General features: G+C 42.9%; 85 protein-coding genes and 1 pseudogene (1 of these 86 only partly in view). 25 read left to right on the plus strand and 61 right to left on the minus strand.

Features of this window, described 5'->3' with window-relative positions; genetic code table 11:
• Nucleotides 1–91 carry the 5' end (the start) of an outer membrane beta-barrel family protein gene (locus tag DB520_RS11105; protein WP_157972034.1) on the minus strand. It extends 2,447 nt beyond the left edge of the window, so only the first 91 of its 2,538 coding nucleotides appear in the window; its start codon is at nt 89–91; its stop codon lies beyond the left edge, outside the window.
• A gap of 478 nt (nt 92–569) precedes the next feature.
• Here DB520_RS11105 and DB520_RS11115 point away from each other — a divergent pair, with 478 nt between their 5' ends.
• The 3 genes from DB520_RS11115 to DB520_RS11125 are packed head-to-tail and all read left to right on the plus strand — an operon-like array spanning nt 570 to nt 2,913.
• The gene (locus DB520_RS11115; RefSeq protein ID WP_114749781.1) at nt 570–941 is read left to right on the plus strand and encodes a BlaI/MecI/CopY family transcriptional regulator; all 372 of its coding nucleotides are present in this window, start codon (nt 570–572) and stop codon (nt 939–941) included.
• Nucleotides 938–2,629, plus strand: a complete 1,692-nt coding sequence (locus DB520_RS11120) for a M56 family metallopeptidase (RefSeq protein WP_114749782.1) — start codon at nt 938–940, stop codon at nt 2,627–2,629. Before DB520_RS11115 ends, DB520_RS11120 begins: the two co-directional genes overlap by 4 nt.
• A gap of 17 nt (nt 2,630–2,646) precedes the next feature.
• A complete protein-coding gene (locus DB520_RS11125) occupies nt 2,647–2,913 on the plus strand; it encodes a DUF3471 domain-containing protein (RefSeq protein ID WP_232834920.1) in 267 nt (88 codons plus the stop codon).
• A 30-nt stretch (nt 2,914–2,943) separates the two neighbouring features.
• Here the strand turns inward: DB520_RS11125 and DB520_RS11130 are convergent, their stop codons facing one another.
• Both DB520_RS11130 and DB520_RS11135 read right to left on the minus strand, forming a co-directional pair.
• Entirely contained in the window at nt 2,944–7,011 is a 4,068-nt protein-coding gene (locus DB520_RS11130; RefSeq protein ID WP_114749784.1) for a hybrid sensor histidine kinase/response regulator transcription factor, read from the minus strand.
• 251 nt (nt 7,012–7,262) lie between these two features.
• Nucleotides 7,263–8,291, minus strand: coding sequence for a ScyD/ScyE family protein (locus tag DB520_RS11135; protein ID WP_114749785.1), 1,029 nt, complete (start codon nt 8,289–8,291; stop codon nt 7,263–7,265).
• 453 nt (nt 8,292–8,744) lie between these two features.
• Between DB520_RS11135 and DB520_RS11140 the strand changes: the two genes are divergently transcribed.
• Nucleotides 8,745–10,124 (plus strand): serine hydrolase, encoded by a 1,380-nt coding sequence (locus tag DB520_RS11140; protein WP_114749786.1) that lies wholly within the window; start codon nt 8,745–8,747, stop codon nt 10,122–10,124.
• Nucleotides 10,125–10,187: 63 nt separating this feature from the next.
• On the opposite strand, the gene DB520_RS11145 is transcribed toward DB520_RS11140, so the two are convergent.
• Entirely contained in the window at nt 10,188–10,898 is a 711-nt protein-coding gene (locus tag DB520_RS11145) for an outer membrane beta-barrel protein (RefSeq protein ID WP_114749787.1), read from the minus strand.
• A gap of 79 nt (nt 10,899–10,977) precedes the next feature.
• On the minus strand, nt 10,978–11,592 hold the full coding sequence (locus tag DB520_RS11150) for a Crp/Fnr family transcriptional regulator (RefSeq protein ID WP_114749788.1): 615 nt from the start codon (nt 11,590–11,592) through the stop codon (nt 10,978–10,980).
• 102 nt (nt 11,593–11,694) lie between these two features.
• Here DB520_RS11150 and DB520_RS11155 point away from each other — a divergent pair, with 102 nt between their 5' ends.
• Both DB520_RS11155 and DB520_RS11160 read left to right on the plus strand, forming a co-directional pair.
• Complete coding sequence (locus tag DB520_RS11155; RefSeq protein ID WP_114749789.1) at nt 11,695–11,958, plus strand: hypothetical protein; 264 nt, start codon at nt 11,695–11,697, stop codon at nt 11,956–11,958.
• Nucleotides 11,959–11,974: 16 nt separating this feature from the next.
• On the plus strand, nt 11,975–12,208 hold the full coding sequence (locus tag DB520_RS11160) for a hypothetical protein (protein ID WP_114749790.1): 234 nt from the start codon (nt 11,975–11,977) through the stop codon (nt 12,206–12,208).
• Between the two features lie 455 nt (nt 12,209–12,663).
• On the opposite strand, the gene DB520_RS11165 is transcribed toward DB520_RS11160, so the two are convergent.
• From DB520_RS11165 to DB520_RS11195, 7 genes are all read right to left on the minus strand, one after another.
• Nucleotides 12,664–13,638: an MlaD family protein gene (locus DB520_RS11165; protein WP_114749791.1), complete on the minus strand. Its 975-nt coding sequence runs from the start codon at nt 13,636–13,638 to the stop codon at nt 12,664–12,666.
• A 140-nt stretch (nt 13,639–13,778) separates the two neighbouring features.
• Nucleotides 13,779–14,525 (minus strand): ABC transporter ATP-binding protein, encoded by a 747-nt coding sequence (locus DB520_RS11170; RefSeq protein WP_114749792.1) that lies wholly within the window; start codon nt 14,523–14,525, stop codon nt 13,779–13,781.
• Nucleotides 14,526–14,531: 6 nt separating this feature from the next.
• On the minus strand, nt 14,532–15,254 hold the full coding sequence (locus DB520_RS11175; protein ID WP_114749887.1) for an MlaE family ABC transporter permease: 723 nt from the start codon (nt 15,252–15,254) through the stop codon (nt 14,532–14,534).
• Between the two features lie 205 nt (nt 15,255–15,459).
• On the minus strand, nt 15,460–16,395 hold the full coding sequence (locus tag DB520_RS26990) for a DUF3667 domain-containing protein (RefSeq protein WP_114749793.1): 936 nt from the start codon (nt 16,393–16,395) through the stop codon (nt 15,460–15,462).
• Nucleotides 16,396–16,584: 189 nt separating this feature from the next.
• Nucleotides 16,585–18,174: an FG-GAP repeat domain-containing protein gene (locus tag DB520_RS11185; RefSeq protein WP_114749794.1), complete on the minus strand. Its 1,590-nt coding sequence runs from the start codon at nt 18,172–18,174 to the stop codon at nt 16,585–16,587.
• A gap of 9 nt (nt 18,175–18,183) precedes the next feature.
• Complete coding sequence (locus DB520_RS11190; protein ID WP_114749795.1) at nt 18,184–19,524, minus strand: vanadium-dependent haloperoxidase; 1,341 nt, start codon at nt 19,522–19,524, stop codon at nt 18,184–18,186.
• A 67-nt stretch (nt 19,525–19,591) separates the two neighbouring features.
• Entirely contained in the window at nt 19,592–21,628 is a 2,037-nt protein-coding gene (locus DB520_RS11195; RefSeq protein ID WP_198675300.1) for a CRTAC1 family protein, read from the minus strand.
• 382 nt (nt 21,629–22,010) lie between these two features.
• Here DB520_RS11195 and DB520_RS11200 point away from each other — a divergent pair, with 382 nt between their 5' ends.
• The 5 genes from DB520_RS11200 to DB520_RS11220 all read left to right on the plus strand — a co-directional run bounded on the left by DB520_RS11200 (nt 22,011) and on the right by DB520_RS11220 (nt 30,996).
• Nucleotides 22,011–22,523, plus strand: a complete 513-nt coding sequence (locus DB520_RS11200; RefSeq protein WP_114749797.1) for an RNA polymerase sigma factor — start codon at nt 22,011–22,013, stop codon at nt 22,521–22,523.
• A 133-nt stretch (nt 22,524–22,656) separates the two neighbouring features.
• Nucleotides 22,657–23,700 carry a FecR family protein gene (locus tag DB520_RS11205; protein ID WP_114749798.1) on the plus strand — a complete coding sequence of 348 codons (1,044 nt, stop codon included), beginning with the start codon at nt 22,657–22,659 and terminating at the stop codon, nt 23,698–23,700.
• Between the two features lie 23 nt (nt 23,701–23,723).
• Nucleotides 23,724–27,242 carry a SusC/RagA family TonB-linked outer membrane protein gene (locus tag DB520_RS11210; RefSeq protein WP_114749799.1) on the plus strand — a complete coding sequence of 1,173 codons (3,519 nt, stop codon included), beginning with the start codon at nt 23,724–23,726 and terminating at the stop codon, nt 27,240–27,242.
• 80 nt (nt 27,243–27,322) lie between these two features.
• Nucleotides 27,323–28,801 carry a RagB/SusD family nutrient uptake outer membrane protein gene (locus tag DB520_RS11215; RefSeq protein ID WP_114749800.1) on the plus strand — a complete coding sequence of 493 codons (1,479 nt, stop codon included), beginning with the start codon at nt 27,323–27,325 and terminating at the stop codon, nt 28,799–28,801.
• An 80-nt stretch (nt 28,802–28,881) separates the two neighbouring features.
• On the plus strand, nt 28,882–30,996 hold the full coding sequence (locus tag DB520_RS11220) for a beta-galactosidase (RefSeq protein WP_157972036.1): 2,115 nt from the start codon (nt 28,882–28,884) through the stop codon (nt 30,994–30,996).
• A 21-nt stretch (nt 30,997–31,017) separates the two neighbouring features.
• Here the strand turns inward: DB520_RS11220 and DB520_RS11225 are convergent, their stop codons facing one another.
• Entirely contained in the window at nt 31,018–33,231 is a 2,214-nt protein-coding gene (locus tag DB520_RS11225) for an FG-GAP-like repeat-containing protein (protein WP_198675301.1), read from the minus strand.
• 282 nt (nt 33,232–33,513) lie between these two features.
• Here DB520_RS11225 and DB520_RS11230 point away from each other — a divergent pair, with 282 nt between their 5' ends.
• From DB520_RS11230 to DB520_RS11240, 3 genes are all read left to right on the plus strand, one after another.
• Nucleotides 33,514–34,809 carry a glycoside hydrolase family 2 TIM barrel-domain containing protein gene (locus DB520_RS11230; RefSeq protein ID WP_114749803.1) on the plus strand — a complete coding sequence of 432 codons (1,296 nt, stop codon included), beginning with the start codon at nt 33,514–33,516 and terminating at the stop codon, nt 34,807–34,809.
• 6 nt (nt 34,810–34,815) lie between these two features.
• Entirely contained in the window at nt 34,816–38,130 is a 3,315-nt protein-coding gene (locus DB520_RS11235) for a VCBS repeat-containing protein (RefSeq protein ID WP_157972038.1), read from the plus strand.
• Nucleotides 38,131–38,254: 124 nt separating this feature from the next.
• Nucleotides 38,255–41,458: a VCBS repeat-containing protein gene (locus DB520_RS11240; protein WP_198675302.1), complete on the plus strand. Its 3,204-nt coding sequence runs from the start codon at nt 38,255–38,257 to the stop codon at nt 41,456–41,458.
• Between the two features lie 220 nt (nt 41,459–41,678).
• Here DB520_RS11240 and DB520_RS11245 read toward each other — a convergent pair whose 3' ends face one another.
• Both DB520_RS11245 and DB520_RS11250 read right to left on the minus strand, forming a co-directional pair.
• Nucleotides 41,679–42,278: a hypothetical protein gene (locus DB520_RS11245; RefSeq protein ID WP_114749806.1), complete on the minus strand. Its 600-nt coding sequence runs from the start codon at nt 42,276–42,278 to the stop codon at nt 41,679–41,681.
• Nucleotides 42,279–42,695: 417 nt separating this feature from the next.
• Nucleotides 42,696–43,109, minus strand: a complete 414-nt coding sequence (locus DB520_RS11250) for a hypothetical protein (protein ID WP_114749807.1) — start codon at nt 43,107–43,109, stop codon at nt 42,696–42,698.
• Between the two features lie 647 nt (nt 43,110–43,756).
• Between DB520_RS11250 and DB520_RS11260 the strand changes: the two genes are divergently transcribed.
• On the plus strand, nt 43,757–44,230 hold the full coding sequence (locus tag DB520_RS11260; RefSeq protein ID WP_114749809.1) for a hypothetical protein: 474 nt from the start codon (nt 43,757–43,759) through the stop codon (nt 44,228–44,230).
• Between the two features lie 80 nt (nt 44,231–44,310).
• On the opposite strand, the gene DB520_RS11265 is transcribed toward DB520_RS11260, so the two are convergent.
• From DB520_RS11265 to mltG, 9 genes are all read right to left on the minus strand, one after another.
• Nucleotides 44,311–45,816 (minus strand): BNR-4 repeat-containing protein, encoded by a 1,506-nt coding sequence (locus tag DB520_RS11265; RefSeq protein WP_114749810.1) that lies wholly within the window; start codon nt 45,814–45,816, stop codon nt 44,311–44,313.
• A 219-nt stretch (nt 45,817–46,035) separates the two neighbouring features.
• Complete coding sequence (locus DB520_RS11270; protein ID WP_114749811.1) at nt 46,036–46,710, minus strand: hypothetical protein; 675 nt, start codon at nt 46,708–46,710, stop codon at nt 46,036–46,038.
• Nucleotides 46,707–47,546 (minus strand): DUF362 domain-containing protein, encoded by an 840-nt coding sequence (locus DB520_RS11275; protein ID WP_114749812.1) that lies wholly within the window; start codon nt 47,544–47,546, stop codon nt 46,707–46,709. Before DB520_RS11275 ends, DB520_RS11270 begins: the two co-directional genes overlap by 4 nt.
• A 58-nt stretch (nt 47,547–47,604) precedes the next feature.
• Entirely contained in the window at nt 47,605–48,810 is a 1,206-nt protein-coding gene (locus DB520_RS11280) for an amidohydrolase family protein (RefSeq protein WP_114749813.1), read from the minus strand.
• A 52-nt stretch (nt 48,811–48,862) separates the two neighbouring features.
• Nucleotides 48,863–49,789, minus strand: a complete 927-nt coding sequence (locus DB520_RS11285) for an NAD(P)-dependent oxidoreductase (protein WP_114749814.1) — start codon at nt 49,787–49,789, stop codon at nt 48,863–48,865.
• A gap of 49 nt (nt 49,790–49,838) precedes the next feature.
• The gene (locus tag DB520_RS11290) at nt 49,839–51,137 is read right to left on the minus strand and encodes an MFS transporter (RefSeq protein ID WP_114749815.1); all 1,299 of its coding nucleotides are present in this window, start codon (nt 51,135–51,137) and stop codon (nt 49,839–49,841) included.
• A 564-nt stretch (nt 51,138–51,701) separates the two neighbouring features.
• On the minus strand, nt 51,702–52,667 hold the full coding sequence (locus DB520_RS11295) for a YihY/virulence factor BrkB family protein (RefSeq protein WP_114749816.1): 966 nt from the start codon (nt 52,665–52,667) through the stop codon (nt 51,702–51,704).
• Between the two features lie 2 nt (nt 52,668–52,669).
• Nucleotides 52,670–53,095: an acyl-CoA thioesterase gene (locus DB520_RS11300; protein WP_114749817.1), complete on the minus strand. Its 426-nt coding sequence runs from the start codon at nt 53,093–53,095 to the stop codon at nt 52,670–52,672.
• Nucleotides 53,095–54,135: an endolytic transglycosylase MltG gene (gene mltG, locus DB520_RS11305; protein WP_114749818.1), complete on the minus strand. Its 1,041-nt coding sequence runs from the start codon at nt 54,133–54,135 to the stop codon at nt 53,095–53,097. The genes DB520_RS11300 and mltG overlap by 1 nt, the downstream gene beginning before the upstream one ends.
• 256 nt (nt 54,136–54,391) lie before the next feature.
• On the opposite strand from mltG, the gene DB520_RS11310 reads away from it, so the two are divergent.
• The 3 genes from DB520_RS11310 to DB520_RS11320 all read left to right on the plus strand — a co-directional run bounded on the left by DB520_RS11310 (nt 54,392) and on the right by DB520_RS11320 (nt 58,330).
• A complete protein-coding gene (locus DB520_RS11310) occupies nt 54,392–55,021 on the plus strand; it encodes an L-threonylcarbamoyladenylate synthase (RefSeq protein WP_114749819.1) in 630 nt (209 codons plus the stop codon).
• Between the two features lie 70 nt (nt 55,022–55,091).
• Nucleotides 55,092–55,724, plus strand: a complete 633-nt coding sequence (locus DB520_RS11315) for a WbqC family protein (protein ID WP_114749820.1) — start codon at nt 55,092–55,094, stop codon at nt 55,722–55,724.
• Nucleotides 55,725–55,807: 83 nt separating this feature from the next.
• Nucleotides 55,808–58,330 carry an ATP-dependent Clp protease ATP-binding subunit gene (locus tag DB520_RS11320; protein ID WP_114749821.1) on the plus strand — a complete coding sequence of 841 codons (2,523 nt, stop codon included), beginning with the start codon at nt 55,808–55,810 and terminating at the stop codon, nt 58,328–58,330.
• Nucleotides 58,331–58,391: 61 nt separating this feature from the next.
• Here DB520_RS11320 and DB520_RS11325 read toward each other — a convergent pair whose 3' ends face one another.
• From DB520_RS11325 to DB520_RS11425, 22 genes are all read right to left on the minus strand, one after another.
• Entirely contained in the window at nt 58,392–58,808 is a 417-nt protein-coding gene (locus tag DB520_RS11325; protein WP_232834922.1) for a DUF2784 domain-containing protein, read from the minus strand.
• Between the two features lie 19 nt (nt 58,809–58,827).
• Nucleotides 58,828–60,684 carry a sulfatase-like hydrolase/transferase gene (locus DB520_RS11330; RefSeq protein WP_114749823.1) on the minus strand — a complete coding sequence of 619 codons (1,857 nt, stop codon included), beginning with the start codon at nt 60,682–60,684 and terminating at the stop codon, nt 58,828–58,830.
• Nucleotides 60,685–60,778: 94 nt separating this feature from the next.
• Nucleotides 60,779–62,089 carry a PQQ-dependent sugar dehydrogenase gene (locus tag DB520_RS11335; protein WP_114749824.1) on the minus strand — a complete coding sequence of 437 codons (1,311 nt, stop codon included), beginning with the start codon at nt 62,087–62,089 and terminating at the stop codon, nt 60,779–60,781.
• A 116-nt stretch (nt 62,090–62,205) separates the two neighbouring features.
• Nucleotides 62,206–63,363 (minus strand): sialidase family protein, encoded by a 1,158-nt coding sequence (locus DB520_RS11340; RefSeq protein ID WP_232834923.1) that lies wholly within the window; start codon nt 63,361–63,363, stop codon nt 62,206–62,208.
• Nucleotides 63,356–66,202 (minus strand): M16 family metallopeptidase, encoded by a 2,847-nt coding sequence (locus tag DB520_RS11345; protein ID WP_114749825.1) that lies wholly within the window; start codon nt 66,200–66,202, stop codon nt 63,356–63,358. The genes DB520_RS11340 and DB520_RS11345 overlap by 8 nt, the downstream gene beginning before the upstream one ends.
• Before the next feature lie 287 nt (nt 66,203–66,489).
• A complete protein-coding gene (locus DB520_RS11350) occupies nt 66,490–66,912 on the minus strand; it encodes a type II toxin-antitoxin system VapC family toxin (RefSeq protein WP_114749826.1) in 423 nt (140 codons plus the stop codon).
• Nucleotides 66,913–67,167, minus strand: coding sequence for a DUF6364 family protein (locus DB520_RS11355; protein WP_114749889.1), 255 nt, complete (start codon nt 67,165–67,167; stop codon nt 66,913–66,915).
• A 43-nt stretch (nt 67,168–67,210) separates the two neighbouring features.
• On the minus strand, nt 67,211–67,363 hold the full coding sequence (locus tag DB520_RS27230; RefSeq protein ID WP_157972039.1) for a hypothetical protein: 153 nt from the start codon (nt 67,361–67,363) through the stop codon (nt 67,211–67,213).
• Between the two features lie 74 nt (nt 67,364–67,437).
• A complete protein-coding gene (locus tag DB520_RS11360; RefSeq protein ID WP_114749827.1) occupies nt 67,438–68,604 on the minus strand; it encodes a lycopene cyclase family protein in 1,167 nt (388 codons plus the stop codon).
• Nucleotides 68,605–68,728: 124 nt separating this feature from the next.
• Nucleotides 68,729–69,736, minus strand: coding sequence for a S41 family peptidase (locus DB520_RS11365; RefSeq protein WP_114749828.1), 1,008 nt, complete (start codon nt 69,734–69,736; stop codon nt 68,729–68,731).
• Nucleotides 69,733–70,500, minus strand: coding sequence for a hypothetical protein (locus DB520_RS11370; RefSeq protein ID WP_114749829.1), 768 nt, complete (start codon nt 70,498–70,500; stop codon nt 69,733–69,735). The genes DB520_RS11365 and DB520_RS11370 overlap by 4 nt, the downstream gene beginning before the upstream one ends.
• Nucleotides 70,501–70,591: 91 nt before the next feature.
• Nucleotides 70,592–71,056 (minus strand): hypothetical protein, encoded by a 465-nt coding sequence (locus DB520_RS11375; RefSeq protein ID WP_114749830.1) that lies wholly within the window; start codon nt 71,054–71,056, stop codon nt 70,592–70,594.
• A complete protein-coding gene (locus tag DB520_RS11380; protein WP_114749831.1) occupies nt 71,056–71,880 on the minus strand; it encodes a CPBP family intramembrane glutamic endopeptidase in 825 nt (274 codons plus the stop codon). The genes DB520_RS11375 and DB520_RS11380 overlap by 1 nt, the downstream gene beginning before the upstream one ends.
• The gene (locus tag DB520_RS11385; protein ID WP_114749832.1) at nt 71,877–72,632 is read right to left on the minus strand and encodes a CPBP family intramembrane glutamic endopeptidase; all 756 of its coding nucleotides are present in this window, start codon (nt 72,630–72,632) and stop codon (nt 71,877–71,879) included. The genes DB520_RS11380 and DB520_RS11385 overlap by 4 nt, the downstream gene beginning before the upstream one ends.
• A gap of 31 nt (nt 72,633–72,663) precedes the next feature.
• Nucleotides 72,664–73,464: an alpha/beta fold hydrolase gene (locus tag DB520_RS11390; RefSeq protein WP_114749833.1), complete on the minus strand. Its 801-nt coding sequence runs from the start codon at nt 73,462–73,464 to the stop codon at nt 72,664–72,666.
• On the minus strand, nt 73,461–74,234 hold the full coding sequence (locus DB520_RS11395; protein WP_114749834.1) for an alpha/beta fold hydrolase: 774 nt from the start codon (nt 74,232–74,234) through the stop codon (nt 73,461–73,463). The genes DB520_RS11390 and DB520_RS11395 overlap by 4 nt, the downstream gene beginning before the upstream one ends.
• A 29-nt stretch (nt 74,235–74,263) precedes the next feature.
• Nucleotides 74,264–75,115, minus strand: a complete 852-nt coding sequence (locus tag DB520_RS11400; RefSeq protein WP_157972040.1) for a DUF6544 family protein — start codon at nt 75,113–75,115, stop codon at nt 74,264–74,266.
• A 254-nt stretch (nt 75,116–75,369) separates the two neighbouring features.
• Nucleotides 75,370–76,257, minus strand: a complete 888-nt coding sequence (locus DB520_RS11405) for a hypothetical protein (RefSeq protein ID WP_198675303.1) — start codon at nt 76,255–76,257, stop codon at nt 75,370–75,372.
• Nucleotides 76,258–76,562: 305 nt separating this feature from the next.
• Nucleotides 76,563–77,897: an alpha/beta hydrolase gene (locus DB520_RS11410; protein ID WP_114749837.1), complete on the minus strand. Its 1,335-nt coding sequence runs from the start codon at nt 77,895–77,897 to the stop codon at nt 76,563–76,565.
• Between the two features lie 141 nt (nt 77,898–78,038).
• Nucleotides 78,039–78,947, minus strand: a complete 909-nt coding sequence (locus DB520_RS11415; protein ID WP_114749838.1) for an AraC family transcriptional regulator — start codon at nt 78,945–78,947, stop codon at nt 78,039–78,041.
• A gap of 24 nt (nt 78,948–78,971) precedes the next feature.
• Nucleotides 78,972–80,033: a serine hydrolase domain-containing protein gene (locus tag DB520_RS11420; RefSeq protein ID WP_114749839.1), complete on the minus strand. Its 1,062-nt coding sequence runs from the start codon at nt 80,031–80,033 to the stop codon at nt 78,972–78,974.
• 283 nt (nt 80,034–80,316) lie between these two features.
• Nucleotides 80,317–82,632 carry a hypothetical protein gene (locus DB520_RS11425; RefSeq protein WP_114749840.1) on the minus strand — a complete coding sequence of 772 codons (2,316 nt, stop codon included), beginning with the start codon at nt 82,630–82,632 and terminating at the stop codon, nt 80,317–80,319.
• Nucleotides 82,633–83,450: 818 nt separating this feature from the next.
• Here DB520_RS11425 and brnA point away from each other — a divergent pair.
• Nucleotides 83,451–83,621 (plus strand): type II toxin-antitoxin system BrnA family antitoxin, encoded by a 171-nt coding sequence (gene brnA / locus DB520_RS11440; protein WP_232834924.1) that lies wholly within the window; start codon nt 83,451–83,453, stop codon nt 83,619–83,621.
• 285 nt (nt 83,622–83,906) lie between these two features.
• Here brnA and DB520_RS11445 read toward each other — a convergent pair whose 3' ends face one another.
• From DB520_RS11445 to sbnA, 6 genes and pseudogenes are all read right to left on the minus strand, one after another.
• The gene (locus DB520_RS11445) at nt 83,907–84,449 is read right to left on the minus strand and encodes a sulfatase-like hydrolase/transferase (RefSeq protein WP_114749890.1); all 543 of its coding nucleotides are present in this window, start codon (nt 84,447–84,449) and stop codon (nt 83,907–83,909) included.
• An 11-nt stretch (nt 84,450–84,460) separates the two neighbouring features.
• Nucleotides 84,461–86,065 carry a sulfatase family protein gene (locus DB520_RS11450; protein ID WP_114749842.1) on the minus strand — a complete coding sequence of 535 codons (1,605 nt, stop codon included), beginning with the start codon at nt 86,063–86,065 and terminating at the stop codon, nt 84,461–84,463.
• A gap of 331 nt (nt 86,066–86,396) precedes the next feature.
• Nucleotides 86,397–86,972: pseudogene (locus DB520_RS11455) on the minus strand (Uma2 family endonuclease).
• 99 nt (nt 86,973–87,071) lie between these two features.
• Complete coding sequence (locus DB520_RS11460) at nt 87,072–88,493, minus strand: type III PLP-dependent enzyme domain-containing protein (RefSeq protein WP_157972042.1); 1,422 nt, start codon at nt 88,491–88,493, stop codon at nt 87,072–87,074.
• A complete protein-coding gene (locus tag DB520_RS11465) occupies nt 88,426–90,315 on the minus strand; it encodes an FAD/NAD(P)-binding protein (protein WP_114749844.1) in 1,890 nt (629 codons plus the stop codon). The genes DB520_RS11460 and DB520_RS11465 overlap by 68 nt, the downstream gene beginning before the upstream one ends.
• On the minus strand, nt 90,284–91,300 hold the full coding sequence (gene sbnA / locus DB520_RS11470; protein ID WP_114749845.1) for a 2,3-diaminopropionate biosynthesis protein SbnA: 1,017 nt from the start codon (nt 91,298–91,300) through the stop codon (nt 90,284–90,286). The genes DB520_RS11465 and sbnA overlap by 32 nt, the downstream gene beginning before the upstream one ends.
• A 673-nt stretch (nt 91,301–91,973) precedes the next feature.
• Here sbnA and DB520_RS11475 point away from each other — a divergent pair.
• Entirely contained in the window at nt 91,974–92,162 is a 189-nt protein-coding gene (locus DB520_RS11475) for a hypothetical protein (protein ID WP_114749846.1), read from the plus strand.
• A gap of 51 nt (nt 92,163–92,213) precedes the next feature.
• Here the strand turns inward: DB520_RS11475 and DB520_RS11480 are convergent, their stop codons facing one another.
• Nucleotides 92,214–93,356 carry a BamA/TamA family outer membrane protein gene (locus DB520_RS11480; RefSeq protein ID WP_114749847.1) on the minus strand — a complete coding sequence of 381 codons (1,143 nt, stop codon included), beginning with the start codon at nt 93,354–93,356 and terminating at the stop codon, nt 92,214–92,216.
• 123 nt (nt 93,357–93,479) lie between these two features.
• On the opposite strand from DB520_RS11480, the gene DB520_RS11485 reads away from it, so the two are divergent.
• From DB520_RS11485 to DB520_RS11500, 4 genes are all read left to right on the plus strand, one after another.
• Nucleotides 93,480–93,674, plus strand: a complete 195-nt coding sequence (locus tag DB520_RS11485; protein WP_114749891.1) for a PspC domain-containing protein — start codon at nt 93,480–93,482, stop codon at nt 93,672–93,674.
• 51 nt (nt 93,675–93,725) lie between these two features.
• The gene (msrA, locus tag DB520_RS11490; RefSeq protein ID WP_114749892.1) at nt 93,726–94,817 is read left to right on the plus strand and encodes a peptide-methionine (S)-S-oxide reductase MsrA; all 1,092 of its coding nucleotides are present in this window, start codon (nt 93,726–93,728) and stop codon (nt 94,815–94,817) included.
• A 54-nt stretch (nt 94,818–94,871) separates the two neighbouring features.
• Nucleotides 94,872–96,914 (plus strand): BNR-4 repeat-containing protein, encoded by a 2,043-nt coding sequence (locus DB520_RS11495; protein ID WP_114749848.1) that lies wholly within the window; start codon nt 94,872–94,874, stop codon nt 96,912–96,914.
• Between the two features lie 164 nt (nt 96,915–97,078).
• The gene (locus DB520_RS11500; protein ID WP_114749849.1) at nt 97,079–98,440 is read left to right on the plus strand and encodes a neutral/alkaline non-lysosomal ceramidase N-terminal domain-containing protein; all 1,362 of its coding nucleotides are present in this window, start codon (nt 97,079–97,081) and stop codon (nt 98,438–98,440) included.
• Nucleotides 98,441–98,797: 357 nt separating this feature from the next.
• Here DB520_RS11500 and DB520_RS11505 read toward each other — a convergent pair whose 3' ends face one another.
• The 8 genes from DB520_RS11505 to DB520_RS11540 all read right to left on the minus strand — a co-directional run bounded on the left by DB520_RS11505 (nt 98,798) and on the right by DB520_RS11540 (nt 108,083).
• The gene (locus DB520_RS11505) at nt 98,798–99,610 is read right to left on the minus strand and encodes a hypothetical protein (protein ID WP_114749850.1); all 813 of its coding nucleotides are present in this window, start codon (nt 99,608–99,610) and stop codon (nt 98,798–98,800) included.
• A gap of 579 nt (nt 99,611–100,189) precedes the next feature.
• Nucleotides 100,190–101,716 (minus strand): sialidase family protein, encoded by a 1,527-nt coding sequence (locus DB520_RS11510; RefSeq protein ID WP_114749851.1) that lies wholly within the window; start codon nt 101,714–101,716, stop codon nt 100,190–100,192.
• Nucleotides 101,717–101,745: 29 nt separating this feature from the next.
• Complete coding sequence (locus tag DB520_RS11515; RefSeq protein WP_114749852.1) at nt 101,746–104,406, minus strand: sodium:solute symporter family transporter; 2,661 nt, start codon at nt 104,404–104,406, stop codon at nt 101,746–101,748.
• A gap of 5 nt (nt 104,407–104,411) precedes the next feature.
• On the minus strand, nt 104,412–105,335 hold the full coding sequence (locus DB520_RS11520) for a dihydrodipicolinate synthase family protein (RefSeq protein ID WP_114749853.1): 924 nt from the start codon (nt 105,333–105,335) through the stop codon (nt 104,412–104,414).
• Between the two features lie 138 nt (nt 105,336–105,473).
• Nucleotides 105,474–106,502 carry an ACR3 family arsenite efflux transporter gene (gene arsB, locus DB520_RS11525; protein WP_114749854.1) on the minus strand — a complete coding sequence of 343 codons (1,029 nt, stop codon included), beginning with the start codon at nt 106,500–106,502 and terminating at the stop codon, nt 105,474–105,476.
• On the minus strand, nt 106,499–107,116 hold the full coding sequence (locus DB520_RS11530; protein WP_114749855.1) for a low molecular weight phosphatase family protein: 618 nt from the start codon (nt 107,114–107,116) through the stop codon (nt 106,499–106,501). Before DB520_RS11530 ends, arsB begins: the two co-directional genes overlap by 4 nt.
• Before the next feature lie 83 nt (nt 107,117–107,199).
• Complete coding sequence (locus DB520_RS11535) at nt 107,200–107,706, minus strand: DUF6428 family protein (protein WP_232834925.1); 507 nt, start codon at nt 107,704–107,706, stop codon at nt 107,200–107,202.
• A 41-nt stretch (nt 107,707–107,747) separates the two neighbouring features.
• Complete coding sequence (locus DB520_RS11540; protein ID WP_114749856.1) at nt 107,748–108,083, minus strand: ArsR/SmtB family transcription factor; 336 nt, start codon at nt 108,081–108,083, stop codon at nt 107,748–107,750.
• Nucleotides 108,084–108,262: 179 nt separating this feature from the next.
• Between DB520_RS11540 and xerA the strand changes: the two genes are divergently transcribed.
• Nucleotides 108,263–109,384 carry a site-specific tyrosine recombinase/integron integrase gene (gene xerA, locus DB520_RS11545; protein ID WP_114749857.1) on the plus strand — a complete coding sequence of 374 codons (1,122 nt, stop codon included), beginning with the start codon at nt 108,263–108,265 and terminating at the stop codon, nt 109,382–109,384.
• Nucleotides 109,385–109,458 lie beyond the last annotated feature (74 nt).

Below are 109,458 nucleotides of genomic sequence, written 5' to 3' on the forward strand. Positions count from 1 at the left end.
TCAATCCAAGGCTTCCTGCCATCATGTTCATTTTTAAAGGTACAAGGGTTAGGCTCACCACAAAGTAACTAGGAATTAATCCAGCAATCAAACTCTTTTTTTTTATGGACGTAGGATAATTAAAAGAAAAAATGTAAAAAGGACTTACTATTGATTTGGTTGCAAAGCTATCAAAGAAACGGATTGATCGGAAACTTTACTTTGTAGTGGTTCTAATAACTTCTCAATGGAACCATTCTTGTTTTTTTACCACCCCCTTCTCCCCCTGCTAAAACAGGAGGGGGCTAGCGAGAGGATATTTTATCTTTCGAATTGCGTAATATAGCCTATTCAAGTTATATTCAATCTTTGCACTTTTTACCATTTTGGAGGCTCCTCTACCAATCAACTTTTCATATTTTTTACCGCAATAGAAATAATGAAAACCCCATTTTTCTACCATTTTTGGAAACCCAAAGGTCTCTTTCACCCATCTAAAAAACCTTGTCCTAAAGAGAAATTTTAAAAAATGTTTTTAAAAAATATTATTTATCTCTATGTTTGTAGAACAACATCTATACTACTAGAACATGAAGCTTTCTAATGCGGAAGAACAACTTATGAATTTGATATGGGAAAAGGGAAGGGTATTTATGAAGGATATTTTAGTATCCTATCCCGATCCAAAACCAGCAAATACTACGGTTGCTACCCTGCTCAAAAGATTGCAGGAAAAAGGAGCGATTTATTTTGAGTTATATGGCAACTCCCGGGCATACTTCCCACTGGTGGACAAGAATGACTATTTCTCCAAAAAGGTAAATACCATGATCAAAAACTTCTTCAATGATTCGCCTGCACAATTTGCTTCTTTTTTTACAAAAGAGACGGAACTGGACAGGAAGGAACTGGAGGAACTAAAAAAAATAATTGAGGACCAACTTAAATCCCAAAAGCCATGATCGAATATATCTTTAAGGCTACTATTGCCTTAGTTATCTTTTATGCCTTTTATCAGACTTTTTTGGTGAAAGAAAGCATGTTTAGGTTCAATCGATTTTTCCTGATTTTTGCCCTCTGCTTTTCCTTGATAGTTCCATTTCTTCCCATTCCTTTTGGCTTCCAAATCGGAGAAAATTTAATACCCGAAAGTATATCAACCACAGTAAAAGGGGATAGAAGCGAAAAAGTTATTCCAGCACAACCACATGTCTGGGAGCAGGGGGAAAGGGAAACCTCCTTTCAAATCCAACCGGAAACTCCTCTCAATTGGAAATCTACAATTCCGGGTATTTATTTGCTTGGCCTGTTCCTATTTTTAACGCGCTTTATGCTCCAGTTAATCCAACTTTTCCGGATGGTTCGAAATAATCAGGCCATAAGGGAAAATGACTGTACCTATGTCTTGCTACCACAAAAAACCCTTCCCTTTACCTTTTTATATTTTCTATTTATGGACAAAGCCTCTTTTCAAGCAAATTCAATTGAAAAGGAAATTCTCTATCACGAGTTAACTCATATTCGTCAGAAACACAGCTGGGACATTCTGTTTGTGGAAATTCTTAAAATTGGCTTTTGGTTTAACCCACTTCTTTTCCTTTATAAAAAGGCCATTCAACTTAATCATGAATTTTTGGCAGATGCGGCAGTTAATGCCAAATTCCGGGATAAGTCAGTATACCAATGGCTCTTATTCAATAAAATTTCAGGGAATGGGGGCAGCCTATCTATTAGTAGTCCATTCAATTTCTCTTCCACCAAGAGACGGCTAATTATGATGGGCAAATCCAGCTCGTCGTTAAAGGCCAACCTTCTCAAATCAATTAGCATCCTTATAACAGGTTTCTTGATGGTATTTTTATCCTCCAGCCAATCGTTTAAACCCTCGAAATTTCAATCAGCAAATGATTATGAGCAAATCCTCTCCAAGGCATTTAAAGAGGGAAATCCATTTGAATTGGATTTGAACAAACTGAACCTTCCTGCCCTTCGAAGTGCTTTTCTTTCTTTGGATGAGAATGAGAAATATGAGCGTACAGAATTTCCATTTTTTGACGAGACGACATTTGAGAAATTGTTGGAGTTGCAACAGGCCTATCCCGAAGTGAAAACAAGTATTCTTTTTGAAAGCCCTCCAGAAATGAAAGGACCTAAAAAAGAGATTTTCGAAGAATGGAAAAAAACAAAGGACCTTGCACTGACTATTGATGACATAGAAAAAGAAGCAAGCGATTTAAAACAATACCAGCCTGATGATTTTGCCTTGTTCATAGTACGTGAGACGGAAAACAGTGGGTTATTTAAAAAAGCCGTTTTCCATGTTACGTTGATGACCCATGAATATTATTATGGCAAATACTATAAATCAAAGAAAAAAATCCATGCCATTGAAGCCGAATATCCCAATGCCATCAAGGTGCGGGTAGATTATTGGCTAAAGCATGCTGCTGAAAATGACGGAAGATACTCCAAGTTCGTACCTGAAAATTATGAAGCATCCATCTTTCATCATTTGAGAATCATAGATACTTTCCAATTAGACTTGGAAAACAAAATAATTTCCCCATTTGACAGTCAAAAATCTTTTCCGGTGATAATACGAAGTAACGATGGCAAACAAGTAGCAAAAATATTTCTGCCAAGTATTTAAGGTACAAAAGTGAAGCAGTGGATGTACCAGAATCCACCCTTGAAGAATATGTTGGTGTTTATTCCTTAGGTCCGGAGCTTACAATCAGTATCACCAAAGAAGGGAAGCAATTGTTTGGGCAAGCTATTGGTCAGGGGAAGTTCGAGATCCATTCACAAAACGATAGGGTATTTTTCCTGACCGTGGTAGAGGCAACCATAACATTTCAAAGGAGAAAAGGTGCAGTGGAAAGCCTGATCCTATTTCAAGGGGGTCAAAAAACACTTGGCAAGAAGGTTGAATAGTGTAGGTAATAAACCGCTTCTAATTCCGCATTAAAGCAAGTCTGCTTGAGAAACATACTCAGAGGGCTTTTTCCCGAATTGCTTTTGGAAACATTTGCTAAAATAAGAGGGATCTTGAAATCCAACTTGCCAAGAAACTTCTGCTACATTTCCTCCTCCTTTTGACAATATTTCAGCAGCCCTTTTTAGCCGCATCATCCGGATAAAAGACCCGGGAGAAAGTTTCGTCAATGCTTTTAACTTTCTGTGCAACTGCATTCTGCTCATCCCCAGTTCTTCGCTCAAGGATTCAACCCCAAATAAATGATCCATTATTTTTTCCTCCATGATCTTTAATACTTTTTGAAGAAATTGTTCATCCAATGAATTGATCTTAATTGCGCATGGCTGTAGCATGATTTGTTGACTGAAAAAGCCCTGAAGTTTCTTTCTATTTTCAATCAGGTTGTGAATGCGTACAAGCAGCTCCGAAGCTTCAAATGGTTTGATGATATAGTCGTCTGCACCGATCTGAAGTCCTTCAATTTTACTCCCTCCTGAGGCTTTTGCCGTCAGAAGCACAATAGGTATATGAGCAGTTAGCTCATTATTTTTAAGTTTTTGGCATAGTTCTACACCGTCCATCTTAGGCATCATCACGTCACTGAGGATCAGATCAGGAATTATTTCAATTGCTTTTTCAACTCCCTGAAGACCGTCATTTGCAGCAATCACTCGAAATGAATCCTTCAAAATGTCAAAAATAAATTGCCTGACATCCCTATTATCCTCTACCAGCAACACTATAGGTAGATCACCCTCCAAAATCGAGGCCTCCTCATTTTCACAATCTTCCTCATTATAGCCGTTCTGGGGGTTATTTCGTGGAATGGCCGACATTTTTGATACTATGGCTAATTCTTCCTGACCAAGCAATGGAAGAACCAATCTTAATTTGAAAACGGTTCCAAGACCAATTTTGCTCGAAACCTCAATGTCACCTTCATATAATTCTACCAGCTCCTTGACCAAAGAAAGCCCAATTCCACTTCCTCCCATATCATAAAGGTTGGAGTCTTCAATTTGATAAAAGCGGTTAAATATGTTTTCCAGCTGCTCCTCTGACATGCCGATTCCTTTATCCTCCACCAGTATTTCCAAAACTTCCAAACTGTTGTAAACTTCTATGTTATTTAACCAACTTGGTTTTCTTTCATTTTCAAAAGGCAATAACCGGATGCTGACCAATATGGATCCACCGGCATGGGAAAATTTAAATGAATTGGAGATTAAATTATTGATGATTTTTTCAAGTTTATCAACATCAATGAATGCCATGGGGTTTTCCTGAGGATTCCTGATGGTGTAGTTGATTTGCTTTCGCTCCGCCAAGGACGAAAAAGAATAAACCAGAACTTTAAGGAACGTGGTTAAGGCTACGGGTTTAAAGTTTAGGTCCAATTTACCGGATTCCAGTTTGGAAAGATCCAGGAGTTGATTGATCAATTCTTGCAGTCTCTTACCATTTCGCTGCATCATCAAAAAGATGGATTGATCATTCTTTGATTCATTTTTGGATATGATTTTTTCCAAAGGGCCCAAAATTAGGGTCAGCGGAGTTCTGAATTCGTGAGATATATTAGCAAAAAACCTGGATTTTAAGTGGTCAATCTCAAGCATTTTATCTGCCTCCAGTTGCTTGAGGACTAAGGCATGTTTCAATTGTTCCCTCTTGACGGTGAATCTTTTGAAGCTGTACAAAAAAACCAATAAAAGCATGGCATAACCAAGATAAGCCCATTCAGTCTTCCACCAAGGGGGTAGAATCGTAAATTCAAAAGCGTTTATGGATTCTTCAGAAAGGCTATTGTCCGACAAAACCTTAACCTTAAAAGCATAATGGCCAGGTTTTAATTCAGAATAACCAGCAAACCTTCTTGTTCCACTGTTTACCCACTCAGCATCCACTCCTTCCATACGGTACATAAACTGTGTTTTGTCAGGAGAATGAAAATTGACAGCGTTAAAATCAATATAAAGGAAATTTTCAAAGTGTTTTAATCGTATATCTTTTTGATCCAGGGAAATACTTTTATCCAACACCTTTACTTGGGTAATATAGACCGAACTCTTTTGATTAACCTCTGAAATGCTGTCCTGATGAAAAAAAACCAAGCCATGATTGGTTCCAAAATACACCTTTCCGAAACGGGCATGGCCGCTTGTTTCCAAAAAATAATCTCCTAAAAGTCCGTCACTTTTTTCAAAATTATGAAATATTTCTTCGATGGGGTCAAACCTGCTCAAACCTTTGTCAGTGCCCAACCACAACATTCCATTACCATCTTCCACGATACTGTTTATTCTGTTGCTCGATAGACCGTCCTTAGTGGTAAAATACCGCAGCTCCTTTTTTTGGATATCCACCCTATTCAAACCTCCCTGTACAGTTCCAATCCACAAAACACCGTTGTTGTCTTCATGAATGGAATACACCGCCATATCCGAAATTTTTTTAAATTCCTCCTCTGCGTAAATATGGAATTGGGTAAAGGTTACGGTTTGTGGATCATATTGAAAGACTCCCATCCCTGCTACCGCAGCCCAAATAAATCCTGAACTCCCAGCCAAAACCTGGAATACCCTTGTCCTGAGATGAATTTCTTCAGGGACTTTGATTTTGGGGAAATAGGTGAAATTGGAGCTTTTAGGGTCAAACTTTGCCAGCCCATCTTTGTAACTCCCCATCCAAATGTTCCCATTTATATCTGCTGTGATGGTCGTGGGAGCTAATTCCCCCTTGTGCCAAATAAACAGTTCTTTGTCCCTATTCCACTCAAACAACCCTTTCTCTTCACTGCAACCAACCCAGATTCCTCCTTTAGCATCTTCCACCAAAGCCCAATTTTCAGGAAACACCGCAAAGGGATTTCCTTTTTTCAGGGGTATTGATTTCACTTTTTGGCCAGCTTCATCCCACCACAAAATCCCGTTCCCTTTATTAACCAACCAAACAGTCCCCAGCCTGTCCACCAATACATTCTGTATCTGATTTTCTTTACGAACATATTCATGGGAAGAATTCACCAGCTGATACTTCATAAAGGGTTTTTTCACCAATACGGCTTTGTTTAAGCCAAAAATCGTCCCTACCCATAAAATACCCGAATGGTCCACATAAGTGGTAAAAACAGAATTGGTGCTCAAGCTTCCTGCAACATTTGCTTCGGACTTATACGATTCGACTTTAAACCGTTTCATATCTACTTTTTGAACACCCCCACCCGAGGAAAGCCACAAATCATCCCCAAATCCAAAGATAATATACACACCATCATGTAGTTTTTGACCAAGTGGTATGAGCTCTATGTCGCTCATTGTTCGGGAATCCATTTTATACAATTCCCCGCCCCGAACCTTGATGTACAAAATGCCATTGTCATTCATATGCAATGCCGTAGGGGACAAAAAGTCATTGTTTTTACCTCTAAGTGAAATCAACTCAAATGTTCCCGTACCTGCATCAAACTTAGTAAGCCCATCATTGGTAATTCCCCAAAAACTGTTGTTTTTTCCTTTCTGAATCATGGGGAATTTGGATTCTCCTGGCGGAGAATACAATTCAAACCTTTCAGAATCGGGTGTGAATTTTATTATTCCACTTTCGCTGCCCAACCAAATATTACCATGATCGTCTTCCTTGACAGACTTGATAATATTAGCGGCATGGGCCTTATCTTTCATAGGTTGAAACAATTTCCCCTCACCACTGTATTTATTGAGCCTAATCAATCCCCACAGGCTGCCCAACCAAATCCTTCCCTTACTATCCTCAAAAACATCAAAAACCACCTGTGATGGCAGGGAATTGCTAGGATCGTTGGGGTCATACCCAAAATGAACCGCCTCATGGCCGTCAAACCTGAATACACCTTCCCTTGTTCCAATCCAAAGAAATCCTTCCTTATCCTGGACTATACTGGTCACCAAAGTCTTGGGAAGTCCGCGTACCCCACTTAAATTTTCAAAATAAACCTCATTGGCCAATCCAGAAAAACCAGCCTTTAATCCAACTAGGAGCAGGAGAGTGATTCTACCTATTTTGGCTAAACCAATCATGTGAAGAAATTATGTTAGTAGAGGATTCTAGAAATTATTCATACTAAGTGGATTAAAAACCATTTCTTGTTTCAAACCCATTTCTTAAATTATCTAACCTATTTAGCCTTGTGCATCTGTTCCGGCCCATACTCTCTAAACCACTGAAAGTTAACTAAATAAAAGGATATTTTTATAAAAAATCTCCCAACCATAGGTTGGGAGGAAATTGGTTGAATTCCGAATAAAAAGTCCAATTTGGGGACAAGCCTTTATGTACCTATGGTTTTTATTCTCAAAATTTTTCCGTCGTGGAAACTATTAACATAATAGAAACCGCCTACTGAACTCACCACTGCAGTAGGAGTATTCAGACCGTCCATTAAAACTATAGGGTCACCGTCCCCGATTAATAATCTACCTGTGTTTGCCTGCCATCCTGGCTGGGATTGAGGGGGTGGAACAAATCTGGCATATTCAATAACAACCAACCTTTTTGACGGACTTAAGGTAATTCCTGTCAAACTGTTGTACCCACCTTTGTAGTTCTTTACATTTCCATCCACATCCATTTGAAGTACTCTTGCATATCCCTGAGGAAACGGAAAACCATTTAATGTGGTTATCAGGAATTTTTCTCCATCCCAAATAATCCCAGTTGGTACAGATTCCAACTTACCCGGACCAACTTCCGCAGGGTTCTGTATTCCTTCTATCTCAGCCACTAGGCTTTGTTTTCCGGATTTGTCAATTTTGATAATGGCATTTGCTCCTGCATCCACAATATAGATTTCTTCATTGGGACCAGAAACGATATCATATGGGTTAGAATATTCAGCTTGTATTTCATTTTTTATAAAGGTTGAAATATCTTTTTTTTCCAAAGAAGATGCATTAACAGGAGGATCACCGATTTTATAGTGTGAAATGTCCAATGTGTATAAGGAACCATCTCCATCTCCGCTGCTATGAATCATTATTACTTTATTGTCTTTTATGATAAGATGATGCAGTCCTACTGGAATGTTTTCCTGCACCCTTATCATGGAAGGAAATCCATTCGCAACAACATGCTTCTTTCCAGCAGGTGTTATTAATGTCAATTGGCTGTCGTTATTGCCTGTTCCGGATTCTGTTACCCAAAGGTTTTGTTTATTATCAAGTACCATACCAATGGGAGCGTTTAGACCTGTTACAAATTCCGGATTATTAATAACCGTTCTAACTGGTGCCGGATTATCTAAACATCCTGAAATGAGGATAAAAATCAGGCCTGGCAAATAATGTGATAAATTTTTCATAAGGTCTTCTTTTAAAGGGATAAAACTGAATAGTTGTCAAAATCAATGGGGTAAATTTAAAAAAGGGGTGAATCAATAAACCCGTAAAACTGTAACCGATTCAGGTAAAATTGTAACATATAATTCTACTCTCAACAAAGAAATTTGAAATACTGAAATCAATGATCATTTTAAAGAATTGAGGCGAAATTTTCAAGGATCAGTTGGAGTCCTATCTATCAGGAATGGTTTCTACAAGACACTCCATCAGGGTTATTCACTTGCTAAATTTGGAAATAGAACTCCATGACCTATTTGATTTCTTATCGGAATTATTTAACTTAGAATGTGTAAAAAAGGCGAACTGTTTGTCTAGTGGGCCTGGCCAACCATAAAAATAGGTCAGCAGGTGGGGATTGAAATTTTTAAAAAAGCATTTATAGACTAAATCACTTTGTTTAAAACCCACCCCCTATGAACCGCCTATTTTTCACCCTGATTATTCTTTTGATATCGGTTTCCACCTTTCAATGTCAGAAAAGCCCTGGTAAGAAAAGTCTGAAAAAGCTCCCCCCTAAAGTCCTAGAAACCATCGAACGACGCATAGCTAAAGGAGCTACCCATAGTATTGCAATTGCCTTAATAGATTCTGCAGGAGTTACATATTATAATTTTGGGAAAACTCAAGAAGGGGGTAAGGACGTGGATGAACACACTATCTATGAAATCGGTTCTATTTCCAAGGTGTTCACAGGGATTCTTCTTGCTCAGCAAGTCTTGGATGGGGACCTAAAGCTGGAAGATGAAATTAATAAATTTTTACCGGATAGTGTAAAAGCCCATGTGAAGGGCGAAGCCGAAATCACTTTCGGCAACCTAACGGATCACACCTCAGGCTTTCCCGGAATGCCCGACAATTTTACCCCTGCCAATCCCAACAACCCCTATGCAGACTACACGGTAGATCAGATGTATGACTTTGTTTCAAAGTATCAACCTGATCGGAAAGTAGGTGCTGCATTTGAGTATTCAAATTTTGCTCAGGGCCTCTTGGGGAACTTGCTTGCCCAAAATAAAAACCAAAGCTACGAAGAATTGATGGTTAAGACGATTGCAGATCCTCTGGGTATGAAGAATACACGAATCGGCTTCACAGGTGAAATGAAAGAAAACCTAGCCTTGGGACACAGTGAAGGCAAGGTCGTTGAAAGTTGGGACATACTAACACTTGCAGGTGCAGGTGGGATAAGAAGTTCAACCTCAGATATGGCCAAATTCATTGCTGCTAATTTAGGCTACCTAGATAGTCCTTTGGCAGATGCAATGGCCATGTCACATACTGTCAGGCACAGTAAAGCAGGGAATATGCGGGTGGGTATGGGTTGGTTTATAAAGAAGGGGAAAGAGGGAGATGTAATCTGGCATAATGGGGGCACCGGAGGATATAGGACATTTACTGGATTCGTAAAAGAAACGGGTATTGGGGTAGTACTTCTTACCAATTCGTCCATTAGCACTGATGATATTGGTTTTCATTTACTAGATCCAGGATCGAAAATTGCCCATTTAAGGTACAAAAGTGAAGCAGTGGATGTACCAGAATCCACCCTTGAAGAATATGTTGGTGTTTATTCCTTAGGTCCGGAGCTTACAATCAGTATCACCAAAGAAGGGAAGCAATTGTTTGGGCAAGCTACTGGTCAGGGGAAGTTCGAGATCCATCCACAAAACGATAGCGTCTTTTTCCTGACCGTGGTGGAGGCAACCATAACATTTCAAAGGAGAAAAGGTGCCGTGGAAAGTCTGATCCTATTTCAAGGGGGTCAAAAAATGCTTGGCAAGAGGATTGAATAGTTTAAGTAATACAGCACATTTAATCCAGCCTTCCAATAGTTAAACATGAAAGGCTGGAATATTTTAAAATAAAAACCTCCAGGTAAGATGTACAGGACTGATATTTTCGACATTCCCCGCAGTCAGTAGGGAGTTGAATTGGTAGGTAAGTCCAAAACTTGATGCATTGAGGATTTCCAGTTTTTTGAAATAATTGCCCTTAAAGCCCAGCATTAATTCTGCCTGAACGTTAAATGGACGGGCCACATCTGACAAATCTATGGACTGATTTTCGTTGTTTTCCCTAAAAGAAAATGTGGTGCTGAGGTTGTATCCACCCCTCAAACCGATTTGAAGGAAGATATTGGTGGTTTGCTTGCTGCTGTTTTCCTTGAAATAAAACCTTGTCTGGGCCGACAGGTTTAGGCTGTTTTGGAACACCCTTGTATATTTAATCCCATCCGGTCCTTGGATAAATTGACTGTTGTTTTCATCCAATACCGGAAAAAAGTCCAGGTTATAGGTCAACCTCTCCAATTCCACACCAGTAACAAAGGAAACCTTATGGTTGATTGGTATTTCTTTCATCAGGCCTAACTGCACATTGCTGTGCCCATCCTGATAAAAGTTATCCGACACTCCCTGAAGCAAACTTACCCCGGCACCGAAACTAAAATAGGTTTGCGACTTATAAGGCCTTTTGGAGGTTGGGGTTCCATTTTGTGCCAATATACTCTGGCTTAAAATAAATAAGAAAAGAATAAGGGTGGCTTTAGTAAATTTTAATGTTTTCATCTTTTGTAGCTGTTTGTTTTACAGGTACAAAGATGCGGTACGGTAAGAAGTCAAAAATTGATCTATGTTAAGAAGATACTTAACGTTCGTCCAAAAGCTTTTTTCTTATCCTACTGAGGGATTCTGGTTTGATGTTAAGGTAGGAGGCTAAATACTTGAGTGGAACTTGTTCCAAATAGATGGGGTATTTCTCCATCAACCGGACATACCTTTCTTGCGCAGAATCCGTCATCAGGGAAATCTCCCTTTGCTCTCTCCATAAATAATATTGCTCTACTGCTGTCCTGCCAAATTTATTGCTTTCGGGATAATGCTGGTAAAGTTGCTGTAAAAAATCATGGTGAATGGACGCCAACACGCAGTCTTCCAGCGCCTGTATGAAAAACCGGGAGGGTCCTTGCTGGATAAAGCTGGAATAGGAACAGTTGAATTCGTGTTGAAAAGAAAAGTCAAAGGACTGTTCTTCTCCTTTCACCATTACAAAGTGTCTGGTGCAACCTACCAACACAATAGAAAGAAAGCGCTCCGTATCTCCTTCATTTAATATAAAATCTCCTTTGTGGTATTTCCTGATCTTAAAACCCTCTTTAAAAACTATCCATTGCTCCTCGGACAAAGGCAGGTATTCATACAAAATTTTCCTTGCTGTATCTAAGTGCTGGTCATATTCTTTTTCCGGAAGGGCTTGGTCCATATGCGTCTAGTGGTTAAGTGAATTTTCAAGGTAAGCAATTACTTAACATAGGTCAATTTTCAGGAATGATTAGAGTCATAACTTAGTGTCGCTAACAAAAAGATGATGAAGATTGCATATAAATTTGGAAACCTAAAAGGGCTCAAAACAATAGCCTACCTCATGCTATCCGGTGGTATTATTAGGGGTTTGTTTGGTGTGTATGATTTTTTCAAAATACAAGCCGGACTGAATCTTGTAGAAAAAGTCGATTTTTTGGTGGAAAATGCCCTTTTATTCGGGATCAATGGGCTAATTCTATTTCTTGTCCTTAAATGGTTAGCCGCAAACCTCAAAGGCAAAGATTTTAAATTGAGTTTGAAATAACTAAACAGAAAAGAAAATGAACAAGTCAACATCCAAAGCTGCCTACCCTTTAATTAACTTCCTTTCCTCTATATTTCTGGTATGTGGGATAGTCCTTATTTTTTTGGAGATCGTTAGATTCTTTAGAACAGAAGATTATTCCTTCGTTGAGGCCAGAGACAAGTATTTCATGGTAATCTTAATGCTGGGTTGGTATGTGGGTTTAAGGTACCTGAGCAGGAAAAATATCAAAAAAAATACTGAAAAATAATTGGATGAAACCGAGCTTGCCTACCGGACAGACGGGCATGAGCAAAACCTCACACGGAGTATTAAAAATTGGCATTTACAGAAAGGTAATGACCTTAGGTTTCTCTCTGAGTTTTTTTAGAGGGCCGCAACGAATTCGCAACGCTCGTAGCCTAAAAAAACATTTGTCATTGATCAATTCAAAAAATATCTTGCCCATAACCAAATGGATAGGCCGTGAAACCAAATAAGGTTGAAAACCTATGGTTTGAGACAATTCTTTAATACCAACATTTTCATTGTTTTGTTGGGTGCCTAATCCAGTTTTAGGAATTAGGCAAATTAAGTTTAGTGTGAAATAAATAGCTCTTTTACAGACAGTTATTTTTAGAATCAACCAACTACCTAACCTGGGTGGAACTACTTTTTAACTTCGAAAAAACAGGACCTAATACAGTCTCGGTCTCCTTGCAACAGCTACTCTTCCAGCTCCCTGCTCTTTTCTCTTTCAAGCCTTCTGAAATACCTTCTGAACAAAAAATTGCTCCTCATGGCTTCCATATTCTCGTTGAATTTTTCTGTACTCAATTCCAGGTTAACCATGCTGTTTGCCAATGACTCTCTGAAAGAAGTGTCCCTGAGGAGTAAACCGGCTGGACCATCACCAGCTTCCAGATTGTTGATAAGATCATTTACTGTACTGATCATCGTGGCAGCCTGCTTGCTGGACTCCCTGATTTGCTCTATAGAAACTGACAGATCATCAGCAAGTTCCGAGTCTGTAAACAGTCTCCCCACCACGCCCTGCCCTTCCTTTAAGTTTCCCATAAATTGATTCCCTGCATTTGCCAAGCTTGATGCATTGGAAGCAGCAAGTTTCAGTTCCCCTACTGCATTCTTGATATCTTCTGTCAAGACCGAATCCGAAAGCAAGGCCCAAAAGCTCTCACTCTTATTTAGCTTCTCCGAGATTTCAAACAGGTTTTCACTGGTCTTTTCAACAAATTCACTACTGGAACCTATTCGCTGCATCATGTCATCAGTGCTGACAGGAACTGCGGCATAAATCACATCCCCCTCCTCTACAATTTCAGCATCTCCCGGTTGGGGAATGATCTGAATGATTTTATTACCCATCAGGCCATCTGTGCCAATAGTAGTCAGGGCATTTTTTCTGATATAAGGAACCATACGCCTCCGTACATACATCTGAACAGATATGGAAGAGTCATTGGCCATTTCAATGGATTTTACCGTCCCAACATCCATTCCTTTGAAGCGCACGTTGTTACCGGGTACCAGCCCATTTACATTGTCCACCATGGCGGTAATGATAATGGAAGACCCAAACATATTTTGGTTCTTGCCAATCATATACAAGGTAAATACCAGAAACAAAATTCCTGCGATTACCAACCCTCCAAGTTTTGAGTGTTCTATGCTTTTTTTCATATGATTATAATTTGTTTTTTTAAAGGCCATATAGCTTGCCCCGAACTCGATTCGGGGGAATCTCGCAGTCTATAATCATCCCAGTGTGTGACGTGCTCGTCATGCCCTGACTGCCGTCAGGACAGGCTCGATTTCATAATTCATGTAAAAAACTCTTTTATTCTGTGATCTGTAGATTTACTGAGTGCCTCAAAGGTATCATCCGCATAGCAGGTTCCGTCAATCAACATTATGACCCGGTCTGAAGTGATTTCTATACAGTTAAGATCATGCGATATGATCACCGCTGTCGCATTATATTTCTTTTGTACACGCACCATTAGCTGGCTGATTTCCCTGGATGTAATCGGATCCAGACCAGTGGTAGGTTCATCGTATAGGATGACTTTCGGTTTCAAAATCAGTGACCTTGCCAAGGCAACCCGTTTCTTCATGCCCCCTGAAAGCTCTTGTGGCATCCTATCAATGGTATGCAACAACCCAACATCCTCCAAGGCTTCCTTAACCGCTGCTTCTGCTCCCAGAGCCCGCTCTTCCTTTGTCCAATGGATGCGGAGGGGGAATTCCAGGTTTTCACGTACCGTCATTGAGTCATACAATGCGTTACTTTGAAACAGGAACCCTACCTTTGCCCTCAGATCATCAAGTTCATCTTGCTCCAACCCTTGTATGGGACTGCCCAAAACCACAATTTCTCCCTCATCCGCTTGGATCAGGTTGATAATACATTTGATCAAAACCGATTTCCCAGAGCCGGATTTTCCTAGAATCACCAGGTTCTCCCCAGGATAAACTGACATTGAAAAATCCTTTAGTACGTGATTGTCCCCAAAGGACTTGTTGAGATGCCTAACTTCTATTATCGGCTTTTTCGATAGTCTCTCCATCTTATGCTAAGTCAGTCCCAGTAAATCTGTGACCTGAACTGCAATCAGGTCAATGATAAATACCATTAAAGAAGCCACGATGACTGCCGTGGTTGCTGATCTTCCCACACCCTCTGTTCCTTTTTGGGAACTGAATCCCTTATAACACCCCACTATGCCTATCGCAAATCCAAAGAAAAAGGTCTTAATTAAAGAGGGTATGACGTCACCAAAGGATAATGCATCAAATACCTGAAACCAATACAGGTGCCAACTCACATGCCCTCGGATATTGACTCCTAGATATCCTCCATATAAAGAAATCGCATTTGCCAAACTGGAAAGCAGGGGGACCATCAAGGTGGCAGCCATCACCCTAGTTACTACCAAGTATTTGAAAGGATTTGTCCCGGAAACTTCCATGGCATCAATTTGCTCGGTCACTTTCATGGAACCAAGTTCCGCCCCCAAGCCAGAACCGATTTTTCCCGCACATATCAAGGCGGTAATGACCGGTGCAATTTCTCTTACCAGGGATACTGATACCATGGCCGGCAACATGGATTCCGCCCCGAATTCGAGCAGCGTGGGTCTGGATTGAATGGTAAGCACCAGCCCCATTATGAAGGCGGTTACTCCTACAAGAGTTAGGGTCTTATAGCCAATCACAAAACATTGGTGGATAAATTCCTCGTACTCCTGCTTGGGTTTGGAGGCTTCTTTGAAAAACCGGGCAGTGAAACGGGACATTTCTCCTGCCTCTTTAAAAAACTGGTTGTCCAGAAAATTTAGATATTTCACCTGTTCAGTTGTTTGGATGGCCCAAAATTGGGGATTCCATCTTTGGGATATGCCAATAAGAATCAATTGATTTGATGATGTTTATCATGTTTTACCATTAAAAAGGAAATAAGATCACCTAATACCCTGTGCTGTAAATAAAATTATATTCCTATTAAAAACGGAAAGTCTTTAAAGGAAAATATTGTATAGCAATCATTAGTAATACACCTCCTAAAAACACCGAGACCAGATAGCAAAGCCCACTAAGGACTACCACTTTAATTTTACTATTGAAATAATTTCCGAAAAATCCCACATATAACCAAAGGGCATAAATAGCAGAAAGTCCCACAGCCACAAAGTATCCAAATTCCTGAAAATATAGACTCGTCATAAACAAGGATAAAATAGAGATCAAAATCAAAAATATTAGTTCAATAGATAGCCTATAAACGTTCAAAACTAAGTGTTCGCTGAAATTTAACTTAGCTTTCCAAAAGAAAATCCAACTAAATACTGCCATCAATGGAATTTGGACGAGGTTACTTATTTTGGGGTTATGTTCATAAAAAGACAAGGTTTCTCTTCCAGCTTTGTCTTCCTCCCCTACCTTCAAAATATCTACCATTTCCAATTCACTGAAATAGGTAAAAAAAATCAAAAACCCCAATAAAACCATATAAAACGAACCAAAGGAAAGATGACTGGCCCTTTTTCCTTCCATATATTCAAATACGGTTTTACCTGGGTTTCTCAACAACTGCCACAGGGAAAAAAAGAATCCTTTTTCAAAAGAAAAAATAGCTTGAAACAAATCCCGTTTCAGAAATGCACTTATACTAAAACGCCGAGTACGGATGGACTGACCACATCTGGTGCAAAAGTTAGCATCAGATAAAATATCTTCTCCGCAATTTAAACAATAGGGCTGAATTTGGGATTTCTTACCCATCCTCTTGTTTTTTAGGTGATTCCATGAAATACCTCCAACTTTAAAATATAGTCCTCGCCTCCTTAGTTGTAAAACAGCTTTTAAAGGACTTACTTTTATCATTGTACAATCCATTGCAACATACAAAACAAGTATGGTAAAAGGAAAGAAGAACATCAATAAGGCTAGAAATACCACAGAATGAAAGGTTTGATGCACTTCAACAAAGCTTATCCGTTCGGTTCAGGTGAAAAAACAATTCCTAACCAAAAAATAATAGACCATTTTTGCAGAATTAAGGCTGCTTGGTAATTCGATTGGCCTAAAAAGTTATTTCAAGTAGTATTGGAATTAATTTAGGTATGTCTAGTCTATATCTTCAAACGATATTTTTATTAAAGCATGCCTTTTTTGAGCCCAGAGACTCCTTAATGAATTGGGAATATCGGCAGCCTGGGACAACAAATGGGCTGCCAAAAGAATCTCTTTCCTGCCATTACCATCCAGATCGGCCAAAACAATGTCTATCCATCGACTTTCCTTAATCATAGGTAAAACAATAGGAGAAAATGAACCCCCTTCCTTTTGCTCAAAAACTATAAACCCTTCTTCAGGGTACTTATGGAAATCGGGGAAAAAGGACACTACTGCAAGATCCTTTAATCCATCATCATTGAAATCATGAGCTATCACCTTATAGGCTCCGTTTACTGGCAGAAAATGATTCTGCTTATACACCCCATCTATATCCTCAAAAATTCTAACTCCATGATATGGTTTAAGGATAGGACTTAAGTCCGCATTGTCACCATTCACATATAAGAGTTCCTCTTTACCATTTCCATTGATATCCTCAAAAGTAAAAAAAGAAGAACCGTAAACAGGTGGCATTTGGATAAGCGTTTTCCTTTCAAAAACTCCGTTTCCACTATGGGCAAAGTTGACCAGTACTTCTTCCCCGTGCGCAATCAATGCCACAATTTCCAATTTTCCGTCCTGGTTCAGGTCTTTTTCCATAAGCTGTAGAGTGCCCGCACCTTTGTAAATTTCCCTTTTTGAAAACTCTTCGAGATTTTTAAAATACAGGTTCAAGCCCCCGGTCAGGCTCCCGAATTCCGCTATCAGGAATTCGGGAGTGCCAGACTCCATGAAATTTGTCATCAGAAAATCCACCGGCCTATTCAGGTTTTCAATCAAGGCCTCTTTTTTTCCTTCCTTGTACAGAATGAGCTTCCCTTTACTTTCGGCAGCTGCCTCAAATGTCCCCATGGTAAGAATATAGAGATCTTCCCCTTTGGCAATTACCTTGATTGGTACTGACCCGGTTTCGATCTGATCCAACTGATTGAAATTTTTGTCCAGGATGTATAAGGATTTTGTCCTTTTATCTCCCAAATAAATGATTCCTCTTTGATCATCAAATTCCACAAAGGAAACACTTGAATAGGAATTCGAAAACCTAAAAGGTACAGAAGAAACAGCAAAATTCAATTTTCCCGTCGGTCTATCCCTATCTATGGAGGACAATTGTTGCGGTGCCTTGCTTAAGTAAAATTTTTCAATGGCCAACCATTCCTCTAACCGGACGACCGATGAATCCGGATAGAGTTGTAATTTTTTGGCCAAGTTACTGATGGCATCCTTTTCAAAAACCGCATTTGGAATTTGAGGCCTATAGTGGTGACCATCAAAAAAAATCCCCATATGGAGGGACATTTGCGGCAATACATTATTTTGCCAGGTTTTTTTGTCCAGCAATTCAGGTACTGGAAAAAGATGGCAACTGCCACAATGGTTGATCGCTAATTCATGGCTCTCTTCAAGAGAATGGGATTCCTCCAAGGTAGTGATAAGGTCTGTATTACCTCCTTTGTTGGTGCAACCAATCTGAAAAGCAACTATTATCCAAAAGGAAAAAACCCTGGACTTAAAAAAAACAAAGGAATGGTGGAGCATTAGAGGAGATCAATTAAAAGCCACAGTTTCATTTTTTTTAAATTTAATCCTTTCTGCCACCAATTGGCCTACATGTACACCTTGGGCTATCCCGTTGGTGATAGCTGCTTTATAATGAATGCCACCATAAAGCCGGCTGATAGCAGCCTCTTGGGATGCTTCCCTAAAAGACAAAAAATCCCTGGCAGGAAGGCCAAATGACACCTCTGAGGTGTCGGTGTATGCAAACTCATCCCCAAACAGATGGGATAAGGCCTCTGCTGCTGCATTTGAAATCACACTGTGTCCGCTGGTATACTCAGGAAAGGCAGGTGTTTGTAAAAATGGCGTCCAATCTGGATCAATATATCTTTCTATAAATGTCTCAGGACGAATCAAATCTGTTTTATATTTGGTGTCCCAGCAACTAATAAAGGCGTCTGCCAGTGCGATACTGGTCATGGTCAAGGCCACAGCATGTTCGAGATTGGAAAGGTTTTGCTGAGCAGAAGCAATACAGGCAATAGAAACCCAATGTCCTCCTGGTGAAAGCTGTTGCTTAAAGTATTTCACGTGGCCGCGCACAAAAGTAATGTTAGGATTACAATCCCAGAATCTGGCAATGGCTTCTTTTTCTTCGTCAAGCTCTTTCCCTGCCAGGTATACTTCCATGCTCTGCTCATAAAATTCCGAGCCAGGAATAGTGTCAAACACAGGTGGAGAGGGTGCCGGAAACTGGCTGGCGGAGTCAAGAACAAAAGGCCGGATTTGGGACCAAAATGGCTCTATTCCATCCATAAAATCAGGGGGAGTGGGTTTCCATTTCCCCGGTTGATGAGAAACAGAGTGTCTTTTCCCTCTTGTCTCCTTGTATCCATCATTATCCATCCATGCTAGAATATGGCTTGCAATTTCTTCGCCAAAATCAAGGGAATTTTCCAGGACTTTTCTATTGAGTCCTTGCTTTTTAAAGGGATCCAGGTACCTTTCCAAATACTCCTCCAATAGTTCGTTCGTATAAACCATCTTGGAAGCTACCCTTATAAAGGCCACCTGGGAGGCAATTGGATAAGCGTATTCCAATTCGGGGTTAGGCTTAGGGGGAGAACCGAGTCCGTTTAATTGATGGGCAAGGGACAAAAAAGAGCTGTCGGTATGCCGTAAGGCTTCATAAGCAGCTATATTGGAATAGGCATAAATCCTACTGGAAACAGGCGGTGTGAACAAATCCTTCATAATGACCTCCGTGAGTTCCACATTGGCCTCTGTAAGCTGATATTGACAAAGTCTTTCCAGGTTTTCCAAAGGAAACTCCTTTTTGCATCCTGCAATTGAGATCAATATAAATAGGAAAAACACGGTTTTTGACATTTGTTTCCGGGTCTCTGGTTTTTCAAAATGAATCTACAAAATTATTAACGTAAGTAAACATAAAATCCTACTTAACCTCCTGTTTTATTATATGTAAGGTATTGATTTTTGGGTCTTGCACTGACTGAACAGAATGATATTTATCTGGCCAATGTACTATAATTTCAGTGATTGCAACTGCATCCCCCAACCCAAAATGGGCAATGGCCGGGGAGCTTTGGGTATTGATTCGTTGATGAAACTTTTTTATTGACCCCTCCACCGTTTGGGCAACAATTTCTATCTTAGCACCAATACCTTGATAGTTAGCGGTCTTTCCCTGAAGTCTCACCTGCACCCAAGAATGGTTGTTTTCTGTATGGTTTTTCAAAAACACCGGCACATGCTTTTCAAATTCAAAATAGCCTCCTTTAGTAGCCATTATATCCAATTTGCCGTTTTGATAAGTATCTACAAGCTGTATGGAATAGGAGTTCCCCAGAAAACCTACCGAAGCAACATTGCTATTTGGTTCCAATTTAACCCCGTTGTTCTCTAGAATCACATTGGGTACCATTGTCTCTATATTTGAGTTGCCAGTTCCTACATAAAAATCGGGATACCCGTTATTGTCCAAGTCCCCAACTCCCACTCCCTGGCCCATTAAATTATAATCAATTCCCCATTCTAAGCTTTGGTCCTCAAACCTTCCCTTTCCATCGTTTATGAAAAGCCTAGGTGAGGCCAATTCGTGGGTATTTTTAATCAAATGGTTGGCATAATACCCCAAACCTTGCTGCTGGATTTTCGGAAATACCAACAGATCCTCCAATCCATCCTGATTGACATCTACTGCCACACACTTATTGCTAAATACTGGATCGGATGCTCCTGCCGCATCGGGTACTTCCTCGAAAGACCATAATTTTCCATCCTCCTTACCATTATTGAGAAACAATCGGTTGTTTCCCCCCTCTATAGAAAGGTAAAGGTCCAAAAGACCATCATTATTGACATCTAACCACGCACTACCCATTACCAATTCGGAAATCGGCAAACCATATTTTACACTTACTTCTTCAAAGGTACCGTCTCCCTTGTTTTCATATAATCTGCTAGGATGTGCATTCCGGAAATACTTGGTCAAAGATTCATTGGCAATAAATATATCCAGGTGCCCATCATTGTTAAAGTCCACAAAATGCGCATGATTGCTTGGGAAAAAATCCAATACGCCAGCACTGTGAGTGACATCTGAAAAAGTACCATCTCCGTTGTTTTTCAATAATGAATTGGGTTGATTACCGGAAGCGGACAAAGTGCCCCCCCGGGAAACAAACACATCCGGAAAACCATCGTTATCAAAATCTCCCTTTACAATGGAAATCCCTCCTATTAACCCCTCCAATTGGGCTTCTTTACTTTTATAGCTGAACCCACCATCCTTATTTCCCTCCAAATAATAAAGTGGTGAATCAAATCCAATAGACCCATATATCACATCCAGATTACCGTCTCCGCTAAAATCCTCTGCGCATAACCCTCCAATAAGTCCTATTCCTTTCCATCCTTTTTGCTTGGATTCATTTTTAAACTGCAAGCCGATTTGGATTGAATCTTCGGAATAATCAGAAGCCAATGAACTTTTCTTTCCTTCCAGGTTACGAATTACTTCAATCATCCATTCCAGGTAGATATCCTCGGGAAAGTTTTGATTAAGTTTTCTAAATAATTCGAGTGATTTTTCAAGGTCTGATTTAGATGCATTGGTAAAAGTAAAATCCGCATTGAATTGAAAGGCATCCCAAAAACTCTCTTCCCCTTCTTTTTCGATGGCTTCAAAGAGATAGGTAAGGGCAATCAGGTTTTGGATAGGTTTATTTTCCAGGGTTATTTCCGATTCGTCATAGTTGAGAAACTCCATTAATTGCCCAAGTTTATTCCTGGCTTCCTTATAATCACCTGAATAAACCAATTCAGTACCCAAATTAAAAAGATATTGAATCTTGTTTTCACCAAACACAGAATCTTCAACTGCTTGATAAGCTTTTACCCGTTCCGAATTTAGAAAATAATATTTGTCGGCTACAGCATTTTTGAAGGCCTCATGGAAAATTTCCACCATTTTCCGAGTTTCCTTTGGGAGAGAATTTTTATCGATTTTGTCAAAATCCAGTTTTCCTTTAGAAATGTCAACTGGGTTTTGAGGCTTACAACTTGTCCACAAAAAAAACCAGATCGATATGAAAACCATAAACTTGGGAATTCTACTTTTTGGATGCATTGGTTTTAAAAGCTATCGAGGGATTACAAATAAAGGTCAATTATTCTTATTTCAAATAATTTTTTAGCTGATTTCAGCGATAACAAAAAAAAGGCGGTTTTTTTTGAGAAACAAAGAAATACTTTCTAACTTTTAACCCAAATAACAAATAGTATATCATCTACTTTTAAAGTATGATGTGCGCATAACAAAGCTTACATACTGCCCAAAAGACCTGGTTCTAATGTTGAAAGAAGGAGACGAAAAGGCCTTCAGTCAACTGTATGATCAATTTTATTCCCCAATGTTCTGCTTTGCAAAAAAATATCTCCATGATGAAGATATGGTGCGGGATGTTCTCCAGGATGTTTTTATTAAGATCTGGCAGAAAAGGGAAACCTTGGATCCTGATTTATCCTTTCAAAATTTTTTGTTCACCCTTTTAAAAAACCAATTGCTCAATACCATAAGGAAAAGGGACAGAGAGATTCTGCGGCTGGCAAAAGCTTTTGAAAATTCAGGTGAATTGATCAATTTCACGGACTTTTATTATAGGAAGAATCATTTTCTGGAAGTTTTTGAAAAAGGCATCAATGAGATGCCTGAAAAAAAGAAGCTGATTTTTAAAATGCACAACATCCAGGGGTTTTCATCCCAAGAAATTGCAGGAAGTCTCGGTCTCTCCGTAAATACAGTGAAATCACAAATCACAAAAGCCAATATTTTTTTAAAAGATTACATAAAGAAGTTTCTTTAAATTAGGTAGCCGGATCAAATGCTGGATTTTCCTTTCAGGAAAAATTTGCAGTAAAAATAATTTTTTTTACCTCCTGTAATACCTAGACCATCTTGTGGTGTAATAGTAATATGTAACGAAAATTTTTCGACAGGTGACAGAACATCAAGAGAAAATATTTGAAAAATATCTAATTGGAAAATGTTCTCCCAAAGAACTGGAAGAATTATTTTATTGGTTCAAAACCAAGGAAGGTGAGGCCTTCTTAATGAACGCAATGGATAGGGATTATCCGCTATTCGAGCAATTGGTAGAATCCAATTATTCTGACCCAACTCACTCAGAGAAACATAAATTCAATTTATGGCTTAATGTTCTTTCTCAAGTCCCACCCTCAAAAGATCCCCAGAATAAATTAATCAAGTCTAAAAGGGTCGGGAAAAAATCCATTAATCTCCCATTTAAGGTTGCAGCAGTGTTTCTTTGCTTTTTAGTTGCCGCAATTTCCATCTACAGTGTTTTTTTTAGCTATGATCAGTACCAAACGGGCTACGGTCAAAAAAAGGAAATCACATTAAGTGACGGCTCCCAATTAACCTTAAATGGTAATTCAACCATTCGGTTTTCCCGGGATTGGAAAGTCAAGGGAAAGCGAGAGCTTTGGCTCGATGGAGAAGCATTTTTTAACGTAAATAAAGTGGAAGGAGATTTACCTTTTCAGGTTTATACTTCGGACAACTTACAAATAGAGGTTTTGGGAACACAATTCAACGTGGCAAAAAGAAAAGGAAAAACCCAAATTGTACTTAATTCCGGAAGTCTCGCGGTAAATTTTTCCACCCTTATTGAAGATTATCAATCCAAAAAGAATATCAACAGACAAATTCTGGTACCAGGTGAGTTGCTGGAATTCGATGAGGCAACAAGGAACTTTAACCATATGAAGGTGATACCTGAAAATTATTCCTCCTGGAAAGAAGGTAAAATTGTTTTGAGTGATACCAAGTTTAAAGATTTTCTACTGATGATAGAGGAAACTTACGGTGTGGAAATTCAAGTCAATAATCAGGGATTATGGGAAGAAAAGTTTAACGGTTCCATTCCAACCACAAACATTGACGCCATTTTCCATAGCTTATCTCTGCTTATTGGAGTGGAAATAGAAAAAATAGATCACAAACTATATGAAATCAATTAGTAAAAATCCAAAATATAAATGATATGAAAAACAAAATACCAATTTTAACCTTAATCATTGGGTTGCTCTTTTGGCTACAAATGCCATTGTTAACGGCACAAAGCCTAATGGCTTCCAATAGCCTGGCCTCCATGCAAGGAGGTCCAAGTCAGGAAAAAGTAAAGACTTTGGAAAGTGTATTGGCAGATGTGGAGGAGAAATATAAAGTTTCTTTTCTTTATCATTCCAATATCACCCAAGAAGTCCTTTCGAATCTTTCTGGTACTGAGTACAGTTCATTGGAAAAGGAGCTGGAAGGGGTTCTTTCTCCAAATGGTTTCCAATTCCAAAAGATAGAAGAGGACTTTTTTGTGGTGAAGAAAGCAAAGGTCAACCGATCTATTGAAAACAAAGACCTACCAGCCGAAAGGACTGTTCCCAAGGAAAGATCGGCCACAGAATCCATACATTCCGTAGTAAGGAATTTTAACCCCTTACCTCAATTTACAGTAAGGGGGACAGTGGTTTCTTCAGATGATAATGAGACCATACCTGGAGTGAATGTTTTGGTCAAAGGAACCAATATTGGGACGGTCACAAATGTGGACGGAGAATATTCGATTACCGCCCCAGATGGTAATGCAACTTTGGTTTTCTCCTATGTGGGCTTTAAGAGACAGGAGGTAAGTATTAATAACCGAACTAACATAGACATTTCATTGGAAAGTGATATGCAAGATCTTCAGGATGTGGTTGTGGTAGGTTATGGGTCAGTAAGAAAAAGTGATCTTACTGGTTCGGTCGCATCTGTTTCTGAAAGAGAGATAAAAGAGGTTCCTGTCGCCTCATTGGATCATGCCCTTCAAGGTAGGGCACCAGGTGTTCAAGTAACGCAAAATAATGCTGCTCCCGGAGGAAGTGTTTCTGTGAGAGTACGTGGAGGGAATTCAGTGGTAAGCGGTAATGAGCCCTTATATGTAATTGACGGCTTTCCTATTTATCCCAATGACCAAAACTTCAACGTTGGTGGGTTTGGACAAAGGGCCGGCGGAAGTGCTTTGAGCGCCATCAACCCTAATGATATTGAATCCATAGAAATCCTTAAAGACGCTTCGGCAACAGCAATTTATGGTTCAAGAGGTGCTAATGGAGTTGTATTGATAACTACAAAGTCAGGGAAAGAAGGTGCGGTACAAGTAACCTATGATGCTTATTATGGGATACAAACACCTGCTCGTAGAATTCCGGTATTGAATGCCAGAGAATTCGCGGAAATATTCAATGAGGCAGAAATAAATGCCGGATTTAACCCCCTTTTCGGTGCAGGAGATCCCAATTTTCCTGACCCATCCATGTTAGGCGAAGGGACTAACTGGCAAGATGAGATATTCCGTGATGCGGTAATGCAAAACCATCAACTAACTTTCTCGGGGGGTTCAGAAGCTACTCGGTATTCTTTATCAACGAATTATTTTGATCAGGAAGGAATAGTCTTGGGCTCAAGATTTCAACGGGGCTCTATTCGCTTAAACATTGACTCGAAGGTAAATGAGCGATTGAATGTAGGGGTAAGAATGACCTACAACAAGGTATATGATAATGGTGCATCTGCATCATTTGATGGGGGGCTAAGTGGAGATGCCATTACCAATGCGGTTACCTTCCCTCCTATTGACAACATTCGTCGCCCAGATGGTTCCTACCAATTGACCAGTAGTATTTTGGCTGCGGGCAGAGGAAGTACAAATTTGCAAAACCCGGTTGGTTTGGTAAATGGCTATAAGGATTTGCGTATTCAAGACCGGTTATTGGCCAATGTCTTCGCTGAATATGAGATTTTGCCCCAGCTTAAATTCAGGTTCAGCTTAGGAACGGACCTATTCAGTGCCACTGGAAATGTATATAGAGACAGAGAAGGCTCCGAGGCAGGAAGGGCATCAGGGGGAATTGCTTCCAAGTCCTACAGAAACATCACTAACTGGTTAAATGAAAATATCCTTTCTTACAATACCACTATAAATGACATACACAGGTTTGATATTGTAGCAGGTTTTACCTACCAGGAAGAGGTGATGCGGGGTTTTAGTGCCAGTGCAAGGAATTTTGTGAATGACATCGTCATGGATCACAACCTAGGTACAGGTGCGGAATTTTTGAGACCGGGTTCATTTCAAAATGGCTGGAACATCGCCTCCCTCCTCAGCAGAATAAACTATACCCTCATGGACCGTTACCTTTTCACAATAACTGGAAGAAGGGATGGTAGCTCGAGATTTGGTGCCAATAACAAATGGGCGAATTTCCCATCCGTGGCATTTGCCTGGAGGACCATAGAAGAACCTTTTATGCAAACCCAGAACTTATTTTCTGACCTGAAATTGAGAACAAGCTGGGGGGTGACTGGAAATCAGGAAATCGGAAACTATAGGTCTTTGGCAAGATTGCAAAACCAAAATTATGTGTTCAACAACAACTTTGTGGTAGGCCTAGGAACAGATGGTGTACCCAACCCGGACCTAAGGTGGGAAACCACAGCGATGACAAATTTCGGGTTGGATTTTTCCTTCCTTGACAATCGATTAAGGTTTACATTTGATGGCTACTACAACAAAACTACTGACTTGCTTCTCAATGTAACCTTACCTACCACAACAGGAGCCACCAATGCACTTCAAAATGTGGGTAGCCTTGAAAACAAGGGACTTGAATTTGCTGTTGGATATGATGTTTTTGACAGAGATTTCGTTTGGACCATTGATGGTAATATTTCAGGAAACAGAAATCAAATTTTGGATATTGGGCCTCTACAGCCCTTCCAAATCGGTGGAAACGTCAGTGCCCACTTAAGTTCCGCAGGCAGTTGGATAATACCTGGACAACCTATAGGAGTTTGGTTTGACCTTGAATATGATGGGGTCTATCAGCCCAATGATTTCAATCCCGACGGAACACCAGCCGAAGGAGTTGTACTGAGATTGGGTAATGAGCAACCCGGATGGGCCAGATATGTGGATCAAAATGGTGATGGAGTAATAGATGCGAACGACAGGACAATCATTGGCGATCCTACTCCAAATTTCTTTTATGGCATCAATAATAGAATGGCCTATAAAGGTTTGGAATTGACCTTTTTCTTTCAAGGCGTGTATGGAAATAATATTAAAAACTCACAAAGGTTCGAAATAGCTAACGGAAACCCTGGTTCAAACCTCAGCAGACACTATGCAGAAAACCGATGGTCTGAAAGCAACCCCGATGGAACACTTCCTCTTGCAAGGTTTGAAGGCAATGGGACAGTAAACAACTCCTCCATCAACATAGAAAATGGCTCTTTCCTCCGGTTGCGAAATGTGATGTTAGCTTACAACATTCCTGCCTCGGCTACTTTCTTACGAAATGCTAGGGTTTATATCAGTGGACAAAACATTTTCACCATTACTAATTACACTGGATTTGATCCGGAAGTAAATGTACTGGGACAGAATAACGTAAACCTTGGAAATGATTATGGTGCTTTTCCAAGAGCAAGGACATTTATGTTGGGTGCCTCCATTGGGTTTTAATTTTACATCACTAACTTTATCAACAGGTTGAAAACAAAATAAAATGCAATCAAGTTGTTGACTTATAACTATTAAAAGCTATGAAATTAAGCAATTATATAATTATTGGATTGTTTACAGGCATGCTGACAATGATTACTTTGTCCTGCGGTGAAGGTCTATTGGAGGAAGTTCCATATGATTTCATCTCCCCTGAGCAATTCTACAACAACGAAACGGATGCGTTGGCCGCTGTAAATGCGGTCTATGACGTTCTCCAATCAGGAAGAGGAGTTTGGGTGGATGAGTTATACGGTAGAACCATTTATGTGGTTCAATGGTCCCCAACCGTGGCGCAGTTTGGCTATGACCAATTTATGCAGTGGAACTTCCAGATTGACGATGGAATGATCAGATCGATATGGATGGGTTCCTATAGAGGAATTAACAGAGCCAATGCGGTAATTTCGCGTGTACCTGAAATAGACATGGATGAAAATTTAAAAGCACGTATTGTACATGAAGCTAAATTCCTTCGTGCATTTTACTATTTTCTTCTGGTCAGTCATTTTGGTGATGTTCCGAACATAGAAGAAGAAACTTTAGGTTTAACGGGTGCAGCGTATACGGCAACTAATGCAGGGACTGAAGCGGAAATTTGGCAACTAATAGAAAGTGATTTGATCGATGCAGAGGGTGTTTTGCCTGAAACTTATTCTGATGCTGACAAAGGCAGGGCCACAAAAGGTGCAGCTATGGCGTTGTTGGCTAAGACCTACTTGCAGCAACGAAAATGGCAGGAAGCTGCTGACAAATCAATGGAAGTCATACAAAGTGGAAACTATGATTTGTTTAACGATTATATCGATAACTTCAGATTAGAAACTGAAAATGGCATCGAACATATTTTCTCCGTTCAATATACAGATGGAGTGGGTGAAGGATCTATGGCAGGCGCTTTTACAGGCAGGTCCGGTCACGTCAATCCAGGATGGTCCTCTGTGGTCGGAGAACCGGAATTTTTTGACACATTCGACCCAGACGATGAAAGGATTGAAGGCACATTCCTCACCGAATTTGTGAACAATGACGGTGTAACAATCCGCTACAATCCGGAAGGGGGCGCCAATACCTTTAATCGACCCAATTGGAGAAAAATGAACCTTTGTGAATGTTCCCTTGCAGCTGAAGATTGGCCCCATAATTTCAACATTATCCGATTTGCAGACGTGTTGCTAATGCATTCAGAAGCCGTGGCAATGGGCGCCAATTCCTCCCAGGATGCCTATTATGGTATCAACAGGGTGAGGGAAAGAGCCGGCCTACAACCCATATCCGGCATCACCGGACAGGAATTGATCAACGCCATTCTCTGGGAAAGGTTTTGGGAACTGGCTTTTGAAGGAACTGGATTATTGGATCTCTGGAGACAAAACGTACTGGATGACCAGGCCTTGATTGATCAATTTGTGAACCCTCAGGGTAGAGGGAATATTCAACTTCCAAGGCATTATAAATTCCCTATTCCTTTGGCGGAAATTGACCTGAACCAAAACCTGACCCAAAACCCAGGTTATTGATATAGTTCAGATCATATATATTTAACCAAAAAAAACCGTCAAATTTTGGCGGTTTTTTTCTACTACTAAAACGAATGCGCGTGATTATAAAATTAAATCTATCCATCCTGTTTCCTCTTTTACTTTCTATAGCCTGCACAAATGAAAAAAATAATGGCTTACCTGAGGGTAAAACAGTATTGTTTACACCTAGAAGTTTAAATTTGAACCTGCCTTATATTTCACCGAACCAAGAATATGATTTCTTCAAATCAGAAAATTCAATAATCTTCGAACCTGAGGATGAAAAAAACCATGTCTTAATCAAGGACGAAAATCATAAGGTGGAATTTAATAACATCAATTACTTAGTGATTGAGGTGTATTCCGATTCTGATTTTTCCAACGTACTAAATTTGGACTTTTTCAAAAAGGACACAGAAAAAAATGAACCCCAAATCAGTGCAAGGATAGGCATCAACCCCAGGCTAAAGACCAAGCTCATATTCCCTATTTCCTACCTGGATGGTCAGGAGATTTTTATGCAGCGATTTCCCAGACAGTTAAAAGGGACAGTTTTGGGTAGACGGATATCTCCTCAGGAAATAGGCCAGATATCCATCAGGCTAAGGCCGGTTAAGAAAGGTTTTTACCAACCAAAATTGCTTATCAATAACGCCTATTTCTCTGAAAACCTACCTGATCCATTTGAACCTCTTTCCATGCCAGTAATAGATAAACTCGGCCAATGGAAAGACAAAAATTGGGAAGGTAAAACGGCATCTGAGGATGAGATGATAGAGAGGGTCAGGCAACTTGATGAAAGAATTTCAACCGCCTCATTCCCGAATGGGTGGAGTAAATATGGTGGAGATAAAAGTTTAAAATTAGCAGGTAAGGGTTTCTTTCGCATCCAACAAAAAGACGGAAAATGGTTTTTTGTGGATCCAGATGGATATGCTTTTTTGAGTACAGGGGTTGATGTGATGAATCCCGTTTCCTTTGGGCCGGTAGATGGAATTGAAGACCTTTTTGAATGGCTACCAGGAGAGGATGAAACTTTTGCTGCTGCCGTCACCAACGACAGAGGACAAGAACAGGTCAGTTTCCTGACTTCCAATCTAATCCGGGTTTTTGGGGATAATTGGAGAAGTAAATGGGAGCTTATGTCTGCCAATTTAATGAAAACCTGGCGCTTCAATACCATTGCCAATTGGTCGGACTCTTCCTTTATCGCTAGCCAGCGCTTACCCTATATGATTCCATTGAGGGGATTCCCTTCCACAGAAATTGCTATTTTCAGGGACTTCCCCGATGTTTTCGATCCTTCCTACAGAGAAGCTGCTAAACAATTTGCAAGTCAATTGGAAGCCTATAAAAATGACACCCTGCTCATTGGTTACTTCCTAAGAAATGAACCGCATTGGGGTTTTGGAGCCCATAATTTAGCCTTTGAAATGCTCAGTGTAAAGCAAAATTCCACTACCAAATCAGAATGCATCAATTGGTTATCTTCAAAATACAATGAAAATATTAGTTCCCTTAACGAAGCATGGAACACAGATTTTGAGGATTTTGGGTCCATTCAGGAGTATGAAATAGATCAGTTGGAATTTAGTAAAAAAGCAGAGGAGGATTTATGGGAGTTTTCAGGTTTGATGGTGGATGAATATGTAAAAGTAGTTTCGGAAGAAACTAAAAAGGTAGACCCCAATCATTTAAACCTGGGAATGAGGTTTGCATCTATAAGTACTGATCTTTTTTACAGAACCGGTGCTTACGTAGATGTTTTTTCTATCAACCAATACAGCTCTCCCCACCCCCCTCCTACTCATGAAATTTATGAAAAAACGGGTAAGCCCGTCATTATCGGAGAATTCCATCATGGGGCTACTGACAGGGGTTTGCCCGCTTCAGGGATCCGGGCGGCAAAAAACCAAGAGCAAAGAGGCGTGGCTCTTAGACACTACCTCGAACAGGGGTTTGCAAGAGATGAGGTGATAGGGATGCATTATTTTCAATGGAATGACCAACCTTGGACGGGTAGGTATGATGGGGAAAACTATCAAATAGGAGTAATGGATGTAACCCTCCGGCCTTATTCGGAATGGACAGATGCCGCCAAGACTACCAATGAAAGGCTATATGATGTAGCTACGGGTAAAGAGGAACCCTTTTATCAAATTATAGAAGATGTACCCTATATCTATTATTAAAAATCTACTATAAAATCTTGATCAATGGTGGGGTTGGCCTTTGGAAGTCAACTCCACTTTTTTTGGGAAGAGTTGAACTGGATCTTCCTTGTTTTGGTAAATTTCCCAAAAAGTATTCGGATCAATATCGGTATAAATTGTGTTGGAATATACTTTATCTGGCCATCTGACTTCTATTGAATCGATTTTTCGGACAGCATTTCCCAACCCAATCTCTTGTTGTAAGGGAGAGGACCCAAAGCTTCCCCCGGTGCTGACTGTATTAAATATCTCCCTCCTGGATCCATCCTCATAGGAAACCGATAATTTGATCCTGGCACCTATAGCCGAGCGGTTAGCCTTGCTTCCATGAAGTTTTAACCTGATCCAATTATTGCTATTTCCGGGGTTTTCAAACAAAACATTTCTATATATATCACCTTCAAAGGCACCACCCATCACACAATAAATATCCTGATCTCCATCATTATCCATATCTCCAAAAGCGATCCCATGGCCTTTTTGCAAATGTCCAAAGCCACCCTCAAAAGTCACATTAGTGAAACTCTCCCCATTTTCGTTCAAAAACATCTGGGAAGGTATAAGGGAATGAAGCTCTGGAACTCCCGTTCCCACGTAAAAATCAGGATAACCGTCGTTATTGATGTCTCCAAAATTACTTCCCATACTAAACAAAGGAACTTGTAAGCCTGCTTCCCTGCTTATATCCGTAAATGTTAAATCACCATTGTTTCTATATAACTTTGGCAAAGAAGCCCCAGTAGGTAAACCCAAGAAACTTGCGGCTACTGAATAAGGGACCGTTTCCTCTGTACCGTACCCGGAAACAAAAATATCCAGAAAGCCATCCTGGTCATAATCCCAAAACCAAACTGGAAAACTGTGAAAGGGATTCCCCACCCCTGCAATTTCCGTGATTTCCTCAAAACTGGGATGCCCTTTAGATGGAATTTGATTGATAAACAGCCTGTTTTTACCTCCTAAAACAGACATATATACATCTGGGTATCCATCATTATTGATGTCCCCCCAGCTTACTCCTTTTACAAAATCCGACACATCCAATCCTGCTTGTTTGGCTTCATTTCGAAAGGTGCCATCCCCATTGTTCATAAATAATTCACACGGGTAATTTTTTCTACCTGGTATGGATGCGAAATTCAATGTCTCTCCCTTGGATTCATTTCCGATAAAAAGATCCAGCCAACCATCATTGTCCACATCTACCCAAGAGGCCGTTTGGGTAGGATATTGGGATAAAATTCCTGCTTCAAAGGTAACGTCTTCAAAAGTTCCGTCTCCGTTATTTTTCAATAGGGAATTGGGAATTTCCCCCTCTGATCCCTTCCATGCTCCTCGCATTAGGAGAATATCCGGATACCCATCGTTATTGTAATCCCCATGAATCAAATTAAGGCCTCCGGTAATTCCCAATAATCCCGCCTCTTTGGTCTTATTGACAAATGTCCCATTCCCTTGATTTTCATAAAAAAACAATTGATCACTCATCCCGAATGAACTGGTCATAATATCAAGAAACCCATTTCCCGTAAAATCTTCCATCGCAACTCCACCGGACAAACCATTGGTATCGATTCCCAAACTACCTGCCACATCCCTAAATGGCTCTATATCTATTGTTTTATCCGTGTTTAGAATAGGAATCAACAACTCATGAGGTATTTCTTCTGGATATTTCCCCAGGGTCATTGCTGCAATATGATACAGCCACCTGCTGTGTAGATCACCTGGGTTATTTCTTAATAACAAAGCATAAAATTCCATAGCTTTTTCTGATCCCAACTCCCACTGGTGTTGGGCGGCAGAACTTATCGGCAAAATACAGGACTGGTGATTATGATAGCGCAGGCAGTTCTCCTGTTCACCTAAACGTAGGTAAGCAATACCTAATAGTCCGAAAATCTCTCTCACATCTGCATCTATATAATCCATAATAGGATCCTGATTCCTTAGGATTTCCTGCAATATTTCAATGGCAGACCATGTATTTCCTGCATTTAGGCTTTCTTTAGCTGAAAGATATTTATATTTCCATTGCTCTTGATCATCAGGAGATTCCTCTGCTAACTTTTTGAATAAAGTTGCCCTCCTGGAATTCAAATAAATGTTTATCTCTGGGTTTTCTTCATTCCTTGATTTTTTTAAAAGATTGATCATTTTTACCGTCCCTTCTGGCCGGCCTTCCAACCCTACCGTGTCCAAATTGATGGTCATTTCATTTTCAAAAGACCCAAAAAGGAGGGTTCTCCCCTTATTGCTTTTTTGGCAGGAAAATAATAAACATATCCCCATAACCACCATAAAGAAGGGGTTTGAATAAAGTAGTTCAACTTTGTATTTATATGATTTCAAATTCTGGTTAATTACAGTTCAGGACAATCCGGAATAATTTCAAAAGCCTATTCGGATTATGTTCAAAGATAAGAGGTATCTTCATTTTAAATCAAAGCAAAATTCCTTAATTTGCCCAAGACTCAATCCCAAATCACCTGAAAAATGAAAAAGATTTTTTTCCCATCTCTTATTCTCTTTGTAATTATGTCTACCCTTGGTCATTCTCAAAATTTATCTGACCAAAAACCTGTAAGGGTAGAATTGGAAATGCTTCCGGACAACAGCTATCAATTTCTCCGCAATGGAGAGCCCTACTACATTAAAGGCGCAGGGGGGAGTCAATATATTTATAGAGTAGCCGCATATGGAGGAAATTCCATCCGAACCTGGAGTACACAAAACGGAAAAGAGGTCCTTGATTCTGCACATAAAAATGGACTGACAGTCTTGATGGGGCTGAGTGTGGCACGTGAAAGGCATGGGTTTGATTATGATGACGAAGACGCAGTGGAAAAACAGCTTCAGAACCTAAAAAAAGAGGTGGAAAAATATAAATCTCATCCCGCATTACTTGCTTGGGGGATAGGAAATGAATTGAACCTTGAGTACACCAACCCAAAAGTTTGGGATGCAGTGAATGATATCTCGAAAATGATTCATGAAATAGATCCCAATCACCCAACCACCACCGTTTTGGCGGGTACTAATAAAGCAGTAATAGATCTAATAAAAGAAAGATGTACTGATATTGATTTACTTTCCATCAATACTTATGGAGGATTGGAAAGTTTACCAAGAACCCTTCAAAATGTGGGATGGGACGGTCCCTACATGGTAACCGAATGGGGGCCTACCGGGCATTGGGAAGGATTACAGACAGAGTGGGATATAGCCATTGAAGAAACCAGTAGTGAGAAAGCGGCTGTTTATAGACGCCGCTATAACTATTCCATGAACCGAGACAAGAAAAAGTGTCTTGGTTCCTATGTTTTTCTCTGGGGGCAAAAACAGGAAAGAACTCCAACCTGGTATGGTCTGTTTACCGAAGCTGGAGAGGAGTCAGAGGTGTTGGATGTAATGCATTTCCTTTGGTCTGGGAAATGGCCTGAGAACAAGGCCCCACATATCTATTCTTTGCAATTGGACAATCGAAATGCGGTGGATAATATTTACCTTCAGCCAAACGAGGAATACAAAGTCTTGGCTATTGCAATTGATCCTGAAAATGAGTCATTGGCGTACAGGTGGGAAATTCTCCCGGAACCAAAAGAATTCAGTGTTGGGGGTGACCGAGAAGACAGACCCAAACCTGTGCCCGGTCTTATTTCTTCCTCCGGAGAGGGATTAGCAACTATGAAAGCTCCTGAAAATGAGGGTCCATACAGGGTATTTGTCTACGTTACGGATGGCCAAAACAAAGTAGCTACTGCCAATGTGCCCTTTTTTGTCAAACCTTAGGGACTAGTGAAAAATTGTCTTTATCTAATGAATATGGTGGGGAATCAGTGGGTTGTTTTTATTGTGGGTCTGCTTCTTCTGTGTGCATGCAAGAAGGACCAGGAAAACAGGCGGTTTAGAGAAGTGTCTGCTTCTCATTCATCTATTAAATTTGAAAATAAATTAACAGAGTATCAAAACTGGAATTACCTGCTCTATTACTATTTCTATAACGGTGGAGGGGTAGCCATCGGAGACATCAATAATGATGGCTTGCCAGATATTTTTTTTACGGGTAATCAAGTGAAAAACAAACTGTACCTGAATAAGGGGAATTTCATCTTTGAGGATATTTCCGAAAAAGCAGGGATAGAAGGTGGCGATTCCTGGTCCACCGGAGTGACAATGGCAGATGTAAATGGGGACGGATTACTCGATATTTATGTCTGTCACTCGGGTAAATTTTCCAACAGGGCCAATCAGCTTTTTCTCAACAATGGGGATTTGACCTTTTCCGAGGTTGCTAAGGAGTGGGGAGTAGATGACCCAGGTTATTCTACTCAGGCAGTTTTTTTTGATATGGATAATGATGGGGATTTGGACATGTACCTATTGAACCACCCCGTTGATTTCAATAAAACAGTAAACCTCCAAATGAATATCGGAACCCCTGAGCATGGTTCTGACAAGCTTTTTAGAAATGAAGGAGGTCATTTTCAGGACATTACTGACCAGGCTGGGATTAACAGGTATGGATACGGATTAGGAGTCGTTGTGGCTGACTTTGACCAAGATGGATTTACCGATATCTATGTAGCAAATGATTTTCTTACTCCGGATTACCTCTTCATCAACCAGGGAGATGGTACATTTCGGGATGACATAAAAAATTCAATCGGACATACCTCCCATTTCGGTATGGGAGTGGACGCAGTTGATATAGACAATGACGGTTGGCTGGATATCATGGAGTTGGATATGATGCCTAAAGACCATTTTAGGAAGCATACAAATACGAAAGAAGTAAGCCGAAACATGTTTTGGAGAAACGTGAACATAGGACACCATTACCAATACATGATCAATACCCTCCAACTCAACCAGGGCATCAGGCCGGACGGGAAGGGACCTGTATTTTCTGAAATTGCCCAATTAGTAGGCGTAGACAGGACTGACTGGAGCTGGGCGGTACTTATGGCAGACTTTGACAACGACGGCTGGAAGGATATATTCATCACCAACGGCATACGCAGGGATGTCAATGACAATGACTATTGGAAAAACAGTAGGAATACCAACACGGAACTAATATTAGATCGAGCAGACATAGAAAAAATCCCGGTCCATCCCGTAGCCAACTTCGCCTACCGGAATGAAGGGGGGCTGCAGTTCTCCGACGTAGGTGCCGACTGGGGACTGGATTTGAAGGGTTTTTCCAATGGGGCCGCCTATGCGGACCTGGACGGGGACGGGGACCTGGACCTGGTGGTCAACAACCTGGACGGGCCCGCCGCGGTGTATGAAAACAGGTCCGCGCAGATGGACTCCCTGCACTTTCTCAGGGTCTCCCTGCGGGCACCCGGCGGCAACAGGTTCGGGCTGGGAACAAAGGTGCAGCTTTGGCAGAACGGGGATACCCAGTACCAGGAACTCACACTTACACGGGGTTTCCAGTCCTCCGTGGAGCCCGTGCTCCATTTCGGGCTGGGAAAAAACGGCAAAGTGGACTCCCTGGAACTGGTCTGGCCGGGAGGCCTGAGGGAAATGCACTATAACCCCAAATCCGACCTCCATCACGTGCTGGAAAAAGGTACAGGCATACCCTCCCCAGAAAAAACCTCAAAACCACCCCTGTTCAGGGCGGTGGAAAACCTTTCCCTAGGCGTGGACTTCTCCCACCGAGAGGATCCCTACAACGATTTCGACACCGAAATACTGCTCCCCCACAGCCTTTCCCGGATAGGGCCTGCCCTGGCCTCGGCCGATGTCAACGGGGACGGACTCGATGACTTCTACATCGGAGGAGCCAGAAACCAGGCAGGAAAACTCTACCTGCAAAACCCGGACGGCACATTTTCCGCCAGCGGGACCGGGCATTGGGAAAAAGATGCCGCCTACGAGGACACAGGGGCACTCTTTTTTGATGCCACCGGGGACGGAACCATGGACCTCTATGTGGCCAGCGGGGGAAACGACCTGCAGGAAGGCTCCCCACTGCTGGAAGACAGACTATACCTAAATGACGGCAAGGGCGGATTCGGGAAAGCCGAACTGGCACTGCCCGGCAACGGGATCAGCGGACAGGCAGTGGCGGCCGCGGACTTTGACGGGGACGGGCTCACCGATGTCTTTGTGGGGGGAAGGCTGGTCCCCGGAAGCTACGGGACCTACCCCAGAAGCTTCCTGCTCAAAAACTCCGGGGGGAAATTCACTGATATCACTCCTGAACCCTTGAAGCATCCAGGGATGGTGACGGCCGCGATCTGGCTCGACGTGGATGCCGACGGACGCCCCGACCTGGTGCTGGCCGGGGAATGGATGCCCATAAGGATCTACAGAAACACCGAAAACGGCTTCAGTGAGATCACCGAAGAGATGGGGCTGGGGAAGAGTTCCGGCTGGTGGGAGAGTCTGGCAGCAGCGGACCTGGACGGGGACGGGATCCCTGAAATAATCGCGGGAAACAAGGGCATGAACCACAGATACAGGGAAGGGGACGGATTACCCATGGTCCTGTACACCGGCGACCTTGACGGAAACGGGGGACACGGTATAGCCGTTGCCTATACGCAAAACGGCAGGCTGTATCCGGTAAGGGACAAAAACGCACTGGGGGAGCAGAACCCCTCGGTAAAAAGGGCATTTGTCGAATATGCCTCCTTTGCCGCCGCGGAGATCGACCGTATCTACCCGGCTGAAGTCCTGGACAGGGCCAAAAGGCATACCGCGGAGGAACTCCGCAGTGTGGTCCTGCGCAAAAAGGAGGGGAAATATGAAACCGAGCCCCTGCCGGTGGAGGCGCAGTTCTCCACTGCAAGGGCGATCATCCCCCACGATTTCACCCGGAACGGAAACCTGGATTTACTCATAGCGGGAAACAGGCATTTCACCGAGGTAAACACCCCCAGGAGCGACGCATCCCCGGGGGTGCTGCTCGAAAACGACCAGGGTCAGGGGTGGAGGACCATCAGGTACAGGGACAGCGGCTTCTTTGCCCCCGGGGATGCCAGGGCCATGGCACTGCTTTCCAATAAAAACGGATGGACTGTCGTTCTGGCTAACAACGACGGAAAACCACAGTTTTTCTCCTTCCCAAAATCAATTCCTAATCCCCAAGAATAGCCATTAAACAATGAGGATTTTCAAACCACTATTTATAAAAGTATCCTTCCGGAAAACTTCCCTTACTATCTGGGTTTCGGCCTTATTTTTATTTGCACATTGCAATCCTACTGTACAACCTGAAATGAAGTTTTCCTTATTACCGGTAAAAGATACAGGGATTGATTTTACCAATACCATAGAAGAGGAGGATTATTGGGCTTACCTGGACTACTACTATTATTATAATGGAGGAGGAGTGGCCATTGGAGATATCAATAATGATGGATTGCCTGACATCTATTTTACGGGTAACCAAGTAAAAAACAAACTATACCTCAATAAAGGAAACTTCCAATTCGAAGACATCACAGCATCTGCAGGGGTAGAAGGCGGAAGGTCTTGGTCCACAGGCGTGACCATGGCAGATGTAAATGGAGATGGGTTTCTGGATATTTATGTCAGTGTTTCGGGAAAATACGGAAACCGGAAAAACAAATTGTATATTAATAATGGGGACTTAACTTTTACTGAGCAGGCAGAAAATTTTGGAATAGCCGATGATGGATATTCTACCCAGGCTGTGTTTTTTGATTTTGACAATGATGGCTGGCTGGACCTATATGTGCTTAATCATCCTATTGAATTTGACAGAAAATCGGACGAATACCTGGCCAGGTTGAAAACCCCTAATAAATTCATCTCCGATAAATTATACCGGAACACCGGAAAAGGCCATTTCGAAGATATTAGTGAAACCATGGGTATCCATCATTTCGGTTATGGGTTAGGGGTTATAGCTGCAGACTTTGACCAGGATGGTTATACAGATATTTATGTTGCCAATGATTTCAATGCAGCAGATATTTTATACCTCAATAAAGGTGGAGAGAAATTTGAAAATGATATCTCTAATGCCATGGGACATATCTCCTTTTTTGGGATGGGAATAGATGTCGGAGATATTAATAATGATGCCATGCCTGACCTTATGGTTCTGGACATGATGCCTAAGGATCATTATAGAAGGCACACCAATACCAAAGAAATGAATTACCATGCCTACATGAGGAATGTAGATTTAGGAAATCATTACCAATACATGATCAATACCCTCCAACTCAACCAGGGCATCAGGCCGGACGGCAAGGGACCTGTATTTTCTGAAATTGCCCAACTGGCGGGGCTGGACAGGACAGACTGGAGCTGGGCCGTACTCATGGCCGATTTTGACAACGACGGCTGGAAGGATATATTCATCACCAACGGCATACGCCGGGATGTGAATGACAATGACTACTTTCTCAATTATATCAACGATAATGAGGAAAGAAGAATTGGAAGAGCAGACATAGAAAAAATCCCGGTCCATCCCGTAGCCAACTTCGCCTACCGGAATGAAGGGGGGCTGCAGTTCTCCGACGTAGGTGCCGACTGGGGACTGGATTTGAAGGGTTTTTCCAATGGGGCCGCCTATGCGGACCTGGACGGGGACGGGGACCTGGACCTGGTGGTCAACAACCTGGACGGGCCCGCCGCGGTGTATGAAAACAGGTCCGCGCAGATGGACTCCCTGCACTTTCTCAGGGTCTCCCTGCGGGCACCCGGCGGCAACAGGTTCGGGCTGGGAACAAAGGTGCAGCTTTGGCAGAACGGGGATACCCAGTACCAGGAACTCACACTTACACGGGGTTTCCAGTCCTCCGTGGAGCCCGTGCTCCATTTCGGGCTGGGAAAAAACGGCAAAGTGGACTCCCTGGAACTGGTCTGGCCGGGAGGCCTGAGGGAAATGCACTATAACCCCAAATCCGACCTCCATCACGTGCTGGAAAAAGGTACAGGCATACCCTCCCCAGAAAAAACCTCAAAACCACCCCTGTTCAGGGCGGTGGAAAACCTTTCCCTAGGCGTGGACTTCTCCCACCGAGAGGATCCCTACAACGATTTCGACACCGAAATACTGCTCCCCCACAGCCTTTCCCGGATAGGGCCTGCCCTGGCCTCGGCCGATGTCAACGGGGACGGACTCGATGACTTCTACATCGGAGGAGCCAGAAACCAGGCAGGAAAACTCTACCTGCAAAACCCGGACGGCACATTTTCCGCCAGCGGGACCGGGCATTGGGAAAAAGATGCCGCCTACGAGGACACAGGGGCACTCTTTTTTGATGCCACCGGGGACGGAACCATGGACCTCTATGTGGCCAGCGGGGGAAACGACCTGCAGGAAGGCTCCCCACTGCTGGAAGACAGACTATACCTAAATGACGGCAAGGGCGGATTCGGGAAAGCCGAACTGGCACTGCCCGGCAACGGGATCAGCGGACAGGCAGTGGCGGCCGCGGACTTTGACGGGGACGGGCTCACCGATGTCTTTGTGGGGGGAAGGCTGGTCCCCGGCAGCTACGGGACCTACCCCAGAAGCTTCCTGCTCAAAAACTCCGGGGGGAAATTCACTGATATCACTCCTGAACCCTTGAAGCATCCAGGGATGGTGACGGCCGCGATCTGGCTCGACGTGGATGCCGACGGACGTCCCGACCTGGTACTGGCCGGGGAATGGATGCCCATAAGGATCTACAGAAACACCGAAAACGGCTTCAGTGAGATCACCGAAGAGATGGGGCTGGGGAAGAGTTCCGGCTGGTGGGAGAGTCTGGCAGCAGCGGACCTGGACGGGGACGGGATCCCTGAAATAATCGCGGGAAACAAGGGCATGAACCACAGGTACAGGCAAGGGGACGGATTACCCATGGTCCTGTACACCGGCGACCTTGACGGAAACGGGGGACACGGTATAGCCGTTGCCTATACGCAAAACGGCAGGTTGTATCCGGTAAGGGACAAAAACGCACTGGGGGAGCAGAACCCCTCGGTAAAAAGGGCATTTGTGGAATATGCCTCCTTTGCCGCCGCGGAGATCGACCGTATCTACCCGGCGGAAGTCCTGGACAGGGCCAAAAGGCATACCGCGGAGGAACTCCGCAGTGTGGTCCTGCGCAAAAAGGAGGGGAAATATGAAACCGAGCCCCTGCCGGTGGAGGCGCAGTTCTCCACTGCAAGGGCGATCATCCCCCACGATTTCACCCGGAACGGAAACCTGGATTTACTCATAGCGGGAAACAGGCATTTCACCGAGGTAAACACCCCCAGGAGCGACGCATCCCTGGGAGTGCTGCTCGAAAACGACCAGGGTCAGGGGTGGAGGACCATCAGGTACAGGGACAGCGGCTTCTTTGCCCCCGGGGATGCCAGGGCCATGGCACTGCTTTCCAATAAAAACGGATGGACTGTCGTTCTGGCTAACAACGACGGAAAACCACAGTTTTTTTCCATGGAAGAATTTTAGCGGTCCTGCAACCACTTATTTACCTTCCTTACAGATTTTACAAAAAACATAATTGGCTCAAAAATGAAATAATCTGCATTCTACCTCTGATTTAAAAAAACAGTATTATACTACCTGTTTTTTTAAGCCTTTTTTATAACCTTAATGCTTAGTGAAATTTTAAAACGCTCAAAAGGAATCCTTGTACCCCTCAGGGCCCTAGTTAAGTTTCTTCCTTTCCCTATTGGGAAGATACCTTCTCAGTTGCAGTATCTTTTTTTAATTTCCATTGAAATTTGAACCCCACAGCAGGATAATCGTCCCCTTGACCTTGAGACAAAGAATAGCCATATCCCCATCCCGCGTGTATATTGATCGCCCCCCTCCCGCTTCCAAAGGACCGCTGAATACCATAGTGAATGTTTACCATAGCGGCAGGTTCCATACCAAAATAATACCTTCTCATCATAGGTTGGGAAAAAATGGTCCTCACTGCAAAATAGTTTCCCGCATTGTTAAAAGAGTTTACTCCTCTTTTTCTAAGATTGTCCCTTTGCACATAAAACCTTTCGGTAAGGGAAACAAATCCTGCAACTTCAGGAAGTACCCAAGAGTAGTCAAAGACTCCTTCTGAAGTTATCCTTGCCCCCGGGCCAATCCCCCCCATCACCTCAAGCAAATTATTCTGCCCTGTGACAAGGTACTGTACTGCGTTAACCCCGTGAAAACCGGCTTCCATTGCTCTATAGTTAAACAATGGCAATACCTCATCGAAGTAGGTCTGGCAATGAGATCTTGAAACCAAAAAAAACAAAAACAATCCAGTTAAAACTCCACGCATATTTCAACTTTTACCTTCGTAAAAATAGCTCAAAAAATCCCAGAACCTATTTCGAAGAGCAGGAAAGAAGTTCCTAATTTAATGGCTAGGATAGCCCAAAAATAATCTTCCCTTTATCCCAACTACTGTAATGATAATCTACCCATTTTACACCAAGATAATTTTGGTTAAATCAGTAAAAGATGGTGATTCCAAATAAAAGTGTAACCATTTGAAAACCTCACCTTTATGGGTATCTCCTTTTTTTACTAAGCATGTGTAATAAGTTCTCAGGTATTGTCCTTCTATGTTCTCCCCTTTTTTGTCTTTCATGAAATCAGGACAAGGTGTAATAACCTGTCCTCCTTGTACTTTGGTGGAAAGAAAAATTTAGACTATTTAATCACACTACCATCCCCATATTTTCACTCAAAAATCTTATTCCCTCATTTGCCAATCACTGCTGATCACCTCTACTTGTAGGGTATTTCCCGAAGTACTCGTGATTTTCCATTCCTGAGTTTGTGTACCTCCCCAAAAGTCAGCAGAAAAATGAATGATATCCCCGTCCATTTTCCAGGTTCCCTCATAATCATTGGTTATAATAGGAGGGGTACCGCACCATCCACTGTTGGATCGATGGATCAATTTACCATTGCTGAGAAAGCGGTACCCATAGGTGTTTTCCTGAAGTTGATTTACCCTTTCCATTGCCAACCCATTTTCTTGATAGGTAAGATTACTCCAGTTACCCACTGGCACGGGACCAGAAGTGAGGGCCAATGGATCTTCATTTTCCATGCAGGAAAATAGCAATAGGGCAATCATAAAGGTTAGTAAAGTCGTCTTCATAAGTATTATTTTTTTTTGTTTGAAACCAAGACGTTGGCGGTAGAAAGATTGTTGAGGGTATCCCCTATTTTTTTTACTTTTTTTATCCGGCCTGAAAAATTCAACAATACGGATGTCGCTCTATATATCTTTTCACGAAGTAAAATTTCAGCCTATGCAACATATGCCTATTTTATGAGGTTTCAATTTATTAAACCACTACAGTACCTTTTGGAAGACCAGGACATTATCTAAGGTTGTTTGGAAAACGACTCCATCGCGCAAAGACCACTCATTGACAAATTTCACAGAACCATCCATTTTACTTTGAGGTACATGTCCAATCGTCATGACTCGGAGGATGTGCTTTCTGTATCTAATACCAAAATCTATAAGAATATCGGAGCTAATGAGGTTTGACCACATTCGTGGTCTCTGAAGAAATTGCGATTGGTTTTGCCTAAATGTTGGGCAGTGACTAAACCCATGCCGTACTTCAACTGGTAATTAGTATATTGGCCATATTTTCAGTGTGTTTATTTGGAGGAAAATAATTTCCCATCGATTTAGGGGGTTGGATCAATAGGGAGTTAATTCAAATGCTTCAAAAACCCACACAAATACTCCAAAAAGGTTGATTCAATTACGGTTGATAAAGTTAAATAAAGATGAGTAAAACAAATTTTAAGTTCTGGCAAAGGTGGCTTATTTTGGCAAATGGGTTTACTCTACTGGTAGGTCTTATCGTGGCCTTTGCCGGCAACAGCCTTTTTCTTGAGCTACACAATCATTATTCTAACTTGGTCTTTTTTGAGGGCAAGGAAATGGGGCCAGAAATATTAAGGTACAAAAATTGGCTCTTTGGGATTATTGGAGGGACTATAGTAGGCTTCCACCTTTTAATGATCATGATCGCCATTTACCCCTTTAAGAAAAAGGAGAAGTGGGCGTATTGGGCCCTCTGGATGGGGTTACTTTCTTGGTTTGTTATTGACACCTCCATATCTATCCATTACAAAGCCTACCATAATGTACTTCTTATCAATTTACCGGCGGTAATCCTGCTTGGTTTGCCACTTTTGATGACCTTTAGGGCCATTTTTAGAAACCCAGCCCAGCCTACCAGTACTTCCCCCCAGTAATCAGAGTGCCTATTTAGGTAGGGTGTGAGGGTAAAGGAAGTTTGAAATTGCCTCCTTGTATCCGCATGTCCCTAATTCCTCTATTTCTTCATCCGCTTCAATTTCACTTTATCCCTTTTCATAATTTGAGGTAGCCGAAATACCTCTCCGGCTTGATTAGCCACATATAATCTGGATTCCGAAGGTTCTCTCCCATGACCATCTGCCCAAAAAGCATAAAAATCCGGGTGTGGTGTTACGGATTTCCTCGCATAAGAATGGTTCTTTTCACTGCCTAAGGTAAGGTTCTTTACCTTTTCCCAGCTTTTCCCTTGGTCTTTGCTGATCCACATCACCATTTCCCCTCCTGTGTTGTAGGCCTGTGGACCGGATTGGGTGGGGCCGATGATCCTCCAGATGCCGTCCTTTTCCAAGTAAATGGACCCCATGTCATAATTGTTATCTGAAACTGTAATTTCACTAAATGACCATTCCTCGCCATTGTGGTAGGCAAGGTTCCATGTTCTGGGGTCGTTGGATGGACCTGCTTCATACCCCCCACTGGTTACATAAAGGATGGCGGGGTTTCCTTCCTCGTCAAAGGCGACGTCATTGATATATACGTTTAACCCTTCTCTGGCATAGTCCTTCACCAAAGCAGCGTTTTCGATGGTTGTCAAGGGTAGTTGCATATCCTCCCCATTGATATTCTGCCAGGATTGGCCAAAATCACTGGTTTCAAGGTAATACAAATTCGTCCGGTAATTTAGGCCTGACTCTCCTTGCATGTTCGGGTGGAAATTAAATGTGGTTGCCACCTTACCATCCCTATAGAAACTGGTTTGGTAATGGCCTTCTTCAATATTCGCAATATCCTTCCATTCCGACCATTCCACGCCATCCTTGCTGTACATATAACTGATAACTCGGCTTTGCTTGGTGCCATATTGAAGTTCTTTCTGCTCATAGTGGGTAAACAAGCCTATAAAGCCGTGGTCAGGCTGATGGTATATCTGAACATAGGAGAAATTATCCAAAGGAACACTCTTCCCATTTTCCATCTTAGTGGCCTTCACAGGCTCAAACTCACTTATGTCGTAGGGCCTCACACTTTTGTGGATATAGGAAGGCCTCCAAACCCCATGTGATGTGGAAAACAGCCAAATATAGCCATCGCCATCCATACTTATTACCGGGTTGTCATGGGCATCGTTGGTGTTTTTGTCCAATACCGCTATAGGTCTAGCCAACTCCTTTTTTTCGTGGTCGTAAAAGGAAACGGAATGGATCAAGCTGCCTTCCTCATTTACCCCGCCAAAACAAAAAAACGTCTTATTCACTTCTTTTGAATACACTGAAAAAGGATAATGATTGGAAGGATAGGTGCCCAGCCCCCCGCTGTATTTATAGACAAACTCGTCGGAAGAGGGTTGGTTGGCATACCAGATACCCCTAAACCCCTCCAGGGGTTGATTTAATAATGTCGCCTCCGCATATCTTGCATCAGAATGGACGGGTTTGTTTGGGGATTGTTGGGCGTAAACCGTAGTGGGAACAGGCCACAGGAATAATAGTAAAATTAATGGAGATAATGTTGTTGATGTCATTGGGTTATGGGTATAGGAATAAACAAAAGCCTTTCATAGGAATTGATCATATATCAGAACATCAGATCCAAATTAATAAATGCCAAGAACCAGCTTCATTACTAACCCATATACCACTAAAGGAAATATCGCTTGGTCATTTGGGATCCTTGAATTGCCTCCTACTTTAGCGGGAGGCAATTGGGTGGTTACTTTTATCCACACTGACATTTATAGGTACTATTTTGTCTTTCCGATTGTTTCATCCAAAATGCGTTTTGCACGATCAGAATTATATATTCCACATGGACAAAAGCGGACCAGGGTATTAGCGGCATCCTCGGAGGATCTCCGGCCTTCGCGAACCATCTCAATCATTTTTTTGGCCATGTTGAAGGAAACCATACCATGACCGCACATGGTTGAGAGCGCCAGTACCTTAGAATCGGGCAAGTGGTCATGTGGATCATTGAATCCCAGTGAATATTCTACACTGTGACGTTTGATATTACTTGCCTCTGCTGCCTTTTTGGCATTTTCCACAGATGTGCTCATGTTAATGGAGAATCCTAAATCTGCCGCAACTATTTCCTTCATACATGCCTCAGCATTTTCCTTTGAGGAAAAAACAGCCGATACGGTTCCTGGTTTTTCTACTCCTTCAATAACGGATTGCCAATCCTTCACCGCAATACGCTTCCAGTGGACAGTAGGACTAAGGCCTTTTTCAGGAGCTAGGCTGCTACGGTTGCCGTTGCCCATATTTACCGGGCTGTGCCTGGAGCATATCCTTAAAAACTCTTTGAGCTTAGGAATACAGTCTTCATCATTGATTCCTTTGGATGGTATAGCAAATAGGATATAATCATCACGAAAACTAATGGCATTGCCATATCTGTGCAAAGTGTTAGTCATTTGATTTGTCCCTCCGTTTTTGTAAATGAAACCTTGTTTGTAATACGTCCGAGCCCCATATTGGTTTTTGCCCTGAAATTCGAATACCCCAGTTTCTCTAGTAAAGGGCCCAGGATATTGTCTTCGCCATCTTCGCCACACCGGGTGGAAATTCCAACAGCAGTAACGGTATCTATGTCTCTGTTAACCTCACGCACGGTCAACAATATTTTTTCGACCATATTGATATCGGTTTTAATTTCAACGATGGCTGAAAGGATTTTTTCGTTAAGTATATCAGCGCGTAAATCTCCTTTCTTAACATCTGTCAATAGATGATTTACTGGATTGTTCTTTTCAAATGTGACACCCAGGTTGGCAAGTGTCCGGGTCATTTTCTGAATATCCGAAAACCTCACCCCGACCCCGGGTCTTCCAAACTCTATGGTGTACCCTACTTCACCGGTATCCACCCTTAGTCTGACATCATTAGTCTTAACTTCTTCTGTTCCGCGCCCTTTTATTCCTGTGGAAGTATGCTCCACTACCGGATCGGAGAATATTTGTCTGACCAGACGCGGCATCTCTAGTTCATTCATCTCAATTGCCGAGGTTGGGCAGACATCAGGCTCAGGCTCCATCCTGAAGCGTAAACTTTTGGCTATTTTTCGAATGGTTCTTGCGAATCGGGGGTTCAGGTTTTCCGTGCTCATCCCCCGGTAACAAGTCCCGCATTCCACGCAGGCATCATCGTCGATATTGGCCCTATTGATTTTTGTGTCCACATAAATGGCGTTCATTGGGCACACTGCTACACAGTTTCCACATGCGATGCATTTTTGATGGTTAATAATCATAGTAACTGTAATTTATAATATTTGTACCTAATTCATTCACCCTTATTGAAATATTGCCCTATAATAAGGAGTATTTTATTCCTTTTAGGTGAGACTGGCTGTTAGAATAATGAACGAGCCTACCTTGTTTCACTACTGCCTTTACCTTTTTGAGGGCTTCTATATTTTCGAGGGGATTGCCTTCAACAGCAATAATATCAGCGTATTTTCCCGCTTCCAGCGTCCCGGTTTCATTTTCCATCCCACACACACTGGCGCCATAAATGGTTAAGGCCTGGAGTGCGTTAAAATTAGATGCTCCGAGTTCAACAACGTATTCAGCTTCCTGAGCAAGCTCCCCATGCATGCCGTCCGTACCAAGCGCAAAAGGTATATTTGCTCCAATCAATGCCCGCATCCGGCGGCAAATTTCATCTCGCTCATTAAAATGGCCCTGAATTAAATGTTTGGGATAATGATATACTATTTTGTCATTTAGAATCGGACTTGGGGTTAATACAAGTTTGGTAGTTGACACAGCTAATTTCTCGATTTGCGCATCGCTGATATGATAAGCATGTTCCAATGTATCAAGACCCAATTCCAAAGCCCAATCGAGACCAATGCCGCCGACACAGTGCGAAGCAACATTTAATCCAGCTTCATGGGAAGTTCGGATAGCCGTCGCTATTTCCTCCCTTGTCAGATAACTCGGCAAATCACCGTCACCCTTCAGGGTTCCGGAAATATATATCTTGATAAAATCAGCTCCTGCTGCTAGATTTTCATGTATTGCATTTCTTATTTCCCCCTTCCCATTATACGGGTAACCGACAAACCCATGTCCCTTTGCCGCGCGGATCCCTTTTCCAGCCACTATGGAACGGGGGCCTAGGATCAGATTCCTGTTCACTGCTTCTCTGCAAGCTATATCCAGATACGCTTTATCTCCCAATGTCCGGCAGGTGGTTACTCCGGCCTGAAGATCTTTCCTCATCATGGCTACTGCCCTCAAGGTGAGTTCAGGAATGCTATCGGACATTCTATCCAGGTAGTTTTCCAATGTCGGATCCATGGAGTGATGAGTATGGCTGTCTATCAACCCGGGCATTAAAGTAAGACCGGAAAAGTCGAGCACATGATCATAATCGGATGGATTAATTTCAACATTTGAACCAACGGTTTTGATTTTTGTGTCCTCAATAAGGATAGCACCGTTGTCCTTTAAATCTTTGCTAATCCCATCCCAAATAAAAGAAGCTTTTACTAAAATCCGCTCAGCCATCACGTTTTCAGTTTTATGGTTATAAAGGTTGTACTATTAAACCTTTACTGAATTATTTTTTCTTATGTTGTCCCACATCCTCTTTTTCTGACATACTTTCAACAACCCCTATTAAATCAGCCCCTTCTTTTTCTTGCATTCCTAAATTTTCAGCCCGTTGAAAATATGCAGCAGCAGCCCTAAAAATAGGAGCAGGCAAATGTACTTCATCAAGTGTTTTGGACACTATGGATACATCTTTACACATCTGACCCAATCCACCTGGTGATGGCACACTATTTATAACGCTGTCGGAAAGAAGCTTGAAATAGTCATTTCCAGCAATCCCACTTCCGATTATTTTGGAGACAAGGGCAGTATCTAAATTCATTTTTCTTGCCAGAGTTATTACCTCCATTGTGGCTCCATGAACAACTCCCACAAAAAGTTGATTACAGTGTTTAACTGCCTGCCCTATTCCCGGAGTGTCGCCCACATGAACCACCTTCCCTATTACATCTAAAAGCGGAGTTACCTTTTTAATCTGCTCTTGTGAAGCAGCAGCTATTAGTGTCAATTCACCGGAAGGAACCCTGGAGGGACCTCCTGTGAAGGGACAATCTACAAATCCGATATTTTTTTCTTCACATTGCTTTGCAATGGATTCCAGGTTAGACCGGTTAATGGTGCTCATGCATATTATCGTGGAACATTTTTTATCCGTACCCTCAAAAAGTCCGTTGTAGCCTGAAAAAACTTCCAGCACCTGAATGTCATTTAACACCAAAATGATCACGGTTTGACAATGATGGGCAACTTCTGAAGGACTGGACAAACGGAGCCCACCCATTGCTGTAAATTCTTTTACGGCTTCGTTTCGGCTGTCATATCCGAAAACGGTATAGCCACTCTTTAAGAAAGCTCTTGCTACAGGGATACCGATGCGCCCCAGGCCTATAATTCCAAGTTTCCCAATTTCAGATTTCATCCTTTTGTCCATGATATTTTAAGTTTTCATTGAATTGTAGAAAATATCTTCATAATCAATTTCATTTAACATTTATCAGTTTGGAATTTTTTTGGTGATCCTTTTTTGATATTGGGGTTTTAGGGCCTTTGATAGCAATAATAGTTAAAATTGCAGAAAGGAAAAGAGAACCTGCCATAAAAAGATAGGAAGCCCCAAATCCTCCTGTTACACCATTCAAATAGCCGACGATATATGCTCCCACAAATGACCCTAATGCGCCAAAACTGTTAATTAGGGCAATAGCTCCTGCCGCCACATTGTCTGGGAAAATTTCCGTCAATGCGGTGAAGAAGGGTGCATAAGGAATATAGATTACTGCGCCAGCAATTACCAGTAATAGGAATGACACCCAAAAATTATCGGGTCCAACCCAAAAGGATCCATAGAAAGCAACGGATCCTATCAACAAAAATGGCCATATAAATGCTTTTCTGTTTAAACTCTTATCTGAGAAATAGGATGCTAAAAACATTCCTATGATGGCAAAGAGATAGGGTATGGTGGATAGCCATCCTGTCATTACAATACCCGTATCCGGCGCTGCATTTATAATCGAAGGTAACCACATGATAAAGCCATAGGCTCCTATACTCCAAAACCCATACTGAAAACACAATAAAATAACCGCTTTGGACTTAAATGCTTCAGCGTAGTTTTTTACTGGCTTAATTTGTTGCTGCTCTTGTTTAAGCTCTTCTTCAAATTCACGTTTCTCTATTTCTGTCAGCCAATCAGCATCTTTGGGCTTATCATCCACTAAGTACCACCAACAAAATGCCCAAAGAATCGCCGGCACTCCTTCCACAATAAACATCCCTCTCCAGCCAAAAGATTCAATAAGGTAGCCGGATAAAACCGACATCCAGATAATAGTGGCAGGATTTCCTAGCGTTAAAAAGGTATTTGCTTTGGAACGCTCAGATCTTGTAAACCATCTGCTTAACAATATGATTAAAGCCGGCCAAACAGCACTCTCCACTACTCCCAGCATAAACCTTACACCATATAGTATATTGACATTACTAATCAAGCCGGTGGCCGAGGCCAATGTTCCCCACAAAATACAGGACCAAAAAATTAATTTTTTAGTGCTCCTATTTGCCGCATAAATGGTACCGGGAATCTGGAAGAAGAAATAACCAAGAAAAAACAGGGCGCCCATCAAAGACAACATGCCTGGTGTAATCTGAAGATCCTCTGCCATACCACCTGCGGCCGCGAACCCAAAATTAGCGCGGGCAACATAAGCCAGGCTATAGGTAATAAAAACCAGAGGGATAAGGCGATACCACCTTTTGTTTGCCAGAGTCCTTACCATCAACTACAAAATTTAGAATAATTATCAAGCATACTATAATGTTAAGTTCATCTGTTTATAGTTTCTTTTCAGCGGTAATAACTTGTCCCGCACTGTAAGTCGGGATAGCCTGCCCCGTGTGTAGCTCGGTCATGCCTGCCTGTCCGGTAGGCAGGCTCGATTTCATCCAATTTCAAGGCTTAATAAATTCCTGAAAAGGATTGCCAGCGTTGTTTTTCGAACAAGAACAACAACTATAAAGCAAGTTAAGAATAATATTTTACCATGCTATCCCATTGTTCCCCAGCTTTTATCATTGGTCCGAAGGAGAGTTGTAAAGGGAGCCGGAGGAAACCTTTTAGAGGGAAAGAAAATAGGGATTTCGGCCATTGAAATCTTGAACCAAACTTGGGCTTCTGATTTTTGGAGCCAAACTAATTCCAGTTTTTGAACAAATCCATATGCACCGCTCCTGTGTTTGGCAGCATCCTTCTCTATAGGCTGAGGGGGACAGGTTTACCAATGATATGATCGTGGAATATCAGGACCTGCTACTAAATCCTTTCCAAAAGCATTCCAACCTTACTATTTCTCTACACCATCCACAGCAACCTTGGCCTTACCGGTCACTTTCCGTTTGGCGGCTGCCTTGTCAAGGGCTACATTGATCTCAAAACCTATAAGGATAATCACAGAGGTAATCAGTAACCAAAGCATTACTGCTATCATGGTGCCAATAGAGCCATATAATTTGTTGTAACTCGCGAAATTTGTCAAGTAAAAACTGAACAAGTAAAAACCAAAAGTAATCAACAATCCAGCTACCACGGAACCTGTGCTAAAAAACCTCCATTTGTCATGAACGGCCGGAGCAAATCGGAAGATGTATGCGGTAGCAATCATAAACAACATCATCAACACAAAGAAACGGAAAAAGGTAAGAGAGTAATAATAGATATTGTTGGTCACAAATTCGTATTCTGAGATGCGCAGCAAAAGGTTACTGCCCACCAGCATCACCAAAACCGCACCGCATATACATAATACCAGCACCACAATGATACTCACTGCAATGAGTCTTGTCTTAAAAAAACCCCGCAAATCGCGGGTGCGATATACTGCATTGAAGGCATTCATCATGGACATCACGCCGTTGGTAGAAAGGTATAAAGCCAGAAAAAAGCCCAAGGAAAGCAAGCTCTGCCTAGGGCGGCTTACAATGTCCATAATGGTAGGTGCCACCTCTTCGTAGATGTTTTCCGGCATCACGTCCCGCACAAAGAGCAGTATATTTGCTGTGGTGACATCCGGGAAGAAAAATTGGATAAAGGGTATGGTGTTAAGCAGGAAAAGGAGCATTGGAAACATGGCCATGGTGAAATTGAAAGCCATGGCTGAACCCCGCTCTATCACCTCGTCTTTACGAAGCTGCTCCAAAAAAATCCTTCCGACATCGTATAAGTTTTGGTCAGGATTTCCAAAATGAATGGGCCTTAGCCTCAAAGCTTCTTTTTGAGCCCACCCCGAAAGCTTATCCAGTGATTTATTCAAGGCTAATCATTGATAGTTGAAGGTTCAAAATAGGGTCTTAGTACCTCCATCAAATAGGAAGGTGGCCTACAAGGACGATGGTTGTCGGTGCGCAGGAAGGTGAGCAGTGTTTCTCCCTGATGTATCAAATCCCCTGCTTCATTCAAAATATCATAATGAAACCTGATCCTGATTCCCGGCATCTCCTTAATACTAGTACGGATAGTTAAATGCTCATCATATCTGCCGGGTTTAAGGAAGCGACTATGGTTTTCCAAAACAGGCATCATCACTCCATCTTCTTCCATTCTGCTATAGGAAAACCCTATGGAACGCATGGCCTCCACCCTACCCACTTCGTAATAACTGGCATAATTGCCATAGTACACGTAACCCATTTGGTCGGTTTCGGCATACCTAACTCTGAGTTTGGTTTCGGATACAAACATTATTGATAAATTTTTGCGGCGTTCAATGCATTTTGATAGCGCCGGGCATTGTTCATATGTTCCCGCAGGTTTGTGGCAAAAGCATGATATCCCGAGAAATCATCTTTTGCACAAAAATACAGGTAATTATGTTCCTGATAATTAAGTACCGCCTCCATGGCAGGGATATCCGGAAGGTTGATGGGGCCAGGAGGAAGCCCCGGATACTTGTAGGTGTTGTAAGGACTGTCTATTTCCTTGTGGACATTAAGCACCCGTTTTATGCCAAAATCCCCAATGGCATACACAAGAGTCGGGTCTGCCTGTAAAAGCATGTTACGATTCAACCGATTCACATAGACGCCAGCCACTTTAGACTGTTCATCCCTTTTGCTTGTTTCTGCCTGGACGATAGAAGCCAATGTAGCCACCTCCTTGGGGCTCATCCCAATGGCCTCCGCCCTGGCCTTTCTTTCCTCCGACCAAAACCGGTTATATTCCTGATACATTCTATCAAACAAAGCAGAAGGGGTAATGTTCCAATACACCTCATAGGTATTTGGTATAAACATGGACATGATGGTGGTAGGCTCAAAACCAAATTTTTCAAGATTGCCGGTATCTTTTAGGAGTTCCAAAAACTCTTCTTTGTCCATCTCCAGTTTTACCGTGATTTTTTCAGCAAGATCTTCTTGGGTTCTTACGTTGTTGAAGGTGATATTTATAGGTGTCTGCTTACCCAAACGCAACAAACCCACAAGCTCTCTATTACTTAGCCTTGGTGGAATTTCAAATAATCCGGGTTTCACCTTTTCTTGGTATTTCATCACCTTTGCCACAAAGCTAAAAGTGATTACATCCTGAATCACATCATTATAAAGTAGGCTGTCTCTTACTTGGTTAAAGTCGGCTTCCTTTGGAATTTTCAGCATATACGATTTTTCTTTGTCCACCAGGGTGTTGGGTCCAAAAAATGCCTGATAAAAATAGAAGGTAAAGGAGGTGAGCAATACAGAAAAAGCCACCATTCCAATCAACCAATATATTCTCTTTTTGTCCATTTTACTATTCCTATTTCCAAATTTTTGCCCTCGATTGTTATGAACGAGGAGTTATGTTTTTCAGCATTTTTAAGAAAGCCGACCACAAATATAACACATAATCCCAAGAAAGGATTTTATGGTTTAGATAGACGACTCCAATTTCTTGTTAAATTCCTTAAATTGCTTTTTTTTAAAGAATAAATAATTTACTTTACGAATTATAAAGCCTCAAGGGCTTTAAATTTTGTCCTTGGATAAGGAAAAAACTTGATATATGTCAGCAGAATTTATCAAAATACACCCTGAAAACCCTGATTTTAGGCGCTTGCGTAGGGTGGTGGATGTTTTAAATGATGGGGGTGTAATCATTTATCCCACGGATACCATTTACGGGTTGGGCTGTGGGATCTTTCACCCCAAAGCCATAGAGCGGATTTGCCAGATCAAAGGGGTAAAGCCTCAAAAGCAAAACTTTTCATTTATTTGCTATGACCTGAGCGATATTTCCGAATATACACGGGCATTAAATACCCCTGTGTTTAAAATGATGAAAAAGGCCTTGCCAGGCCCTTTCACATTTATATTGGAAGCAAACAACAATGTCCCAAAACTCTTGAACAACAAGAAAAAAACGGTGGGAATAAGGGTTCCTGATCATCTAATTCCCAGAAATCTCGTTAAAGAATTTGGGCAGCCCATTATCACCACATCCATCAGGGACGAGGACGATGTCATAGAATACAGCACAGACCCCGAGTTGATTTACGAAAAATACAAAGACCAGGTAGATATAGTCATAGACGGTGGCTACGGCAAAAATGTGGCCTCCACCATCTTGGATTGCACAGGGGAGACAGTGGAAGTAGTGAGACAAGGTTTAGGGGAACTGGAAGAAATATCCTAACAGTCCCCTAGTAGGAATTTGTTGCAAATCTAAAAGGCTTGCCATAACTTTAGACCCAAACACCTGCCAAATGACAGAGATTAGGGTATTGGCGGCTGACCTGTTTTATTTGCCTAACATAGAGTTTTTCTCCTCACTTATCCAGGTTGAGGAATTAGTGCTGAATTCTAGAGAGGCCTATGTGAAACAGACCTACAGGAACAGGGCAGAAGTGCTTCTGGCCAACAAAAAGGAAAAATTGACGGTGCCAGTAGTAGAAGGTAACCGACAGAAATCATATAAAGAGGTGAAAATTGACTATGGCCAAAAATGGCTTAATGTCCACCTGAGAGGGATCAGAAGCGGGTATGGAAAAGCACCCTTTTTCGATTACCTGTTTCCAGATCTGGAGCAAGTTTACAAGCGTAAACCTCCTTTCCTCTGGGACCTCAATATAGAATTACTGACACTTTGTCTTCAATTTCTGCGAAAAGATGTCAGCATTGTCGATGAAGAAAATTGGAAGGCGAATGGTACGCTAATTGACATTAGAGGGGCAATAAAAGCCAAAGAGCTGTACAAACAGAGGGGATTTTATCACCCATATCCTTATCTACAAATGTTTGGCTTAGACTTTGTTCCCAATTTGAGCGTTATAGATTTGTTGTTTTGTGAAGGCCCTGCATCCGAAAGGATTCTTTCGCTTTCCCGAAAAAGAAAATGAACAATACATAAACCTATTGTGTTTTTAAAACAAATTCGATAACATTATCTGTATTATTGAAAAGTTGTTAAGAAAGAAATTAAATGGAAGCAAAATTTTCAAATAGAGTCAAAGAGGTGATCTCCCTGAGTCGTGAAGAAGCATTGCGGCTTGGTCACGATTATATAGGAACAGAACATCTCTTGCTAGGGATGATTCGAGAGGGGGAAGGTGTAGCTGTTTCCATTTTAAAGAAGTTGGGAGTACCTCTAGATGAGCTAAGAAACTCCGTAGAAAGGGCAGTAAAAGGTACAGCCAATCACAATGTGAAAAACCTGGCCAACATACCCCTAACCAGACAATCTGAAAAAGTATTGAAAATCACCTATTTGGAGGCTAAAATTTTCAAGAGCCAACTCATTGGCACTGAGCACCTTTTGCTTTCTATTTTAAGGGATGAAGACAATATAGCCACTCAGATCCTTCAAAAGTTTGATGCCACTTATGATGCCGTGAAAGAAATGTTAGAATTTCAAACAGACCAGTCTCCAAGATCCGGTACGGAAGCGGATGATACAGATGATGAAGGAAGCAAGCTTTTTGGTTCCTCTAGTAGTTCGTCCAGTTCCAAGGGTTCCACTGAAAAATCCAGGACACCTGTTCTTGACAATTTCGGTAGGGATCTTACCAGAATGGCTGAGGAAGATAAATTGGACCCGATTATAGGTAGGGAAAAAGAAATTGAGCGTGTAGCACAGATCCTTTCCCGAAGAAAGAAAAACAACCCTATCCTTATCGGTGAACCAGGCGTAGGTAAAACCGCTATAGCAGAAGGATTGGCACTTCGAATTGTGCAGAAAAAAGTTTCTAGGGTACTCTTTAATAAAAGGGTAGTAACATTGGATCTTGCCTCCTTGGTAGCTGGCACAAAATATCGGGGACAATTTGAGGAGAGAATGAAGGCCGTGATGAACGAGCTTGAAAAATCCCCAAATGTAATCCTTTTCATCGATGAGCTCCACACCATAGTGGGTGCCGGTGGGGCAAGCGGTTCCTTAGATGCGTCTAATATGTTTAAACCTGCTTTGGCAAGGGGAGAAATCCAATGTATAGGCGCAACCACCTTGGATGAATACAGGCAATACATAGAGAAAGATGGTGCCTTGGCGCGTAGGTTTCAGATGGTAATGGTGGATGCCACCTCACCAGAGGAGACCGTACAGATTCTCCAAAACATCAAGGATAAATATGAAGATCACCATAATGTGATCTATACCGATGAGGCCATTCAAGCTTGCGTGAACTTATCCGACAGGTACATATCCGATAGGTTTTTGCCAGACAAGGCAATTGATATTTTGGATGAAGCCGGCGCCAGGGTTCATATTAACAACATTCACGTTCCAGAAAATATCCTGAAGCTTGAAGAGGAGGTAGAAAAAATAAAAGTTGAAAAAAACAGGGTAGTAAAATCCCAAAAATACGAGGAAGCCGCGCAGTTAAGAGACAGGGAGAAAAAGCTTCTTGAACAACTTGACAGTGCAAAAGCCAAATGGGAAGAAGAAAGCAAAACCAAACGCTACAACGTTGAAGAAGACAATGTAGCAGAGGTAATTGCCATGATGACTGGCATACCTGCTAAGAGAATAGCCCAAAATGAAGGCACTAAACTGCTGGGAATGGGCGAGGAGCTCAAAAACAAGGTAGTGGGTCAGGATGATGCTATCAAAAAGCTCACCAAGGCAATTCAAAGGACAAGAGTTGGGCTAAAAGACCCCAAAAAACCCATTGGGTCATTTGTCTTTCTTGGGCCTACCGGTGTGGGTAAAACAGAGCTTGCCAAAATGTTGGCTACTTATCTTTTTGACAAGGAAGATTCCCTTATCCGAATAGACATGTCTGAATACATGGAAAAATTCAGTGTATCCAGATTGGTGGGTGCTCCTCCAGGCTATGTGGGATACGAAGAAGGTGGACAACTCACTGAAAAAGTAAGAAGGAAGCCTTATTCTGTAGTTCTGTTGGATGAGATAGAAAAAGCCCACCCAGACGTCTTTAATATCCTACTCCAAGTGCTGGACGATGGCATACTGACCGATGGTCTGGGCAGAAGAGTGGATTTCAGGAACACCATTATAATCATGACCTCCAATATTGGGGTTAGGGATCTCAAGGATTTTGGTGCTGGGATAGGTTTCTCCTCCAAAGCGAAGGAAGAAAACATGGATGATGTGATGAAATCCACCATTCAAAGTGCGCTCAAAAAGGCCTTTAGCCCTGAGTTTCTAAACCGTTTGGATGATGTGGTTATTTTTAACAGCTTATCCAAAGAGCATATCCATCAGATAATTGATATTAATCTGAAGAAACTCTTTAAAAGAATTACCGACCTTGGTTACGCAATAAAGCTAACAGACAAGGCTAAGGATTTCTTATCCGAAAAAGGATACGACAGACAGTATGGTGCCAGGCCTTTAAACAGGGCAATACAAAAATACCTGGAAGATGCCATTGCTGAAGAGATCCTAAAAGGGGAGTTGTCCGAAGGTGATGTCATCATAGCAGATTATCCCGGTGAAGGTGACTCCCTCAATATCAAGGTCACTAAAAAGGAGAAAGCGGATTAATGTAGTACCGGCAAAATATAAGACTGAAGTCTCTGTGAATTTTTATTTGCAGAGACTTTTTTTATGCCTTCTTTTTTGAAAAAAAGTTGACCTTGATGGAAGCGACAAGGGCTATAAATGCAAATCCCACCGTGGCATATTCTACCAAATCAGGAGATAGGTCAGCCCCGAAGTAACGTTGGATTAGATAGGTAATATAGGAATTGGGCAAATCCTGAACCCCCTTTTCCCTTAAAACATCCCAATGCCAATCTGTAATGGGGCAATAGCCCCAGCCGTACCAAATACCCAGTATAAACCAAGAGGCAAAAGTAAGAGAAATCACAATGAAATGCCACCTCTGAAGAGGTTTCCATAACCAAGCAAATAAGTTAAAGAGAATAAGCAAAGTATGAAAAATCAGGAAAAAATAATCGGCGATTACCAGGATGTCCATAAGAAACATAACCAATGAGAATTGTTGGAGAAAATAATCCACAAAGTTTATTCCAGGCACGCTACTTCCAACTCCCTTTAAAATAGTCCATTCTTCGAATTACTTCTGCATTTGGGTTCTTTGGATTAATCCGATTGACATCTATATCGAGTTCATATGAGCTGTGATCCCGAAAATAAACCAGAGAATTCAGAAGTTGTAAGGTCAAAACAGGGTCCTCCACCTTATTGATCAAGGTTATCAGTGGTGAGATTGGGTCATTCGTCCCTAAAACACCCAGGCATTCAATGGCCTTCCACTGCAACATATAATCTCCATCCCTAATGAAGGTTTTCAAGGTAGGTTCCAGGCTCGTATCACCGAGTATGGCTGAGGTATTTATAGCCCAATACTGCTCTAATATCCCCCCCGTCTTAAGGGTTTCATCCAATCTCTCTACTGCCTCCTTTTTAGGAAGAAATAAAAAATCGTTGATCTCGATGATTCTTTCCAGTGCTGGTCTAAAGGACTCCCCATATGCCACTGGGTTGTCCATTGCCTCTGCTACCAGCAAATGTTCGGGCAAGAAGCCAAGATCATTGAAATCCAGTAAATTTCTGTTAAGTTGTTGCCTCAATTGGATAAGCATACCCTGCCATTCCTCCTTTTCGGCCAAGTTGTTGATTTCAAAGGGATCATCTTCCAGATTGAAAAGCATCTCCGTAGGTTTGGAATTAAAAAACCTACTCTGTAATTCATTCAATTTTCCCTCCTTTTCCAATTCCCTCCATTCTGAAAAAGCGAGCATCTGATACCTATAATTGTTGTGCAGGGCATCGGGATAGAAGGGTTGAAAACTCCTGATGTATTTCCACTTTCCTTTCCGAAGGGAACGAACCATCTCATACTTTTCGTCAAACCTATCGGCATAGCCTACACTCTCATCTCTATTGGCCAAGTCTGCTTTGAGTCCTTTTCCCAAAAAAGGCTTACCATCCATTTGTGCGGGTATTTTGATCCCCGCCAAATGAAGAACGGTAGGTGCAAAGTCCATGAAACTAACAAAAGCCCCTTCTTTGGTACCTTTTTCTTGGTCTATCAGGTGCCTGTAATTCTCAGGGATGCGTACCACTAAAGGAATATGTAGGCCTGTTTCATAAAGGTAACCTTTGGAGCCCGGAAGCACCCCTCCATGATCTCCAAAGTAAAATACAAAGGTGTCCTCTAACTTTCCATCCTTCTCCAGTTTTTCTAAAACTTCTCCCACCCACTTATCTATTCCTCTTATTTTATCCCTATGATAAGCAGTGGTAAATCTAAATGTGGGCGTATCGGGATACATGGGGAAGAGATTCACCTCATCGGGATGGTCCTGAGGCTGATAAGCCTCCATAAGCGAGTCCGAAAAATGCAGGCGGCTCTCATGGGAATCCATAAAGGTTTCCTTATGGAAAAAAGGTTGAGAGCTATCGGCTCTATTCTCCCACCCGGCATGGTTGGAAGATTCATCCCAAACTCCGGGATCTTCTTTAGCATTATAGTCTTTTTTTGCCTTATTGGTGGTATAATACCCTGCCTCCCTCAAATAGACCGGGAACATTTTCAATCCCTCTGGCATAGGTGCCTCTCGAATCTTGCGGTGAAGATGTATTCCCGTTCGGGGTGCATAGGTACCTGTAATCAATGTACTCCTGGCGACGGAACAAACAGGCGAATTGGAGAAAGCATGTTCATATACCACCCCAATATCTGCCATTCCTGCAATATAAGGAGTGGATACGCCTTGCTCGTTCCACAAATCCATAAAATGGGTGCTATTATCCTCTGATATCAAAAACACGATATTAGGCAACTTGTTTCCCTGGGCCTCAGCCGTTAGGTAAACCAAGCTCATAAAGACTAAGAGGAAGAACCTGTAATTTGGGTTAATTTGAGTCATATGTTCACTATTACAAAAATGGGGTGCGCGAGTTACCGACACACCCCATTCCACACACTAAAATTTTAACTTTTGGGCAGAATTTTTCTCCCTACTATTCTCCCTCATAAAATACCCTCCAAATTTTACCACTTACAGAGTCGGAAATTACCACGGTCCCATCAGGTGCCTGCGCTATCCCTGTAGGTCTGTGTTGGGCATCGCTTGGGCTTTCTATGGTCTCCACACCTGCAAAACCTTCCGCCAAAGGATCATAACTCCCTTTAGGAGACCCGTTTTCAAAAGGAACATGGGCCACAAAATAACCCTTTTGTTCCAATGGAGCTCGGTTCCAGGAGCCATGAAAAACTACCAGGGCCGCATTTTTATATTCCTCTGGAAAATGGTCACCGGTATAAAACAGGATATCATTTGGTCCCCAATGTGCAGGGAAAGTCATTACGGGTTGCTCGGTTCCTTCGCACCTTCCTACAGTTTCCCTGTCTCCTCCATATTCCGGGGACATTACCCTTTTATCCTGTAAAGGATCATAATAACAGTAAGGCCACCCAAAATCTGCACCATCCGTAAGTTTAAATAGCTCTTCTGCCGGGATCTCAGCGTTTTCGTTTTCGTCATACAGTTCAGGCCAAAAGCCATCCAACATGTCCCTCCCATGTTGTACAGCATAGACATGGCCATCATTGGGGTTATAGCCCAAAGCCACGGCATTTCGAATTCCCGTAGAAAACCTGTGTCCATCCTTTTGCTGGGTTTGACCCAGTCGTTCTGCATCAAAGCGCCAAACCCCACCGTGACGCTCTAAAATGGGGCAAGGATCCATTCCTGGAGATTCCCTGGTCCTGTCCTGTTCTTGGCAAGCATTTGAGGGTGCACCCACATTTACATAGAGGTGTCCTTGCTCATCAAAAGTAATGGACTTTGCGGCATGCTGGGTTTGACTGGTGAACCCTGAAACCACCGTATCAGGTGCTGAGGCATTATCCGGAATTAATTTGTCATCCGAAAATGAAAACCTAAATACAGTACTGTCATTGGTAGCATACAGATGGCCCTTGTAAAAGGCAAGTCCTGTACCCCCAAAATCGGAGAAATATTCTATTTCATCTGCCCTGCCATCACCATCGGTATCCCTCATGGCTACAATTCCTCCATTATCATGGGGTTCTCTTAGATTTAGGTAGATATCGCCGTTATCATTCACTGCAATATGCCTTCCTCTTCCTATATTCTCTGCTACTACGTATGCTTTCATACCAGGTGCTAGGTTCAGCCCTCCCTGATCATCATCTGCCTTGAAGTACGGTGTTTTTTCTTCTTTCTTTTCTCCCTCCCCACAGCCTGAAACAATCAGCACTAGGGAAAAGGCCATCAGAAATATCCAATCGTATGGCGTTCTATTCATTTTTATATGGTTTTGGTTGGTGAATTTATTAGCCGGTGTTTAGCATTTACACCTCTAATTAAAGGAATAAAGATAGCCCAAATGCAACTGAGCTCCAAGTAAACTATTCATTACTCTTATTTGTCATCCAAATAAAAACTTGCCAAGGTGACTTTTTCATAAGGATTATTCATCCCTCTTTCAAATAAACAGAGTACTTTCCCATCCGGTAAAATGGCCAGAGAGGAATAGGCAGCCGGCCCTTCATGAAGTCTTTTAATGGTTGACCAACTTCTTCCTTCGTCTTTGCTAATTTTGACAGTCATGTTGTCCCTTGTGGTGCTTGCAGGATTGGAAAAAAGCAGGATGTTTCCCATAGGTCCATCGCTCCAAGAAAATCGGATCATGGCGGCTTGACAGACAGGGTCAATCAGATCTAAAGCATCCACCGGATAAGACCAGCTCTCACCTCCGTCCTCACTTACGGAAAGTGCCCTTAGGCTATTTCCATGATAAGACCTCATATTCATCAACAAACTACCTGGTTCTTTTTCTAATTCAACCACTTGGCATTCATTCATCTTGGGAGAAATCACCCCTCCTATCTCCCAGGTTTCACCATGGTCGTCACTGAAAATGGCATGCGAACCATATTCATATTTCCCATCTACACCCATATAACTATGATCGCAGGGGATAACCAACCGACCCCTGTTGGAGCCATGTTTTATTTGTACCCCTACTCCAGGGCCGGTTGCATACCAACCCCACTCTGGGTTCTTTACCTGATTAGTGATATCCCTGGGAGGATCCCAGGTATTGCCATCATCATCACTAAAGGTGAGAAAAACCCTCCTCGTATCCTTAGCTCTTCTCTCAATTATTTCCCTTTCCCCATCTTCCCCAAGGTTCCACGTCATGAACAACCAAATCCTCCCTGTATCCTCATCTACCACTGCTGTGGGGTTGCCACAGACATTTGGCCCGTCATCCCATACCAGGGATGTTGCTTTCCAGGTTGCTCCACCATCCTCCGATCTACGCATCAATAAGTCAATATCCCCGGTATCCGAACTTCCCGCTCTTCTTCCCTCTATAAAGGCCAATACAGTCCCGTTTGGCGTGAGCACAAGGGAGGGAATTCGAAAGGTATGGTAACCTTCAGAGCCAGAAACAAATAAATCCAGATACTCTGCCTCCTCGGATTCAGATTGTGCTACGGCAGTTCCTCCCATGAAGGCAAAGCCTATTACAAAAACTAGTAGGCGTAAAAGCCATTTAATAAGGTTATTCATCTGCAAGACCTTCAAACGACTGTGGATATTTCTTTACTTCCAATAAATTTTCTTTGGTCAAATACTCATTGGCTATTTCTTGTATTTGCTCCCCGCTAACCTTTTGTACTCTATCCATGGCTCCCAATACGGTATCAAGGGGCATCCCTGAAGTGAGTGCTGCATTCAGTTGCCCATGCCAAAAGGAGTTTCTTCGGAGGTTTTCTTCCAGTGAAATCCGCTTGCTTTCCCTTACTTTTTCCAGGTCCTTTTCTTCTGGTCCTGCTTCTTTGATGGCATTGATTTCATCCCAAACTGCCGCTATCAACTTATCAACATTTTCAGGATCACAGGGAAAGGAAATGGAAAAGCTAAAACTCTCCTCGGGAACCCTGGACAATCCTCCTCTTGCTCCAATACTATATACACCTCCCATTTTTTCCCTGATATTTTCTATCAACTTGATGGTAAGCACCTCTCCCAAAAAAGAAAATTGCTGGGATTTTTCAATATCATAGGGTGTGGGGCCATGAAAATAAAGAATCACCTGACTTTTTTCATCTTTGCCCACCTTTACGGATTCGCTGCTTGCCTGGGGCGGACGAATTCCTAAATCCCTGTAATTATCTACTGCATCTGGGTTTCCGGGTAGACTACCCAAATAAAGCTCTATGAGGGGTAAGGTGACTTCTAAATCAATATTTCCAGTAAAAAGAAACTCAAAGTTCGCTGCATTGGCAAACCGCTCACTGTATATTTCCAGCCCCCGGTTGAGGTCAATTTTCTGCAGGTCTTCTGGGTCATAAATGCTCATACCCCTGAAATTACCTTGACTTAGGATTTCGTTGAATTTTCTGTTAAACTGAAAATCCGGATTGGCCTGAGCACTTTCTAACTGCGACTTGTTGTTGCTAAGGTAAACCTCAAACAGCTCCTCGTCCCTTCTGGGTGTAGTAAAGTACAGGTGCATCAATTGCAAGGTCTCTTCCAAATCCCTTGGGGAGGTGCTTCCCCCTATAGTTTCACTGTAGGTTCCTATATTTGGAGTTACACTCACGTTTTTCCCAGCCAATACTTTTCTAAGGTCAGAGGGACTAAACTCCCCCACTCCCATCACATTCACCATCACAGAAGAATAGGAGGCGGAATAGTGATCCTCGTCAGGATAAAGCGATGTACCCCCCTTACTGCTTCCCGTGAAAAGAATCTCGTCGTTTTTAAAATCTGTGGGCTTAAAGTGAACCTTTACCCCATTGGAAAGAACAATACTGGTGACCTCCACCGCCTCATTTTCGGTTTTTTCTATCACTTTTCCTGAGCTGGGCAGCTCCGTCAATAACTCCTCCAAAAGTTCCTTTTCTTCATAAGGGGCAATTTCCATGGCATCCACCTTATCGAAAAGTGCCAATACCTCCTCCTCTGTGGGCAAGGATTCTTTTTCCTTTTCCGGAGCGGTAACCACGATCAGCCGGTTATCATCCCTCACCATGGACCTGCCCATTTTATTGACCTCATCAAGGGTGATTTCAGGCAAAATTTGCAGGTACAACTCATAGCGATTTTTCTCCCCCTCGGCAAACCCACCATTTAAGAAATGGGACACGTACCTGCTCACCATCTGCCTGGATTCCATCTTGTCCATTTCCTTGAAACTTCGTTCCGTGCTGTTGGCCAAACTCCGTTTTACCCTATCCAACTCATTCTCTGTAAATCCGTGTCTTAGAGCCCTTTCATTCTCCACCAAAAATGCCTCCAACCCCTCCATAACCTTGCCGGGACCTACCACTCCAGAAGTGGTAAAAAAGTCCAATGCCCTAACCATGGAACCGTACCTGGAACCTGCGAACATAAAAGGTGCATCGGGTTTTTGACGGATTTCGTCCAGTCTCTGGGTCAATATACCACCATATACCGTCCTCACTATTCTATTTCTGTAGTCCTCTACCGTTTCTGTGGAGGCAGGTGGATGTTTGTAGAACAACTGTAATTGGATACCCGGAGCCTCCTCATCAGTAACTATCTTGACAAAACTTTCCTCATGCTCCGGAACGTCAAAAGTTTCCCTCTCTGGAGCCTCTTCGGGATTTTCCAGATCCTGAAAGAATTCCTTAATCAACTCCTCCACTTCATCCACTGGGACATCCCCCACGGCTACCACCGCCATATTATCAGGCCGGTACCAGTCCCTGTAAAAACTTCTCAATTCTTCATAATCCGCATTTCTCACCACTTCCATCTGACCTATAGGAAGCCTCTCCGCATACTTGCTCCCATGGAGCAAATAGGGAAGCCACTCGTCCCTCATGCGTTGATCGGGACCTTGGCCAGTCCTCCATTCTTCCTCAATGATACTTCGTTCCTCATCGATGTCTTCTTCCGTGAGCAGAAGTCCTCCCGCCCAATCCTTCAACACCAGAAAGCCATTCCGCATCTTTTCCTCATCATCAGTGGGGATGGGAAGTATATACACCGTTTCGTCAAAGGAGGTATAGGCGTTCAGATCCCTTCCAAAGGAGACCCCTATGGATTGGAGGTAGCTTACCAACTCATTTTTCTCGAAGTTTTCACTCCCATTAAAAGCCATGTGCTCCACAAAATGGGCTAGCCCCTGCTGGCTATCGGATTCTAATATGGAACCTGCATTTACCGCCAGCCTCAATTCCAGTTTGTTTTCAGGTTTGGGATTGTACTTTATGTAATAAGTAAGACCGTTTTCCAATTTGCCTTTCCGAACCCTTTCGTCCAAGGGCACTAGTTCCTGGGCCAAACTTGGCAAACAGGTAAATCCTACAAGTATAATGGCTAGGAAGGCATTGACCCACCGAGCACTTTCCGACCCTAAACGTCCAATGTAAAGCATAGATTTGGTAGTTGTGACAACTAAAGTAAGCGATAAGAAATTGAATTACTTATCAAACCTTGAAAAAGTAGGTTTTGGTTTCAAAAAGGTATGGGGTTGGGCGTTAAAAATTGTGAATCCGAAAACCCTCCACCATGCACCGGGGAATAGCCAATGCCAATTTTGTCCTTCTTGATTTTTTAGGGATAGTATCGGTGAGGGAGGTAAATCTTTCCTATACTTCACAATCTGTACCAGCTGAAAACACCTTTTGCACCCCTTGCAATGCCCACCACAAATAGTTGATTTTAGCCATCGGCCCTTCCCTTCAAGTAGGTTTCAGGGGTTAAAATGGCAAGGTTACTTTTTCTGTAGTCCTTGATATTTCCGGTCAAAATTACTTTTATTTCTCCATTTTCAGTGGCCGAAAAATTTTGCAAAGCATCTTCAAAGTCCTTAAAATCTGAATTTAACGCTCCGAAAACCACTTCTTTATCCATTTTTACAATAGCTATTATAGTTAAAAGTTGTTTTATCTTTTCGATTATAATTTCGTGTTTTGCCGATTTTCTCAGCAAATAATAGACATTGCAAATGGTGACTGGAGTTGTGAATCCCTTGATTTCATTTTCTTCACATAAATTTAAGATCTCTGTCGCGAATGCAGCAAATGGGTCACGGTCAAAAAAGAAATCCATTAGTACATCTGTGTCAATAAGCACCTTGTCCATTTATGAATATTTTTCCTCTAGCCGGTCCCTAAGTTCTTTTTTATAATCCATGTCCTTTTTGGGCATTCTAAAAGAGCCTTTTAGCGATTTTACAATTGGATTAAGTTTTTTGGCTTTTTCCTTTTGTTCCTCTTTGGTCAGGATTTTCAAATAATTTTCAACGATGTCGGACAGGCTGCGGTTTTTACCTTTTGCATATTCCTTTGCTTTTTTTATGATTTCCCGCTCAATAGTCAATGTCAGTTTTGTGTTCATCTCATGCATGTTGTAGGTTCCATACAAATATAAAAAGAATTTGTTACACGTGCTTAATTTCGAAAAAAAGCACGTCGTTTTTAAAACCTGATAAACGTAAATGCCTTTCGACCATCTGAGCCAAAAAACAGACCATCAGGTGCCCCTTTGCCCTTTCACCGTTCATTATTTCAAGACAAATGAGGAATCTCTTCATTTTAATAGATTTAGTAGCCAAATCTAGTATAGAAAGGAAACTTATTAAACTTTTATTCTTACTATTAACGGTTTTCAGGACCTCCCCACACCCAAAAGTTGCTTTATGCCCGAATAGACGAAAGGGAACTGTGGGACACTGTTTCTTATCTTAAACTCCTCCAAAAACCCACTCTCGTTGGCCAAAAAGGCCAATATTCTTTCCGGCTCCACTTGTTTAAAAAGAAAGGAGAAAATCTGTTCCCCAGTCAACCTCTTATTCAATATCACATCCACCAATGTCCGGTCGTACCACTCAAACATGCGCTCCCTAAAAGTAGGATCCACTACGGGAGAACCCGTTTGCTTTAACTGTACCAATAGCCTGCCTATATGCTTCTGAACGAACTGGAAGGTATATCCCGTACTTGGCTTGGTATATCCTCCGGCAGTGCCAATATTGATGATGCGCTTATTTTTCCCAAGGTGAGCGGGAAATCTAGCCAATGACATGGGTATAACACCGAACTCCTTATGTTTTATATCGTAGGCTTGCACACCCAATTTGTTACGTATATAGCTTTTAAGGGCTGTTTCATATTCCTTTTCCTCCAAAACCCTCTCCGTAAAAAGCGTATATTCCACCAGTGCCATGTTACTGGCGGTAGGCAGCACGTACATAAAGGTGGTGCCATGATCTTGAGGGAGGGTGAAATCCATTAAGGTACCCACCTCAGGATCGAAGACAGGCTGTTCCGTCAGTATAAACCAGCCAAGGAAATGCTGAAGCAAGGTGTTATCCTCGTTCATTTTGGGATAAAAGAGTCCGGTGGAATTGAAGACGTAATCTGCTGAATAGATGTTATCCCCGGTATCTACGGAGACCTTCTCCCCTTCTTCGGATATTCCCACAATCTTTTCCTCTACAAAACGTACGTTTGAAAACCCATTGACAAAATCTAATACATGGGCATAGAAATCCCCCGATTGAATCATTTTATAGCGGTATTCCCTCATCTCAAATACCTTGAAAACCTGGGGTGAAAAAAACCGCAACCTGGCCCACTCATGGCAGACCAGGGATTCGAATGGCCCCTCCCCTTTTTCCCAAAAACACCAGGTTCTGTCGTTTTGGGTTTTTTTGGCGTAGTCTATGACCAAAATTTCTTTATGTTGGAATCCGGGTTCCTTTAAAAGCCTGTATAATAAACTCAATCCAGCCAATCCGGATCCTGCGAAGATGTAATCGTACGTTTTGGACATTGTATTGGAATATGTGGGGAATGCATACGCCCTCCCAATATTAACACAAAACCATGAAAGAGGTTAACCCAGGCTCAAATAATCCCTTCAAAAAGGTCCTTATTAAATTTGGATACAACACAACTCACTCTCTCAACCATCCCACTGCCGCTTCTATAAAATGATCCTTGCCTTCCAGTTGATCCATGGGATGGGTGAGCAATTGATCCACCTGCACCCCAAACTCCAGGTGTGCATCATCGGGGTCTATGGTCTGACTCCCTGAAAAACGGTAAGTCCAGCCATTGGGGAGCTCTGCAAAAACCGGAGTGCCCCCACCCCCTCCGGTCTGATCGCCAAACAGCCTGGCTTGGGGCAAAACCCTCATCATTTGGGCAAAAAATGTGGTAGAACTGTAAGAGTGCCTATTGGTCAGGAGGGCCACTTTCCCCATATACTTTTCTCCAGAATAAGGGGTAATCCGTAAAGAGGCCCAAGGGGTGAAATCCGCAGCCCCAGGCCCGGTTTTAAAGCGCTGCCTAGCGTAAATCACTTCCTCTTCCGTGAATCTGGATGCTATTTTGTGGGCATTTCGAAGGTTGCCACCCCCATTGCTCCTCACATCAATGATCAGCCCATCATGGAACTGCATCAGTCGGACTATTTCATCCATATGCTGATCGGAAATGGTACGCTCGAAAGAGCGGTAGTTGACATAAAGCATATTATCGATGGTCTGCGCATGCAGAGGGCCAATGATCCTGTAATCAGTCTTCATGTACTTGTCATAAATAAGCTGCTCGTCATAAAACAAAGGGTAACCTTCAAACCAGCTCCAGTTTCGGGAGCGGTTAAACGTACTCAAAAGGTTCACATGTCCATCTTCCAGTTCTGCAAGCATATCACCGAGTACATCGAACAACTCATAGGGGTCCATCCCATCGTGAATTAAAGGACTATAGGCTTGTTTAACGTCCTCCCAGTCAATCTGTTTTTCCTCAAAAAAGCTGTACCTGTTATGTACATCTGACCAAAGGTGCTCAAATACTGCCCTTGGGTTGGCCGGTGGGTCTTCGGGTCTTATGATAACTTCGCAGCTGCTACCTATCAAAAGCAAGCATGAAATCACGAATAATTGCTGGTACGTTCTCATAATTGAAAATTTAATTGGAAGAAATAATGGCTACCGGAGCGATGGGAGCGGTGGGCATTTTCTAGGGAAGAATAATGGAACCTATGGCCTATGCCGATCTCATTACCATTGGACAATTGGTAAAAAAACTGATTCAATATTCCCAAATCCTGTTGCTGAAAGGGTTGGAAAAAGCGCAGGGACTGCCAAAAGGCATTGAAAGTGGACTGTTCATGAAGAAATGGGTCCGGAGGGCTGGTCACATAGGAAGCAGAAAACAGGAAACCGATCACTTGCCAATGGGCTTGCGAAGAAAACCTCCATTCCTGCTCCTTTCCAAATGATTGCTGGTAGCGTACTGCCGGCCCAAATGAGGTATGAAAATCAAACCTGGGGTTGAAGTTCTGTGCGTCCTCATAGTTCCGCTCGCTTAAGGCATTGTTATTGGACCAACCCAACATTAAGCTTTCCGGCAACCAGTCAGCACTATAGAAGGTATAGGTTATGACACTGGCATGGGTACCGGTCATTTCTGCATTGAAGGCATTTTGTAAGGGCAGTCTGCTATAATGGAGATACACCTCATCAGTTTTCAGTTCTCCGACACTAGCATATCCCAGCGTTAAACCGATAGAGCTTCCCTTGTACACCAAGGGGGAGTACCCGTGGTCACGTTCCCAGGAATTTTGAAGGCCTGTGTTTAGAAATAATGTTCGTTGATTTTTTTGGGCCATCGCTCCAAAATGCATAAAAAGCAATGCAACCAAAATGAGGAATCTGTTCATTGTAATTGTTTTAATCTCCAAATGTAGGAAGAAAGAAAACTTCCAAACATGACTTCTATCAGGGTGCTGCCCTTTAATTATTCTTTTTTTATTAAAACAGTAGTAAGGCAGAAAGCAAACCAAATAGGACACTGTACATAATGGATTCTAACTGAATGATCCAGAAAATTTTTCTTTCCACAAACTCTTTTTTAAGATAGACCAATCCTTCTATGGTATTCGAAAAAGGAACTGCACAGGAAAAATCGGTGTAAACAAACATCAGGCTCCCCATAAAGAGGAACTGCTGCCAAAATGAAAGGGTGGTCAAGAAAGGCAAAACAGGATAAAGCACCATCGACATCACTATCGCCCTTACAAACTGAGAGGGCAAAAGGAGTTTTGCCACTCGAAGCTCCTCCTCCTTCTTTCCCATATCCCGGAAAAACCCCTTGTACAGGCGGTCTTTTCCTTTATAAATTTTTTTGGCCAACCGAAGGTCAATAACACCGGCTATGATATAGCAAACGAAATGAATCACAAAAAACAAAAGGCTGAACTTAATATAGAGCATCATTATAAAGCATTACTTTTCTTAACAGTTAATAAGGCAATAATTCCTATTCCCAACATAAGGAATTCCAGTAACCAAAAATGCAATTGGAAAACATCCGTTGCCAGGACTAAACTGGGAAAAACTGGCATAAATGCATTGGAGGTACCATGTGCCACCAAAGCGGACATGGGCTTTTGATGTGAGGCCTTGACTACCCAAGACAAGAAAAAAGACAAACCTATACATCCGATCAAAAAGGCCGGAAAAGGCATATAGATTTGAAAAGATGCAGCAATAAACCATAATGGTGCATGCCATATTGCCCAAATGATGCCCAAAAGGATGTTTCCGGGCCAAAGCCCGAATTTGGTTTCCAAATAAGGCATGATATAGCCCCTCCACCCCACTTCTTCTTGTCCGCCTCCAAAAAAAATCATCACTAGCCAATATATCGGAAAAACATATAGGGTAGGTAAAAGCATGGGCAATCTTTCATATCCAAAAAAACCCGGGAGGTACCAAGCCAAAAAATTGGCGAGCCCCAATCCAGCCAAAATCCCAACCCAAACTTTCCAGCCAAAATCAATGGCCAGAAAGGTTTTTAGAAAGCGCTTGACTTCAGATTTTCCTTGCAGGGTACGGATGGAATAGAGTGCACCTAAGCCCGGGCCAAATGCACCCAAAATGATCGCTGGCATGCTTAAACTGTCTCGCAGGCTTTCATTCCACCCCCAAATACCCAAACCTGGTAAAACAAAAGGCAACCATAACAGCCAGGACCACAAAAAAGTAACCACAAAGAAACGTACAGGGACGCGTTTTCTATCAAAGGTTTCTGGATTCATAGGAATAGTTTTTCATTGAGCACCATTACCACATGAGCGAATATATGAGCCAAGAAGGCACTTTCCAGCCCTTTTTTCCAATACAGCCAACCGAAAACAAGCCCCCCAATGGAGTTGCCAATCAAGACATAACTTATCAAGACTATGCTGGGATTTTCTACAACTTGAAAAACGACGGGGAAATGACCTACAGCAAAAAGTAGGGTGGATATGATAATCCCAATCCAATACACCTTGGGTTTGGTTCCCTTAAAAAGTTTGGCTCCCAACCAAACCAAAAGCGTCATCAATCCATACCGCATAAATAATTCTTCTGTAATCCCTCCGTATAAAAACCTTGCTGCAAGGGTCAAATTGAGGGAGGAGTTCAGGAGTTCATATTCTGTCGGAGAAATGTACCTGTAGAGGCCGAGAATACTTAGTATCAACCCTGCGAGTACGCCACCTAGAATCCCATAAAAGAATATTTCTCGAAATTGTGGATGCTCGAGCCTTATGCCCACCAACTTCTCAATAATTGGAACGCTAAGGTTTACCTTTTGGTAAAGGACGGTACCCACCACTACTGAAACAATCAAAATAATGGTTGGGTTGATTAAGATCAGCAGCTTAATTTGTAATGGCGTAAACTGATCCTCCAACATGGATACAACCTCCTCCGGCAAGGGTAAATCTACCGTTAACATGGACAACATGCCCAACATCCCGAGGAAAAACAAGATAAGACCCAGGTAAAACTTTTTTTTCTTCATAGTTACTGATTTTAATAGTATTGTCACCGCGCTAGACCTGACAAGTCTCTTTCAGAAACTGGCTCAGAGCCTGATTAAAAGACGCTGGATTATCCTGATTGGCTATATGATTGGCATTGGCTATTTCTACACTTTGGCTCATTGGCTCATTTTTGTGCCATTTTTTAGAGGCATTTTTAATAAAGAATAAATCTTTTTGTCCATAAAGCATTAGTAGAGGCACTTTTTTAGGTTGAGGCGATGGATCTATAAGGTCGTAGGTCATATCGGTAGTGATTTGCAGTGCTAACTTTTTCCCTGTTTGTTTCATCGAGGCCGACAGATATTCCTGAACCTCTTTCCTTACGGCCCTATGCTTACCAAAAGCTCTACAAAACGTTTTTTTCGGAATAAGTCCAATCAAAAACATGGAAAATGGGACAAACCATTTTGCCCAAGCTCCCACATGCGACTTCAACTCAATGCCTGGTGCATGTACCACGGCTTTTACCTTTCCGGGATAGTTGATCTGAAAATACTGTGCAATCAGGCTGCCCAAGGATTGTCCAACCAAAATGACCTCTTGGATTTTCAACTCCTCCAATAACTCATTCAAGCATTCTGCGGATAATACCGTAAATCGCTCGTTATAGTTTTTGAGAGTTGAGCTACCATGCCCGGGCAAATCCCAGACTAAGGTACTGTAATCGGAAAGTAGTGGATCTACCTGATCATGAAAGGTGTGGTGATCCATGCCTACTCCATGGATAAATACCAAGGTAGAAACAGGATCAATACCTGACAGTTCATAATAAATATCTCCGTAAGTACTAGAAAATATTCCCTTCTTCATTTTAGATTGTCCAATATGTCCTTTAAGCAATTATTGAAAGCCGCTGGATCGTCGAGGTTAGCCACATGGCCTAAACCTTTCAATTCAATCACCTTTGCTGATGGATTAGCCTCGATAGCCTTTAGCGTTGATTTTAACATCCCATTAATCCCTTTGTCAAATTCACATCTGATCAATGTATAGGGAACAGGGCTTTGGGCAATAAAGCCCGTAAAGTCATAATTCACCAAATTATACCTGAAATGGGGAATCGCAGTTACTGCCTTTTCAAACATTTGGAAAAAAACCTCTTTGGAGGCCTCATGATTGGCGGTATGGGAAACCATAAAGTTCAGGTACCATTTTTTAAAAAACTGGAGCATAAAAGCATCAAAAGCTCTGAATACCGGAGCGAGAAATTTGGGGAACTTCATCTGTCCTGTTGTACCGAAAGTGGCCAAGCTTAAGAATTTTTCAGGCATTTTACTGACCACTATATAACCTATCACCCCGCCAGCTGAATTCCCAACAAAATGGATGTTATCCAAATTCAGGTCTTTGATCAATTGGATGATATCCGCGGCAAAAAGGGTTAATACGTATTGCTCTGTGGTATTTGGTGAGGGTTTTGGAGAATCCCCATGTCCTCTTAAGGATAAGGAAACCACCTTGTAATTTTCAGAGAAATACTCGTGCTGTTTTCGAAATTGATCGGCATTTCCTCCTGCCCCGTGGACAAAGAGGAGGGTTTCTTTATTTGAATTTCCACTGATGAAATACTCTAGTTGCATTTGTACCTTAATTTTGCAAGTGTGAAAAATTACTCATTTACATTTATCTCAATGCTGTCAACAATTCCTCTGTAATACTCAAAATCACCATCGGGTAAATGCCAAACAATTTTCACCTTCTCACAGATTTTCAGATTCCCCTGCATTTTATAACTTTCCACAAAGGCAGAAAACTTTACTTTTTTATACTGATTTTTTCCTGTTGAATAGTACCTGTCATCAGTTTCAAAGTGTGTAAATAGGCCATCCTCATCAAAATAAAACACTCCTGTAACTTCAAGCCCATTGTCATTAAGTGTCCCTTTTACCGCATTATTTCTCATATCTTCCCATTTAACACTATCAAGCAAAAGGTAGCCTGGTATAAACATAAATTCACAGAATGTGGTAATCAATGCCGATTGAGCTGTTTCTCTGCTGTTATCAAAAACTACTCTTATCAGGTTTAGTAGTTTACCATTCATTTCCCCATAGCCATCCCGGTATAGATCACGTGCAGCCACGGGCATTGACTCAAATTTCATTAGCGCTACTCTTCCGATAGGTTTTACAGAATTAAACTGGGAGGTATGCAATTTATCCCAATCTTTTTGTGGCGACATTTTCAACCGGCTTTCTGACCAGTAAACATTGGCATTTACAGGTACCGTTGTATTCATATAGCCACAGACCCTTAGATACTTTTTGATAGGTTCAGGTAATTCTTCAATTAATTCTTCAGTAAATATTTCTGTCTCAAAAGCCTTGTTTCTTTTCAATAATTCGGCCCTGTCATTGAAATACACTTTTTTCATACCGGTACAACTTAGAAATGATAATCTTGCAATGTTTTTAAAAACAATCGCTCTTAAATTAGAAGTAGATGTGGATGCACCAAACATTTTTGATTAACTTTTTTCGCTACATACTTCTCCGGTTTAAATTTTTTTTCAGGCTGCTTAATAGGTTCAGCATATTTCAAAACCTAAATCCAGCTACTACTTGAGTTACGAAAATGACCGACCCTTTTACAAAATCCCGGTAAGGTTTTTTTGCAAAATTAGCAGGAGAAGGCCAAGACAACTATGAGCACCCTCAATACAAATAATGATTTTAATCATCACCAAATTCATCTTGCAGGGAATTAAGCCACCACTTACTTTTGACCAAATTGCAGTACCCATACCGTAATTAATCCAAAAACAAAGGAAGAAGAAGCAGTTTCAACCATATGGCTAACTCTTACACTGGCGATGGGCATTAGTGGATTTGGCAGAATGTGCACCAGATGAGGAATGGCAAAAAGCAACCCCACTATCAATGCGGTCACCCAGGTATTTGCCTTTGACCCGGACAAGATGAGCAAGGCGATAGCACCAAAAACAATTCCTCTAAATAACTGCAACAGCACTAAGCTTGGGGAATTTAAAAACGTATCCAAGGTATGGGAAAAGAAGGGAGCTATTTCACCCGGGCTACCATAAAACTCCCTCAGCTCGGGGTTTTGCCAAGCAATAAAATACCCCGCCAACCAGTACACAACAAGGTATATAAGGGCTATAATCCCAAATTTGATAATTAGAAGCTTTGTGGTGGAGACCTTCCATATTGCAGGATCTACGGGTTCTCCTTTGCGTTTCCATTTGCCCAAAATGAAGACCGCCACAGGTATAAAAATAAACGGAATAGATAAACCCATTAGGAAAAGGCGTGGCAATAACTGGGGTGGCACGGTGGTTTCACTTAGAAAATACCATGATTCTATTTGGGTCAGTAAGGTAAAGGATCCGTAATAGGCAAGTGCCAAGCTTATCGTTAATTGCCATCCATTCCATCGGGAGGTGAGTATAAGGCTTACAATTAATGCCGTGTTTATTAACCCCAATACGAGCAAGCCAAAACCCTCTTCTATTAAACCTGGTTCGGAGGGGAGATCAGGAATCAGATTTTCCATAGCCAAAGTACCCAATATCCAGATAGGATAATAAAAGACCGTTAAAAAAGCTAGCCTTAAAACCCATTTTAACCTATTTTTCGCATCCATATAATTAAAATTTAAGGAATCCATTTTACCTCTCTGAGCCTCCTAATGATTAAAGATAGTTTTTGTAGTTTTATAAATTTCCCTTATAATTTTTAAATGGTTGGAATAATGGAAACTTACTTCATTTGCGTGTTTTGTTTTACCTTGGTTTGTATATGTTCTTTATATTATACTCGATGGAAGTTTTTGATCAGAGATGTAGTATTGCTTTAAAAACCCCCATCAAGCATAATAAAATTCAAAACTACGGTTGACCTTATTGTTATTTCAAGTTTGTGGTCAAATCGGAAGTAAATTGTAGTGGGTTAACTACTAATTTCTTTGGCCACTTCCTTGGCAGCATGGATACTCACCTTCTCAGTGGTTTGTAGGAAAATTTCATCCAGCCAATCATACACCGTATGTCGAATCAGGGTAAGGTTGGGCAGCATGTTCTTTCCCGAAGCACCCAGTTCTGCTTTTCCGATTACCAGATCCACCTTTGGGTTATCGATCTTTTTAAGGGACTCATTAATGAATCCCTTGGTGGCCCAATAGGCCAGTTCGTCCTCACCCACCATCAAAAGGCTGGGACATTTTATCTCGGAAGGATCTGCTGTAAATTCCTTACAGGCATCCAGCCATTCCTTTATGGTGTTCACTTTCCATCGCCATTTGTAAACATCCATTACATTGAACAAGCCGGCCAACCAAGACCCAAACAGTCTGGTAAGCATTTTGAACAAGGGGAAATTCTCATATTTGGCCAAGGTCTTCAACTCCTTGGCCTGCACCAAATAGTCATACTGGTTCAAAATAATGCTATTGGCAATCATGGCCTTGATGCGTTTATCTTTGGATGCTGCCCTGGCCACGGTATACCCTCCCATGCTGGGACCAAACACTGCCAACCTTTCCATATCCACATCCGGCCTGCTTTCCAGGTAATCGATCACTTTGCTGACAGGCTTTTCCATGGCAGGCTCCATTTTCATTCCCTCTGCCGCTGTGTTTCCCATTCCGGGAAGGTCCACGGTGATCATATTGTAACCACGTTCCTGGTCTCCAATTCCGAACACCATACACATGTCCTCACAAAAAGATTCTCCTCCACCCACATTGTAAAGCGTCGGCCTTTTAATATTCCTATTGTCTGGTTTGATAAAATAACCAGGCAGTTTCTTCCCTTCAAATTCAATTTCGATGGCTTCGATGGGAGGGTTATATAATGCCGCAGCTTTCCTGAAATTTTCTACAGCATGCTTGCGGATTTCATTATAACGTTGGGTTTCCTTGACAGGACTCAGGTTTAACAGGGCGGCCCGGTTAAGGTAATACACACGTAGGAAGGTATCCCTTGCAGTAATGGTATGCCCTCGGGAAAGGCTTTTGTGAGCTTCTTTTTCTACCAAATTTGCCATTTTGGTGAGTTCACGTACCCATGCTTCTGTATCGTATTGGCCCACATTGCTGACGGCGGCAAATGCTTCACCAACATCAGCACCCCCTCTTGCTCCAAATGCGAGTAAGTAGGAAAAGTAGCCATCTGCGATGGGATTTTTATAATAAAACTTCATTCTCCCTACAAGGGGTTTGTTGTGTTTGGGCACCTCCTTGGAAATGTTGTTTGCAACCTGCTTTTTCATAGTCTGCGCTTTCATGATTTTGGGGATTTAGTTAGATAACTTATTGATTTACTGTAAATTTGATCAAAAAAATTAGCACAGTATGGGAAAAATTGGGTTGAATTTTGGTAAAAATTTCGGTGCACTAACAAGAAAAATTAAACAATTTTTTCGCCTTTACCCTTTATTTTTTAAAGCATTTCTAAAGGCCGCGGGAGTAAGCCCGCTCATTTTTTTAAAAAATTTCACGAAATGACTGTAATCGTCAAAATTCAAAGACCAAGCCAATTCTTTAATGCCTATATCCGAAGATGCCAGTAGGGTTTTGGCATGCAAAAAAGTAATTTCGTTAATCATGCGTTTTGGTGTTGTCTTAAACACCTTTTTAACAGCCTCAGCCAGGTAAGCTGGACTTATTCCCATTACTCCCGCATAGTAAGTAACTGCTTTTTCATCCTTATAATGGTTCAATACCAATCCCTTGAACCAAGTGGCCAATTTTTGATATTGTAATTCAGGAAAAGTACTTCCGCCTATTTTTCCTGAAACCATCCTGTTGATAAACACCATCAAAACCTGTAACAGGTTACGAATCACAAAAATGTTTTCTTCCTTCAACTCCTTCTGTTCATCTAAAAGCAATTCAAAAAACTGGCTCATCTGTTCATATTCTTTTACAGAAAGGGAAATGACCAAAGGCTGTAAGCTGTGAAGAAAACTAAAGCTATCGGTGAGATAGGCCAAGCCACCTAGATTCAAAAAAGACTCTTTGACATTGGCCACATACCCTTCCCAATTACCGGTCTTTTCCCAAGTGAGAATTTGACCGGGCAGATATATAACCATGGAATAGTTTTCGATTTCTTCCCTCATGTCAAAAACCCCTACCCTAGCCTGTATTTCGCTGCCAATGGCAACCTGAAAATAAGCAGTGCAAAAAGGCCCCATCACGGGCACAATATCATTCCCGAGTTCGCTAAATCGGAGCACATGGAATTCATCATGTTTTGCCCGGATAGTGGTATTGGCATCCGCATAATAATCATTGAACTCCCTGTAGGTGATGATATTGGGTTGATTTGCCATCTGCCTAATATTGAAACTAGCTACTCACAACGTGGACTTTATTGTCTTGATCATCAGTCCTGTCGCCTTCCTGTGTCCTACCCCATTGATCTGATTGGTGGCACCGCAGAAATACAGGTCTGTTTTTGGGTTGTAAAAGGCAAAAGTGCCTGTCTGTCCCCAAAAGCCTAGTATCTCTCCCGGGTACTTAAAGGGGGAAACAATCCAGGGAATCCATAATTTTTCCAGCCCAATACCAAATTGGAAAAGTCCGGGAGGAGGAAAAATCATTTTCCATTCTTTCAGGGATTCTATTTTTTCTTTAGGGAAAAATACCCCTTCGAAAAAAGCTTTCAGAAAAACCATCACCTCATCTATGGTGGATACAATTCCCCCCTCCGGTCCTATCGATGCCATGTAATTGGGTAGCCATAATTTCTTTGATCCATAGTAAAAAGGAGCGGGCATGTTATCGGATGTATCTTGATATATATAGGTGTTTTTCAGCCCTAAAGGGTCAAAAATATACACCTTCATGATCTCTGGAATGGAAAGTCCTGAAACCTCCTCAATGATTTTTCCCAAAAGCTGGTAATTCGAATCTGAATAGGCCGCTTTGGCCCCCGGTTTGAATTTGGGTTTTAATCCCTGGATAAGTCCAATGGTCCTTTCCAAAGGCCAGGCTTCATCTTTTCCTTCCATCAATTCATCTGCTACCGTCCGGCCATTTTCCTGCTTGTGGAAAAAATAATCCGGGATTCCTGAAGTGTTGGTTATCAAATGCCTGATGGTCAATTGACCCGAGTAATCCACCCCTTTGAAAACATGGATTTTATCGCAGAAATGGCCTGGCAGATGTTCACTAATTTTATCTTCTAAACGGATCTTCCCTTCATCGATCAGCTTCATCACCAACACGGTGATATACATTTTGGTCACTGAAGCAATGAAGTAGTTGTCCTCCACTTGCATGCACCCGGCAGCACCTGACCAGGATAGAGAAGCATCTCCATTTTCCACTTTCATGGCCACGCTAAAGATGGATTTGTTGTCCACCATTCTCTGGAGGGAAGTTTGAAGATGGGTAGGGTTTAACGTTCGGTTCATCCTATAAATATAGAAAAAGCCAGGGGATCAGACTAGGTATTTCAATTATCAAATAGCCAGAATTACTTTACTTTCCCTTCACTTGATATTAAGGTTGATCCGATTTTCCGACAATCCCTATGAGTATTAAATCTTGGAAAGAGTGGTGATCATTCTTAACCTCATTCTATTTGTTTTAATTAATTTTAGTTTACTTTTCAGCGACCAAGAAGAGAAAATAAAAAGCTGACATCTAGGTTAAGAAGGATAAGAAAATCAGGCTATTTACTTTAAAAACAACTATTTACAAGGTTTCAATCGAATAGACCTCTGCATTCTGCAGGTAAAATTTCAATCTGATAGTTCTCCCTGACAGTTGATTAAAATCAGCGTCCTGCCACTTCACCCTAGCCGATATTTCATCCCCGGTAAGCGGCGCACACTCACCCTTTGAAAAGCCGGGGACGACCGAACCGCTCTCTTCCAACACTTCCACAAATACACTGCCTCCCTTTTTGGCAATATAATTCAATCGAAGCTGATCTCCTGCTACTTGCAGGGTTTTGGTGGTAGAGGAGCCGGCAACCTCATCACTCTGTAAGGCAAAATAGCCGTCGAGCCTGATTCGAATACGATACCAAGTGCGCTCTCCCCTGCCATGGGCATCCCCCACCTCCAGGTAGTGCCATAGCTCATCCCCCTCTCTATGCAATCCCTGGCAAGAGATCACCTCTGTATATTTGCCTTTGTCCACATAGTAAGTTTCTGTTATTATATTCCATTCGTCTCCGTCCCGGCTATGGGCAATGGCCACATTCCTGTCGTCCGAGTCCGCCAGATAAATCCAAGGGAAAGCGAGGTAGGTGTCCGGTGCATAGGGATATTTGACCACCCGGGTTCTATAAACCTGCTCATAGGAAGGGGCACCATGAGGAAGAATAAACTGTGACTCACCCTCCCCCGTGACCACGGGAAAGGGCGAATATTCAAAATAGGGTTCCTTCATTTTTTTAAACGGCCAAACGCGATAGGGATCCTCCGTCTCAAAACGCACCGATACCCGCTTTTGCGGGTTGACTGCTTCTGGATTATCAAAACTGGCATCCCGCTTCAGGTAGGTAACATACTTGGCCCGCTGATCGTCGTAAAAGGACTCAGCACTTCCACCCGACAAAAGTGGAAACATGGCTGTTTCATTCCTTCGCCAATGAAAAGCATCCGGGGAAGTGTACAAATAAATCCCCCGACCAGAAAGATAGGCTGTCAACTTAAAGCGGGTACCATCACGATGCGCCTCTGGGCTGTCATCAATGAATAAATCCCCACCCATAGGGTAATTGACCATTTCTACCGGCTTGCCATCGAATTTTAGTCCATCCCTTGTTTCATAAAGGTAAACCAGCCCTAGGCTCGAGTTGTAGTTTGCGGTCGCAATTCCAAGTTTTCGCTCTCCGTCTTGGACAAAGGTGATTCGCCACTCCCCATCCACCTTTTCAATGTCGGTCTTTTCGGCATCTTTAAGCTTCCAGGGCTTCATCACAATTTGGGCATTTTCCAAGGTCTCTAGTAGCCTATCATCCAAAAACAGGTGCTTTCGCTTTCCGAAGTTAAAAACAGATACATCTTTTGTTTCATTGGAAAAGAGCAAGGGAGGACCGGTAGGAGTAGGCAAGGAATAGGCTGCATCGGAATAATTCCGGGAATAGGTTTTTGGTTGAAACCCATCTCGCCCGAAACGAAGAATATCCGAGACCCTAAATTCATCCAAAACTCCCGGCAAATCGGACTCTGCCTTCCGGCTTTGAAGTAGGGATACGTTAAACCGTTGTAGCAATTTTTGCTCCTCACTTAAATCTGCCCAATTCCTATCGGCGTTAAAGTTTTCCCTGGGACTCTCTATTGGTGGGAGAGGAGATTTTTTAAGGGTGGATGAAATTCCCTCAACCGTAAATCTACCATCTAAGAAGACCGACCCCTTTCCTTCACTATCTATTTGTATAGCCAAATGTGTAAAATCATTCATCTTGGCAAACGCTTCCTTCCATTCAAAAATGGTCTTAATACCCCGGTAATGATTTCTTACCTCCAGCGTCTTTCCCTCATCTACAAAAAGGAGGCTGAATCCGGCATCAAGTCCTCTCCCCAAATCAAGCAAAAAAGCTTCTTCAGGCAACACATCACTGGGTTTCAACCAAAATTCAAAAGTAAGAGACGACCCAGCTAATGCCCGCAATAAATTCTCAGGAGCATAAGTAGGTCCCCACAATCCCGTTGGTACTCCGTCCGGCTGGCGTGGTACCAACGCTCCCCTTCCGGAAAATCCAGCGTAGATAACGTTATAGCCCTTTTGGGAGGAAAGGGCATTACCGAATTTTCCCTGTGCCAAGGAAGAAGAGGTGAGCCGCAAGTCGGCAACTTCGTACGGACTTGCATCCGTAATGGTGGCATTGGGATAAGCTTCCTCATCGAATAGCCAAAGCAAAACTGTATGCTTGTCCTCAAAAAAAAGGGAATCCTGACCCTGTGCCTCCGGGTAATCTCCATTGCCTTGATGACAGGATGAATATAGGCTTAGCAAAAAAATGATGCAACCCAGGGGTTTGATTTTTAATTCCTTCATGCATTTGGAGTTAACGTGTATATCCATTAAATATACTGTAAACTAGGTAAAAAAGACCAATACCCTTGATATGCGGGCAGGGCTGTTAGTTCAACCTCCACTGATCCCACACCAAGCACCCATTTTCACAAATTTTGACCGATTTATGGTCATTGCGGGATTATACGCTTTAGCTTGAATTTTAAAACCGATAGGTGCGACCCCATTGGGGTCGGGGCTTTCTCCTTTCGTATCCCACCTATCCCATGCTGTCTTCTCCAATGGTAGGTACCTGTCCGCAACGCATATCGACTGGGGGAACAAATCATAATTAAGCAATTTGCACATAAATCCAAAGTCTACGAACTTTAAACAAGCATAGAGGATACAGGCTTTTCCTGCTTAGCTTTAGGGAGGAACCTACCATATAATAATGATTGCAGCTTTCAAGTTATTCCTAATGGGTAGGACTCCCTGGCACCGCATGGGTTTGCATTCTTCTTTAATGACTGACCCCTATATCTTCAAAACTCATTTTTGGTTATTTTCACCTGTTTTTTACTTAATTTTATAGTGGTTTTTACACCATTGTATTCCTTATGCAATAAGTTCGAATTCGACCCAAGGAAAAGCGAGTCTAATAAAACCAAACATGGAATTTACTTTGAAAAGGCTAAGGAACTCTGGAAAGATCCCGATAGGATTATATTTGAAGCTCGGACAAATAGATAAAAAGCGGTTTTTACTTATTGCCAAATTAGATGAACATATATGGTCAACCGTATATACCACTAGGAATAAAAAGATACGGAATATATCGGTCAGAAAATCAAGGGAAAATGAAAAAGAAATCTATTACAGCAGTTGAATTTGACAAGAAATTTGAAAACGATGAGAATTTAGTGCCTTATCTGAAGGCGGATAAAATATCAAAACCTGGGTTAAAAGCCCGTAGGGTAAGTGTTGACTTTCCGGAATGGATGGTCAAAGAGCTTGATCAGGCTGCCTAAAAACTGGTGATTACCCGACAAAGCCTGATCAAGGTCTTTATTTCCGAAAAACTCAAAGAAAACGCTATTTGACAACTTTCATTACCCCCTGCATCCTTTTTATAATTTACGATTGGGATAAAGCATCTGAATGATTATTGATTAATCCCCAATGGTTTGGGAATTTAACAAATAGATTGACCTAATCAGCCACGGTTGCTTTCATGTCTGTGCTCCAAGTATATACCTGATCGCCAGGTCTGGGGTTGACCATCCAGGAACTTGGAATGGCTATATCCTTAATATTCATCCGGTAACTCCATTCCCACCAAAGGCAAGATGGTGGGTTCTATATCCACGTTCAGTACCATCTTGGAAAACGTGAAACATGGAATCTTCAATGCCTTCATTTACCTTCACTCCAAATTCCCCCTCAAACCCGGTCCTGTACCCTTCGTCTTTCAGAAGCTTTGGATAGCTACGGTACATGTATTCATCCTGCACAGGAGGCTTGCCAAAGGTAAAATCGTGCGTACGCTCATAAAGTCCCGTGAATAGGGAAGCCCTACTTGAGGCACAGATGGCTGTGGTCACAAAGGCATTTTCAAAATACAATCCCTCACTTGCCAGCTTATCCATATGCGGGGTGTGGATGATATCATTGTCGGCAAAGCCCAGGGCATCCCAACGCTGATCATCCGTCAGGATAAAGATGATATTTGGCTTTTCATTTTCGGTACTTTTTTCCTTTTCCAGCGGCTGACAGCCCCAGAAAGCTAGCCCTAGAAAAAGGGCTGTTAGGGTTTTTGAAAATGGAAAAAGAAAATTACTTTCTTTGTGAAATCGCATAGGAACCACCATTAATTATTGGATACACTTTGGTCAATAAATTGCTGATTCAGTCCATCGGAATCCCCGTACTGCACCCGAAGTTCCTCCAATCGGGTATGTAGCATTTGTTGGATTTCCTTGTATTCCGGATCATCATAGATACTATTCATCTCATCGGGGTCCTTTTCCAAATCGTACATCTCCCATTCGTCCACATCGTAGTAAAAATGAATCAGCTTGTACCTATCTGTCCTTACGCCATAATGCCTTTTTACATTATGAGGCCCTGGATATTCATAGTAATGGTAATAGATGGCATCCCTCCAAGGCACACTTTGTCCTGCTGCTACAGGCCGCCAAGACTCTCCTTGCATGTCTTCAGGGATTTCCACCCCTGCATAATCCAGGATAGTAGGCGCATGGTCCAGGTTGAGCACCATTTCTTGCACCTCTGTACCAGCCTCAATTTCCTTGGGATACCTTACTAAAAGAGGAGTACTGAGTGACTGTTCGTACATAAATCGCTTATCGTACCAGCCGTGCTCCCCTAGGTAGAATCCCTGATCCGAAGTATAAACCACCACCGTGTTATCCAAAAGCCCCTGCTCTTCCAGGTAATCCAACACTCTGCCTATGCCATCATCTACGGATTTCACAACCTTGAGGTAATCCCTTAAGTACCTGTGAAACATAAAATTGGCGAGTTCTTCCCCACTTGGAGGCTGTTTGAGGTATTGCTCACCTGGAGCACCTTGGCTTAGAAACTTTTCGTTGGCAGGACCATACACCTCGTTCCATGCCTCCATTTGCTCTTCACTCATCCTACCAAAAGGTGCAGGTAGACGGCTCTCCTCCCCGGTAAAGGGGTTCTTTTCAAATTTCATGTCCCAACCCCAGTACATATTATTTACAATCTCCATTTCCTGCTCCCTGGCAGCACTGCCACGACCTTGGTAATCATCAAAGAAGTTGTGGGGAAAATCAAACTCCACATCCTCATAGAGGGACAGGTACTTTTCCTCGGGCATCCAATTACGATGGGGGGCCTTTGTGTGGTAATTTATAGCAAATGGCTTAGTCCTATCCCAATCATTTTCCAGCCAATCCATGACAAACTGTGGGATCAAAGCCTCGCAGTGTCCTTCAAATTTCACTTCTTCTTCCCCATTCTTGATGAGTTCAGGATTGTAATAATTCCCCTGTCCGGGCAAGGTAAGGGAATAATCATACCCCTGTGGTTTCCCTGCCAAGTGGATCTTCCCTATAAGGGCAGTTTCATACCCCCCTGCCTGTAACAGCTTTGGATAAGTTTGTTGATCCCAGTCAAAAGGCGCCACGTTGTCGATCTTGCCGTTAATATGGCTGTATTTTCCCGTAAGCAGAACAGCCCGGCTTGGTGCGCAAATGGAATTAGTCACAAAACTGTTTCTAAAAAGTGCACCCTCCTTTGCCAAACGGTCCATGTTGGGAAAATAAGTGCTATCTAAAAGCCCATGCCCATAGGCATGTAAAGCTTGCTGGGTATGATCATCTGTCATAATGTAAAGGATATTAGGCCGCCGTTCGGTCTCCTTTTCCTGGCATGACACTAAGAGGAAGCTTATAACAAAAACAATGATTGAAAATTTATCCATGGAATATTATTTTTTTCTATCCTGACAATTTAGCAAAGGTTTTTTCCCTGGCCTATAATTTAAATAAAAACAAAACCGGGTGCCTAGTAAGCCACTTTCGTCGTTCGATGCGAAAAATTACCCCATCATACCCACAATTACAGTCAAATGCATTAGGCCTAGGATTGACCTTAAAAAAACAACTTCCTTACCCCGTGACTTGCGTAAGATTATATCCCAAAAAGAATATCCGAAAGCAATTCTTGCACGTTTAGGGTTTTGAATTGCAACTAAAAACCCCTGATATACAAAACAATTATTCCAAATCCCTAAACACATAATCTAAGTCCAGTCAAAAACCAACTACAGCTTTGGATTCAATGAAGTCTCCAAAGGTAAAAAGTTTCGAAGGGATGTATTGGCCTTCCAACAGGGTATATGTCATGACAGTCCGCTCGTCAGGATGGATGATCCAATATTCCTTCACACCAGAATCTTTATAGACCTCGTATTTGTTTTGAAGTTACTTTTTGTTGTTGCCGGGAGAAAGTATCTCAACAATCAAATCCGGTGGGCCAATGCAACCTAGCTCATCTAGTTTGCACTTGTCGCAAATCACGCAGATATCTGGTTGGACCACCGTATCTACATCTTCGTTTCTAGTGGATTTGATAGGTAGGCGTACATCGAAAGGTGCTTCGTAAACTTCACAACTTTTCCCTTCCAAAAAATTAAAAATTTTAGCAAAAACCTTACCTGAGATTTTCTGATGGATTCTCCTAGGTGCGGCCGCAGCAGATCGAAAGACTTTGCCATGGATCAGCTCCACCATTTCTTCCAATTGCCATTCCAAATAATCGGCATAGGTATATCTTCCATAATCGGTGAATGGTTCTTTCACTTCATATTCTTTGCCTTTCTTATGCATACAATCAATATAGCAAAACTTGATATGAATGCACCCACTTCCCTTCAAAATCTGGACGATTACCAGACAAAAGTCGACTAAAATCCAGAGGTAAATTCTTTATATAATTTCCTCGTCAGGGAAAGCCTGCCACCCGGAAGTCTTTTCCACCACTAGGTTCCGGGCAAGATCGAACCGATGGGCTTCACTTTCATAAAAATGCATCATATACCCCGCCGTATTGACAAAGCAAATCAGGTCTCCAATTTCCGGATATTGGGGTAGGCTTATCTTTCTCTTCAATATCAACTCCTGTTCCAGACAATAGGCCCCGACGAAATACACTTCAGTTGGGCTGCCGGGTTTGGGATGTTGGGGGATAAAGAGTGGGTCCAGCAGGTAATCAGCGCTGGAACTGAACATCTGGGTACGGTTCATTTCCAGGCCAACCAAGGTTCTACCCTCAGCATCCTTCTTCCTAAAGGCTACCCTCGCAATAGTGATCCCAGACTGGTCCAACAGCGATCTCCCCGGTTCAATCCTCAGCTCAATGTCCCGGTCTATAAGGTGTCTGTATAATGGAGCACCCTCTTTAGCGGTAGTCAAAATAGCTTCGACAAAGCGGTCCTGAAACACTTCATTATAATAGGGATAAACCTTTGGCTCTCCCAGCAATTTATTATCTACCTTTACCATTCCCAATGGATCTTTCTGAAAGGTGATTTCGTCAACTTCCGTCAGTAGTGAATCCCTCAAGACTTTATGGAAATTTTCCCACTCTTCAGAAGAAGCCAAGTAGTTCATCACTATCCCCCCTCCTATATCTATATACCTGGTCCTAAATCCATTATTTGCCAAGGCATCCGCAACATCTAGCGTCTGGGACAACGCTCCAGCCCGTTGTGGTATGCTGTATCCGTTTAGGTGAAAATGCAAGCCATGGTAGCGAAACTTGTGGTATTTCCCTGAATCGCCCATGGTAGAAGTAATTGTTTCACAAATTTCCTCACTATCAAACCCAAATCTCGAATACAACTTTTCTCCACCATACTCGAAACCGCTGACACGAAAACCAACCTGTAAAGTTCGGTTCATATCTACCAAAAGTTGATGAAGCAAATCACATTCATCCCAGTTATCCACTATAACGGGAATCCGGTTGGTGATGGCGTAGCCGAGCAATTCACGGTTTTTGACGGCAGCAGTCACGGTAATTTTTTCTGGGCTTAATCCTAACTCGATACACTCTTTCATCTCGTTCAAGCTTGCAGTATCTACTCCGAACCCGCATTCTTTGGCCGCCTTCACAAAACATTTACCCTTATTGGCCTTCCTGGCAAAAAACACCGTGCTGTTGAGCCGATATCGGCTAAACATATCATTGTATCGTTGATAGTTTTGCCTAAATGGATGTATATTGAGCAGGTTTATTGGAGAACCATAGTTATCCAACCAGCTGTTTATCAGTAAAAAGTCACTTGTAATCTCCTTGATCCATGGATGGACAATAGGTGTTAACTTCGGCGGTGTGGTGTTTGGCATAGTGTTGTACAAGTTGTTGAGCCCAGGGGGAGAGAAAATTGTTGTTTGAGCGGGACAAGCTCTCATTATCCAGGGTCCAGCCTTCTGTGGGGGTGCCGTAGAAGGCAATTCTGTTATGATTTTTCAGTCTACCTAATTCGTCCAGTTCCAAACTTCCAGTCACATGGTCCTCGTTGCAAAAAAAGTCTACACCGGCATCCGAAGCCAATCGCTGAATGTATTCCGGTTGAGTAAATATATCTGCAGGCCTCGCAATACGCGCATCAACCAAAATTTCCGAAAATAGCGAACCCTTAAGTGCCGGTGATGTCACCTTAATCCGTTCCCTATTTTCCCCAAAAGTAACCGTCGGGTTTGCGGCGACATCAAACCTTAACAATCCCGACGCTGCCAATGCTAGTATTTTTTCCATGTTTAATTTCGGGGGGCCATAACTTACCCGTTGAAATCTGCTGAAATAAGCAGTGTCGAAAAGCTGTTGACTTTTTCCGGTGAGTTTCCCAAAGGAATACAGCTTGTTGAAGATGGGATATAGCTCCCTCCACAAAGTAGAAGTAGCCACTTTTGCCCTTTGCGTTGCAACCTGGGATTCAGGAAATACTGTCATTTCTATATAGTTCATGACCCATGAATGTAAGTCCTCAGTAGGAGTTAAAGGGGATAGAAACGATTCCAAGTCAAAGGGATGGAATTCGGGATAGACTGACTGTAATCGGGACTCTATTTGTTCTAAGTCTTCCGATAGGTCCAACTGCCTATTACGCATGAGGCTACAAAAGTGAAACGCATAACGATACCTGTATTCCCTTTCGATCATGGGAAGGAGTGTCTGCTGAAAACTTATTTTGCCAGAACTGGCTGCAAGTTGGTTAACCCATTCCTCGGTGAAAAATTTCAGTGGGAACTTCTGCCCTTCATTCGTCTGCCTGGCAATCATTGGTAGCCCAGTTCTCGAATAAGCAACTATCTTGTTGGGTTCTTTGCCAGAAGGAATGTAGGATAACCGGTCCTTCTTTCGTTGAAAAACACCATCTCTTCCCTCTGTCATCGCAAGCACTGTATCCACAAACGTCAACCCTAAGCCCTTCACCAAAATATTTTTCCCAGTGAGCTGAAGACGCTCCAATTCTCGGATTGGGTATGGCGCAATTACCAATGGCTCTTTTACGGTTTTCTTTTGACCCGCCAAATACGAGTCCGTTTTTGGAAAGCTGTAAGCATGGCCAGTACAGCAAAGCACCTCTGAGAAAGCTCCATAACTGCCATTTTCAGTACGAATGGTTAGATTATTGCTATCTCCCACAATTGCCGTTACCTTCTCTGGCTTTAGGTGGAGATGGATACTAGTAGGCAGGGCATTTACCACCCTGCGGAAGCAGTATTGCAGATAAACCCCCGTCAGTGCCCGCGAACAATAATCGGCACTAAAGACAGGCTCATTTTTTTGACCTTTAAACCTAGTAATAAATTCAGCAAGATCTGGTCTATCTTGAACTAATTGTTCTGGCTCATCTGTCCAAAAATCAATTTTCCCCAATGGATAATTCATCAGTAAATAGTCCGGCTGGTCAGTTTGGTAATTGGGGCCAGCACCGAAATGCCGGTTATCGTTGAAGCAAAATATATCCAATGCCCTAGTGGGGAAATTTTCGCTCCATACGCTTGCCAGTCGTTCCAACGCATAGGAACCCTTTGGACCACCTCCTATAATAGCTATCCGAATCTGGGATTTGGGTTCGTTATCATCTGTAATTAGTCGATTTAGGAACTTGTTGTTTTGCAAGTCAATATTAGCAAACTGGCTCTTGGACCATACTTTCATTTACTGCTTGGGTTATCCTTTCAAAGGTTTCTTCACCGTATGTTTTTTTAATCCATTGATCTGAGTAAATGGTCTCCATATACCTTTCTCCTCGGTCACAAATGATAATTACCGCCTTCTGGTCTGAGTTCAGATGGACACTATCCATGGCAGCAACTAGAGCACCTGTGGATCCCCCGGCCAATATGGCTTCTTTTTGTAAGAGTTTTTTGCACCCTACTATACTTTCCCACTCTTCCATAATTAATGGAGGTTCTAATAATTCTTGATTTAATAGAGGTGAGATTTTGGAGGCTCCAAACCCTGGGATCACCCTCTTTGCGGCCCTTCCCCCAAAAATCACACTTCCATACGCGTCCACGGGAATAACCTTGGTATTTCTTAGATAGCGATTACAAAAATCTGCCATTCCCATCAAGGTGCCACAGGTACTGGTAGCGGCAAGTAGATAATCTGGTTCACTACCAAGTTGATGTACTATTTCCCGAGCCGTTTGGTGGTGGGCAAGTGGATTTAGAATGTTTTCATATTGACGTGTCCAAAATGCATTGGGTAACTTCGCTAATAGCTCCTGAACTCGATTTATTCTTGCATTAAGGTATGATCCCGAATCATCCGGTTCGGTCATCTTTTCGATTTCAGCACCGTAGGTTGTGAGCAAATGCAACGTTTGCTTGTTGATATATGGATCCACCACCAGCCGGAGTTTCAGTCCATAATATAAGCAAATTTGTGCAAGCCCCACCCCCATATTGCCGGATGTACTTTCAACAACCAAAGAATCTTTGGTAATCAATCCTGATTTAAGAGATTCTTCGATGATGAACTTAGAAGTTCTGTCCTTTATGCTGCCGGCTGGATTCATCAATTCCAATTTTCCATACACCTGCTTTTCTGGAAACAATCTGGAAAGGCGTATTAATCCGGTGTTCCCTATCAGGGAAGGCACACCTTCCGCTAAATCATTCGGGTTGGTCAGTATCATATTAGGTTGGCGGTTAAGTGGTTTTTTGAAAAATTTAACGCCAATAGTCCATACATTTGTCGATCTGGACAAGAAAACCCCGATCGGTGCCTGCCTTTATGGATACTAGCTACTAAATCCCACACCATCAGCTTTAAGTGGCTCACCTTTTGGGCAAATAGAAGATAATGGATGTTACACTTGTGATTCTTCCGAATTCGGGTCGATTCCGGACCCCACCTGGAGGTTTTCTTTGACTTGTTCATAGTAGTCTGGTATAGAAATCCTTTCTGACGTCGAGGACGCTGGCAGGATTAGTTTATAGTTGGTCTTTAGTACTTGACAAATTTTATACCATAACCTAAAATTTTGGTCAACATAAAAATCCAACTTGACTACTACAGTGCGGGCCCAAAAAAAGATTAACTTTTTTTAGGACGAAATACAAAAAAAATTCTACAAAACACTATTTTATATTTACAAATAAAACAGTATATTTTTAGCCTCAAAAAGTATTTTTAAACTATAAAATTTTAATTACTTTTGAAACATATACAATTTTTAAAAAAAAGGGGTTAAAACTCGACTGGAATCTACTTCAGTACCGAGTTTTGCCATATCATGGGATGTTTAACTGTCGTTAATATGCAAGCATAAGTTGTATTAACGACCTAATAGAAGAAAAGTAATGAACATGTCAATCATCACGATCATAGCGGTAGGAATGGTGGCGGGGCTGCTTTACATTTACAAATCATTAAAGCAAGCTGGGGAAGATCCTGAAAATTTTGACCATTACAAAACGGATCCGCGCTTCCGGAAACCTGTCAATTGGAAAACAGGCCAATTACCTTCAACCATTAAAAAAAAAATCAAAACCTGAGCAAGGGCGACAGGTTTGATTTTTTCTTATTGCCAATCAGCAAAAACTAAATCAAAAGGCCTCTCCGATAAAGAAATAAAATCCAGAGCCCTCCCTTGTCAAAGCGAAATCCAAACGGGTATAAATATCCTTTTTCGGGAAAAGCAAAAACCGTACACCTGTACCTGCAGACCATTCAAAGTTGCGGAAGGAAAAACCCTGTAAATCAGGAAAAACCTGTCCTGCCCCTGCAAACACAGCAGCACCTAACCTATTAGTAAACCCCAATGGAATCGGTAGGAACCGGACTTCTGATTGTAGGGCAATTTGATTATTGTCCCTATACCTTCCCATGTAATACCCCCTCATGAGACTCTCTCCTCCCATCAGCGAAAGTTGATTGAAGGGTATTTCCCCATAGTTGAACTGACCGAACAACTGATTGGCCCAAACAGTGTTCTTAGTGATAGGTCTATATATTCTGGTATCGGAAATGATTGTGGTAAAATTAAATTCACTGGACCAAAAGGGGTTATATCTAAGTACGGCCAACTCACTGAAATTGCCATTACGCACATTGAGCACGTTATGCCTATCGTCGTATACCAATCCCAGCCCTATTCCCAGGTTAGTAGATCCCTGATAACCCAAGGGAAGATCCGTGAAATTCAACCCCTCTGCCGGGACAAAATTCACGCTGCTGAGGTGCTGCAAATCAAACTCCGGCCCAAAAAAAACATTAGGGGCAAACTGTCGAAGTACTCTTTCTTTAATCCATATCTGATTTGCATCCACTCTAGCCGTATAGGATTCGGGGGTGTTCCTTCCTATCCCATGATACAGCAAAGGAAAGCTCTGAAGTCTTAACCTTCCCAAAAAAAACCATTCATCATCTTGGGTATAGTTCGCATGATCGAGCCATAGCCCATATTGGTTTTCCAGGGTTACAAAGGTGAAACCGTTCACCTCACTCAACCTGTTGCTAGTGTCCCTATTGGCATAATATACGTATAGCGTACTAAAGCCAATTTCCCAATTGGTCTCAGGAGCATATGCTAAGGTGGGATAAATCAAAAACTGAGGCCTGGAAATATCGCTCGTATCATTGAGTATGTTATTAACATACCTTTTCAGAAAGCCCTGAGCCTGAACATCTGCACCTGAAAACAATAGAACTGCAAAAAAAAGAAAAATGAGGGATTTTTCCAGACTCATGATACATGTAATGAATATGCCATAAAATTGGTTTTTAATAACCACTCCTTAAAATTAGCATGGAAAATGCAGATTATTGCCAGACCATTCATTAAATTAGAACATCAACCAAAAAACATATCCATGGAAAAAAAATTGGAAAGGAGTATTTCAAATAAAATGGTTGCGGGAGTTTGTGCCGGACTGGCTAAATACCTGGGCTGGGATGCAGATAAAACACGGATCGTATATGTGTTGGTTTCCATCTTGAGTGCCGCCTTCCCGGGCCTACTCATTTACCTTATCCTATGGTTTGTGATGCCAGAAGAAAAACTTTGAACAAATATGCCTCTTTTGCTGTTTTTTTGCCGGATTATCAAAGAATCAACCATGATAGAAATAAAGCATTGGGTTACCTTATTACTTTGCGGCATCACCCTGTTTTCTTGTGCCAAAGAAAGCAACAGCAACGAGCAAGACAAGACTGAAGAAGTGGCCACTGTATTTCAGGGCAAAACCGAAAAGGCTACCTTTGCCGGAGGTTGTTTTTGGTGCATTGAGGCTCCCTTTGAGGGCATAGATGGGGTTATTTCCTCGGTATCTGGATACTCAGGGGGTAAGGAAAAAAACCCAACCTATTCCCAGGTATCGGGGGGAAGGACTTCCCATAAAGAAGCCGTTCAGGTCACCTTTGACCCCGACGTGATCAGCTACGCCGAAATCATCGATATTTTCTGGCAACAGTTTGACCCCACAGATGCTGGAGGTTCTTTTTATGACCGGGGCACCCAATACCAATCGGCCATATTTTACCACAATAATCAGCAAAAAGCAGTAGCAGAAGCTTCTAAAAAAAGATTGGAGCAATCAGGAATCTTCGATAAACCCATTGTCACGCCTATTGAAAAATTCACCAACTTCTATAAGGCGGAGGATTATCACCAGGATTATTTCCGGAAAAATCCCAGGGAATATAAATCTTATCGCACAGGTTCTGGTCGTGATCGCTTTATTGCGCAGCACTGGCCAATACCTGATGCTAGCAAATTCCCCAAACCTTCTAAATCTGAGCTCAAGACGCAATTGACCAGCCTCCAATACCAAGTAACCATGGAAGATGCTACCGAAAGGGCTTTTGACAACACCTACAACGGGAATAAAAAAGAAGGAATTTATGTTTGCATCGTTTCTGGTGCTCCGCTCTTCTCCTCCAAGGATAAATATGAATCCGGATCAGGTTGGCCAAGCTTTTCCAAACCCATTGATGCCAGGTACTTAGAAAAACCCATAGATAAAAGTCATGGCATGACCAGGGTAGAGGTGAGAAGCAAATTTGGGGATTCACATGTGGGTCACGTTTTCAACGACGGACCAGATCCTACTGGGTTGAGATATTGCATGAATTCTGCGGCAATGAAGTTTATCCCGAAAGAACAAATGGCCGATGCGGGATATGAGGATTTTTTATGGGTGATGGAGTAGTCATCTATTAATTTTATGGTTTAATTTGGCCAAGTAAAACCATACCCCAAAATAATGAAGTCTCTAAAGGCCTTTCTATTCCTTCTATTTCTCCCCATTTGTGTACTTTTTAGCCAGCCCACTCCCTTGGAAGCCCTACGGCACGGGGATCCTGTAAAGCTCTCGGAAGATGGAAGCTGGTGTTGGTTTCAGGATCCCAGAGCACTAATGGATGGTGACCAAATCTGGGTGGCAGGGGTTACCTCTGAAGGGCACAATACCGTGGTTTCTTGGGACCTTTCCAAAAACTCCACACATAGCCAGCTATTAACTGAGGGCTCGCTTCCACCTGACGACCACAATGTTGGTGCTTTATTTATGAGGTCAGATGGGAAATTGCTCAAGGTGTACGCCGGGCACAGCATTGACAGTGTGGTGCGTTACAGCATAAGCACATCCGCTAAAGAAGCATCCTCTTGGCAACCTGAACGACAGTTTAAAACAAACGGAAAGGTCTGTTACAGCAATCTACTTTGGGAAGCTCCTTCCAAAACCCTCTACAATTTCTATCGCGGAAACGAGAACAACCCTCACTTTTTGGTTTCTAAGGATGAGGGAGATACTTGGGAATTCGGGGGGAGACTTTTTGAGTTTGAGGGCAGAAGCTATTTGCGTTATGCTTCGGATGGGAAAAGAATCCACTTCATCAGTACTGATGGCCACCCCAGGCATTTCAACAACAACATCTACCACGGATACCTTGAAGATGGAAAACTCTACCGCTCGGATGGCTCAGAAGTAGGCCCAATAAGCCGGGATACAAGCAGCCCCTATAAACCCTCCGACTTCACATTGGTCTATGATGGCAATTTAGCCACCCGAACCAACGTGGCCTGGACCTCGGATTTGCAGTTGGATGCTGAGGGTGTGCCATATTTGGTGTTTTCAGTTACCAAAGACCCCATCAGTAGAGGGGAAACTCAGCACACTCAGCTTGGAGGCATGGACCACCGCTACCATTATGCCAAATGGGAAGAGGGAGGCTGGAATAGTCAAGAAATAGCCTACGCAGGCAGCAGACTTTATCCAGGGGAAAACGAATATACGGGGCTAATTACCCTGCACCCCTTCAACAAGGATGTGGCCTATATCAGCACAGATGTGGATCCAAAAAATGGAAAACCCCTGCTAGTGGACACTGTGCGCCGCTATGAGGTTTTCAGGGGTGAAAATTTTAATGGAAAATGGGAATGGACCCCTGTCACCTATAAATCTCCCTCCGACAACCTCCGACCTATAGTTTTGGCAGATAAAGACAAAGAGGTGGTCTTATGGCTAAAAGGCAGGTACAGCACCTACAAAGACTATGACCAGGAAATATGGGGAAAGGTTACCTATTCCACCACCAAAAAGTCCCAAAAACCGGCCCCAGAAGCTGCGGATACAAACATCGTTTTCCTGATCAGTGAGGATCCGGACAATTACGAGGCCACCTGGACCATTCCTGCCTTTGCCAATAAACTGCAGCGGGAAAAGGGGTATCAAACCGAGGTGCTCTTGGGAAGTGGCCCGAGGGAATCCTATCAATTGCCAAAAACCGAGAAAATAAAGGAGGCGGATTTACTCGTAGTTTTTATCCGAAGGGTGGCCTTGCCCTCCAAGGACCTAGCCCTGATTAAGGAACACATCCAAAAGGGAAAACCAGTCTTGGGAATCCGAACGGCCAACCATGCTTTTTCTGTCATGGACAAGGAGGTCCTTCCCAACACCCATGAAGACTGGTGGGAATTCGTGCCGGAGGTATTGGGACACGAAAACCAGGGGTACGGACCTGCGGTGTATCCGGTTTTGGTGAAGAAAAGAAAACACCGCCTTACCAGGAGTTGGCCAAAAGCTACTTGGGTAAGTCAAGGCAACCTCTATAAGGTCAATCCTATAGATAAAAAGGCAAAGGTCTTGCTGGAAGGCAGTTCAGCAGGATTGGAAGAGCCGGTGGCATGGACCAGAAAAAGCGGAGACAGCAAAGTTATGTACACCTCGCTAGGTTACCCCACCGATTTTTCCAAACCTCACTTTATTGAGTTGCTCTACAACGGGATTGATTGGTTGCTCCAGTGAAACCAACACCTTGATCTTGGCATTTCTTAGAACCAGCTTGCAAAAAAGGGGTTAATTGATCCAATAAAATGAATTTTTACAATATTAGGCTATCCAATTTTGGATATGGAAAAATTAATAGAGTAATTACTGTACCATCCAATTAATCATTGGCAGCACCAACCATGAAAAATATCCCTTACTCCCTCTTATTAGCACTATTTCTTTATTTTCCTTTGTTAGCAGGTTCTACTTCATTTCCCTGGAAAGCAGGGGTGGCCCAGGAGGTGATCACTCCTGAATCCAACCTATGGATGGCGGGATATGCTGCAAGGACCAAACCTGCCGAGGGGAAGCAACATGAGCTGTGGATCAAGGCCGTGTCCCTAGAAGATGCGCAGGGCAATGAGGGCGTTTGGATCACCAGTGATATTCTTGGCTTTCCAAAAGCACTTTCAGACCGCATCAAGGACCAACTCTACCATAAATATGGGATAAGCAGGGCACAGGTCATCCTTAGCAGCTCCCATACCCACTCTGGACCCGTTTTGGAGCAGGCCTTGTTCGATATCTACCCTCTGGATGATGCTCAAATTCAAGCCATAAAGGATTACACCTCTCTATTGGAAAAGAAGGTAATTGCCTTGGTGGAAAAGGCAAGGCAGAATAGGATGCCCGCCCGTATTTCTACAGGGCAAGGAGTAAGCCGCTTTCAGGTAAACCGCAGAAACAACCCGGAAATGGGATGGCAGGAAAAACCACATTTGGATGGGCCCATGGACCATGCTGTCCCTGTAATAAAAATAGAGAATGAGAAGGGGGTGCAAACGGTGATTTTCGGGTATGCCTGCCATCCCACGGTACTGGATCAATATGAGTGGTCTGGGGATTATCCCGGCTACGCGCAGCTAGCATTGGAACAGGAATATCCCTCCACTGCCTTTTTGTTTTTCCAGGGGGCCAGCGGAGACCAGAACCCCATCCCCAGAAGGACAGTACCCCTTGCCAAACAGTATGGCAAAACCCTAGCCGCTGCAGTGAGCAGGGTTTTGGAAGAAGAAATGGAAGAACAGCCATCTCTGCTGAGGGTAGCCTATGAGGAGTTTCCCTTGCCATTTGCGGAGCCTTTCTCGGTTTCAGAACTGCAAGGCATGGCAAAAAAAGAACGGGGCTACCTAAAAAGATGGGCGGAACGGATGCTGAAGGAAAGTCAAGAAGGCATAGAACACCCAGACAGTTACCCCTATCCCATACAGCTCTGGACTTTGGGAGAACAAGCCCTATTTAGCCTGGGGGGTGAAGTCACCGTTTCCTACGCCCTTGCACTTAAGGCCAAATATGGGTGGGATACATTTGTGATGGCATACAGCAACGACGTGATGGGATATATTCCTTCCGAGACCATCCTGGAAGAGGGAGGGTATGAAGGGTATCAGTCACAAATGGTGTATGGCCTTCCTACCTTATGGGAAAAGGGAATAGAAAAAAACATCCTTTCTAAGCTTGATGAAATGGCCAGTGAACTTGGCCTTAGACCTTCCAAGTGAAGGATTTGATCATAGGTTCGGGTTTAGATCCAAAGTTTTTATGCCAAAAATTGTGCTCTTGGTTTCGACCAATGACCCTGAAAGGGTCCAACAACAATAATCCCCGGCGAAACCCGGGGAATTGGAACTCCACCCCTAAAGCCCAGAACCGCGGAGTGGTTCAACTCCAAGGCACTTCTTAGCTCGGAGGAAAATATTTTGATAAGCCTGACCTTGTTTCGGAATGGGGGATGGTAGGCGAAAAATGGTAGGTTTCGAAAGGTTGACCATTGCAGCCGAATTGTTTCCACCACCCCTTTTATCCCCTCCTAAATCAGGAAGGGTATAGACCGAATCGTTGTTTTTGCCCCGTCCTGATTACCACCTGGTAGGGTCATCGGGAAACCTATCCAAATGATCCGGCACACCGTCACCATCCCTGTCGCTCCATTCTCCTCTTTCCCTTACTAGCAACTGCCAATGGATGGGAAGAAAAGCCCCCAGAACTTCCTGGTCAAACTGTTCCGTAGGGGCAAAGCTGACCTGGGTGGAAATAAAGCTGACCCCAAGATCGGTGGCAAAATTTACCCCTACCACAAAAAGGGCCGTAAACCCCTGCACCCTTACTAGCAAAGACTGGTTGGTGGCCACAATGGTGGGTATGGGTTGCTGGGTGCCCGCATTGGTACAAATCACTTGCATTTGTTGTTGGTTTCCACCTACAAACTGCAAAAACTCATTTAGCTCGAATTCCACCACCTGGGAGGCATCTGCCGGGCCCAAAAAGGTTTGGTTCACATAGCGCCAAAGGGACTGGTCATCGTTTCTTAGCATATTTACACCTACTAATTGTGGGAACTCCTGCCTTAACTCCACCGGCCTGTAGCCTGAGGGGTAAATAAACCCTAAAGGAGGATATCCGGAATGGATATAGTTACCTCCTATATTCGCAACAGTAGGAAGCCCCCCAGGAATATCCCCCCTGGGTACCCCGTTTAATATGTCCCAATACAAGCCTTCTGTCCCCATACTGTTTTGGCAGATCTGGGAGCTCACTCTGCTTAAATCCACTCTTGGATCCGCTTCATTCCCGCTACAGGAAAGTAATGTCAGTGCCAAAAACAAATTACTGATCCAAAGAAATAATAGAGCGAAATACTCCGAGTTCCTGTTATTCGCAACCCCTAACATATCGATTTCAATTTAATGACCTACCCTTCATCTCAAAAAAAGGATTATTGTCATCAAATATTCATAGATTTTTAAAAGATTGAAAACTCTTCACTCAAATGGCATAATAGCAAATGAACTTATCCGCCGAATTTACTTTCGTAAAAAGTGCCTTTTTCTCACCAACCCAATTTAAATACCAATTACAATCCAATTTTCTACATCTCTAGAGGCAATTCTGTCAGATGTGTCATTGATTTATTGATATAGTCATGGTGTCTTTCCTATTCTCCATTACGTAAGGTACAGCCTTGATTTGCCGTTCTTTAAGGTCAAGTTTTCTTAGTTCAATAGGTTCAAAAATACCTTTTCTGAATTCCACTCAAAAACCTGAACTCTTGGAAAAGAACAAAGGTGATAAAAAAGTAGAAAAAAAGTCAAGCTAGGAAATGAAGTGAGCGCACTGGCTGGGAATGCGGAGAGGAATTTTCACCCGAAAGACCTACCCACCCATTTTTTCTTGCAGCACACCAGTAGCGGAAAGTTAATCCTTTCTCCTATTTGGGGTTTTGTGCTCGTAGGAGATTTTACTTAAAAGAATTAATGCCCATTAGAGGTTTTTGGGGCAAACACTTCACCCCTCTCCACGATCTGAAAAGTCATATGGGCCTGGCTGCTTTCATAGAGAATCCCGATGTGATCTTCGTCTATCATCGTCAAGCAGGTATAGCCCCAACCTGTACCTTCATCAAGGAGTACCTGATATTCCTCAGGCCAGGAAAGCCCGTCGTCCAAACTTCCTTTAATGGTTATATTTTTCCTCTCTTCGATGGAAGCGGGATTGGAGAACAACAGCTCCCCCTTTCCCCCGTAGGGATTATCGATAATACTGGCCATGCACACAGGTTCTATAAGACCATCCCGATGTAGAGGGTGTTCTTCCCAGGTTTCACCCATATCCCTAGTCAGCATTATGGCCCTGTGTTTACTTCTGCTTTCGTCCCTCATGTTGAGCATTAAACTGCCGTCCTCCAGTTCCACCACCTGCGACTCACTGGTATTGGGCCAAGCCGCAGTACCCACCTGCCAAGTCTCTCCCCTGTCTTTGCTGAAGATAATGGTGCTGTGGGGTATTTGTTCTTGATCCTTGAACTGAGCTGGGAATACCAGGGTACCGTCCTTCATGGAAATACCCCTGCCCGGCCCATTGAAAAACAAGTACCAGGATTCATCCTTCAGCTGAGGGGTGAGGTTAATGGGCTCAGACCAAGTCTTACCATCATCGGTGGATTTTACAGCCATTAATTGCCCGGTTTTCTCCGGACCCATACCCTGTTCCGATGCCACCCAGGCCCTTTTACCCGGTTTTCCATGAAACCAAAGTGCCACCACCCAAATGGTGCCGGTTTCTCCGTCCACCAGAATGGTTGGATCTCCAATTCCATTTTCGTCCCTGGGCAAACCGCCCCATTCCTCCATATCCATGATAACTTGCATGGGCTCCCAGCTTTGTCCCCCATCTAGGCTCCGAGACAAGCCCACATCAATGTCCTCCTGCAAATCCACGGATGAATTTCTCCGAATATCATATACCGCCAGCAGCGTCCCCTCCTTTGAGGTCACCAAGCCTGGGATCCTAAAGGCAGCGATGCCATCCGCGCCCCCATCCCTAATGGCTTCAGCTAGCCTATACTGATGATCCTTTTGATTTATCTGGTATTGTTCTCCCTCAAATTTCACTTGGGATATTTCTATGTCAAACCGGTTTCTGAGGTCATTCTCATTACCAACTTGAAGGAGTACCTTTAAGGTACCAGAGGCAGTAGCCGCTAGTAACACATCCACTTTTTCGCCGCCATTTTTGGATTCCCCAACTACCTCTCCTTCTTCGTTCAAAATTTTGAATGCATCCACATCTACCTCTCCTATGATGGCTACCGTCAAGCCCTCTATTTGAGTTCCCTGAGGCATATTCAGGGTGGCCACTTCCGTAAAATCCCCCCTAATTACAGGCACCTGGGTTTTTGTGACTTCAGCACCTTCGAACAAGGGTAAATCACCTTTCTCCTGGCAGGCAATTGCTATAATAAGAAAAGAGCAAAGCAATAATTTTATCGTTGTTGACATGTTCCTTCAGTGATTAATTGAATAATGATTTAGATTTTTTTCAGGGTTTTAAGGGTTAAGCCTTGCACCTGTTTTTTGCTGGGTCTTGGGCCGAGTAAGCTAAATAAATAGCTTAACACCATGGCAGAGAGTAGTCCGGTTAGGGCATAAGCATGTATGCTCAGGGGAGTCTGGTACTTGACGAAGAGTTGAACAAGGGCACTGCAGATAAAACCCCACAATGCTCCTGTGCCGTTTACCCTAGTGGAAATTATCCCGATCAAAAAGATACCTCCCAGCCCACCAGCGAATAGCCCCATTAGCATATTGAACTGATCCCAAAGTGATGGGATGCCCATAGAAGCCATCATCAGGGCAAAGCCAGTCCCTATGGTGCCCACCACTATGGTGATCCCTCTGGCAAATTTCAGGGTATGTTTTCCGTCTATATCGCGGGGAAACCATTTGTGATAGAAATCAGTGGTAATTACCGTGGCTACGGAATTCATGCTGCTGTCTAAACTGGACATGGCAGCAGCGAATATAGCTGCGATAAGAATCCCCGAAATCCCCTGTGGCAACTGGGTGGCTATATACCATGGGTAAAGCCCATCGGTATTGGTGACTACCGGTGAAAGTGCGGCTGGATAGGTCTGGTAGTACAGATAAAGTGCTGTGCCAATGGAAAAGAAGATCAAGCCACTGGGTATGGCCATCAAAGCCCCGGTAAAGATGCTTTTGCCAGCAGTTTTTTCATCTTTGGTGGTGAGGTAACGTTGCACCACCGTCTGGTCGCTGCCATATTGGGCGATATTCGTGGCAATACCTCCGAAAAGTATGACCCAGAGGGAGGTGCCCGTAAAGTCAAAGGAAGTATCAATCAGCTTTACTTTGGCATCGGTAGCAATAAATGCCCTTAAATCCTCCCACCCCATATCCAAATGGGACAGGATCCAAACGAGGCTTAACAATGCCCCTCCCACCAATACCAGCACCTGAATCACATCCGTCCAAATCACCGCCTCAATGCCACCAAGCACGGTATAAAATATACTCAATACACCCATAATAAGAATACACCAAACCACGTCAAGCCCCGTGACCACCGATAGCGCCAAAGAGGGAAGCAATAATACAATCCCCAATCTTCCTAGCTGTAAGGCCACATACACCAGACTTCCCAAATAGCGCATGGCCCTGTTGAACCTCAATTCCAAATATTCATAGGCACTGGTAATGGATAGCCTCCGAAAAAAGGGAAGAAACCCAAAGACGATGATGGGAGAAACCAGCACAATGGTGACCATCAACATAAACAGGGTCCAATCCGTGGCAAAGGACTTGGCAGGAATCGCCATAAAGGTAATGGCACTTAACTGGGTTCCGAAAACACTGATCCCGGCAGCCCACCAGGGCACCCTGCCCCCGGCCTTGAAAAAATCCTGGGTGCTTACCTGCTTTTTGCTAATCATTATCCCCATCACGATCAAAGCCCCTAGATAGAGCCCCAATACGGTGAAGTTCACCCATCCAAAGGAATCCTTACGGGAGATGCTTAGCTGCCAAATATCCGGTGTCCTCACACCCGGTTTAATCTCCCCGGAGACTAGTACCCAATTTCCCTGATAGGCAAACACCAAACCAGTAACAGGAGCGTCGAAAGGCAGATCCGGAAGCGTTGACCATTGTTTGGTCACAGTATGAAAGGCACGTAGCTGCCTCCCAAACCCCGGATGCTGGATGAGCAGGGAATCCCTTTTCCGAATAATGGAAAGACTATCCTCACCTTTGGCCTCCAAGCCATAGGACTCCAGCTGATGAAATAAGTCTCCGTCGTCCCCTCCGATAAGCAGGATATGTCCGGCACCGGAGGCAACCGCTGATCCGGCAGAGAAATGGGAAGGTTGCCCCTCTTTATCGGGTACCGTGCCCACTAATTCCCATTGGCTGTTTTTTGGGTCAAAGGCATACACGTCTCCGAACAATTCACTGGTATTTTCCATTCTTTTCCTTCTGCCCCCAAATAAATAGAGCTTCTGGGAAACCCCATCGTGTTGGGCTACCAGCGAGGCCAGCGCCCTGGGGCTTCCCGGGGGCGGAGGTTGGATTTGCCAACCTTGCTGCAGGTTTTCAAGGTCAAGCATAAATAACTTTCCGGATACCTCTTCATTTTGCCCGCCGGCAACATATATTTTTTGATGGATATTGGCTGCCGCCAGATAAGAAAGGGGTACAGGCAAATTGGGTAGTGAGGCGATTTTCACCTCCCCATTTCCCTCATCCCAGGAAAGCACCAGCGCATTATCCAAAAACCCATCGGCATTTTCACCCCCAAGGAGGATAAGGTCATCATTTATTTTTAAACTCGCCCCATAGGCCATGGGATGGGGCAGCCGGATATCCAAGTCTTTTGCCCACACCCATTCTCCCCCCTGCTTTTCCATCACAAGGAGTTGATCGGAATACACCTTCTCCCCTCCTTCCCAGGGTGGTGCATCGGGAAAGTTGGCTCCTCCTCCCAGGATGAATCTGTCTTCAATGGCTCCCCCGTACATGCCGGCAAAGCCCAAAGATCTGGAGTCGCCTTCTTTAGCCGGAAGACTGCCCAGTTTTTCCCAGGTATATTCACCCAGGGTGCCCTGTGCAAAGCCACAACTTGCGCTGAACAGCAAAACCAAAAATAGACAATACCTTGCTTTATAATTACTCATCTCGCTTAACGGTAGGACATCGCATACTCAAGAAACCCCGTGCTTTCCAACTCCTTTTCAAGGGACTTTATTGATGAGGGAGAAAGCTGTACTCCCGGGGCACGGCATTGACCCAGTTGCAGTCCACATATACCCATAATGGCCTTTCCTGTGGCCATGCCCCCATACTTGGCATATAAAGACACTATGTCTATGGAAATTTGCTGCAAGTCAAGGGCCTTTTCTCTATTCCCAGCATCCAATGCCTCTTCAATTTTTTGGTAAAGCGGGGCCATATAATTATAGGTACTACCTACAGCCCCTTTGGCTCCCATGGACAAGCCCGCCAAGAAGGTTTCGTCCCAGCCCCACAACAGGTCAAACTCCCCATCGAATTGGCGCAGGCACCTGTTGAACTCCATCAGGTCATGGTGGGTGTATTTGATACCTGCGAAGTTGGGTATCTTTTCCCTAACCTGCTCCAGCAGGCCTGTCATGCTAAGGTTTACTTGGGTCAGCAGAGGGATGTGATAGAAATAAAAGGGCAGTTCCGGAGCAGCCCCTGCCAGTGGAATCAGGTACTCCAACAACTGCTCCACCGAACCGGGCCTAAAGTAGTACGGCGCGGTGGCAGAAATTCCATATAATCCGACTTTTTGGGCCTCCTTTGCCAGCAAAACTGCCTCCTTTTGGTTGGTGCCACCCACCATCACCATCACCTTAAAATCAGCGGCCTGAAACGGGGCATAGGCACGAATTAACTGTATTTTTTCCTCAAAGAGCAAAGAGGGCCCCTCCCCTGTGCTTCCGCAAATAAAGGCTCCCTTTAGCCCATAGTGTTGCAAAGTTTCCGTCATCTTGGGTACCAAAGAAGTGTCCACTTCGCCATCCTTGCCAAAGGGGGTAAAGGTAGCAGCAATCAAGCCTGTGATTTTTTCGTGGTTTGCCATAAATAGTTGCTTGTATAATAGACTTCAAGTAGGATTTTCCCTACGAGGACAAACATACCATTTTAAAATAAAAAATTTTGGCGAAGAGAAACTGATGAGGGAAAGATTTAAAGCAAATCGCTTTATTGAATTATTTATTCAATACTTCCACTTATTGGCTAGTCCTACCAGATGCAGCATTACCGGCACTTCCACCAATACCCCCACCACCGTTACCAGGGCCGCTGGGCTTTCCAGGCCGAACAGTGCAATGGCCACGGCCACGGCCAGTTCAAAGAAGTTACTGGCACCTATCAGGGAGGAAGGGGCGCAGACCGGAAAGGAGAGGTTAAGTTTTCTTCCCCCAAACCAGGCTATGAAGAAAATAAAGTAAGTTTGGATGATCAGGGGTATGGCGATGAGTACAATGATCAGGGGGTTGTTCAGGATATTGGGCCCTTGAAAGGCAAAGAGCAATACCAAAGTAAGCAGCAGGGCAATGATACTGATGGGCTTGAGTGAAGGAAGGAATTCTGATTTAAACCACTCCTCCCCTTTTCTGGCTATTAGGCGTTGGTTGGTGAGCACTCCTGCCACCAAGGGTACTACGACAAAGATCAGCACTGAAGCCACCAGCGTATCATAAGGCACGGTAATATTGGTAATCCCCAAAAGCAATCCCACCAAGGGCACGAATGCCACCAGAATAATGAGGTCGTTTACCGAAACCTGCACCAGGGTATAATTGGGGTCCCCATCCGTGAGGTAAGACCACACAAAAACCATGGCCGTACAGGGGGCCACCCCAAGCAGGATGGCGCCGGCAATATATTCACCGGCAAGTTCCGGCGCTATATAAGCGGAATAGAGTTGGTCGAAGAATATCCAGGCAAAAAAGGCCATGGAGAACGGCTTGATCAGCCAATTGATCACCAGGGTCCAAATAAGCCCCTTGGGAGCCTTTCCCACGTTTTTGATGCTCCTTAAGTCAATTTGAAGCATCATGGGGTAGATCATCAGCCAGATTAAAATGGCGATAGGAAGGTTTACGTTATACACCTCCAAATCAGCCAGAAAGGCCATGCTCTCCCCGAAAAAATGACCTATCCCAATACCCAAAATAATACAAAGGGCCACCCAAAGGCTCAGGTAGCGTTCAAAAATTCCAATCCTCTTTTTTTCGATCATAATTGCTGGATTTTTTCAAAGACAAAAAGCATTTCGGAGGCAATTTGAAGGCTGCGCTCGTCATATTTGGCGGCTTCCTGATCCGTATCGTCAAAGGCCTTGGGATCCTCATACCGCACAGGGATCCTGGCTTCTGCTCCCGGGATATAGGGACAGTTTTCGTCGGCATGGGAGCAGGTCATCACCGCGGCGAAGCCAGAAGGAGCATTGGAAACATCATCATACACCTTGCTAAAGGCCTTGACCGGTTCCTCACCATCGGCGAAAGTTACCGAATAGACGGGGTTTACCTCCCCTTCTTTTGTGATGGTAAACCCCATCCTTTCGCAGGAGGCCACTGCCCTTTCGTTGAAGGCGGTCACCTCTACCCCACCGGAATAGGTGTTTACATCCACACCGTGGTAAGCCGCAGCCACCTTGGCCCAAATTTGGCTCAACTGGCTCCTGCGGGAGTTATGGGTGCAGATAAAGTTGAGGTGTATAGGCTGGTTTGAGGCCAGTTTTTTCTGTACATAAACGATCAGTTCTTCCAATACCGGTTTTCTTTCCGCAGGTATGGGCAGTCCTTTTGCCCGCTCTATGTTGGCTAAAAGGTCGGGATAAATACTAGTCATATATAAAAAGGGAGGTAAACGAATCAAAGAAATAAAAACCTGCTATAGGTTTACATTAGCAACATCCGGAATCAGGTTCGCAGCTAGTGGACAGGTCCTTTAGGGATACCCTTAACTTTGGGCCTGGAAACGGGCCCACAACATGCGGCTGCCTTTTCTTCCGGGGTGCTTGCCCTGTCCTTGGCCTTGCAGGTGGTTTGATCAGGCACCAACTGTACAATCAGGCTTTCCCCTGCGACCTTCACCTGATGCACCGGCAATGCTGTAGCGGGAAAATGGGCGTTGCCATATTCAAATTTGATCACTGCCTCCGGATAGGTTTCCCTTACTTTTCCTACCACCTCAGCAATTTTCAAGGCCTTGCTGGTATCCACGGCATGTTCCGGTTCGGGGATTTCATTTTCCCAGAGTTGTATATGCACCTCTTTCCATTGGTTGCGGACACCCCCGCAGTCTACCGTGTCAAAATCCACGTTTTTTATTTCGGTGATATGGTAGTCTTCCCTGACGAATTGTCCGGACTGGTATTCGAAATGCAGGGATTTGCCGGGATGCTCCTTGAGGAGTTGGATAAATTCAGAAGTGTTCATGTTGATTTGTTTTATGATTCGGTATACGATAAAGTGACTGGTTAACAACATCCCTGATCCGGGATTTTCGGAAATCCGGCAAACAAGGATTCAAACAACTGCCTGATCTCCAGCCATCGGATGGGGTCAATACAGTAGTTGACAGAAACCCCTTCAATGCTGCCCTTGATGACGCCGATGGCCTTCAGCTCCCGCAGGTGTTGTGAGATGGTGGCCTGTGCGAGCCCCAGTTCCTGCACCAGGTCCCCGTTGATACAGGTATTGGCTTTGATCAGGTGCTCCAGGATGGCGATCCTGGCGGGATGGGCAAATACCCTGGCGATGGTTGCCAGCTCATTTTGCCGTTCGGAGAAAAGGTCGGATTTCGTTACGCCCATGGGAATTGTATATTATTACATTGCAATATTACGATAAATAAATTTCAATACAATAAGGGAGCGGATTAATTTCAAGGAATTTTAACTAAGCTTTAACTATTATACGATTAGTAGCTTTGAAATTGGTATAGTTTTTTTTAAACTAATTTGTATATTGTGGGCATAATTTTTTTTAAGTCATGTGGAAGACCATTATTTTGAGAAACGACACTTTTAATAAGCTGCCCGTTATCCGGCTGGAGTTTCCCTTTGACGTTGAGTTGAAGGAGCTGGTAAAGGGCTTTCCCGAAAGCATGTGGTACGCAAAGGAGCAAGTTTGGGCGGCTCCCTATACCCCAACCCAGCTTTCCGCATTGTTGGATTATTTCAAAGGCAAGCAGGTGTGGTTGGACTACAGTTCCCTCAAGAAGGTGGAAATACGGGAGAAGTATACCGAATTACCTATGCTGGGGGAAGAATTGCAACTGGAAATCCAGCGCTTTAAGGACTGGCTTCGCAACAGGCGCTATTCCGAATCCACCATCAAGACCTACTCGGAGGCGGTCGCCTTGTTTTTCAGGTTTTTGGACAGCAAGCCCCCCAGCAGTATTACCAACGAGGACTTGGAGGTATTCAACAGGGACTACATCATCAAGAGAAACTACTCCGTCTCCTACCAGTCGCAGGTGATCAATGGTGTGAAGCTGTATTTTGGCATTTTGGAGGACAGGCAACTGGATCCGGACATCATCAAGCGGCCTCGGCGGCCCAAGCGCTTGCCAGAGGTACTGAGTAAGCAGGAGGTCAAAGCCATATTAGAGGCCCTGTCCAACCCCAAACACAGGCTGATCCTGCTACTATTGTATTCTTGTGGATTACGAAGAGGGGAAGTATTAAACCTAAAAACGCAGGATATACAACCTGACAGGGGGATAATTGTAGTGAAAAAGGGAAAGGGCAACAAGGACCGGATCGTACGCTTCCCCGAGGTGCTCCATGCCGGATTTAACGCGTATTTGAAAGCGGAAAAACCTGTAACTTATCTTTTTGAGGGCCAAGGCGGTGGTCAGTATGGACCAAGAAGTTTAGCAGAGGTTTTGAATAAGGCCGTCAAAAGGGCGGGGATTAATAAACCCGTCACCCCACATTGGTTGCGGCATAGTTATGCAACCCATTTACATGAAGGGGGTACGGATATTAGGTATATCCAAGAGGTGCTAGGTCATAAAAGTAGTAGGACTACTGAGATTTACACTCATGTCAGCAACCGTGAGATTAAGGAAATCAGGAGTCCGATAGAGGACATGGACATTGATTTATAAAAGTAATAAAAACTGAACAAAGCCAACAAAATACTACAATAGTGTGTGGAAAATCCGCACCAATAAAAGTGTTA

The organism is Pleomorphovibrio marinus, from assembly GCF_003347495.1.
In the GTDB taxonomy this organism is placed as follows: domain Bacteria; phylum Bacteroidota; class Bacteroidia; order Cytophagales; family Cyclobacteriaceae; genus Pleomorphovibrio; species Pleomorphovibrio marinus.

Coding starts and splice junctions, on each gene's coding strand:
- DB520_RS11410 (WP_114749837.1), bottom strand. CDS start 77,897: ATGAAAGCGCAGACTATGAAAAAGCAGGTTGCAAACAACATTTCCAAG.
- DB520_RS11185 (WP_114749794.1), bottom strand. CDS start 18,174: ATGCTCCACCATTCCTTTGTTTTTTTTAAGTCCAGGGTTTTTTCCTTT.
- DB520_RS11300 (WP_114749817.1), bottom strand. CDS start 53,095: ATGTTTGTATCCGAAACCAAACTCAGAGTTAGGTATGCCGAAACCGAC.
- DB520_RS11240 (WP_198675302.1), top strand. CDS start 38,255: ATGAAGTTTTCCTTATTACCGGTAAAAGATACAGGGATTGATTTTACC.
- sbnA (WP_114749845.1), bottom strand. CDS start 91,300: ATGATACTGACCAACCCGAATGATTTAGCGGAAGGTGTGCCTTCCCTG.
- DB520_RS11380 (WP_114749831.1), bottom strand. CDS start 71,880: ATGAATCCAGAAACCTTTGATAGAAAACGCGTCCCTGTACGTTTCTTT.
- DB520_RS11505 (WP_114749850.1), bottom strand. CDS start 99,610: ATGTTAGGGGTTGCGAATAACAGGAACTCGGAGTATTTCGCTCTATTA.
- DB520_RS11270 (WP_114749811.1), bottom strand. CDS start 46,710: ATGACTAACACTTTGCACAGATATGGCAATGCCATTAGTTTTCGTGAT.
- DB520_RS11350 (WP_114749826.1), bottom strand. CDS start 66,912: ATGGACAAGGTGCTTATTGACACAGATGTACTAATGGATTTCTTTTTT.
- DB520_RS11520 (WP_114749853.1), bottom strand. CDS start 105,335: ATGGCAAACCACGAAAAAATCACAGGCTTGATTGCTGCTACCTTTACC.
- DB520_RS11215 (WP_114749800.1), top strand. CDS start 27,323: ATGAAATTAAGCAATTATATAATTATTGGATTGTTTACAGGCATGCTG.
- DB520_RS11495 (WP_114749848.1), top strand. CDS start 94,872: ATGAAGTCTCTAAAGGCCTTTCTATTCCTTCTATTTCTCCCCATTTGT.
- DB520_RS11165 (WP_114749791.1), bottom strand. CDS start 13,638: ATGAAAAAAAGCATAGAACACTCAAAACTTGGAGGGTTGGTAATCGCA.
- DB520_RS11360 (WP_114749827.1), bottom strand. CDS start 68,604: ATGTCCAAAACGTACGATTACATCTTCGCAGGATCCGGATTGGCTGGA.
- DB520_RS11485 (WP_114749891.1), top strand. CDS start 93,480: ATGGAAAAAAAATTGGAAAGGAGTATTTCAAATAAAATGGTTGCGGGA.
- DB520_RS11230 (WP_114749803.1), top strand. CDS start 33,514: ATGAAAAAGATTTTTTTCCCATCTCTTATTCTCTTTGTAATTATGTCT.
- DB520_RS11175 (WP_114749887.1), bottom strand. CDS start 15,254: ATGTCCCGTTTCACTGCCCGGTTTTTCAAAGAAGCCTCCAAACCCAAG.
- DB520_RS26990 (WP_114749793.1), bottom strand. CDS start 16,395: ATGTTCTTCTTTCCTTTTACCATACTTGTTTTGTATGTTGCAATGGAT.
- msrA (WP_114749892.1), top strand. CDS start 93,726: ATGATAGAAATAAAGCATTGGGTTACCTTATTACTTTGCGGCATCACC.
- DB520_RS11425 (WP_114749840.1), bottom strand. CDS start 82,632: ATGAAGGAATTAAAAATCAAACCCCTGGGTTGCATCATTTTTTTGCTA.
- DB520_RS11365 (WP_114749828.1), bottom strand. CDS start 69,736: ATGAGAACGTACCAGCAATTATTCGTGATTTCATGCTTGCTTTTGATA.
- DB520_RS11285 (WP_114749814.1), bottom strand. CDS start 49,789: ATGGACAAAAGGATGAAATCTGAAATTGGGAAACTTGGAATTATAGGC.
- DB520_RS11265 (WP_114749810.1), bottom strand. CDS start 45,816: ATGACATCAACAACATTATCTCCATTAATTTTACTATTATTCCTGTGG.
- DB520_RS11275 (WP_114749812.1), bottom strand. CDS start 47,546: ATGATTATTAACCATCAAAAATGCATCGCATGTGGAAACTGTGTAGCA.
- DB520_RS11460 (WP_157972042.1), bottom strand. CDS start 88,493: ATGCCAAACACCACACCGCCGAAGTTAACACCTATTGTCCATCCATGG.
- DB520_RS11415 (WP_114749838.1), bottom strand. CDS start 78,947: ATGGCAAATCAACCCAATATCATCACCTACAGGGAGTTCAATGATTAT.
- DB520_RS11540 (WP_114749856.1), bottom strand. CDS start 108,083: ATGGGCGTAACGAAATCCGACCTTTTCTCCGAACGGCAAAATGAGCTG.
- DB520_RS11280 (WP_114749813.1), bottom strand. CDS start 48,810: ATGGCTGAGCGGATTTTAGTAAAAGCTTCTTTTATTTGGGATGGGATT.
- DB520_RS11315 (WP_114749820.1), top strand. CDS start 55,092: ATGACAGAGATTAGGGTATTGGCGGCTGACCTGTTTTATTTGCCTAAC.
- DB520_RS11395 (WP_114749834.1), bottom strand. CDS start 74,234: ATGCAACTAGAGTATTTCATCAGTGGAAATTCAAATAAAGAAACCCTC.
- DB520_RS11405 (WP_198675303.1), bottom strand. CDS start 76,257: ATGGATGCGAAAAATAGGTTAAAATGGGTTTTAAGGCTAGCTTTTTTA.
- DB520_RS11150 (WP_114749788.1), bottom strand. CDS start 11,592: ATGGACCAAGCCCTTCCGGAAAAAGAATATGACCAGCACTTAGATACA.
- DB520_RS11535 (WP_232834925.1), bottom strand. CDS start 107,706: ATGAACACTTCTGAATTTATCCAACTCCTCAAGGAGCATCCCGGCAAA.
- DB520_RS11190 (WP_114749795.1), bottom strand. CDS start 19,524: ATGTCAAAAACCGTGTTTTTCCTATTTATATTGATCTCAATTGCAGGA.
- DB520_RS11335 (WP_114749824.1), bottom strand. CDS start 62,089: ATGAATAGAACGCCATACGATTGGATATTTCTGATGGCCTTTTCCCTA.
- DB520_RS11225 (WP_198675301.1), bottom strand. CDS start 33,231: ATGACCATCAATTTGGACACGGTAGGGTTGGAAGGCCGGCCAGAAGGG.
- mltG (WP_114749818.1), bottom strand. CDS start 54,135: ATGGACAAAAAGAGAATATATTGGTTGATTGGAATGGTGGCTTTTTCT.
- DB520_RS11195 (WP_198675300.1), bottom strand. CDS start 21,628: ATGGTGGAAATTTTCCATGAGGCCTTCAAAAATGCTGTAGCCGACAAA.
- DB520_RS11260 (WP_114749809.1), top strand. CDS start 43,757: ATGAGTAAAACAAATTTTAAGTTCTGGCAAAGGTGGCTTATTTTGGCA.
- DB520_RS11245 (WP_114749806.1), bottom strand. CDS start 42,278: ATGCGTGGAGTTTTAACTGGATTGTTTTTGTTTTTTTTGGTTTCAAGA.
- DB520_RS11145 (WP_114749787.1), bottom strand. CDS start 10,898: ATGAAAACATTAAAATTTACTAAAGCCACCCTTATTCTTTTCTTATTT.
- DB520_RS11170 (WP_114749792.1), bottom strand. CDS start 14,525: ATGGAGAGACTATCGAAAAAGCCGATAATAGAAGTTAGGCATCTCAAC.
- DB520_RS11120 (WP_114749782.1), top strand. CDS start 938: ATGATCGAATATATCTTTAAGGCTACTATTGCCTTAGTTATCTTTTAT.
- DB520_RS11250 (WP_114749807.1), bottom strand. CDS start 43,109: ATGAAGACGACTTTACTAACCTTTATGATTGCCCTATTGCTATTTTCC.
- DB520_RS11340 (WP_232834923.1), bottom strand. CDS start 63,363: ATGAATAACCTTATTAAATGGCTTTTACGCCTACTAGTTTTTGTAATA.
- arsB (WP_114749854.1), bottom strand. CDS start 106,502: ATGATCGAAAAAAAGAGGATTGGAATTTTTGAACGCTACCTGAGCCTT.
- DB520_RS11115 (WP_114749781.1), top strand. CDS start 570: ATGAAGCTTTCTAATGCGGAAGAACAACTTATGAATTTGATATGGGAA.
- DB520_RS11400 (WP_157972040.1), bottom strand. CDS start 75,115: ATGTTTGGTGCATCCACATCTACTTCTAATTTAAGAGCGATTGTTTTT.
- DB520_RS11370 (WP_114749829.1), bottom strand. CDS start 70,500: ATGAACAGATTCCTCATTTTGGTTGCATTGCTTTTTATGCATTTTGGA.
- DB520_RS11510 (WP_114749851.1), bottom strand. CDS start 101,716: ATGTCAACAACGATAAAATTATTGCTTTGCTCTTTTCTTATTATAGCA.
- DB520_RS11375 (WP_114749830.1), bottom strand. CDS start 71,056: ATGATGCTCTATATTAAGTTCAGCCTTTTGTTTTTTGTGATTCATTTC.
- DB520_RS11450 (WP_114749842.1), bottom strand. CDS start 86,065: ATGGATAAATTTTCAATCATTGTTTTTGTTATAAGCTTCCTCTTAGTG.
- DB520_RS11210 (WP_114749799.1), top strand. CDS start 23,724: ATGAAAAACAAAATACCAATTTTAACCTTAATCATTGGGTTGCTCTTT.
- DB520_RS11355 (WP_114749889.1), bottom strand. CDS start 67,167: ATGAACACAAAACTGACATTGACTATTGAGCGGGAAATCATAAAAAAA.
- brnA (WP_232834924.1), top strand. CDS start 83,451: ATGAAAAAGAAATCTATTACAGCAGTTGAATTTGACAAGAAATTTGAA.
- DB520_RS27230 (WP_157972039.1), bottom strand. CDS start 67,363: ATGAAGAGATTCCTCATTTGTCTTGAAATAATGAACGGTGAAAGGGCA.
- DB520_RS11345 (WP_114749825.1), bottom strand. CDS start 66,202: ATGCTTTACATTGGACGTTTAGGGTCGGAAAGTGCTCGGTGGGTCAAT.
- DB520_RS11475 (WP_114749846.1), top strand. CDS start 91,974: ATGTCAATCATCACGATCATAGCGGTAGGAATGGTGGCGGGGCTGCTT.
- DB520_RS11310 (WP_114749819.1), top strand. CDS start 54,392: ATGTCAGCAGAATTTATCAAAATACACCCTGAAAACCCTGATTTTAGG.
- DB520_RS11480 (WP_114749847.1), bottom strand. CDS start 93,356: ATGAGTCTGGAAAAATCCCTCATTTTTCTTTTTTTTGCAGTTCTATTG.
- DB520_RS11155 (WP_114749789.1), top strand. CDS start 11,695: ATGATGAAGATTGCATATAAATTTGGAAACCTAAAAGGGCTCAAAACA.
- DB520_RS11130 (WP_114749784.1), bottom strand. CDS start 7,011: ATGATTGGTTTAGCCAAAATAGGTAGAATCACTCTCCTGCTCCTAGTT.
- DB520_RS11385 (WP_114749832.1), bottom strand. CDS start 72,632: ATGAAGAAAAAAAAGTTTTACCTGGGTCTTATCTTGTTTTTCCTCGGG.
- DB520_RS11515 (WP_114749852.1), bottom strand. CDS start 104,406: ATGAGTAATTATAAAGCAAGGTATTGTCTATTTTTGGTTTTGCTGTTC.
- DB520_RS11320 (WP_114749821.1), top strand. CDS start 55,808: ATGGAAGCAAAATTTTCAAATAGAGTCAAAGAGGTGATCTCCCTGAGT.
- DB520_RS11530 (WP_114749855.1), bottom strand. CDS start 107,116: ATGACTAGTATTTATCCCGACCTTTTAGCCAACATAGAGCGGGCAAAA.
- DB520_RS11330 (WP_114749823.1), bottom strand. CDS start 60,684: ATGACTCAAATTAACCCAAATTACAGGTTCTTCCTCTTAGTCTTTATG.
- DB520_RS11290 (WP_114749815.1), bottom strand. CDS start 51,137: ATGGTAAGGACTCTGGCAAACAAAAGGTGGTATCGCCTTATCCCTCTG.
- DB520_RS11465 (WP_114749844.1), bottom strand. CDS start 90,315: ATGAAAGTATGGTCCAAGAGCCAGTTTGCTAATATTGACTTGCAAAAC.
- DB520_RS11420 (WP_114749839.1), bottom strand. CDS start 80,033: ATGAACCGAACGTTAAACCCTACCCATCTTCAAACTTCCCTCCAGAGA.
- DB520_RS11135 (WP_114749785.1), bottom strand. CDS start 8,291: ATGAAAAATTTATCACATTATTTGCCAGGCCTGATTTTTATCCTCATT.
- DB520_RS11200 (WP_114749797.1), top strand. CDS start 22,011: ATGTTGAAAGAAGGAGACGAAAAGGCCTTCAGTCAACTGTATGATCAA.
- DB520_RS11160 (WP_114749790.1), top strand. CDS start 11,975: ATGAACAAGTCAACATCCAAAGCTGCCTACCCTTTAATTAACTTCCTT.
- DB520_RS11390 (WP_114749833.1), bottom strand. CDS start 73,464: ATGAAGAAGGGAATATTTTCTAGTACTTACGGAGATATTTATTATGAA.
- DB520_RS11445 (WP_114749890.1), bottom strand. CDS start 84,449: ATGCGATTTCACAAAGAAAGTAATTTTCTTTTTCCATTTTCAAAAACC.
- DB520_RS11500 (WP_114749849.1), top strand. CDS start 97,079: ATGAAAAATATCCCTTACTCCCTCTTATTAGCACTATTTCTTTATTTT.
- DB520_RS11140 (WP_114749786.1), top strand. CDS start 8,745: ATGAACCGCCTATTTTTCACCCTGATTATTCTTTTGATATCGGTTTCC.
- xerA (WP_114749857.1), top strand. CDS start 108,263: ATGTGGAAGACCATTATTTTGAGAAACGACACTTTTAATAAGCTGCCC.